This window comes from Azospirillum thiophilum (assembly GCF_001305595.1).
Classification (GTDB): Bacteria; Pseudomonadota; Alphaproteobacteria; order Azospirillales; family Azospirillaceae; genus Azospirillum; species Azospirillum thiophilum.
The window spans coordinates 2,330,575-2,445,037 of sequence record NZ_CP012401.1 but is presented as its reverse complement, the minus strand read 5'-3'; the positions used below and the strand labels follow the sequence as shown (position 1 = coordinate 2,445,037).

Sequence of the window (114,463 nt, the reverse complement as noted above, 5' to 3'; positions counted from 1 at the left end):
GCAGGAACAGCAGGTCGATGTCGGAGAAGGGCGCCAGCTCGCCGCGGCCGTAGCCGCCGGTCGCCGCCACGTCGAACACCTCGCCCGAGGTCGGGTTGGCGGTGGGGAAGATGAAGCGCACGGTGAAGTCGGCCAGCGTGCCGACCAGCCGGTCGGCCAGATAGCAGTTCTCGCGCACGCACTGCTCGCCCGACCCGCCGGCATCGAAGCGGCGCCGCACCTCGACCCGTCCGTCGGCCAGCGTCCGGCGCAGGCAGGCGATCAGCGCCGGGCGCAGCTTGTCGCCGGTGCCGTGCTCGGCGACCAGATCCTCAAGCTCCCCCGCCAGCTTGCGGCGGGAGATGATGGCTCGCTTGTTGGGGATGGCGGTCGGCTGGGCATCCGCCCCGGAATCCGACGGAGAGGCGGGCGGCGTCGGCGTCTTGGAGCGGGCGGACAGCATCGGGCGGCAGGAACCTCGACATTCGGGCGGTCAGGACTGGCCGCAGCATTCGCACTATAGCGGTAAAGCCTTCAGGTAGCACGCCCGCTCTGGAAAACCAGCCCTGCCGAAAGCCGGCGCCGCGGCGTCCGTTGCGCGGGAGTGACGGCCGTCACAGCCAAGGCGGCGCCGCGGCGCCAGAGTGGGGCCTGCACAGCGGTTTGCAGGAGGGACGGGCCATGACCGGCCGGAAGAATACGGAACGCGCGACGGGCGAGGCCTCCTTGAAGGCGCGGCGGGAACTGGCGGCGCTGAACGACGCGCTGACGCTGGCCGAGCGCGGCCTCGGGCGGCAGAGCCCGGCGGCGCTGATGGCCCGGCTGCTGCGGGTGGCGGCCATGCACCCGAAATCGGTCGACGACACGCTGATGTGGCAGGTCACCGACCTCGTCGCCGGAGGCGAGGTCGGCGAGGGCGTGAAGCTGACGCTGATCCGCATGGGCTGGGCGTCGATCGTCCAGGCGCAGTACAAACAGCAGGGGCTGCGGCTGGTGGTCGAACGGACGGCGGAGCGGGTGGCGGCCTGAAAGGATGACGGCTCGGGAGAGATGATCTGAGCGGTCTCCACCCGGCAAGATCGATCCGGCAAGGATTGCCCGCCGGCAGTGCCATCCGGCCTGCGGCCCGGCCATCCATCGGGACTCGTTGAGGTTGTTGCCTAGCATGGACTTTGCATCGCCGACCGGTGCGGCTGCCGGCGACGGGCCGCGCCACCGTGCAACCGGTCGGACGACCCAACGATGCAGATCAGCGGCTATCTCGCCAGCGTTCTTGGCCAATCGCAGCAATTCCGGTCCCGTGGAACGCGGAACGGTGACTCCTCCGACAGCGGGGGCATCGCCGGCGTGGCCGGGACCGCCGATGCGGGTGCCGCAGGTACGGCCGGCAGCGCCTCGTCCGGGACGCTCTCCTCCAAGGCGGCAAGCGCCGTCGACGACTTCCTTGCCGAAGCGAAGAAGACGCCGGCCCAGCGGATTCGCGACGATTGGCTCGCCCGCCACAAGATGACCGAGGAAGACCTCGCTTCGATGCCGGCCGAAAAGCGCGAGGCCATCGAAAAGGAGATCGCCGAGGAGATGAAGCGGAAGCTGACCGGCGACGACGCAAAGCGCGGCGCCGTGGTGAACCTGACCGCGTGACCTCCCCCTCTCCCCCCCTGGGGAGAGGGGACCCTGGCTGTGGATGAGGGGATGTTGGAGTGGGCGGCCGTCCCTTCTCTCAGGGCTCGCGCACCGTCACATGGACGTTGCCGCCGCCTTCGCGGTCCAGCAGGGTGGAAGCGCGTGCCTCCTGCTCCGCCGTGCCGACCCGCACCCACAGGATCACGCCGCCGGCCTCCAGCGCCCGGGTGAACTCGTCGGGCTTGGGGTGGCTGGTCAGCTCGTCCAGGTAATCCTTGATCGCGGCACCGCCGACGCCAGCCGCGACCACGGCCGCCAGCGCTGCCTCGATGGGGCCGCCGACGATGGCGATCAGGCCGGCGGTGGTCAGGGGAAAGGCGTATTTCAGCTCGCCGACCAGCCCGGTCAGCGCCTCGTCCCGCGGCTTGCTCCTGGTGTCGGCCGCCTCCAGCGAGGTGTGGCTGGCCAGCACCGACAGGTCGGCGCGGTCGAATCCCTCCGCCAGCAGCGCCTCGACCGCGCGGTCGAAACCGGCGCGGGTGGTGAAGAGGGCAACGACCTCCCGCAGTTCGGCGGGGGTGGTGTCTTCGGTGGTCTGGGTCATGGTGGCCGTCTCCCACAAGTCCGGCCCGGGTTTCCTCCCCGGGGTTTCATCCATTGTAGCGACCGGCTTCGAGCGTCCGTCAACCGCCATGGGGACGCAGCCGCATCCCAAGCGCCGCATCCGGCCTATCCCGCCGCGGCATCTCCCGTGCTAGGGTGCGCACCCGACAGTCACCCGCAACCGCCGCACGGTTTCCCTTGTCCATTTCCTCGTCAAACGCAGCCGACATCGTCATCCCCGCCGACGCCACCCCGATGATGGCGCAGTATCTGGAGATCAAGCGGGCGCATCCCGACTGCCTGCTGTTCTACCGGATGGGCGATTTCTACGAGATGTTCTTCGAGGACGCGGTGAATGCCGCCGCGGCGCTCGACATCGCGCTGACCAAGCGCGGCCAGCATCTGGGCGAAGACATCCCGATGTGCGGCGTCCCGGTGCACAGCCACGAGAATTACCTGCAGCGCCTGATCCGCCAGGGCTTCCGCGTCGCCATCTGCGAACAGATGGAAGACCCGGCCGAGGCGAAGAAGCGCGGCGCCAAGTCGGTGGTGAAGCGCGGCGTCATCCGCATCGTCACCCCCGGCACCCTGACCGAGGACAGCCTGCTCGACGCCCGCTCCTCCAACTGGCTGGCGGCGGTGGCGGAAACCGCGGGCGGGCTGGGGCTGGCGTGGCTGGAGATGTCGACCGGCGAGCTGGTGATCCAGCCGGTGGAGCGGGCCGGTCTCGGTGCCGCGCTCGGGCGGCTCGACCCGCAGGAGGTGCTGGTCTCCGAGAAGCTGGCGCAGACGCCGGAGCTGTTCGAGCTGTGGGGGGAGTGGAAGGCGCGGCTGACGGTGCAGCCCAACCCGCGATTCGACAGCGAGAACGGCCGGCAGCGGCTGCTGGCGCTCTATGGTGTCGGCACGCTCGACGCCTTCGGCAGCTTCACCCGCGCCGAGGTCGCGGCGGCCGGCGCGCTGGTCGGCTATGTCGAGCTGACGCAGAAGGGCCGGGTGCCGCGGCTGTCGCCGCCGCGCCGCGTCGGGCCGGGCGCGGTGATGGAGATCGACGCCTCGACCGGGCGCAACCTGGAACTGATCCGTACCCTGACCGGCGAGCGGCGCGGCAGCCTGCTCGCCACCATCGACCGCACGGTGACGGGGGCCGGCGCCCGGCTGCTGTGCGCCCATCTCGCCGCGCCGCTGACCGATCCCGCCGCCATCGGCCGCCGGCTCGACATGGTCGCGTTCGCGCTGACCGAGGAGCGGCTGCGCGGCGAGCTGCGCCACGCCCTGCGCAGCTGTCCCGACCTGGAACGGGCGCTATCGCGGCTGACGCTGGGGCGCGGCGGTCCGCGCGATGTGGCGGCGGTCCGCGACGGGCTGAGACAGGCGGCGGCGATCCGGCAGCTGCTCGGCACCGTCGGGCCGCTGCCGGAGGGGCTGGCGGCGCTCGACAAGCGGCTGGGCGAGCATGCGGAGCTGGTCGACCAGCTGACCCAGGCGCTGGCGCCCGAGCTGCCACTGCTGGCCCGCGACGGCGGCTTCATCGCCCGCGACTACAGCTATGCGCTGGACGAGCTGGTGACGCTGCGCGACGAGAGCCGGCGGCTGATCGCCGGGCTGCAGGGCAAATACGCCGAGATCGCCGGGGTGGCGTCGCTGAAGATCAAGCACAACAACGTGCTGGGCTATCACATCGAGGTCACCGCCGCCCATGCCGACAAGCTGATGTCGGACCGGGGCCGAGCGGTGTTCATGCACCGCCAGACCATGGCGAACGCGGTGCGCTTCGGCACGGTCGAGCTGTCGGACCTGGAGCGCCGCATCTCAGAAGCGGCCGACCGGGCGCTGGCGGTGGAACTGGAGCTGTTCGCCGGGCTGGTCGAGGCGGTGTCGGCCCGCGCCGACGCCATCGCCCAGGCCGCCCACGCGCTGGCGGCGCTGGACGTCGCCACATCGCTGGCCGAACTGGCGGAGGAACGGCGCTACAGCCGGCCGCTGGTGGACGACAGCCTCGCCTTCACCATCAAGGGCGGGCGGCATCCGGTGGTCGAGGCGGTGCTGGATTCCGCCCATGGCGGCCCCTTCGTCGCCAACGACTGCGATCTGGCGTCGGACAACCGGCTGTGGCTGCTGACCGGCCCGAACATGGCCGGCAAATCGACCTTCCTGCGCCAGAACGCGCTGATCGCCGTGCTGGCGCAGATGGGCAGCTTCGTCCCGGCCGAGCAGGCGCACATCGGCGTGGTCGACCGGCTGTATAGCCGCGTCGGCGCCGCCGACGACCTCGCCCGCGGGCGCTCCACCTTCATGGTGGAGATGGTGGAGACGGCGGCCATCCTGAACCAGTCGGGCGCGCGGGCGTTGGTGATCCTGGACGAGATCGGCCGCGGAACGGCGACCTTCGACGGGCTGTCGATCGCCTGGGCCTGCGTCGAGCATCTGCATGACGTCAACCGCTGCCGCGCGCTGTTCGCCACGCACTATCACGAGCTGACGATGCTGGCGTCGAAGCTGCCGGCGCTGTCCTGCCACACCATGCGGATCAAGGAATGGCAGGGCGACGTGGTGTTCCTGCACGAGGTGACGGCGGGGTCGGCGGATCGCAGCTATGGCATCCATGTCGCCAAGCTGGCCGGGCTGCCGGCGGCGGTGGTCGGGCGGGCCGACGAGGTGCTGAAGCTGTTGGAATCGGGCGACCAGAACGCCACCATCCACCGGCTGGCCGAGGATCTGCCGCTGTTCAGTGCGGCGCTGAAGCGGCCGGCACCGAAGGCGGAGGCTGCGGCGGTTGCGGTCGCCGGGCCGTCGGCGGTGGAGGAGGCGCTGGCGGGGATCGATCCGGACAGCCTGACGCCCCGGCAGGCGCTGGAGGAGCTGTACCGGCTGCGCGGGCTGATGCGGGGGCGGTAAGCCCCCTCCGACCATCGGGGTACCTCCGAAGATCCCACGTGTCACCATGCGGCGATGATTTTGTTCCAATCGGGCCGGTAATGACGTAACCTATTAAGGATAATTTTATTTCTGGTGAATTCGCACACCCATCGGTTTTGTAGGATGTCCGGTCCCGGCCACCCGTGGGCAGGGTTCGGAACTCCCGCCCGGATCGAATGAGGCGGAGATCCGCACATCATGGTACAGCGAGAGAGCATCCAAGAGGCACTGACCCGCCGGGCGGAAATGCTGCTGCAGAGAATGCAGCGGATCGTCGAATCCTCCAGGCCCGAGCATTTCGACATCGAAGCGGGACTGTTGAGCGACCTCATCAAGAACCCCGATTTTCCGCGCCCGCACAAATCGGCCTTCCAGGAGGCGGCCAAACAGTTGCAGCGGCAAGGTCACGAACAAACGACCGACCGGCTGCTGAGCGAAGCGGAAAACGGGGCGAGGTCGGGCGACCGGGCCGCCCGCGACCGCCTCGTCGCCAAGGCCAGGGAGGCGTTGTCGAAGGCGGTGAAGAGCGGTTCGGGCAAAGAGTTCCGAAAGGAGATGGAGAAGCGCCTTTCGTCGGTGGCGGCCATGGAGATCGCCCCGGCTCCTGTCCGGCAAAAACTGCGGAAACGCCAGGCCCAGGCACAGCCCCCCAACGGCGTCGAAAAGCGCAACACCATCCGCTACACCGAACCGGTCCTCACCGTCGCCATCAACCATGTGGAGTATCGGACGATCGACTGGTCGACCCGCGGGCTGCTTCTCGACGTCGGCCCCGCCGCGGTTCCGCTCATCGTCGGCGATCAGGTGCGCGTGGAGATCTCCTGCCCCAATGTCGAGATGCGTCATCGCCAACAGGCACGGGTGGCCCGCCGCGATGACGGCACGAACAGCCTGGCACTGGCGTTCCTGGACATCGACCCGGTGATCCTGGCCTTCCTCAAGGCCATCGAATGATCAGACGCTGATCAGACGGTGGGGCGATGCCAGCGGCCATCGCCCCTCACTGTGCCTGAACCAGCTCCCCATGCAGGGTGCAGGCGGCCTCGGCAAGCTCGACGAAGCGTTCGGTCACGTCGTCGGGCTGGGCGATCTTCGTGGGATCCTCGCCGGGGAAGGCCTGGGTGCGCAGCTTGGTCGCCACCACGCCGGGGTCGATCAGGTTGACCCGCACGGTAGAGCTCGACACCTCCAGCGCATAGGTCTTGACGATCATCTCCAGCGCCGCCTTGCTGGCGCCGTAGGGCATCCAATAGTGATGCGGCGCCCGGGCGGCGGCGGAAGTGACGAAGATGGCGCGGCCGGTGCCCGACGCCCGCAGCAGCGGGTCCATCGAACGGATCAGCCGGTAGTTCGCCGTCACGTTCAGATCCATCACCCGCGACCACAGCTTGGGATCATACTGGGCGACCGGACCCAGCGCCTCCAGCGCGCCGGCATTGCCGACGACGACGTCGAGCTTGCCGAAGCGCTGGTACAGCGCATGGCCGAGCTGGTCGATCCGGTCATAGTCGCGCAGATCCATCGGCACCAGCGTCGCCGACTGGCCCGACAGCTTCTGGATGGCGTCGTCGGTCTCCTCCAGCCCGCCGACGGTGCGGGCGACCAGGACCAGATGGGCGCCTTCGGCGGCGAAACGCTTGGCGACGGCGGCGCCGATGCCGCGCGAGGCGCCGGTGACGAGGGCGATGCGGCCGGACAGACGGGACATGGCGGAGACTCTGGCGTTGGACGTGGACACGCCCTCTCCCGCCCCGGGAGAGGGAGGGGACCCGCGCCGTCAGGCGTGGGGAGGGTGAGGGGTGATCCAAGGATTCATATGCGCTTCCTGCTCCTTGGATCGCCCCTCACCCCTCCCAAGCTTCGCTTGGGCCCCTCCCCTCTCCCGGGACGGGAGAGGGTGTTAAATCAGGCGCGGACGGCGACGTTCGCCTCGACCGGTGGGTTTTCCAGCGCGTCGGTCAGCGGGATCGGGTAGTCGCCGGTGAAGCAGGCGTCGCAATAGCCGAGATTGGCCGGGTCACGCTTCTCCTCGCCCATCGCGCGGTAGAGCCCGTCGAGCGAGATGAAGGCAAGGCTGTCGGCCTGGATGAACTCGCGCATCTGCTCCACCGTCATCCGGTGGGCCAGCAGCTTGCCCTGCTCCGGCGTGTCGATGCCGTAGAAGCAGGGGTGCGAGGTCGGCGGGCTGGAGATGCGCATGTGCACCTCCTTGGCCCCGGCGGCGCGCACCATCTCGACGATCTTCTTCGAGGTGGTGCCGCGCACGATCGAATCGTCGACCAGCACGACGCGCTTGCCCTCGATCATCGCGCGGTTGGCGTTGTGCTTCAGCTTGACGCCGAGATGGCGGATCTGGTCGGTCGGCTCGATGAAGGTGCGGCCGACATAATGGTTGCGGATGATGCCGAGGTCGAAGGGCACGCCGGCTTCCTGGGCGTAGCCGAGCGCCGCCGGGACACCGCTGTCGGGGACGGGCACGATGACGTCGGCGGGAACCCCGGCCTCGCGCGCCAGCTCGCGGCCGATGCGCTGGCGGGCCTCATAGACCGAGGTGCCCTCCATCACGCTGTCGGGACGGGCGAAATAGATGTATTCGAAGATGCACAGGCGGCGCTGCTGCGGCTGGAACGGGCGCATGCTGTGCACGCCGTCGCCGTCGATGACGATCATCTCGCCCGGCTCGACGTCGCGGACATATTCGGCGCCGACGATGTCGAAGGCGCAGGTCTCGCTCGCCAGCAGATAGGTGTCGCCGAGCCGGCCCAGCACCAGCGGCCGCACGCCGAGCGCGTCGCGCACGCCGATGACCTCCTTGGAGGTCAGGGCCACCAGCGAGAAGGCGCCCTCGACCTGCCGCACCGCCTCGATCAGGCGGTCGACCGGCGAGCCGCCGCGGGCGGTCGCCATCAGGTGGACGATGACCTCGGTGTCGGTGGAGGACTGGAACAGGCAGCCGCGGCGGACCAGCTGGCGGCGCAGCGTCTGCGCGTTGGTCAGGTTGCCGTTGTGGGCCAGCGCGAAGCCGCCGAACTCGAAATCGGCGTAGAGCGGCTGGACGTTGCGGATCGAGGTGTCGCCGGTGGTGGCGTAGCGCACATGGCCGATCGAGCTGGCGCCCTTCAGCTTGGCGATGATCGCCTCGGAGCTGAAATGGTCGCCGACCAGACCCAGCGTGTGCTGGAGATGGAACCGGCTGCCGTCGAAGCTGACGATGCCCGCCGCCTCCTGCCCGCGGTGCTGCAGGGCATGCAGGCCCAGCGCCGTGATCGCGCCCGCCTGCGGGTTGCCGTAGATGCCGAACACGCCGCACTCCTCGCGCAGCTTGTCGTCGTCGAACGGATGCGTCGTCAGCATCACCAGAAGTCCTTCGTCCAAGGAGGCGCCGGGGGGCGCGTCAGCACATGCAACGGGAAAATGCGATCCACAAACGTCGATCGCGCCGATCACTCAGCGGGCTTTGTTCTCCATCAGCCTTTCGAGGTCGGCGCGGTCGCGGTCCTTATAGCCGGTATCCGAAGGCTGCGCACCCCCGGTCTTCGCGGGGCTGGGCACCGGCGTCGACAGCCGGTCGAGCGCCTGCTTGGCCTCCATCGCCTGACGTGCGCGGTCGCGCGCGACGTCCATCTGGCCGAGACCTTCGCGGCGCAAATTATCGGGAACGACACCATAGAGCATCTCCGCACCGGCGGCCAGGAAGGGCCGGGTCTTGGCCTGCTGCAGCCACACCGGCTGTTCGGCCGGGTTCGGCACCAGCCACAGGAAGAACAGGTAGGCGATCGACACCAGCACCCCGCCCTTCACCAGGCCGAAGACGAACCCGAGCGTGCGGTCCAGCGCCGACAGCGACGAGGACTGCACCCCGCGCGACAGGCTGCGCCCGAGCAGCGACAGCACGATCAGCGCGACGATGAACAGGCCGACCGACGCGGCGGCATAGGCCAGCATCTCGAACCGGATATAGATCTGCACGTAGGGAAGGACATGGGGCAGCGCATAGAGCGTCACCACCGCGGCGCCGGCCCAGGCGGCGACCGACAGCACCTCGGCCACCATGCCGCGGCTGAAGGCGAGCAGCGCCGCCAGCAGCAGCACGGCGATGACGACGATGTCGACCGGATTGACGGGAAGAGTGTCCATGAACCTTGCGCCGTTCGAGTGTGCGTCAGATGTATTCGTCATCGCGCCAGCGGCGCGAGTCTTCGTCGCGCCGGCGGCGCGGGTCGGCGTCGTCCTGGGATCGGCGGCCTGTCGGCGGCCTGCCGCCGCCGCTTGCGCCCTGGAACAGCGGCATCAGCTCAGCGAGCTGCTGGAGCTCCACCGTCTTGAGGCCGGCGTCGCCGCGGCCGCCCTTGCGGCCGGTCCGCCCGGCCGGGAAGATCGCCGAGGAGAAGCCCAGCTTGGCCGCCTCCTTCAGGCGGGTGTCGCTCTGGCCGACGGCGCGGACCTCGCCCGACAGGCCGATCTCGCCGAAAACCACCGCGTCGGCCGGCACCGGCTCCCCGGTCAGCGACGAGACGAGAGCGGCGGCGACCGCGAGGTCGGCCGCCGGCTCGGTGATGCGCAGGCCGCCGGCCACGTTGAGATAGACGTCGTTGGCGCCGATCTGCACGCCGCAGCGCGCCTCCAGCACCGCCAGCACCATGGCCAGCCGGCCTGTATCCCAGCCGACCACGGCGCGGCGCGGCGTGCCGAGCGGCGACGGCGCCACCAGCGCCTGCACCTCGACCAGGACGGGACGCGTGCCCTCCATCCCGGCGAAGACGGCGGCGCCCGAGACGTCGCCGCGCCGCTCGGCCAGGAACAGGGCGGACGGGTTGGCGACCTCGCCCAACCCGGCGTCGCCCATCTCGAACACGCCGATCTCGTCGGTCGGGCCGAAGCGGTTCTTCACCGCGCGCAGGATGCGGAACTGGTGGCCGCGCTCGCCCTCGAAATAGAGCACCGTGTCGACCATGTGCTCCAGCACGCGGGGACCGGCGATCATGCCCTCCTTGGTGACATGACCGACCAGCAGCAGCACGACGCCGCGCCGCTTGGCGATGCGGATCAGCTCCTGCGCGCTGGCGCGGACCTGGGCGACGGTGCCGGGGGCGCTGTCCAGATTGTCCATGTACATGGTCTGGATCGAATCGATGACGATGATCTCCGGACCCTTGGCGTCGTCGAGCGAGGCGACGATGTCGCGCACGCTGGTCGCCGAGGCCAGATCGACCGGAGCGGTGGCGCAGCCGAGCCGCTGGGCGCGCAGCCGCACCTGGTCCACCGCCTCCTCGCCCGAGACGTAGGCGCAGCGGTGGTCCTGCGCCAGCCGGGCCACCGCCTGGAGCAGCAGGGTGGATTTGCCGATGCCGGGATCGCCGCCGATCAGGATGGCCGAGCCGGGGACCAGCCCGCCGCCGCACACCCGGTCGAACTCGGCGATGCCGGTCATCCGCCGCGGCGGCGCCTCGCTGGAGCCGTGCAGGCCGACGAACTCGATGCGCCGGCCGCGGGCCGATCCCAGCCCCTTGGGCGCGGCATCGGGCGCCGCCTCCTCGACCAGGCTGTTCCATTCGCCGCAGGCGTCGCACTTTCCCGCCCATTTGGGGAAGGAGGCGCCGCAGGCCTGGCAGACATATCGGGTGGTGGGCTTCGCCAAAGGTCTGGTAGTCCGATGGGGATAAGGCGGACCACATATAGCAAGCCGGCCCGGCGAATCCTATGCTTGCAGGTTGGCCATGCAGGGGCTTTTTTCAGACCCGCGGCGTGATAGCTTGCTGGGCCGGCCGCAGATCGGACGGACGTTGAGAGGAAGAGTCCCCTCTCCCCCCCGGGGAGAGGGTTAGGGTGAGGGGGAAGCGTGGCGGCCCTTCACCGAGAATTCACGCCATGCCTCCCCCTCACCCCGTCCCTCTCCCCGGGGGGGAGAGGGGGGAAAGAGATTGGAAAGCGGATTTCGTGACGGATGAGGGTTTGATGGAAAAGGACGGCAGGCGGATCGTGTTGCACGGTCCGGAAGGGTTCGAGGCGCTGCGCAAGGCCTGCCGGCTGGCGGCCGAGACGCTGGATTACATCACGCCCTTCGTGGTGCCGGGCGTCAGCACCGGCCGGCTCGACACGCTGATCGAAACGTTCCAGCGCGACCGCGGCGGCATTCCGGCGACGCTCGGCTACCAGGGCTATCCGGCCTGCAGCTGCATCTCGCCCAACCATGTCGTCAACCACGGCATCCCGAGCGATGACAAGAAGCTGGTGGACGGCGACATCGTCAACATCGACGTCACCGTCATCCTCGACGGCTGGTACGGCGACAGCAGCCGGATGTATTTCGTCGGCGAGAAGGTCGGGGTCAAGGCGCGCAAGCTGGTCGACCTGACATATCGCTGCATGATGGCCGGCATCGCGCAGGCCAAGCCCGGCAACCATCTGGGCGACATCGGCCACGCCATCCAGACCATGGCGGAGGCGGCGCGCTGCTCCGTCGTGCGCGATTTCGGCGGGCACGGCATCGGGCAGGTGTTCCACGACGCGCCGCATGTCGACCATTTCGGCAAGCCCGGCACGGGGGTCGAGCTGCGCCCCGGCATGGTCTTCACGGTGGAGCCGATGATCAACGCCGGCCGGGCCGAGGTGAAGATCCTGTCCGACGGCTGGACCACGGTGACGCGCGACCGCTCGCTGTCGGCCCAGTTCGAACACCAGATCGGCATCACCGAGGAGGGCTGCGAGATCTTCACCCTCTCTCCGGCCGGCCACACGCAACCGCCCTACGGAGCCGCCACATGAGCGACGAGCTGAAGCCCTGGGCGGTGCTGGACAGCCGCGAGCTGCTGGACGCCAGCCCCTACCTGAAGGTGCGGGCGGAGACGGTGCAGCTGCCGGACGGCCGCACCGTCGACAGCTTCTATCAGCTCGACCAGCCCGACTATGCCCTGATGTTCGTCGAGACGGCGGACGGCCAGGTGGTGATGCTGCGCAGCTACAAGCACGGCCCGCGCCGGGTCAGCCTGACCTTCCCGGCCGGCGCCATCGAGCCCGGCGAGGAGCCGCTGGCCGCCGCCAAGCGCGAGCTGCTGGAGGAGACCGGCTATGCCGCCGACGACTGGACGGCGCTGGGCGGCTTCGTGGTCGGCGCCAATTTCCGCGGCAGCACCTGCCACATGTTCCACGCGCGCGGTGCCCGCAAGGTGGCGGAGCCCGACAGCGGCGATCTGGAGGAGATGCGGATCGAGCTGCACAGCACCCGCGCGCTGATCGACGCCGCCGCCAACGGCGACTTCGCCCTGCTGCCGGTGATCGCGATGCTGGGCGCCATGCTGGTGCCGGAGCTGCGCGAGGGGCTGGGCATGGCGGCGCGGGCCGTCCGATGACGGGCGCCGCGCCTTCCCTGCCCTTGCCCGCCGAGCGGCTGATCGGGCTGCTGGGATTGCAGCCGCACCCCGAGGGCGGCAGCTATGCCGAGACCTACCGGGCACCGGCGGAGGGCGGCCGGGGCGCGGTGACGGCGATCTATTTCCTGCTGCGGGCGGGCGAGCGGTCGCACTGGCACCGGGTGGATGCCGTCGAGATCTGGCTGTGGCACGGCGGGGCGCCGCTGGAGCTGTCGGTGCATGAGGATTGCGGCGCGGTGGAGCGGCACCGGCTCGGGCTGGACATCGAGGGCGGCGAGAGGCCGCAGGCGGTGGTGCCGGTCGGGGCGTGGCAGGCGGCGCGCAGCTTGGCGGAGGAGCCGGACGGCTGGTCGCTGGTGAGCTGCACCGTGGCGCCGGCCTTCGAGTTCGCCGGCTTCACCATGGCGCCGGAGGGCTGGGAGCCGGGGAACGCCCTGCCCCCTCCCTAACCCTCCCCCGCTGGGCGGGGGAGGGAACAAGTGGTTGGGCGGGAGGGGAATGCCTTCCCCTGCGAAGCGGGGGAAGGAGGGGACCCATGCGAAGCATGGGGAGGATGGGGGCATCGTCAGCGACGCCCCCCTGCCCGCTCACTCGTCGGCGTAGGGGTTCTTGCCCTTGCGCAGCAGCAGGCGCACCGGCACGCCGGGCATCTCGAAGCTGTCGCGCAGATGCGTGGTCAGATAGCGCTGGTAGCTCTCCGGCAGGTCCAGCGGCTTGTTCACGAACAGCGCGAAGGTCGGCGGGCGCGATTTCACCTGGGTCACATAGCGGATCTTCACCCGGCGGCCCTCGACCAGGGGCGGCGGATGATGCTCCAGCACCCCCTCCATCCAGCGGTTCAGCTGGGAGGTCGGAATCCGGCGGTTCCAGATGGTGTAGGTCTCCAGCACCCCGTCCAGCAGCGTGTCGAGCTTGTGCCCCTTCAGCGCCGAGATGGTGACGACCTTCACGCCCTTGATGTAGCCGAGCGTCGATTCGAGCTTGTCCTCGACCTGGCGCAGCGCCATCGCCCGGTCGTCCACCGTGTCCCACTTGTTGATGGCGATCACCAGCGCGCGGCCTTCGGAGATCACCAGCCGGGCGATGGTCAGATCCTGCTTGTCGAGGATCGCGCCGGCATCGACCACCAGAATCACGACATTGGCCATGCGGATGACCCGCAGGCTGTCGGCGACCGCCAGCTTCTCGACCTTCTCGTCGACGCGGGCGCGGCGGCGCATGCCGGCGGTGTCGACCAGCTTGAAGCGGCGGTCGCGCCACTCCCAATCGACGGCGATGGCGTCACGGGTCATGCCGGCCTCGGGGCCGGTCAGCACACGCTCCTCGCCGAGCAGGCCGTTCAGCAGCGTCGACTTGCCGACGTTCGGACGGCCGACGATGGCGATCTGGATCGGCTTGCTGCGGTCCTCCTCCGGCTCCGGCTGGTCGCCGATCGGGATGCTGGGATCGAAGCCGTCGTCGGCCCGCTCCTCCACCGCATCGTCGTCGGGCGGGGCGTAGGGCAGCAGCGCCTCGACCAGATCGGCCATGCCCTCGCCATGCTCGGCCGACAGCGGGATCGGGTCGCCCAGGCCCAGCTCGTAGGCCTCGAACATGCCGGGCTGGCCGGCCTTGCCCTCGGTCTTGTTGGCGACCAGCAGGACCGGGGTCTTGCCCCGGCGCAGCAGGTTGGCGAAATGGCGGTCGAGCGGCGTGATGCCGGCGCGCGCGTCGATGATGAACAGAGCGACGTCGGCGCGGGCCAGCGCCTGCTCGGTCTGGCGGCGCATCCGCGCCTCCAGGCTGTCGTCGGTCACGTCCTCCAGCCCGGCGGTGTCGACGACGGTGAAGGACAGGCCGCCGACATGGGCCGGGGCCGAGCGCCAGTCACGGGTGACGCCCGGCGTATCGTCCACCAGGGCCAGCTTCTTGCCGGCCAGACGGTTGAAGAGGGTCGATTTGCCGACATTCGGCCGACCGACGAGGACCACGGTGAACGACATGGGGCCAAAGGCCTTTCACAACAGACGGAGGAAATCCGCGATCAACGGAACGCAGCGAGCGTTCCGTTGTCGCAAAGCACATAAAGAGTGTTGTTGGCGACGACCGGCGACAAGTAGGAGCCGGCGGGAAGCGAGCGCGTCACCTCCACCCGGCCATCCGACGGCGACAGGCCGAGCAGCTGGCCGTTGGAGCCCGCCACCCACAGCCGGTTGCCGGCCAGAACCGGGCCGGACCAGACGATGGCGCCGGTCCTGTCCTCGGGATCCTTGTAGCGGGCGAGTGGCGCCACCCAGCGGATCCGGCCGGTCTGGCGGGCGACCGCGACGACCTCCTGGTCGTTGGTGACGGTGAACAGGAAGTCGCCGGCCAGCCAGGGCGTGTTGACGCCGCCGATCTCGGTCTCCCAGATGCGGTTGCCGATGCGCTCGTCGATGGCGACCATGCGGCCGGAATGGCCGATGGCATAGACGGCGCCGCGGTCGATCACCGGCAGCCCGCGGATGTCGGCAAGGGCGCTGAGCGCGCCGGTGCGGCGAATTGCCGCAAGGCTGTCCTGCCAGGCGACGCGACCGTTCTCCGGACGGAGGCCGAACAGCTCGCCCGACGAATAGGGGGCGACGACCAGCGTGCCGGTCGCCGCCGGGCTGGCGGCGCCGAGCAGGCCGGCACTCTCCAGGATGCCCTGGTGCGACCATTGGACGGCACCGTCGTCGGTCGACAGCGCCAGCAGCTGGTTGTCCAGCGTGACGACCAGCACCCGCCCGCCCGCGACGGTCGGGGCGCCGCGCACCGGGCCGGCGATCCGCTTGCGCCACAGCACCTTGCCGGTGGCGGGTTCCATCGCCAGCACCTCGGCGAAGCCGGTGGCGGCATAGAGCCGGCCGTCCGCATAGGCGACGCCGCCGCCGGTGGCGCCGCCGCGTTCGTTCTCCGGCCGGGTGTCGACCCGCCACAACGACTGCCCGCTGCGCTCGTTCAGGGCCGAGACGTGCGAGTCGGCGTCCATCGCGAAGATGCGCCCGTCGGCGATCACCGGGGTGCCGAGCAGCGCCCGCGAGCTGCTGGAGCCCGAGCCGATGTCGGCACGCCAGGCGTCGGACGGGGTGGCAGACAAAGCGAGGTTGCCCAGCGCATGGTCGGTGGTGCCGCCCGGCTGCGACCAGGCGGCATTGACGGTCTGCGCCGGCACGGTGACGGCGACGCCCGCCAGCTGGGCGTCCGGCTCGACCTTGCGCTCACGCTGGAGGATGGCGAGGCGCTTGCCCGGCAGCGGCGGTTCCGCCGTCTTGCCGAACCAGCTGTCCACGGTGTCGCAGCCGCCGAGCAGGACGGCGAGCAGCGAGGCCGACAGCAACGCGGTGCGGCGGAGGGTGCGGGGCCGATTGCGGGTCTTGCCGCCCGCCGGCATGGTGGCTTTCGCCTTATCGGTCGTCATGGCGTTGGGTCAGCCCTTGCCGTAGAGGGAGGCGAGATCGGCGGCGCGGCTGCGCACGCCGGACGGCGCCTGCTGGTCGTCCGCAAGCTGCCTGTAGAGCGTGCGGGCCTTTTCAGTGTCGCCGGCACGCGCGGCCAGCATCGCAGTCAGCTCGCGCGCGCTGAAGCGCCAGGGGCTGGCGTCGGCGGTCAGCGGCTGCAGCCGGGCGGTCAGCTGCGCGGCGTCGCCGTCCTCGGCCCGCTGCATCACCGCCATCAGGGTGGCGAGGTCGCGGTACTGGGCGGAGACGGACGCGTTGCCGGCGATGCCGTCATAGACGGCGGCGGCGTCGGCCGGCTTGCCTTGCCGGATCATCAGCGCGGCGGCGTTGAACTGGGCGATGGCGGCGAGGCTGGGGTCGGCCGATCCGGCGAAGGCGGCCAGCGCCTCGACACCCTTCTCCGGCCCTTGGGCGCTCGCAGCGATGGCGGTAACCAGCGCCGCAGTCTGTTCCTCCTTCTTCTGCGCCTGGAAATGGCGCCAGAAGCTGTAGCCGCCGGTTCCGGCCACGACAAGGACGGCGGCGGCGATCATGGCGCCGCCATATTTCTTGAACAGATGCTCCGCGCGGTCCCGGCGCAGATCCTCGTCGACTTCGCGGAAAATATCGCTCATGGCGCTGCGGTGGCATCCCTGCGGTGGCGGCGTCGCGCACGGCCCGGATGGCGGCGCGGGTCAGGCGGAACCGCGCCGGCCGGCGGACCGGACGGACGATTCCACGAGATCAAGAGGGGCGGATAGCATCGGCCTACCCGCCGGGTCAAGAGCGAGGGCACGGCCGGCGCCCCCGTTGCCCGACTTTCCGGCATGCGCACACGAAAACGGGCCGCGGGGAGGACATCCCCGCGGCCCGTTCGCTTGCCCATGCCGGATCTCAGGACGGCCCCGTAACGCCGACCCGGTCAGGCAGATCCAGTAAGGCAGATCCGCTTAGGCCGACCCGCTCAGGCCGCCCCGCTCAGGCCGACATGGCGGCGGCGGCGATGACCGCCTGGGTCCGGTTCTTGACGCCCAGCGACTTGAAGATCGCGGTGACGTGGATCTTCACCGTGCCTTCCGACAGGCCCAGCTCATAGGCGATCTGCTTGTTCGACTTGCCCAGCCGCAGGCATTCCAGCACCTCGCGCTGACGCTGGGTCAGGCCGTAGCCGGCATTGCGGTCGGTGATCTCGATCGAACGGCGACGCGGCGCGGCGTCCATGCTGGCGGTCAGCGCGCCCGGCGGCAGATAGATGCCACCCGAGAACACGAGGTTCAGGGCGCCCATCATCACCTTCACGCTGCTGGATTTCGGAATGTAGCCGGTCGCGCCATGGTCGAGCGCGCCGCGGATGTCGCCCAGCGCCTCGGACGCGGAAACGACCACGACCGGAACGCCCGGCTGCAGCGCCTGGATCTCGCGCAGGCCGTCGAAGCCCGGCCAGTTCGGCATATGGAGGTCCATCAGGATGATGTCGAAGGTCATGCCGGCGCGGCACTGGTTCAGCACCTCGTCGAAGGTGCCGGCCTCGACGAAGCTGGCCTCGCCCTGCAACTGCTCGAGCAACCGCCGCAGGCCTTCCCGGAACAGCAGATGGTCGTCCCCGATCAGAATCTTCATTGTCCCCGTCATCCTCGCTCGCCGGCCCTTTGCAGGGCTCCTGTCGATGTCGCCCGAAGCGCCCCCACGGCACCCGGATCGCCCCACACACCGCATTCTTCGGCTCGATGGTCGCTTTGCTTGATGGTCGCTTTGCTGTCCGGCCTACCACCGGCTCTGCCCGAAGGCCGTCTGCCGTTGTTGACCGGTATTCGCTGTGTTGGGTACCTGATACCACGATCGGAAGAGACCCTGTATCCGGACAAGGGCCATAGGTCATTCGAGGACGATACATCCGCGCGCGGCCCCATAGGTCATGGGACGCGCAAGCATTGCCCCTGCCGAAAGTCATAGTGTGTGTTGCATGCGCGAATGGAGTTATCGGTTCCGCCCATCCGGATCATTCGGAAAGGGCGCCCTCATCTCCAATAGCGACAGGGAAGTTCTTGGAACCTTGCCATCTTTGCGCCGTTCGTGTGGCAGCAACCCCGATAATCCCGAATCGACCGCGCAAGCGAGGAGGAAAAACCGGCGGCCAAACCGAACGGATAGCCCTGAAGGATGCCTGTACCAACGCGCATTCCCCTGTGACCCGGCCAGCACACATCATTCCATAGGTGTTACCGTTTCGAAACCTGGGGCGACCAACAAGGAGACGACAAGCGATCTTGGCTGATCATCCTTCGCCTGATTTACGCGGAGCACCATTCATTTCTAAATCACGCGGTGCGACCAGGACTTCCGCTCCGAAACCCAGCCCGGCGGGATTTCCACCGCGAACCGTGAATTCGACCGGAAATACTTCGATGCCCCTATCGGTTCCTCTACGACGTGCCTGGGCCGACCGGCCGGTTTCCTTCTCAACCCCTTGACGCAGGCGGCGACGCCCCCACTTGGGCCGGCCGTGGATGCCTCCTCCAGACAGAGCTGACCCATGCACACACACCATGAGTACGCCCATGAGAAAGCATCTCACCAGACCCGCAACGCGGTGACCCCCATGCATGTCTGCCTGATCCTCGACAACAACGCGCTCACCGAGACCGTGGTGCAGCAGCTCGACCGCGGAGGCCGCCACCGCGTGACGGTCCTCCACGACATCGGGGAGCTGACCCAGAGCGCGCTGACGCCCGATGCGATCCTGATCGGCCTGCAGCAGTTCACCGCGCTCCGTGAGAACGAGCCGATGGTCTATCTTCGGTTGTCGCGCCGGTCGCGCATCGTCGTGGTGCTGTCGTCGCGCGAGCTGCTGGACGCGGCCCACATCCTGGCCTTCGCCGACGCCTGGGTCTTCGAGGACCTGAACGTCGACCGCATCAACGAGCTGCTGGACCTCGGGCTGGAGGGGCATTGCCTGATGCCCAAGCAGTTCCTGTCCCGCCTTGGCGTGGACGAGATCCGGCTGACCCTGCTGCCGCGCCTGTCCGATCCGGAATTCGAGACCCTGCGCCTGCTGGGCGAGGGCATGAACAACCGGACGATCGCCAACGCGCTGGACCTGTCGGAAGCGGTCATCAAGTCGATGGTGCGCAGCGTGCTGTCCAAGTTGCATTTCCGCAACCGCACGGAAGCCGGCGTCTTCGCCGCCCGCCAGCAGGGCGCGCTGGAACAGGCCCACGGCGGGGTGACGCCGCCGCACATCCACGCCGCCGCCACGCGCCGCGCCGGGGTCTGACGCCCCCCGGCCGCGCCGCTCCCTTCAAGCCGCGATCCGGCGTCCCGCCATCGCTTCCTCGAAGCGGTCGAAGCGGGCGTCGAAGGCCGGACGGTCGATCTCGGCCAGACGAAAGCGGACGCGCACTACCCCCTCCTCCCGGGTGAACGCCTCGAACGGCAGGGCCACGCCCAGGCCGTCGAACAGCAGCGTTCCACGCGCCCCGACGGCGTCGGCCTCGGCCAGGGCCGCGCCGTGGCGGGAAATGTCGAGCAGGCGGACCGACAGCCGGCCCCCCCTGCCGCCGTCCGGCGCCTCGATCATGCAGGGGGCCTCGACGCGATAGCGCGGCAGGTGGCGGCGGTCGACATCCTCGGTCGCCGTGCGCACCGCGCGCACCAGCACATGCATCAGCTCGTCGATGCTGTGGGTGACGTCGGACGCGCCGCTGCGCAGCTGGTCGGCGCGCTGCCCGGTGACGGCGGCCTCGCGCGACACCTCGTCGATGCGGGTCGACACGTCGGTCGCGGCACCGGCGGTCTGGCCGACGTTGCGCGAGATCTCCTGGGTCGCCGCCGCCTGCTGTTCCACCGCCGCCGCCACCGTGCCGGAGATGGCGTCGATCTCGCCGATGGTCCGGCTGATCTCGCGCACCTCCGCCACGCTGCGGGCGGTGACCGCCTGGATCTCGGCGATCAGGCGCGAGATCTCGCCGGTCGAGCTCGAGGTCTGGTTGGCGAGGGTCTTCACCTCGTTGGCGACGACGGCGAAGCCCTTCCCCGCCTCCCCCGCCCGCGCCGCCTCGATGGTGGCGTTGAGCGCCAGCAGGTTGGTCTGCGCGGCGATGCCCTGGATCAGTTCGGCGACGTCGCCGATGCGGCCGACCGCCGACGACAGCGATTCGATGGTGGATTCGGTCCGGTTGCTGGCGGCGACGGCGGACCGGGTGACGCCGGCGGCATGGCCGACCTGGAAGCCGATCTCCTCGATCGAGGCCGACAGCTGCTCGGCGGCCGACGCGACCGCCTGGGCGTTGCTAAGCGCCTGGGCCGCGGCGGCGGCGACATTCTGGGCATTGGCCCCGACCAGCGCCGCCGATTGCGCCATGGCGCCGGCATTGTGGTCCATCTCCTGGGTGCGGGCGGCGACCCGCTCCACCGCGCCGCGGCTCTCCTGCTCCACCGTGTCGGCCATCGACTGCAGCGCCCGGCGCTTCATCGCCTCGCCCTGGATGCGCTGGTGCTCCTGCTCGGCGCGCAGCCGCTCCGCCTCGGCCATGCCGTCGCGGAAGACCAGGACGGAGCGCGACATCGCGCCGATCTCGTCCAGCCGCGCGGTCCCGGCCACCGCGGCGGACAGGTCGCCGGAGGACAGGGCGGTCATCACCCCGCTGAGCTGCCCCAGCGGCCGCAGCAGCCGCCTCGATGCGACATAGCCGGGCACCGCCAGCACCAGCGCGCAGAGCACCACCAGCATGGTGGCGAAGCGCATGCTGTCGTCGAAGGTCTTGAACACCTCCGCCTTGCGGATGCCGACATAGAGGATGCCGACCGTAGCACCCCCGGCATCCTTGATCGGATCATAGGCGGCGTAATAGGGCTCGCCCAGGATGTCGACCATGCCGCGGAAGGGGATGCCGCGGCGCAGCACCGACTCATAGGCCGGCCCCTCGGCCAGCGTGGTGCCGACGGCGCGGCTGCCGTCGGCGTTCATGACGTTGGTGGCGATGCGGCGGTCGCCGAGGAACAGGGTGGCGGTGCCGCCGGTGATGCGCTTGATCCGGTCGACCATGGCGGTGTCGCCGTTCATCGCGACGCCGTCCAGCGTCAGCTTGCCGTCGGCGACGGCGAAGCGGCCGCCTCGCTCCTGCAGCGACGACCACGCGATGTCGATGCTGAGGCGCTGCATCTCGATCGCCTGCCGTTCCAGGTCACGGACGATGACCTGCCCGATCGCGAACAGGATCGCCGTGCTGAGGACGAGCATACCGACAAGATTCAACACAGTGACTTTCGTTGAAATCGAAAGCCGACCGACAAAGCCGCGCAGAGCGTCCATCGAAACCATCCACCGGGAGAGCATGTTGCAGAGCCGAAATCCTATTCGCGCCGCACTATGCCATCCCCGTTAGAGGGGATTAATTTAAAATACACGCAAACCATGCGACCGCTTGTCGCGATGCGTGGGCGCAATTACTTCAATCCGTGAGAGTATTTTTATTGCCCGGTCAGAACAGCCGCGCGCCGTCCGGCACGGGTTGGTCGGGACCGGCCAGCACCACCGCGCCCTCGGCATCGGGCAGGCCGAGGCACAACACCTCGCTGGTGAAGGGACCGATCCGCTTGGGCGGGAAATTCACCACGGCCAGAACCTGCCGACCGACCAGCGCCTCGGCGGCGTAATGGGTGGTGATCTGGGCCGAGCTGCGCCGGGTGCCGATCTCGCCGCCGAAATCGATGGTCAGCTTGTAGGCCGGCTTGCGCGCCTGCGGGAAGGCCTCCACGGCGCGGATGGTGCCGACGCGGATATCGACCTTGGCGAAATCGTCGTAGCTGATGGTGTCTTGGCTGTTGGTCATGACCGGCCCGGCAAGGGTGAAAGGTCGGGCCAGGGTAGCGCGGGCGGCGCACACGGAAAAGGGGCCGCCGACGGCGACCCCCCTTCGCAAAGTCATGCCTCGGACGTCCCGGACCGGGACATCCGGAAGACGGATCAGGCCTTCGCCTTGGTGATGGCGGCCTTGACCTCGTCCAGGCTCTCCGACACGCGCTTGGTCAGGATCTCGGCGGCCTCGGTGTTCGACTTGGCAACCATCTCGCTCAGCTCGCGGATGTTGGCCAGCGACCGCTCGAAGGCGCTCTTGACCAGATCGGCCTGCTTGGTGGCCTTCTCTTCCGGGGTGCCGGCAGCGGTCAGCTCGCCGACGGCGCGGTTGACGTCCTCGGTGACGGCGCGCAGCACCTCGGCCTGACGGCGGACGATGGCCTGGAAGCCCTCGAACGCCAGCTGGTTGGCAGCGGTCACCGCCTCGATGTTCTTGCGCTGGCTGGCGACGATGGACTCGACGTCCACGCCCGGCAGCTTCAGGTCGCCCATCAGCTTCGACGGATCGAATTCGAGGAAGGGGTTACCGCTGATCTTGGTCATAGTTTCTCATCCCAGCATCGGTGTTTGAGGCCCGCATCTTTGGGATCCGGGCATGTTGCGACGCAACATTTCAGAACCCGACTATGCAGAGTGATGAAAAGTTAGTCAACGGCGATTTTGCGCCGCAGCATAACCTTGACGGGAAAAAATCGGGGAGCCATGCGACCGTTGGTCCGCTAAGTGGCTGATCCGGCAGGCTCCCGGCCGGACTCGCGCCCCATCGGGCCGCGACGCCCGGTCCAGCGGCAGAAGGTCGCGCCCCAGCGCTCGGCCCGGCGCAACCCGATGTCGAGCGCCGCCATGGTGCGCGACAGGTCGGCGCTGTCGTCGTCGAGGAAGACCCGCATCGCCCGCGCCTGCACGGCGCCGAGCCCGGCGACCAGCGCCGTCCCGCCCCGGCGGTCGGGATCGATGCCGGCGGCGCGCAGCATCCAGGCCATGGAGCGGCCGAAGGAGCAGCTGTAAGCCAGCGCGGTCGCCGGCTCGGCCGGCAGGTCGTGCATCACCGCGCGCAGCCCCTCGCGGAAGGGACGCAGGGCGTCGAAGCGGCGCATCATCACGTCGAACAGCCGGTCACGCGCCGTCTCGGTCGGATCGGCCGGAGCGTCGGCCGCCAGCACGGTGGCATCGGCGACGCGCGACACCGCGCCCAGCAAATCGACCCGGCTGCGGTAGCGGTGGTGGAAGCGGGACAGCGGCACGCCGGCCGCCTGCGCCACCTCCAGCAGGCCGACATGGCGCCAGCCCTTTTCGGCCGCCAGCCGCATCGCCGCCGCGGCAACGCTGCGGTCGAGCGACTCAGGATCGGTCGGGTCGGACCGGAAGCTGCTGTCCCCGCCATTGCCGGGCGGCGTGTGGGGAAAAGGCGTATCGGAAGGCGTATCGGACATCGCATCACCTTCGGGCGACAGGGGTTCGCCTTATAAGATGGTGCGCGCGTGGCCGGACGTCACCTGCCGATACCCCTCTTCCGCAGACGGGTCAGCCCCCTCGGGTCAGCCCTCGAGTCAGCCCTTGCGCACCGTCTCCACCCGGCCGCCGGTCATGCTGACCAGATCGGCGGGGGTCAGGCGGAACACCGCGTTGGGGGTGCCGGCGGCGGCCCAGATCACCTCATGCTGCAACAGGTCGTCGTCGATCAGCACCAGCGGCGGCACGGCATGGCCGACCGGCGGCACGCCGCCGATGGCGAAGCCGGTCGACTGGCGGACGAACTCCGGGTCGGCACGCTCGATCTTCTCGCCGACCAGCCGGCCGACCGCCTTCTCGTCGACGCGGTTGGCGCCGCTGGCGACGACCAGGACCGGGCGGCCGGTCTCCTTGGTGCGGAAGATCAGCGACTTGCCGATCTGCGCCACCGCGCAGCCGACGGCGTTGGCGGCGTCTTCCGAGGTGCGGGTGCTGCCTTCATGCTCGACCACCCGATGGCCGAGGCCGAGGCCGTCTAGCAATGCCTGGACCCGGCCGGCGGAGGGGCTGAGAGCGGTCACCGCTTCCACCCCTTGCCGGCATCACCGGGACCACCAACGGGACCATCACCCGATTCGGTACAACCCACCACCGACGCCAAGATATTCGACGACCCCCTGAGGATCCCCATTTGCCGCTCCGTAAAAGTTGGCAATGGTTACTGCTCCGCTCAGGATACCGTCGGCTTGATAATCGTTCGAGGAATAAATGATGAGGTCGTTCGTGTAGGCACCGGAGCCATGTGAAAATCTGACGTCGGAAATATTTATTCCATTAAGGTAAAGAGTATCGTCGGATCCGGAAAAATCGAAAATCGTATCGAACCCATCGTTCTGGTTAAAATCATACACATAGCTGTCACTGTAATTTCCGCCGATCAGGGTGTCGTCACCTTGATTGCCGATCAGCCAATCGATGCCGGACTCGCTGGGCTGATCGCCAATGAGCAGATCATTGCCGGTCCCGCCATACAGTGAATCATTATTATTTCCCCCAATCAGGATGTCGTTACCATCGTGACCAATGAGAAGATCATCTTGGTCCTCACCGAAAAGAAGGTCACTGCCTGCTCCACCCGTGAGAGTGTCGTTCCCTTGCCCTCCTTTCATGCTGTCATTGCCGTCCTCGCCATTGAGGGCATCATTGTACGGCGATCCAAAGACGATATCGTCTCCGCCCCCGGCATTGACCGTTATGGCATTGTTAAATGGGCCGATGGTTTCAGAGTTCTGATTTCCGTTATAGGTGGTCATTCCACACTCCAAAATTTGATTCAAGCAAGAAATTTGACTGGGAAACCGATAATCTTCAGCTTACCTAAAGCCAGTGCCGGGACATACATCAACATCCGCAAATAAATCTACTTATCTTGAAGTGATTTTAGCTTTGTATAGAGATCAGCTGCCTTCTGGACATCAGCCTCACTGTCGTCCCGTGTAAACATTACTGCCGCAATAACCGCATCTGGTCCCGATTTTCCATTGGTGATGGCATAGCGATGCATCCCCGACTTGGCGGACTGGTCGGATGATGACAGAGCGGACCCCAGCGCCCCCGAAAGGATGGAGGCAAACAAGCCACTGGCGGCAGCGTCACCGGAATCGAGATCGACGATGCTCATTTGCCCATCCGGAATGTCGACAGTGCGGTCGAAACTCACGATCGACAGGGCATCGGGGGCAGTCCGACCATCGCCCTGGCGACTTATGGAGATCTCGCCAATGCTGCTGGCGGCCAATGCCGACGGGTCGTAGGGGTCTTCGGCGCCGCCCTCCTTCAAAATCGCCGACATCTCCGGGCGCACCACACCTCCGGCCGCCAACGAGGCACGTACGATGTCATTGGCCGCACCACCCAGTACGGCAACCTGGTCGCTTCCGACATCGAAGGTCTTCTTGGTGAAATCCGAAACCTTTCCCCAATAGTCCGATAACTTGCTGGACCAGTCGGAAAAAGCATTCATGAAATTGGAAACACCGACATTCCTTATTCTGTCGTTATGGGGTGCCGAAATATCCGATGGCACATACCCTTCGCCGATGGAGTAGGACATCCCCGGCTTCAGATTCTGAATGGCGGACCTCAGGTCGACAACAACCCCGGAGGAGCCGCCCGCAGGTCCTGCGCCCGCCTGCGCGGCAGATAATCCTTGAGAAACGGCCTGACCGGTCGTCGATGGCCGGAAATTTCCCGCCATCGTCGGATCTGAAGTCACCTTCATGACACGCTCCTTTGCAGGGTGAGCGGTCAGGCCCGGCTGCACAACCTGCCGCCTGCATTATCCGCCCAGGAATGCCCTCGTCACGTGTCCAGAATACAGGCCACCACCATTCCGATCAAACAAAATTTCCCGCAAAGGATGCGGATCCCTGCGTCCGCTCCTTCTTTCCGTTCAGCCGGCCAGTTCGCGCGACCGCCGGGCGGCGGCGGCGATGGCGGCGGTCAGCACCGGCTGCAGGCCGTCCGGCGCCATCAGCACCTCCAGCGCCGCCTGGGTGGTGCCGTTCGGGCTGGTCACCGCCTTGCGCAGATCCGCAGGCTCCTGCTGCGGCGAGGCGTCGAGCAGGGCGCCGGACCCCGACACGGTGGCGCGGGCCAGCCGCAGCGCCAGATCGGCCGGCAGCCCGGCGGCCTCGCCGGCCCTGGCCATCGCCTCGACCAGGAAGAAGACATAGGCCGGGCCACTGCCCGACAGCGCGGTGACGGGATCGAGCAGCCCCTCGTCCTCGACCCAGGCGACGTCGCCGACCGCGCGCAACAGCCGGTCCGACAGCGCGCGCTGGGCTTCGCTGACGCGGGAATTGGCGACGGCGACGGTCATGCCGCGGCCGATGGCGGCCGGGGTGTTGGGCATGGAGCGGACGACGACCGCCCCCTCGCCCAGGAGCCGCTCGAAATAGGCGATGGTCTTGCCGGCGGCGATCGACAGGAAGACGGTGCCGGGGCGGACCAGCGCACGGTAGGCCGGCAGCGCCTCCTCCATCACCTGCGGCTTGACTGCCAGCACGACGACGTCGGGGACGAAGCCGTCCGGCAGGCCGTCCGCACCGGCGGCGAGCGCGACCCGCGCATCGCCGGACACCGAGGCCGGCAGGCCGGCCCGGTCGACCACCACGACGCGCGACGCGGTCCCGGCGGTCAGCCAGCCGTCCAGCATCGCCCCGCCCATCTTCCCGCAACCGACCAGCAGCAGCGCCGCACCCGTCTCGCCCGTCATCACCCGATCTTCCCCTTACGCTTCGCCCATGGTGTCGAGGATGGCGGCCGACACCGCCTCCGACGCCGACTTGCCGCCCCAGATCACGAACTGGAAGGCGGGATAGAAGCGCTCGCACTCCGACAGCGCGATCTCGACCAGATCCTCCAGCTGCTCCACCGCCGCGCCGCGCGAGCCGCGCAGCAGCATGGTCTGGCGGAACATCGGCGTGTTCTCCTCCGAGCACACGTCGAAATGGCCGAGCCACATGCGGCCGTTGACCTCGGCCAGCAGCTCGGCGACGGCGGTCCGACGGGCGGCCTGGACCTTCATGTCGAACTGGCAGGAGAACTGCATCGCGCTGACGTCCGGCTGCCAGACGAAATAGAGCCGGTAATCGCACCAGCGCCCGCCGATCTCGACGACCAGTTCGTCGTCGCTGGCGCGGTCGAACGCCCATTCGTTGGCGGTGACGATCTCCTCAACCACGTCGAGCGGGTTGTGGGAGGATGAGGTGGTTTCGACGGCTACTGCCGACATGTCAGCGTCCTCCTGTGAAGGCGCAATGGGCGGTACCGTTCACCCGGACCTTGGGAACGCGCCTCAGGCAACGCGCGGTCCGGGCCAATACCCCGAAAATGACGAAAGGCCAAGCGTGACGATGCGGCACCCCGCCTCCCCTGGGGCCTCCCCCCGGAGCGGCGAAGCGCCAGCACGGCCGCAAGCGGCAGAATGCACCGGCACGATGACGGAGAGATGACGGCGGGAAAGCCGGCAGCGGCGCCGGTCAGGACGCGGCACCGCCCGTAACGCCGCCTGCCGGGCTGTCCGCCGGGCCGGACCCCGTCTCCGGCTCGTCCATGACGGCGGGCAGGCCGGGGGCGGCGACCGGGACCGGCGCATGGGCGGCGGTCAGCGACGCGACGGCAGCCTCCAGCGCGGCGAGCCGTTCGGCCATCGCCTCCTGCTCCGTGCGGGCCTTGGCGGCCATGGCGCGGACCGCCTCGTACTCCTCGCGGCTGACCACGTCCATCCGCGACAGCACGCGTTCGAGCTGGGCGCGCAGCTGGCCTTCGGCCTCTTCACGCAAGGACGAAAAGGCGCCGAGCGCGCCACCCGCCACGCGGGCGAGATCGTCCAGTATCTTGTTGTCGACCTGCATCGGCTCTGACTTCCGGTTACCGTTCCTTGATTATGGACGCCGGGCGCCGCGACTTCAACGCCCTTGGCCCGTCCGGCCGGCGCTATGGCGCGCAGCCGTGGCATGCGGCGGCCCTCACGGCCGGGGCTGGACCGGCGCCGAGCCCGCAGCCTCACCCGGCATCTGAGCCGGCCCCGGCCCCGCAGCCGCGGCGCCGAAGCGGTCGCGCAACGCCGTCAGGTCCAGGGTCTGGGTCGGGGCGTCCCAGGGGCCGGCGATGCGCAGCGCCAGCGGCGGCAGGTCGCCGTCCGCCTTCACCTTCAGCGCCAACCCCAGATCGAGCCGCTCGTCCGGCAGCGAAACGGTGCCGGTCAGGGTGCCGTCGGCCGGAGCGGTGGTCAGGCGGACGTCGTCGGCGCGAATCACCCCGCGCTCGATCGAGAAACGGGCGTCGAGCCGGTCGAGCCTGGTCTCGCCACCCTGGAGCGCGCCGGCCACCGCCCCCAGCATTTCCTGCGTGCGCTCGACCCCGGCCAGACGGCTGCGCAGGGCGGCGAGGTCGACGCCGCGCAGCGTGCCGCCGCTCGCCATCGCCCGGCCGCGCCCGGTCAGGCTGCGCAGCAGCGCCTCGCCATGGCCGCTGCCGGAGAGCGTCATGTCGAGGTCGACGGCGCCGCCGGACAGGCCGAGGCCGGCGACGCCCGACAGCGCCGTCCCCAGTTCCGCCTTGATGACGGTGATGTCGGCGTCCAGCTTGGCCGGCTGGCCCGGCACCGCGGCGAGCCGGCCGCTGAGGCCGATCTGCCCGCCCTGCCATTCGCCGTCGAGTTGCTCCAGCGTCGCGGTGCCGCCGGACAGGGTCGCCCGCAGCGCCGGCTGGGCGATGCGCTGCCCGCCCAGCGTCAGCGCGGTGGAGGTCAGCGCCAGCCGCCCGTCGAGCGCCTGCATCCATCCCAGCTCCGCCAGCGGGTCGGCGGCGGAGCCCGCACCGGCCGGCCGGGCGGCGCCACCGCCGACGCCGCCGACGCCGTCACCCACCAGCGGCGCGTTGCGCAGCCGGTCGAGGTCGAGGTCGCCGGTCTGGAGATCGGCCTGGAGGGCCGGGCGCGCCGGCTTGCGGTCCAGCGCCAGCTTGCCGCGGACGGGAATGCCGGCGACCAGCCCCTGGATGTTGCCCAGCGTCGGCCCCGTGACCGTGCCGCCCAGCTCGCCGTAGAGATCGAGCGGACCGTAGGCGCGGGCCAGCCCACTGTCGGCGAACAGGGCGGCGATCCGCCCAATTTCCGGATGGGTCAGGCGCAGCTTCAGGTCGGCGCTCGGCGTGCGGTCGATGCCGAGCACGGCGCCGCCGGCCTCCAGCGTGCCGCCCAGCAGCCCGGCCGACGCCTCCACCGCCAGACGCTCGCCGTCGCCGGCCAGCCGCGCCTTGGCGGTGAGCGCGCCCAGCCGCTCCGGCGCCGGCAGGCCGGATGGCCAGGCGACGGCGCTCGGCAGCCCGCCCAGCGACCCTGCCTCGGCGGTCAGCGACAGGTTGACCCCGCGCAGCGGCGCGAGGCCGGCGACCTGCCCGTCGATCCGGGCGGTCAGCCCGGCGACGTTGCCGACCTTCGCCTCGCGCACCGTCAGGGCGCCGGCCGCGACGGTGGCGTCCAGATGCAGCCCGGTGATGGGAAGCCCGCCCAGCGTCAGCTGGCCGACCCGCAGGTCGAGGTTGGCGTCGGCAAGGCCGAGCATACGCTGCGGCGTCTGGCCGGCGCCTGCATCCCCAGCGGCCCGCGGCCCGGCGGTGCTCCGCGAGGGGGCGGGCGTGGCGGTGGAGCCGGCGGCAGGGGAAGCGGCAGATCCGGCGGCAGCGGATGCCGGATCGGCGGCGGGCAGATAGCCGTCCAGGTTCAGCCGGTCGAGGTCCAGCCGGGCGCCGAAGGCCGGGCGGCCACGGTCGACATAGGCGACCGCCCCACCCAGCCGGCTGCTGTCGAAGCGGAAATCGATCCCGGACAGCTCGAACCGGTCGGCATTGCCCTGGAGCCGGGCGGCGAGCGAGGCGCGGCGCAGCCGGTCGGCCGGCACCGCATGCACGTCGAGCCTCGACCAGTCCAGCAGGGCCCGCAGATTGTCGGTGTTCGCCTCCATCCGCATGTCGAGCGTCGGCACGCCGCCCGGCGTGGTCAGTTCGCCCGCCGCCACGATGTCGGACCCGCCGGGCAGCAGGGCGCTGACCCGGTCGATGTTCAGCCGGCCGGCGGACAGGCTGGCTTCGATGCGGCCCTGGCGGACCACGGCGCCATTGTAGGTCATGCCGTCGATGGCGACGTCGAGCTTGGCCTCGACCCCGGCCGGCAGGGCGAAGGGCCGCACCGCGGATTTGCCGGCGACGGTTGCGGAGGGGGATGCCGGAACGCTGCGGCCGCTGCCGGCCGCCCCGCCGGTGCGGGGCGCCGCGGCGCCGCCGTGCGGCAGCCAGGAATCCAGGTCCAGCCGGTTCACCGCCAGCGTCAGTTCGGTGCGCGGCGCCTCACGCCGGGCCGGATCGCCGGTGCGCAGGGTGGCGCTGCCGGTGGCGCGGGTGTCGCCGAGCTGGGCCTCCAGGCTGGAGAAGGTGGCGAGGCTGGTTCCCGCCTCCACCGTCGCGCGCAGGCTGTAGGGCTGCGCCAGCGCCGCCGGTGCGCGGCTGTCCAGCAGCCGGGCGAAGTCGCTGCCCTCGGCCCGCAGGTCGCCCTGAACCTTCGACATGCCGCCGCCGGTCAGGATGCCGGCGAAGCGCAGGGTCGCATCGGTCTTCGGCATCGACAGGGTGGCGCGCACCGGCACCGCCGCCCCTTCGGTGAAGCGGCCGGCGGTGGCCTCGCCATGCAGCGACAGGCCGCGCAGGTGGAAATCGCCCTGGAGCTGGAAGGGGCCGTTCAGGCTGCCGGCGGCGATGCGGGCGTTCAGCCTCTCCACCGTCTCCGACCGGCCGTTGCGGTCGTCGCGATAGATGACCGATCCGTTGTCGATCAGCACCTGGTCGAAGCTGACAGCCGACACCAGCCCTTCGGCGGCGCCCAGCCCGTCGCCGGCCGCCGTGCCGGCGGTGGCGAGATCCCAGTTGATGCGGCCGTCCTTCAGCACCTCCACCACGAAGACCGGCTCGACCAGCGTGATGCTCTCGACCTGGATGCGGCCGCCAAGCAGCGGGCCGAGCGCGACGCGGGCGTCCAGCTTCTTCAGCCGCACCATGTCGGGTTCGGCGGCGCCGGGGGCGTTGGCCAGCCGGGCGTCGCGCACGGTCAGGGCCGGCGACGGCAGCAGCGTGAAGCCGACGTCGCCGCGCAATTCCACCTTGCGGCCGGTGACGAGCGACATCCGATCGGCGATGGCGCCCTTGTAGGCGTTCCAGTCGATGAGGCTCGGCGCTGCCAACAGGAGGGCGGCCAGAACCGCCAGTCCGGCCAGAGCAGCGATCAGGATCTTCTTCACCGGGTGTCCGCCTTCCCTGCGACCGGCCTTGTGCTCGGCCGTGCCCCTTGTCCCACGTCTTTTCCGGCAACCCTGCCGCACCCGTTCCCGATGGGTAGGGTGCCGCCCGGTTCAGCCTTCGGTTCCAACCGTCTTCCGGCCGGCCCCGTCCTTCGGTAAGCTAGCGCCCGCAGAAGAAACAAGCAATTTGGGCAATCCCGCGGCCAAGTTACGGATGCCGTAAATTTTTCCTGCCGGACATTCCCGCCCGCCGCCCGCATTTTCCAGGCGCGCGGTGGGCAAATCCCCAGCAAACCGCCACCGGAGACCGAACCATGGGCGACGTGGTCAACCTCAATCGTTTCCGCAAGACCCGCGACAAGGCCGAGCGCAGCAAGGAAGCCGAGGCGAATCGGGCCCGATTCGGCCGCACCAAGGCCGAGAAGGAGCGCGACCGGCTGGACTCCCAGCGCCGCACTCAGACTTTGGACGGGCATAGGCTCGACGATGAGACCTAGCCGGTTGGGCATAGCCGCAGGCTTAAGTCATGGCAAAGACCAAGCTTTCAGGTGGGAATAACCTTTGCTGATTTGTTACTATTGGATAGGCCAACAGTTCCCTGTTGCGACTATTTGACGGACTGTGTGACAGTGCCTCCTGCGGGCGCCGGCTGGCGCCCTGCCCGACAGTTGGGAGGGACCGTCACCATGGTCGACATGACGTCGTTTCGAGGTTCGGTGCACAAGCCTCAAGCGCCGACCCCCGGCTGGCTGCCGCCGATCCAAGCGGTCGGCACGGAACGCCCCTGGGTCTGGCTCGCGGCGGCCTGGCAGGACATGATGGCGGCACCGGCGATCAGCTTCGCCTATGGCGCGCTGGCGGTGATCTCCAGCGTCGTCCTGGTCGTCGGGCTGGCGATGCTGGACATGGAGTATCTGCTGCTGCCGCTGGGGGCGGGCTTCATGCTGCTCGGCCCGCTGTTCGCCGTCGGCCTCTACGAGACCAGCCGGCTGCTGGAGCTGGGCGAGCAGCCGACCTTCGGCAAGGTCGCGGCCGCCTATCGCCGCAACGGGGTGCAGATCGCCGGGATCGGGCTGGTGCTGATGCTGGCGATGCTGGCCTGGATCCGCGTCGCCTTCCTGCTCTTCGCCCTGTTCTTCTCGGGCGAGCCGCCGGCGCTCGACCAGCTGGTCGACCGCATCTTCTTCTCGGCGGAGACCATCCCCTTCCTGCTGACCGGGACGGTGTTCGGCGGGATCATCGCCTCGGCCGTCTTCTCGATCGCCGTGGTGTCGGTGCCGATGCTGCTCGACCGCGATACCGACGTCTTCACCGCGATGGCGACCAGCATCGCCGTGGTGCGCCGGAACATCCGGCCGATGATCGGCTGGGGCTTCCTGATCGCCCTGTTCATGAGCGCCGGCATGGTGACCGCCTTCCTCGGGCTGGCGCTGGCCCTGCCGGTGATCGGGCATGCCTCCTGGCACTGCTACCGCGACCTCGTCGGCCGGGGACGCTGAGGCGGGCGGCATCCGGACAAAGCGACGGCAACGAGGAAAAGGCCCCTTCCCACTGGGAAGGGGCCTTTTTCCTTGCGGGGTCAGCCCTTCTTGAAAAACGCCTCGGCCGCCGACTTCTGCGCCTGCTTGGCGGCGATCGCGGCGCGGGCGCGTCCGATCTCCGCCTCCAGCGTGGCGATGTAGGCCTCGAGCTCGGCCACGCCCAGCACGGTCAGGTCCTTGGGCGCCGGCTTGGCCTTGCGCGGCTCGCTATCCTCGAAACGGTCGTCGATGCTCATGGTTTGGCCCCTCCCCCGCGGCCGGGTGGCGGCCGCGTCGCTCGTGTTCGCCTTGTCAGGCCGGTGCGGCAAATCTACCTTTCGGGCGGGACGATTCCAACGAGCCGAGTTGCCAAGCGACCGGCCGAAACCGTCGAAGAAGGAAAACCGCCGATGGGCCTCGCCTTGCCCGACAGCATGCGCTGCGTCGAGATCACCCAGCCGGGGGGGCCGGAGGTGCTGCGCCCTGCCCGCCGCCCCGCCCCGGTGCCGGGCCCCGGCGAGATCCTGGTGGAGGTGGCCGCCGCCGGCGTCAACCGTCCCGACACGCTGCAGCGCCAGGGCCGCTACGATCCGCCGCCGGGCGCCTCCGACCTGCCGGGACTGGAGCTGTCGGGCACCGTCATCGCCATCGGCGAGGGGGTGGAGGACTGGGCCAGCGGCGACCGGGTGTGCGCCCTGGTGGCCGGCGGCGGCTATGCCGACTATTGCGCGGTGCCGGCGGTGCAGGCCCTGCCGGTGCCCGGCCCGCTGTCGATGGTCGAGGCCGCCGCGGTGCCGGAGACCTTCTTCACCGTCTGGACCAACGTGTTCGAGCGCGGCGCCCTGAAGCGCGGCGAGACGCTGCTGATCCATGGCGGGTCGAGCGGCATCGGCACCACGGCGATCCAGCTGGCCAAGGCGTTCGGCGCCACGGTGTTCACCACGGCGGGCAGCGACGACAAGTGCCGTGCCTGCGAGGAGTTGGGCGCCGACCGCGCCATCAACTACCGGACCGAGGATTTCGTCACCGTGATCCGCGAGGCGACCGGCGGGCGCGGCGTCGACGTGGTGCTGGACATGGTCGGCGGCGACTACATCGCCCGCGACGTCGAGATCATGGCGGTCGACGGGCGCCATGTATCCATCGCCTTCCTCCAGGGGTCGAAGGTGTCGCTGAACATGGCGCCGGTGATGACCAAGCGGCTGACGCTGACCGGATCGACCCTGCGCGCCCGCCCGGTGGCGGAGAAGGGCCGCATCGCCGCCGCGCTGCGCGAGCATGTCTGGCCGCTGCTGGAGTCCGGGGCGATCAAGCCGCAGATCCACCGCGTCTTCCCGCTGGAGGAGGCGGAAGACGCCCATCGCTTGATGGAAAGCAGCACCCACATCGGCAAGATCGTGCTGGCCGTCGGGCCGGAGGCCGGTTGAGCGCAAGGCCCGGCCACAGGGCCGGACAGCCATCCACCAAGGCCGGGCGGCCATCCGGGGACTGGCGGTTCGGAGGGTATAAGAACCGTATTTTGCGCTTTTCTTTACTGATCCCATGCCGTCGGGCTTGCCATGCGCGCCCAAGACGGGTTAGCAGAGGCAAGCAGGCGGCCGGGATTTCCCGGTGCGCCTGCGCGAGCTTGGCTACGCGGACCGGTTTTCGCCCTATATCTTGGTGACGAGGACGAGGCGACGGCCGGAAATGGCCGGCGACGGCCATGGGGCCGCGTCTCCACCCAGCACCGCAAGACTGTCCGCGCCGCATAAATCGAACGGCCGGCCGCACCACCCGCCAGCGGGTGCGGCCGGTGATAGAGTTGTCAGGAGGGATGATGGCACTGCCCTTGATGCCGAAAGCGACAGCCGTCTGGCTGGTCGAGAACACGTCCTTGTCCTTCGAGCAGATCGCCGCCTTCTGCGGCATGCATTCGCTGGAAGTCCAGGCCATCGCCGACGGCGAGGTCGCGGTCGGCATGGTGGGGCTGGACCCCATCGCCAACGGCCAGCTGACCAAGCAGGAAATCGAGCGCTGCGAGAAGAACCAGGATCTGCGCCTGAGGCTGCTGGTCGCCGACCTGCCGCAGGTGGCCTCCCGGTCCAAGGGTCCGCGCTACACCCCGATCACCAAGCGCGGCGACAAGCCCGACGCCATCGCCTGGCTGCTGAAGCACCATCCGGAGCTGTCGGACGCCCAGGTCTGCCGGCTGATCGGCACCACCAAGCCGACCATCGCCGCGGTGCGCGACCGCACCCACTGGAACGTCGCCAACATCAAGCCGCGCGGCCCGGTGATGCTCGGCCTCTGCTCGCAGCGCGAGCTGGAGGAGGCGCTGGCGCTCGCCATCCGCCGCGGCGGCGTGCCCCGTCCGCCGGAGGAATCCGAGGATCGCTACGGCGAGAACCAGGACGACGACCGCTATTCCGAACAGGAAGACGCGCACTGATACCGGCGGCACTGGTCATCGACCAGTGCCGCCGGAGGGCCGCGACTGCGGCCCCGCGGGCCCATGCCCGCGATAGCCAAGCGGGCGCACGCCCGCGCCGGCGATTGAGGAAACGGATTTTGATGGGCCACCATCAAAAGCCGTTGGTATAAAATTCCCCGCCGCCGTCCCCGGCAGGACCGAGGGTCCGTCCAGCGGGGAACGCCGGCGGGCATGAAGGCCCCCCCGCCATGACCGACAGCAACCCATCCGTTCCGCCCCGGCTCGTCGTCGGCATAAGCGGCGCGTCGGGCGTGGTCTACGGCATCCGCATGCTGACGGTGCTGCGGCGGATCGGCGTCGAATCGCATCTGGTCGTCAGCCGCTCCGCCGAGGTGACGCTGGCGCACGAGACTGCCATGAAGGTGGCGGATCTCAGGGCGCTCGCCGACGTCAGCTATGCCGCCGCCGACATCGGCGCGGCGATCTCCAGCGGCAGTTTCCGCACGCTGGGCATGGTGGTCGCCCCCTGCTCGGTCCGCACGATGAGCGAGATCGCCAGCGGCGTCACCTCCACCCTCCTGACCCGCGCCGCCGACGTGGCACTGAAGGAACGCCGCCGGCTGGTGCTGATGGTGCGCGAAACGCCGCTGCATCTGGGCCACCTGCGCACGATGACGGCGCTGGCCGAGATGGGGGCGGTGATCGCGCCGCCGGTCCCCGCCTTCTACGCCCGGCCCGGGAGCATCGACGATCTGGTCGACCATTCGGTCGGCCGGGTGCTGGATATGTTCGGGCTGGATGCCGGCAATCTGCGCCGCTGGGGCGAAGCCCGGGAGGGTGGCCGGGGCGAAAGCTGAACAGGAGTCCGGGCCGCGCTGCACCGCCGAAACTGGCCGCTTGGAGCGCGGGCGCATTGCGGCTATACCGCTGGTGATACCATGATGCGGGGCCGGCCTTGCCGCCGGCCGGCAGGAACAAGGGACAGGCCGAGATGCCCTTCAGCAGCAAACCCACCGAACCCATCCGACAGCTCCTGGCCGGCATCCGGGCGTTCCGCGCCCGCTATTACGATCGCCGTCCCGAGAACATGCGACAACTGGTAACGGAGGGGCAGCATCCCGAGGTGCTGCTGATCGGTTGCTCCGACAGCCGCGTCGACCCCGCCCTGCTGACGATGGCCGAGCCCGGCGAACTGTTCGTCGTGCGCAACGTCGCCAACCTCGTCCCGCCCTACCAGCCCGACGGCAGCTATCACGGCACCTCGGCCGCCATCGAATATGCGGTGAAGTCGCTGAAGGTGTCGGAGATCATCGTGCTGGGCCATGCCCAGTGCGGCGGCATCCAGGGCCTGATCCGGCTGCGCACCGGACAGAAGGCCGAGGATGATTTCGTCTCCCCCTGGGTGTCGATCGCCGCCTCGGCCCTCGATCCCTATGTCGGGCCGGAAGGGTCGGAGCAGGAGAAGTTCGACGCCGAGCGGCTGCAGCACACCCCGGCGATCATCGAACGGGCCGCCGTCCGCGCCTCGGTCGAGAATCTGATGACCTTCCCCTTCGTGCGCGAGGGGGTCGAGGCCGGGACGCTGCACATCCATGGCTGGTGGTTCGACCTGGAGAACGGTGAGATGTGGGCGATCCATCCCGAAACCCGCATGTTCCAGCCCGTCGAATAAAACGGGTCGCCGTACGCGGTCACGGGAATTTCCGGCCGCCCTGCCCTGTTGAGAGCGAAGGAAAGACATGTCTTCGCTCTCGACACGGAAGGGAACCCACCCCATGAAGACCGCAATTCGCCTTGTGATCCTGGCCGCCGCGCCGCTGGCGCTGGCCGCCTGCAACCAGACCGGCGGCAACGGCGGCGGAATGTTCGGCAACAGCGGCGGCGGGCTGTTCGGATCGGGCAGCTCCGACTCGTCCTATGCCCGCAACGGCCGCTGCGACGATCCGCGCTACAACACCTCCAACGGCGGCCGGGCCGAGGCCGGGACCGACGATTACGACTGCTCGCGCTTCGGCGACGGCCTGAAACGGTAAGCGGTCAGCGCTGAACGATCAGCGCCGAGCCGCCTCCGCCAGTTCGGCGGCCATCCGCCCGGCGACCGCTCCCCAGTCGCCGGGCGCCGGCTGCCGGAACAGGCGGGCGGTCGGATACCAGGGGCTGTCGGCACGGCCGGTCAGCCAGCGCCAGTCCGGCGAGAAGGGCAGCGCCAGCCACAGCGGCCGGCCGAGCGCCCCCGCCAGATGCGCCGGACCGGTGCAGGACGACACCACGAGGTCGAGACCGGCCATGATCGCCGCGGTGTCGGCAAAGTCGGCGATCTCCGGCCCGAGATCGGTGAAGCTGGCGGGCAGCGCCGCCCCATCGAGGTCGGCCCGCCCCTCCCCCATCTGCAAGCCGTAGAAACGGCAGCCGGGCACCTCCAGCAGGGCGCGCAGGCCGGCCAGCCGCGGCGAGCGCTGGTCGTCGCCGGGAAAGCGCGGGTTGCCGGCCCAGACCAGACCGACGCGAAGCTCCTGCCCGGCCGCCGGTCCCGGACCGAGGCGGCGACGCCAGCGCTCCGCCCGGTCCGGGTCGGGCCGCAGATAGGGGGTCGTGGCCGGGACGTCCGCCAGCACCGTGCCGAAGGCGCGCGGCAGGCTCATCAGCGGGCATTCCAGATCGAAGGGCGGCAGCGGGTCGCCGCGGGCGATGACCTGCGCCACCTCCTCCAGCCCCGCCGCCAGCCCCGCCGCCAGCGCCAGCAGCGGGCGTTGCACCTCCAGCACCACCCGGCCGCCCAGCGCCGCCACCAGCGGGACGTAGCGCAGGAATTGCAGCGTGTCGCCCAGCCCCTGTTCGGCATGGAGCAGGATGGTCCGGCCCGCCAGCGGCTCACCGCGCCAGGTCGGCCGGGAGAAGTGGCGCCAGGGCGGCTCGGCGCGATCGTCATGCCGGCGCCAGTGGAACTCCGGCCAGCCGGCGGCATAGTCGCCGGCCATCAGCCTCGCGAAACCGAGATTCCAGTGCAGCCCGGCATCCTGCGGCCGTTCGGCCAGGGCGCGGGCGAAATCCTCCGCCGCCTCGGCCGGCCGGGCCATGGCGACCAGCGCGGTGCCGCGCGCCGCCCACAGCGAGGGACCGGGGCGCAGCCGCTCCGCCGCGGCGAAGGCGTCGAGCGCCTCGGCGAAGCGGCCGAGCTTGGCCAGCGCCGCCCCCAGCACCTCCCAGGCGTCGCCAGTGTCATGGCCTGCGGCGAGCGCGTCGCGCGCCGCCGCCTCGGCCGCCACCCAGCAGCGCCGGGCGGCGAGCGCCGCCGCCAGCGTCGCATGGGCGGTCGCGCGGGTATTGGCCTGGGCATGTGCCGCCCCGCCGGTCAGCCGCAGGGCGCGGCGGGCGCAGCGCTCGGCCATGGGCGGGTCGCCGCAGGACAGCAGGACGGCGGCCCGGTTCGCCAGCGCGGCGGCATGGTCCGGCGCCAGCGCCAGCGCCCGGCCGGATGCCGCAAGCGCCTCCCCGTTCCTCTCCAGCCGGCGCAGGGCGGCGCAGCGCCCGGCATGGGCGTCGGCCAGTTCGGGCATCAGGCGCAGCGCCCGGCCATAGAGCCGTGCGGCCGGTCCGGCATCGCCCGCCGACTGCGCCACCCCGGCGAGGTTCGACAGGCCGGCGACGCCATCGGGCCGCAATGCCACCGCAAGACGCAGCCGCCGCCCGGCCTCCTCCAGCCGCCCGGTCTGTGCCGCCAGGACGCCCAGCAGTTGCATCGCGTCGGCATATTCCGGGTCGGCGCCGAGGATGCGGCGATAGATGTCCTCCGCCTCCGCCACGCGCCCCGCCTGATGGTGGTCGAGGGCGATCATCAGGGCCTGGGATAAAGTAACCATCTGAATCCATGCAGGATTGGCAAGGTTTGGGCAGTGTTTCCGGATCATACCCCGGCACGGCCCCGCCGGTCCGGCAAGGCGATGTCAGGAACCGTTGCAAACGGTCACAGGATTAGGATTTTCCCTGTATTGTCATGAGACTGACGCATCGCTATTGTCCGCGCCGATCATCGAGGAGCGGATTATGACATCCCGCCCAGCCAGGGCATTCTGCAGAACCATCGCCCTCCGGTCGGTCCACCTTCCGGTTGCCGCGCTCATCCTGCTCGGCGCCGCCTTTCCGGCGCAGGCCAATGAAGGCGCCAAGCCGAACGGCTGCCCGTGGGCGCAGGACGTCACGCTGGAGATCAACGGCAAGACCCTGACCCTGAAGCAGGAGGTCTTCACGGTCACCACCCCCGAGCCGGTCGAGATCGAACAGTTCAAGCTCTATCCGCTCGTCGATCAGCTGAAGCTGCGGATCGTCGGCCCCAAGGGCCGCGAATGGGAAGCGGCGCTGACCCGGCTGGTCAGCGGCAAGCGCTGCAGCGCCTTCTATGTCGGCAAGCCGGTGCTGACCTCCAGCGTGGCCCGCGATCCGAACGAACTGATCCTGAACCGCTGACGGGGATGGCGAGGATAGGGCGCGGCCGGCGCTCATTCCCCGGCCGGCCTTTCCGCCAGCTGTCCGGCCAGTTCCTCCAGCGCCGGGTCGCCGCCCGGCACCACCAGCGCCATGTTGGCGACGGCGAGCGCGATACCGCCGCCCGGCCGCGGCGCCAGACCGGCGATGGCGGCGGCGGCGGCGGCGAACAGCCGGTCCTGCTGGACGCGCTCGGCCTCCAGCTCGGCCGCCTTCATGCGACGATAGAACGCATCGTCTTCGACCTTGGCGCGTCGGCGCAGGGCGCGCAGCGGCAGCACCACCTCGTCGCGCCAGCCGGAAACCGCCGAATCGATGCTGGAAAGCGCGTCCCCCGACAGGCGGACGGCGCAGTCCAGCCCGGCCCAGGCGGCGAACAGCAGCAGGTTCACGTCGACCCCGCGCCGGTCCTGGAGCGCCAGGCAGGCGGCGGGCACCCCCGGCCGCCCGTAGACGGCCAGGGAGAAGTCCCAGAGGGGGTTGGCGCCCACCGTCCCCGTCCCCTCAGTCGCCGAAGCTGATGTTCAGGCCGCGGGCGGTCTTGACCAGCGCCCCGTCCAGCTCGACGCAGGAATAATGCTCGATCGCCTCGGTGATCGGCACGTCGATGACCCCGCGGTTGGACCAGGCGACCATGCGGTCATACTTGCCGTCCGCGATCAGGTCGACGGCATGGACGCCGAAGGCTGACGCGATCAGCCGGTCGCGCGGGCTCGGCATGCTGCCGCGCTGGACATGGCCGAGCACGGTGACGCGGGTCTCCGCCCCGGTGGCGTCGGCGATCTTCTCGCCGATATAGTCGCCGATGCCGCCATAGCGCTTCTCGCCGCCCTGCAGCACCTTCTTGACCCCGGTGCCCTCCAGCGTCTTCACCGCCTCCGACACGACGACCAGGGCGAAGTTGCGGCCGGTGTTGCGCACGTCCTGGATCTTGGCGGCAACGCTCTCGATCGAATAGGGGATCTCGGGGATCAGGATGACGTCGGCGCCGCCGGCGATGCCGGCCGCCAGCGCGATATGGCCGGCGTCGCGGCCCATCACCTCCAGCACCATGACCCGGTGATGGCTGGCCGCGGTGGGCTGGAGCCGGTCGAGCGCTTCCACCGCCACGGCGACGGCGGTGTCGTAGCCGACCGACACCTCGGTCTTGCCCAGGTCGTTGTCGATGGTCTTGGGCACCCCCACCATCGGGAAGCCGCCCTTCTGCGCCAGCTTGTGCAGGATGGCGAAGCTGCCGTCGCCGCCGATGCCGATCAGCGCGTCGAGCCCGAGCTCGCGGTAGCCGCCGATGATCTCGTCGGACCGGTCCTTCACCGTGCCGTCCGGCATCGGATAGGCGAAGGGGTCGCCGCGGTTGGTGGTGCCGAGGATGGTGCCGCCCTGGCGCATCATGTGGCCGTCGACGGAGCCGAGATCGAGCGTCTGGTATTGCACCGGCCGCTGGAGCAGGCCCTGGGTGCCTTCCTTGATGCCCAGCACCTGCCAGCCGTAGCCGGTGGCGCGGTGGACCACCGCGCGGATGACCGCGTTCAATCCGGCGCAATCGCCGCCGCTGGTCAGGATGCCGATGCGCTTTCCGGCTTTCGTTGGGGCAGTCATTGAGGGGTTCCCGTCCCGTTCGCCTGTTCGTTGAAATGGACCACCATGTTACCGGAACAGACGGTTCCCGCAATCGTTGCCCGCACCGCCACCCCATCGGGCCATCCTTCGGGCCACCCACCGGAGGAGCATGAGGACCGGCGCAGGGGTTTGCCGGTGCCGCGTTTGCCGGTGCCGCGCCGCGGGAAATCTGGTATAGTCCGGCTCGCCCAACCAACGGGCCACCCGCAAGAGCACCCCCGGACTTCCGGGGCAACGGCCATTTCCAACGGGCGCGATGAACGAGCAAGAGATTTTGAAGGAAAAGCTGGCGAGCTTGCGCAGCGAGCACCGCGACCTGGACGACGTCATCGCCCGGCTGGCCGAGCGTGCGCCCTACGACCAGCTGCAGATGCAGCGGTTGAAGAAGCGCAAGCTGATGCTGAAGGACCAGATCATGGTCCTGGAAAGCCGGCTGCTGCCGAACATCATCGCGTAACCACGCCCTCCCCCATGCCCGGTTCGGGACGGGGAGAGGGATGGATGGAACCCCTCACCCCTTCTTGGGCACGGTGAAGAACTGGATGCCCATCTGGAAGCTGCGGGCGATGTTCTCCGCCTTGCCGATCAGGAAGGCGGCGCCGTCGGCCGGGAACAGCTCATGGGCAGTCTCGCGGAACAGGCCGAGCCAGCGCTCGAAATGCTGCGGCTCCAGCCCGAGCGAGATGTGGACCGGCATGGGCCGGCCGTCGTAACGCCGGGTCAGCAGGGCGATGGACGACCAGAAATCCATCATCTTGCGCAGATGCGGCTCCCAATCTGTGATGGCGCGGCCGAAGATCGGCCCCAGCACCTCGTCCTTCATGATCTTGCCGTAGAAGGTCCGGACCAGCGTCTCGATCGACGCCTCGTCGATGCCGACGCCGGCCATCCGCTCCTCCGCCATGGCGGTGCGGATGTCGCGGTGCTCGCCGCGCTGCTCTTCGGTGGGGACGCTCTCGGTCATGCGATGGGGTCCGGGGCTGGGGGCTGGAGATGCGGCTGGGGATGGGAAGGTCAATCGTTCACATATAAGCCGGCACCATAGGCGGACCCATGTTCCATCGGAAGGGCCGCAATGTCGCAGTCCGGGGGTGGGATTAGCGGCGCGGCGTGGGAATTCCGCGCCGCCACTGGACAGCCGGCCGACTCTTCCTATAATGCGCCGCTTTCCGGACCATGAGGGAAGCCCGCTGCCGTGTCCGCCGATCACTCCACGACCACCGCCATTCCGGCCAACGACGCCTCGGCCACCGGCGACCGCCCGCTGGTCGGCATCATCATGGGCAGCCAGTCCGACTGGACGACCATGAAGCATGCCGCCGATACCCTGACCGCGCTCGGCATCGCCCACGAGGTCCGCATCGTCTCCGCCCACCGCACGCCGCACCGGCTGGTCGAGTATGCGACCACCGCAAGGGCGCGCGGGCTGAAGGTGGTGATCGCCGGGGCCGGCGGCGCCGCCCACCTGCCCGGCATGGCGGCGTCGATGACCCCGCTGCCGGTGTTCGGCGTACCGGTCGAAAGCCATGCGCTGAAGGGCATGGACAGCCTGCTGTCGATCGTGCAGATGCCGGGCGGCGTCCCGGTCGGCACGCTGGCCATCGGCAAGGCCGGCGCCATCAACGCCGCGCTGCTCGCCGGCTCGGTCATCGCGCTGATGGACCCGGCGGTGGCCGACGCGCTGGACGGCTGGCGCGCGCGCCAGACCGCCGCCGTGGCCGAGGCGCCCGTCGACGATCCGACCTGACCAGAAAGAAAGTCCGTCCCCCATGACCGGCACCGCAACCGGCACTCCGGCCGTCCCCACCCTGCCCCGCCTCGCCCCCGGCTCGACCATCGGCATGCTGGGGGCCGGACAGCTCGGCCGCATGACGGCGCTGGCCGCCGCCCGGCTGGGATACCGGACGCATGTCTACGCCCCCGACGCGGCCGGCAGCCCGGCGGCCCAGGTCTGCGCCGCCACGACCGTCGCCGGCTGGGACGATCTCGACGCGCTGGAGCGCTTCGCCCGCTCGGTCGACGCGGTGACGCTGGAGTGGGAGAATGTGCCGGTCGCGACGGTCGAGCATCTGCGCCGCTTCACCACCGTCAATCCCGGCCCGGACATCCTGTCGGTCGCCCAGGACCGCATCGCCGAGAAGAGCTTCGTCAACCGGCTCGGCATCGCCACCGCGCCGTGGCGGGCGGCGGACAGCGCCGACGACGTCGCCCGCGCGGTGACGGAGATCGGGCCGCGCTGCGTCCTGAAATCGACCCGGCTCGGCTATGACGGCAAGGGGCAGGCGCGGCTCGACGCCGGCAGGGACGGCGGCGCCGCGGCAGCGGCGGCGGCGGCGGCCTGGGCGGCCATCGGCGGCGGCAAGCCCGGCGTGGCCGGCATCGTCGAGGGCTTCGTCACCTTCGCCTGCGAGGTGTCGGTGATCGTCGCCCGCGGCGCCGACGGCCAGACCGTCGCCTATCCGGCGGTGGAGAACCGCCACAAGGACGGCATCCTCGACGTCACCATCGCCCCGGCCGGGGTGTCGGCGGAAACCGCGGCGGAGGCCGACCGCATCGCCCGGACCATCGCCGAGGCGCTCGACCTGGTCGGCGTGCTGGCGGTGGAGATGTTCGTCACCGCCGGGGGTGCCGTGCTGGTCAACGAAATGGCGCCGCGCCCGCACAATTCCGGCCATTGGACCATGGATGCCTGCGCCTCCTGCCAGTTCGAGCAGCTGGTGCGCGCGGTGTGCGGCCTGCCGCTCGGCTCGGTCGAGCGGGTGGCCGATGCCGAGATGACCAACCTGATCGGCGACGACGTGCTGCGCTGGCCCGAACTGCTGGCCGAACCCGGCGCCCGGCTGCATCTGTACGGCAAGGCGGAGGCGCGGCCCGGCCGCAAGATGGGCCACGTCAACCGGCTGTTCCCCCGCCGGTAACGGCTCCGCCGGCATCGGATCGACCCAAAGGCCCCGCGACCATCGAGTCGACGGGGCCTTTTTCATTTCGCACACGCAATGACTGGACGAATTTGCCCGGAGGATAATTGCCGGAGGGCGGCAGGCACCCCCTGCATCCCTGCATATGATCGGAGCGAAGCCGCATTACCAAAAAGGCGACATAAACTGTCGTCTTCATCCGGGATTTATGATCCGCAGCCACCAGCACGCTTTTAAACTATTATAATTTTCGTTATTCTACAGCGCATTCATCTTCAAACCCTCTAAACTTTGATGTAATTTGCAGAGACATGACGATCCCCCTCGCGCAGGATAAAGCTGTCCCTGCCGGCCCGGTGACCGCGGCCGCTGGACAGCGGCGCCCGCAGTCCAGCCGCGACCGCGACCGGTTCGTCGGCTTCGCCTTCGCCGCGGCCGATCTGCTGATCGAGACGGATGCGGTGGGCACCATCCTGTTTTCGGCCGGGGCGCGCTGCCGCCTGACCAAGGGCGAGGTCGGCGGGCTGGTCGGCAGCAATCTGATGGACGTCGTGGCCCCGGGCGACCGCAAATACGTCCATGTCCTGTTCGAGCGCATCCGGGAAAAGGCGCGGATCAAGCCGTCGCGCGTGCTGTTCCAGGCCATCGACGGCCAGTCGTTCCCGGCGCTGCTGGGCGGCTGCCGGCTCGATTCCTGCCCGGGCTCGCTGTTCCTCACCGTGCTGCTGACCGTCCCGCAGCGGACCGGCGCCGCCGGCACCCAGGAGGCGGGCGGCCAGGGCGAGCTGCCGGACCAGGCAGGCTTCGCCAGCATCCTGGAGGAACGGCTCCACGCGGCGCGTGAGAGGGGTCTGGACCGGGGGCTGACCCTGCTGCTGGTCGAGGGCCTGCAATCGATGGTCGACGCGATGCCGGAAGGCGCCGCGGCCGAGGTGCGCGAAGGCATCGACGCCTATCTGCGCGGCATCTCCGCCGACGGCGACAGCGCCGGGCAGCTGACCGGCGACCGTTACGGCATCGTCCATGCCGCAGACATCGACGGGCGGGAGGTGCAGGGGCATGTCGCCCAGATCATCGAGGCTGCCGGCGGCGCCCTGCCCGGCGGCATCCGGTCCTGGACGCTGGACATGGCCGACGACACGCTGGACGCCGCCGACGCCGCCCGCGCCCTGGTCTACACGGTACAGGCCTTCGCCTCGGCCCAGGGCGGCGAGTTCACCATCTCCAGCCTGGAGGACGGCGCCAACCGGTTGATGGCCGGCGCGGTGGAGCGGATCGGCCATCTGCGCGCCACCATCGACAACCGGGACTTCGTCGTCGTCTACCAGCCGATCGTCGACATCGGCACCGGCGCCGTCCACCATCTGGAGGCGCTGACCCGGGTCGACGGGATGAGTTCGCCCGCCGACTTCATCACCTTCGCCGAGGATGTCGGGCTGATCTACGATTTCGACCTCCTGCTGACCCGGACAGTGCTCGACACGCTGAAGGAGTTCCGCAAGGAGCCGAAGCTGCCCGACGTGGCAATCAACCTGTCGGCCAAGACACTGATGAGCCCGATCTTCCTCAAGCAGTTCCAGTCGGTGGTCGCCCCCTATGGCGAGCTGGCGAACAAGTTGCTGATCGAGGTGACGGAGACCGTGGTCGTCAACGACATCGCCAAGCTGAACGAGGTGCTGCAGAAGCTGCGGCAGACCGGGTTCCGCATCTGCCTGGACGATGTCGGCGCCGGGTCGACCAGCTTCCAGTCGCTCTACGGCATCCAGGCCGACTATGCCAAGATCGACGGCAAATTCGTCCGCGGCGCGGTCAAGAGCCCGCGCGACATGGCGATGCTGCGCTCGATGGTCGATGTCTGCCGGCAGCTCGACCTGACGCTGATCGGCGAACAGGTGGAGGAGCCTGTCCATTCGGCATTGCTGACCGACCTGGGCGTGTCGCTGGCCCAGGGCTTCCTGTTCAGCCGTCCGTCGCGCGACTTCGCCTATTTCGCCAAGGACTGGTCGAAGGTGCGCGGCGGCGGCAAGGTGCTGCTGAAGGGCTGAGGGCCGGCGCCGTCAGGCAACTGCGGTCAGGCCACTGCGGCCAATTCCAGCGGCTCCATTTCATCGATGCTGTGGACCAGTTCCAACCGATGGCGCGCGGCGTTCAGCAGTTCCCGGTTGCGCGCCAGCGTACCCTGGCTGGCCCAGCCGTCGCCAAGGCACATGCGGCGCAACAGCGCCTCGGCCTCATCCAGCGATTCCATGATGCTCAGCGCGGTATCGGCGTCCATGGTCGTCCTCTCATCGTCTCTGCGCGGCGCCGGTCCGGTGGCTTTCCGGTCGCGCCGCGCTGCATGGCACAACGATGACACTGAACCATCGTGGTACGCCGTCAGATAGAGGATATTTGGTCGCACTCTCCAAAAGATTGCTGGCTTTTTACTTATTCTTTTCCTTTGATTGAGGCGTTTTCTTCCAGCCATTCGACCTGGACGCGGATGACCTTCTCGGTGGCGGAGAATGCCTGCCGGCGGGTGAGGATCAGGATGACGCCGGTGGTGGCGAGGATGAAGGGGATCGGACCGATGGTCCAGGCCAGCGCCGCCAGCGCGAAGTAATAGGCGCGCATGCCGCCGTTCAAGGCGGTGATCGCCAAGGTCAGAGCCTCGCCGATGCTGTGGGAGATGATCCCGCGGTCTTCGACGGACACCGGCGGCATCGGGGCGGAGCCGATCAGGGCGCAGCAGTAATTGTACTGGCGCAGCGCCCAGGTGAACTTGAAGAAGCCGAAGGTGAAGACCACCACCATCAGCAGCAGCTTGATCTCGAAGAGCTGGCGCGAGGTGTGGACGGTGAAGGACAGGTTCGACACCACCTCGTGCGCATGCTCCATGGCGCCGAAGGATCCGACCAGACCGGCCAGCACCAGCATGTTGGTAGAGGCGAAGAAGGTGCAGCTGTGCATGGTGTGGCCGACCAGCTGCGAATCCATGATGCGGTTCTCGCGCTCCAGCATCCGGTCGATCCAGTGGCGGCGCACGGTCTTCAGATGCTGGTTCACCGCGTTGCGGCCCGACAGCAGATGGTCCTGGATGATGGTGAAGCTCACCCAGGAACCGACGAACCAGCAGAAGGCGACGATGTCGAGGGTGGAGGCGTCGGGCGGCATGGCGGCGGCATCACGTCAGGGGGCAGGCTTGCACCCGTGTACGCCGCCATGCCGCGGGTGTCCACTGCCGGCCCATCCGGCTGCCCCCTGCCGCGTCACCCCTCGCCGGGCTGGCGATGCTGCACCGCCTTCAGCACATGGACGCGGATGGCGCTGGACAGATTGCCGGTGCGGGTCTGGTCGATCTCCTCGATCAGGGCGTTCACCGACAGGCCGCGCAGCTGCGCCACCGTCTTCAGGGCATCCCAGAACTCCTCTTCCAGCGAGACGCTGGTGGGGTGGCCGGCAATCAGGACCGAACGCTTCTTCATGGTCACGCACACATCGGCTGGCAGTTGGCAGGATGGGGGGTGGTCAGAGGAAGGCCGGACCGGCCGGAGACGACGCCCCCACCCTAACCCCAAGCTTAGCCTGGACCAACCATCCGTTCGGGACGAACCCATTGATCGAATTGCTCATCCGTCAGGAGTCCAAGCGCCCGCCCGGCCTCCTTTAGACTGGTCCCTTCCTTGTGGGCCTTCTTGGCGATCTTCGCCGCATTGTCGTAGCCGATATGGGGGTTGAGCGCGGTGACCAGCATCAGGCTGTCGGCGACCAGCCGGGCGATGCGCTCGCGGTTGGCCTCGATCCCGACGACGCAATTGTCGGTGAAGCTGACCACAGCGTCGGTGAGCAGCCGGATCGACTGCAGGACGTTGAAGGCGATCACCGGCTTGAACACGTTCAGTTCGAAATGGCCGGTGGCGCCGGCCACGGTGACGGTGGTGTGGTTGCCCATCACCTGGGCGCAGACCATGGTCATCGCCTCCGACTGGGTCGGGTTGACCTTGCCGGGCATGATGGAGGATCCGGGCTCGTTCTCCGGCAAGGACAGCTCGCCGATGCCCGACCGCGGGCCGGAGCCCAGCAGGCGGACGTCGTTGGCGATCTTCATCAGCGATACCGCCAGCGTGTTCAGGTGGCCATGGACGTCGACCAGCGAATCATGGGTCGCCAGCGCCTCGAACTTGTTCTCCGCCGTGACGAAGGGCAGGCCGGTGAAGGCGGCGACCTCCTCGGCGAAGGCCTCGGCGAAGCCCGGCAGGGCATTCAGCCCGGTGCCGACCGCCGTGCCGCCCTGGGCCAACCGGTAGAGCTGCGGCAGCGACCCGCGCAGCCGGCCGATGCCGTAGGACACCTGCATGGCATAGCCGGAGAATTCCTGCCCCAGCGTCAGCGGCGTGGCGTCCTGGAGATGGGTGCGGCCGATCTTGACGATCTCCTGGAAGGCGTCGGACTTGGCGTCCAGCGCGGTGCGCAGATGCTCCAGCGCCGGGATCAGCTGGCGGACGATCTCGTCGGCCGCCGCGATGTGCATCGCGGTCGGGAAGCTGTCGTTGGACGACTGCCCCATGTTGACATGGTCGTTGGGATGGATCGGCGTCTTCGAGCCCATGGCGCCACCCAGCGCCTCGATGGCGCGGTTGGCGATCACCTCGTTGGCGTTCATGTTGGTCTGGGTGCCGGATCCGGTCTGCCACACCACCAGCGGGAAATGATCGGCCAGCCGCCCGTCGATCACCTCGTCGGCCGCGGCCATGATGGCGGCGCCGAGCGTGGGATCGAGCGCGCCGAGCCGGATGTTCGCCGCCGCCGAGGCCCGCTTCTGGATGCCCAGAGCGCGCAGCAGGGGAACCGGCATGCGCTCCCCGCCGATGCGGAAATTCTGGAGGGAGCGCTGGGTCTGCGCCCCCCAGTAACGGTCTGCCGGGACTTCGATGGGGCCGAAACTGTCGGTTTCGATGCGCACGCCACTCATTGCTGGACCTTTCCTGATCGCCGATGCCGGCCAAGATGTCACCGGGCAGCGTTGCAATCGCCGCCGCCCCGCCTGATCTTTGCAGTACGGGCCCGCAAGGCAAGGGCCGGCGGAGCGGAAGCGTGAGCGGAGGGGTGGACGCGGGTCGGGCGGAAGCTTGGCCGACTCGCGGGGAATCCTGGAGAATCCTCGTCGCCACCCGAATTTGTTCTTGTTGCGTTCGTTCTTCTTCCGTACGCTTTTGACGAGTGATCCAAAGAAGGCGGCCGTCGCGACGGTGGCCGCCGCCAGCGATTGGGGGACAGGATGGACGATCTCGCACCGGACCATGTCCGCGCGTTCATTTCCCGGGCGCGCGTCGGGGAGATGAAGAGCCGCGGCTGGCGCACTCTCGGCCCGGGGGAGGAAGGCTCGCTGCTGATGGAAGGCCCGATGGTGGCCGGTCCATCCATGGCGGGTCAACTGGCGGCCCACCGCGGCACGGCGCCGGATGCCGCCCTCGGCGACCTGTTCGCCGATCTGGTCGCCCGCGCCCTCGAACGCGCCGACGCCGCCGACCGGATTGCCGCCCGGCGCGCCGCCTGAGTTGCCGGCGGCTCTTGTGAGTCAGCATTTTCAGAGAGTTGCAGCCACCCGATGGGTGGAACGGACTGCACCCTTCGGTAGTTCCTCCCCCCAATTCCCTCGGGTGTCCTGAGCAACCCGGGATGGTGATGCGTGTTATGATAGGACATATCGTGCATCATCACATCCAGCGGGAGCCGAGCGACACCGGTCGAAATCATTGTTTGCAGGCGGTGGGTTTGCAGGCGATGGGAGTACCTCTTTGGAATGGTGATAGAAACTACACCCAAAGATAGGAAGTACCCCTCAAGATACGACCTGTCGCATAGCCCTGTTAGGGAGTCCTTAACCGGAGCGGTGGCCTTATGAGGACATCGGGAACGCTCTGGACAACGCTCAGGCCAAGGGAGATTTACATGATCGGTGCCGTCAACTCGAAGAAGATCACTGCTTCCTCTGCGGCCCACATGGCGCTTCTCGATCAGTTCATACTGCTGACCCAGGACAGCATCGTGGAGCAGGACGACAGCTTCGTCCGTGACAGCCTCGTCGATCTTCTGTCCAACCTGCGGGCCGAGCGCGCCGATTATGCCGAGATCATCGGCGCATCCGCTCTCAACCGGGCCGTCTGAGCGCGCAGCCCGAGCCGCTTGCGGCTCAGTCATCAAACCCGAGCCGCTTGCGGCTCGATCCTCGAACCAGAGCCGCTTGCGGCTCAGTCCTCCGCGGCGAGCGCGGCAAGCGCGTCGCCGGTCAGACGGTAGGGCAGCCATTCCTCCATCCGGCGGAAACCAACCCGATCGTAGAATCCACGCGCCGGGTTCCAGTCCAGAACATTCAGATCGACGCGGCGGTATCCCCGTTCGACCGCGCTCTGCGCCACCGCGGCCAGCAGCTTGCGGCCGACGCCGTAACGGCGCGCGTCCGGCGTGACATAGAGATCCTCGACATACAGGCCCGGCCGCCCCTCCCAGGTGGAGAAGTTGCGGAAGGTCAGCGCGAAGCCGACCGGCGTGCCGTCCAGCTCGGCGATCAGCGCCTCGAACACCGGCCGCTCGCCCCAGCCGTCGCGGCGGAAATCCTCCTCGGTCGCCTTGACCGCATCGGACTCGCGCTCGAACTCAGCCAGATCGCGGACGAATTGCAGGATCGTGGCGCAATCGGTCTCGACGGCGGGACGGATGGTGACGGTCGGCATCGCTGACGGACTCCCGGATGGCGGCAAAGCAAAAGGGAGCAGACCATAGCCCGCTCCCCGCCGATCCGCATCCCCCAGCACTCCGGCAAAGGGGGAAATCCGAGCCCGGTCAGTCGTCGCCGCCGCCCTTCAGGTCGAGGATGCCGCGCAGCTCCTGCACCCGGCATTCGGCGCTGTGCTCGGCCAGCACCCGCTTGCGCGCCCGCCGGCCCAGGTCGGTCAGGTGATTGCGCGGCAGCATCATCGCGGTGGTGACGTCGTCGGTCTGCGCCGCCACCAGGATCTCGCGCCCCGGCTCGAAGAAGGTCTCCAGCCCCTCCCACTGGTCGGCGACGATGGCGGAACCGCAGGCGGCGGCGATGAACAGCCGCTCCGACGGGCACCAGCCGATCCTGCGCTCGTCGTCGCGCGCCAGCGTCAGCGCCAGATTGGCCGAGGCCAGCACGTCGAGATGCTGCGCCGGGTCGAGGTCGGGGAAGGTCAGGATGTTGGACGCCTTCGGCACCCCGTCGGGCAGGTCGGCCCCGGCCAGCACGAAGCGCCGGCGGGTCAGCCGCTGGGCGGGGTCGATGAAGAAGCGGTCCAGCCCCTCGCGGATGCCGTCCGGCCCGGCGACGATGCAGCAGAGGTCGCCCAGATACTCCCGCCGGAAATCGCCGGCCTTGTGCGCCTCCGGCACGATCCAGGGATAGAGCGGCATCACCGCCTCCGCCCCGGCCTTGGCACGGTAGCGCTCCAGCGCCGGCCCGCCGCAGGAGGCCAGCACCATGTCGAAGCCGCCCAGGTCGAACCCGCCCTGCCCGTCCGTCGGCAGATGCGCCACCGCCTCCCCCGCCTCCAGCGCGGCGAGGCTGACCGGAGCCTCCGGGTCGTAGAGGGCGCGGCGCACCGCCCTGGAATTGCGGACGAGGTCGGCCGCGGCGCGGGCGTCCGGCCCATGGGCGACCACCAGCGCGACGCCGGCATCGTCGGCCTGCGCCGCCGCCTGGACCGCCACGGCGTCCCAGTCGCGGTAGGACAGCACCTCGCCGCCGGGGATCGACCAGGGCGTGGGATCGTCCGGACCGGCGCGCTCCACCGCGACCATGCGGTGGCCGCGGATCGCCAGCGCCTGGATCAGCGCCCGCCAGCGCACCCTGTGCCCACCGTCGCGGCGATACCCGTTGGTCAAGCCGAAGATCACGATTTTCATAGCGTCGGTACCCTTGGCGTTCCGTGGCAGGAAGCGGCCCCTTCCGGGAAGCGGCAGCAGGTCAAGGCGGCAAGTCGGGTCAGCAAGTCGGGGCGGCTGGCGAAGGCGGGTTCCGGCTTTGGTTCCGGGTGCCGCCCACCCGCGCAAGGACCGGCCCAAAAGGACCAGGACCAGTCGGGCGAAAGCCGCGAAACTGTCGGTATGACTCTGATATGGACCGGGTCGCGGACTGTGCAAGCGCAGTCGCGCCGCGACCCCGCCCAATCGCCGGTGTCGTCAATTTGGCGGTTGAGCGGAGCGGCCGGGCGTCCTAGGGTCACGCCCCGGTTTCCCTTTCGATCACGGCCGAGCGCATGCGACTTCCGTTCCGTCATCCCGCCCGCCTCCTTCTCGCCACCCTGCTGATGGCCGGTTGCCAGAGCACCGGCGCAACCGCCCCGGCCAACTCCGGCGGCGCCTCGCCGGCAGCAGCCGCGCCGCTGGCCCAGCCGGCCGCGGCGCAGCCCGCCTCCTTCCCGGAATGGCTGGCGGCCTTGCGTGCCGAGGCGCTGGCCCAGGGCATCCGCGCCCAGACCTTCGACCGGGCCTTCCAGAAGGTGAAGCTGTCCGACCGTGTCGTCGAGCTGGATTCGTCCCAGCCCGAGTTCACCCGGCAAGTGTGGCAGTATTTGGACAGCGCCGTGAATGAAAAGCGCGTCCAGGACGGCCGGCAGAAGTTGCAGGACCAGGCGGCGTTGCTTTCCCGCATCACCCGCCGGACGGGGGTGCCGGGCGAAATCCTCGTCGCCTTCTGGGGCGTCGAATCCGATTTCGGCAAGTCGACCGGCAATTTCGCGGTGATCGACGCGCTGACGACGCTGGCCTTCGAGGGACGCCGGGCCGCCTATTTCCGCTCCGAACTGCTGGCCGCGCTGCGCATCCTCGAGTCCGGCGACATCGCGCCGGAGCGCATGAGCGGCTCCTGGGCCGGCGCCATGGGCCAGACCCAGTTCATGCCGAGCGTCTTCCTGCGCAATGCGGTGGACGAGGACGGCGACGGCCACCGCGACATCTGGGGCAGCATGCCCGACGTGCTGGCCTCCACCGCCAAGTTCGTGCTCGCCAACGGCTGGAAGTCGGCGGAGCCCTGGGGGCAGGAGGTGCGCCTGCCCGACGGCTTCCCCTACGACCAGGCGGAGCTGAGCGTCGTCAAGCCGCTGTCGGACTGGCGCCGGCTGGGGGTGGTCCCGATGGACGGGACGGAGCTGGGGGGTATGGGGGCGGGCGGCGACGCCCCGGCCGCCATCCTGGTGTTGGCCGGCCATCGCGGCCCGGCCTTCCTGGTGCGCGACAATTTCCGGGCGATCATGCGCTACAACCCCTCGACCAGCTATGCGCTGGCCGTCGCCCTGCTGGCCGACCGCATGGTCGGAAAGCCGGGGGTGCGCGGCGGCTGGCCGCGCGAGGAACAGCCGCTGAGCCGGGACGAACGCATCGACCTGCAACAGCGGCTGGCCGCGCTGGGGATGGAACCGGGTGCGGCGGACGGCATCGTCGGCGCCAACACCCGCAACGCGGTGCGCCGCTTCCAGGCCTCCATCGGCGAGATCCCCGACGGCTTCGCGACCAAGGCCCTGCTGGAGCGGCTGCGGCAGCGGTCCTAGGGAAATGCGGTAGGGAGGGAGTCTTGGGGCGGAGCTACAGGGGCTTGACCCCCGCGCTTCCGCCCGGCAGACCGCCGCGCAGCAGCGTCCAGGCCTCCGCCAGCAGCAGCGCGGCGATGGCGGCGCCGACCAGCGCGTCGGGGGCGCCATCCTCCAGCAGCCAGCTTCCGGCCAGACCGGCGAGGCCGGAGGCCAGCGGCAGCACGTCCCGGCGGCAGCACAGCCAGATCGCCCGCAGGGTCAGGCCGCCGCGCCGGCCGGCGAACAGCAGGGTTGCCGCCGCCGTCATCACCCCGATGGCCAGCAGCAGCGCGAGGCTGGCCAGGGGGGCGTCGGGCATCGCCATGCCGGCGATGCCGCGCCCGGCCGTCACCACCAGCGCGACCGCCGCGGCGGCCAGCGCCAGACCCTGAACGAGGGAAAGGCGCGCACGCCGGTCCGGCCTTCCGCCCGGCCCCGCACCCGCCAAGCCGGCCCCTGCCAAGCCGACAAGCGTCACCCCATGGGTCGCGGCATGGTTCAGCACCAGCAGCGCCGCCGCCCACAGGGCGACCGCCTGGGTCGCATCGGCGGCGGCGAGCAGCAGCGCGCCGAGCAGCCCGTTCACCGTCATCGCCATCCGCATGGTGTGTTTCAGGTCGCCCGACCCGCCGCCTGGGCCGCCGCCCGGACGCTTCGAGCCGCCGCCGCCACAGGATCCGCCGCCGCAGGAACCCCCGCCGCATCCGCCGTCCATCGCTTCGTCCCCTTCCAAAGACACCGGCGTCTCCACCCGGCAGGCCGCCCCGTCAGCACGGTTGCAGAACGCCGATATACTCCATGGCCGAGCGGTTGGCGTTGACGACCGTCAACAGATTGCGCAGGTGCCGCTTTTGCAGAGCCGGGTTGGCGAAGGTCCGCAGGTAGCCTTTCAGCACATGCCCGCCCATGACGAGCGAAAGATCGGCGTCCAGGTGATGGCCCTTGCGCGACGAGGCATGGACCGTCATCACCGGGCTTCCGTCCAGCACCAGCAGCCTGTCGTTGGAGGGATCGGGCATTTCAACCCCGGCCAGCGCGGAATCGTAGACTTGCCAGCGCCGGGCGTCGAGGCGCAGGACGGACGACGGGTCGCGCATCGCCAGCGCATTCAGCACATTCTGCTCCAGCAGGGCCTGCGGCGGACAGTCGAGACAGGCCCTGCCCCAATCGGCCAGCAGTTCCCGCGACCTCCACAGCATCAGGCCTGTGCTGATATAAGGCAGGCCGGTATCGACGCCGCCGTCACGCAAGAGGGCCAGGGTGGGCGCGACATGGTGCCCGGCCGACCGCAGTCCTTCCATCATCCTTGCGATGCTTGCCCGTTCGATGGTGCCCGTCGCCGCCAGGGCCGCCCCGCTCCGGCACAGGTCGGCCTCCAGCGCCTCGAGCGCTGCAGGGTCGAGCGCGCCCAGCAGCATGTCGCTGTCCAGCCACAGCAGCGCGCTCCATTCCTCGGCGCCGCAATAGCCGGCGAGGTTTCCCTTGCACAGATAGGGGTGGGCATCGGCCGGAAGGCCGGCCGGACGCTCCAGAAGCAAGCCGGCGTCGCGCAGAAACGCCTGCTGCCGGTCGGTCATGCCGAAATCGCAGACGCGGATGCGCGACCGCGGGGAAAGCTCCTCCAGCTCGCGAAGGAAGGCCAGGGTGGTCAGGAAATAGCGGGCGTCGCAGCCGGTCACGCAGAGGATCGTCATCGCCATTCGTTCCAAGGCCGTCCCGGCGATCCATCCGCGCCTTGCGGAAGAGCGGATCCGGGCATCGCCAGGATCATAGGAGCGCCGGGGGGGAAGCGTCCATTTCGATCGGGACCGTCCCTGTCGCGCGCCGCATCGCATCGAAAGGGGTGGTGGAGATACTCACCCACACCCAACGGCGCGAAATCCGGCCCATTGGTCGGTTACCCATCCCCTTCCATGAAAAGCGGCGGGACGAGGCGGATATCGGGACAGACATCGCACCATCATCGGAACCGCTCCATGACGAAGCGTCCTGCATCCCCGATCAAGATCCTGATCGTCGACGACAACCCGCTGCTCCAGCGGGCGTTGAAAGACATGCTGGGGCTGTGGGGCGTCGGCCAGATCACCGCGCTGTCCAACGGGCAGGATGCAAAGGACGTGCTGCGGCGCGAGGTCTTCGACCTGATGGTGACGGACTGGGTGATGGAGCCGGTGGGCGGTGCCCAGCTGATCCAATGGGTGCGCCAGTCTCCGGGCAGCCTGCGCCCCGATATGCCGGTCATCGTGCTGACCGCCAACGCCGACCTCGGAACGGTGCGGTGCGCCTGGGATGCCGGGGCCGATTCCGTGCTGGCCAAGCCGGTGCCGGCCGCCACGCTGGCGCGGCGCATCGACGCGGTGCTGAACCGCCGCGACGACTCCCCGCGCACTGCGGCCTCCCACAGCGGCGGCGGAACCGCGGCCCGCCCCGACGACCCCAACGACAGGAGGGCCGGCAACAGGTCCGGCGACCAGCCCGAGATCGCACGCGCGCCCATCCCCTTGCCGTCCGCCTCCCGTCCGGCGGCGGGCGGAGCGGCACAGCTGCCGCCGCCGGACTCCGGCGCCCCGACGGTCCGCAGCGACGATCCCAGGCGGGTGCGGCTGCAGCTGGCGCTCGACAAGCTGGAGGCGGCGGTCGACCGGCCCGACCCGATCGGCAGCCGGCTGCGCCACGCCCTGTCCGACCTGCAGCTGGCGGCCGGCGGCGATTCCGCCGCGACCTCCGTCGTCGCGTCGCTGTCCACCTGCATCACCTGGGTCGACCCGGACGTCGAGGGCTATGTCGACGCCCTGCAGGCACATGCCGCGGCCTTGCGCTGGCTTGCCGGCTCGGACGGCGGCACCCAGTCGATGGCGGTGGCGCTGTGCCTGATCCGCGCATTGCGCGCCAGCGTGCGTGCGCTGGCCGCCCGCGGCCACGCCGATTTCGGCGGCTGGCCCGAAGGCGGCAGCCAGGACGGACGGCCGGGCGATAGGCCGCCTCCCGGAAAATCACCCCTGACCGATCGCTGAGTCCACCCCCATATCCCAGTCATGGCCTGGGCAAGGCGAAGGGACGGAGTGCTGGCGTTCGCAGGAAATTGCAGCAGGGCGGGGCCTTCCATACGCTCCGTTACGGAAGAGCGCGGGTTGCCGCGCCGTTCCTTGCTTTTTGCGGAACCGGAGGCCGCAGGCGTTGCGGAATAAGACAGCCTTCATTACCTTTTTGCCCAGCGAACAAATCGGCGCCCCAGCACTCCGTACCGGAACTAGCCAGGCTGCCGACCGATGGGAGGAATGAAGGATGGCGCTTGCAACGGTGTCCCTGGCGAACGTGTCTCTCGAAGACAAGTACGCGCTCGAACACGGGCGCGTGTACCTCACCGGCACCCAGGCGCTGGTGCGGTTGCCGATGATGCAGCGCCAGCGCGACCTCGCCGCCGGGCTGAACACCGGCTGCTTCATTTCGGGTTATCGCGGCTCGCCGCTGGGCGGGTTCGACCAGAATCTGTGGAACGCCCGCAAGTTCCTGGAGAAGAACCACATCCAGTTCCAGCCCGGCGTCAACGAGGAGCTGGGCGCCACCGCCGTCTGGGGCAGCCAGCAGGTCGGCATGTTCAAGGGCGCCAGATATGACGGCGTCTTCGCCATGTGGTACGGCAAGGGGCCGGGCGTCGACCGCTCCGGCGACGTGTTCAAGCATGCCAACGCCGCCGGCACCTCCAAACATGGCGGCGTGCTGGTGCTGACCGGCGACGACCACAATTGCAAGTCCTCCACCTTTCCGCACCAGTCCGAACATGCCTACATGCATGCGATGATCCCGGTGCTGAACCCGTCTGGGGTGCAGGAGATCCTGGATTACGGCCTGATCGGCTGGCAGATGAGCCGGTGGTCGGGCTGCTGGATCGCGATGAAGACCATCGCCGAGACGGTCGACACCTCGGCCTCGGTCCATATCGACCCGCTCCGCGTCAACCCGGTCATCCCCGCCGATTTCGACATGCCGCCGGGCGGCCTGAACATCCGCTGGCCCGACCCGCCGCTGGAGCAGGAACACCGGCTGATGAAGCACAAGCTGTACGCCGCCCTGGCGTTCGCGCGTGCCAACAAGCTGGACCGGGTGGTGCTGGACAGCCCGCGCCCGCGCTTCGGCATCGTCACCACCGGCAAGAGCTATCTCGACGTCCGGCAGGCGCTCGACGAGCTCGGCATCACCGAGGAGATGGCCGCCGACTGGGGCATCACCGTCTACAAGGTCGGCATGCCCTGGCCGCTGGAGCGCGACGGCGTCCGCAACTTCGCCGAGGGTCTGGAAGAGATCGTCGTGGTCGAGGAGAAGCGCGCCGTCATCGAGAACCAGCTGAAGGAACAGCTCTACAACTGGAATCCCGACGTCCGCCCGAAGGTGGTCGGCAAGTTCGACGAACAGGGCGAGTGGATCCTGCCCAGCGCCGGCGAGCTGACCCCGGCGCAGATCGCCGTGGTCATCGGCCGCCGCATCCAGCGCTTCGTCGACAACGAAAACCTCGTCCGCCGCATCGCCTTCCTCGATGCACAGGAAAAGCAGAAGGCCCATGTCGCCCGCGTCGTGCGCAAGCCAACCTTCTGCTCCGGCTGCCCGCACAACACCTCGACCGTCGTGCCGGAGGGCAGCCGGGCGCTGGGCGGCATCGGCTGCCACTATATGGCGACGTGGCTCGACCGCTCGACCGACACCTTCACCCAGATGGGCGGCGAGGGCGTGCCCTGGGTCGGCCAAGCCCCCTTCACCGACGAACAGCACATCTTCGCCAATCTGGGCGACGGCACATATTTCCATTCCGGCATCCTGGCGATCCGGCAGGCCATCGCCGCCAAGGTGAACATCACCTACAAGATCCTGTTCAACGACGCGGTGGCGATGACCGGGGGCCAGCCCTTCGACGGCACCCAGACCGTCCAGTCCATCGCCCAGACCCTGCGCGCCGAGGGTGTCACCCGGATCACGGTCGTCACCGACGAGCCGGAGAAATACGGCATCGGCAACGGCCTGCCGCAATTCACCACGGTCGAGCACCGCGACGACCTCGACCGCGTGCAGAAGGAGATGCGCGAGGTCACCGGCACCAGCATCCTGATCTACGACCAGACCTGCGCCACCGAGAAGCGCCGCCGCCGCAAGCGCGGCAAGATGGTCGACCCGGCCAAGCGGGTGGTCATCAACGAGCTGGTCTGCGAGGGCTGCGGCGACTGCTCGGCCAAATCCTCCTGCGTCTCCGTCATCCCGCAGGAGACCGAGTTCGGCCGCAAGCGCCAGATCGACCAGTCGAGCTGCAACAAGGATTATTCCTGCACCAAGGGCTTCTGCCCCAGCTTCGTGACGGTCGAGGGCGGCCAGCTCCGCAAGCCGAAGCCGGCCGCGCCGAAGTCGGCGGAGGGCACCACCTCGGCCCCTGCCCTGCCCGACCCCGCTGTGCCCAGCTTCGACCGGACCTGGAGCCTCTACGTCACCGGGGTCGGCGGCACCGGCGTCGTCACCATCGGCGCCCTGCTGGGCATGGCCGCCCATATCGAGGGCAAGGGCGTCGGCGTGCTCGACATGACCGGCCTCGCCCAGAAGGGCGGCGCGGTGACCAGCCACATCCGCATCGCCAATACCCCGGAGGACATCCATTCCGTCCGCATCGCCGCCGGCGGGGCCGACGCGGTGCTGGGCTGCGACCTGATCGTCGCGGCGGCGGGCGACGGCCTGTCGAAGATGACCGCCGGCCGCACCCGCGCCGTCATCAATACCCATGACAGCATCACCGCCGACTTCATCAAGAAGCCGGACATGGTGATCCCGGTTCGCGATCTGGTCGCCGACATCACCCGCGCCTGCGGCGGCGCGGCGAATGTCGACGCCTTCGACGCGACGAAGCTCGCCACCGCGCTGCTGGGCGACAGCCTCTACGCCAACCCGTTCCTGATGGGCTATGCATGGCAGAAGGGGCTGATCCCGCTGTCCGAAGCCTCGATCCTGAAGGCCATCGAGCTGAACGGGGTCGCGGTCAAGCTGAACCTCGACGCCTTCCAGTGGGGCCGCCGCGCCGCCGTCGACCTCGCCGCAGTGCAGGCCACCGCGGAGGCCGCCGCCAGGCCGGCACGGGATGGGATCGAGGGTGGGCCGTCCCTGCTGCTCGACCAGCGCCGCCAGTCGACCAGCCTGGAGGAGGTGATCCAGCGCCGCCAGCGCTTCCTGACCGATTACCAGGACGCCGCCTATGCCGCCCGCTTCCATGCGCTGGTCGACTGGACCCGCCGGACGGAACAGCAGAAGATCCCCGGCTCCACCGCGCTGACCGAGGCGGTCGCCCGCGCCCACTTCAAGCTGATGGCCTACAAGGACGAGTATGAGGTCGCCCGCCTCTACACCGACAGCGGCTTCGTCGAAAATGTGGCGCGCATGTTCGAAGGCGACTGGAAGCTGACCTTCCACATGGCGCCGCCGGCGATGGGCGCGGACGGCGAGGAGGGCGGGGAGCCCAAGAAGAAGAGCTTCGGCCCGTGGATGCTGACGGTCCTGCGCCTGCTGGCCAAAGGCAAGCGGCTGCGCGGCAGCTGGATGGACCCGTTCGGCCGCACCGCCGAGCGGCGCCAGGAACGCCAGCTGATCGCCGATTACGAGGCGGTGGTGGGAGAGCTGCTGCACGGGCTGACCCGCGACAGGCTGGCCCTGGCGGTCGAGATCGCCACGCTGCCGATGGAGATGCGCGGCTACGGCCCGGTGAAGGCGCGCAACGTCGCCGCCGCCAAGGCCAAGGAGGCCAGATTGCTGACCGGATTCCGCGCCCCCGCCGCCACGCCGCAGCCGCTGGCCGCGGAGTGAGGTGAAACGGAAAGCCGCCCTTCCCGCCTTGCGGTGGGAGGGCGGCTTTTCCTTGCGCCGAGCGGTCGCTCAGTGCCGCTTGGCCCCTGCCGTCATCATCCAGATCGCAACGAAGAATATGGCGGTGCCGAGCAGCGCGGCGTACAGCACGACCGGCGGATGGAAGAGGAAGCCGATCGGCAGGATCAACAGCAGCAGCGCCGCCCCCAGCAGGGCGAGCAGGAAGATGCCGAGGTTGAAATGTTCATAGACCGGGGCGTTCGGTCCGCCGTTGGTCAGGGTCGCCATGGCAAGTGCTCCGTTCCGATGCCGCGGGTGCGGCGGTGGGTGAAGGAATATGAGCACAAGCTAATTAATTGGACGGCGGCTGGCATTGCGAATTCGCAAGGGATATGCGCATTTCGGCAAGGGTGAGGGCGCGCACGGCCCTGCGCATACCGGATCACACCACGACAAGACGCCGTTACAGCATTGTCATCGTCTTGCAGGCCTGACGGCGAATTGCGTCGGGACTTTTAATTGAGCTTAAAGACTTCCGACAGGATTCGATGCCGATGCCATAATAACGACAGATGTCGGTACAATTTGTCGCGGATGGTCATAGACATACTGGCGTATGATGTCGGGAGAGCCCTTCCCGACAGAGACGAGACCACCCATGCGCACCCTGTTGAGCCGCGTCAGCATCAGCCGCAAAATCTCCGCCGTCCTGGTCCTGATGGCACTGGTCGCGTCGGTGGTCGGCGTCATCGGGTTCGTCGCGATCGACACCTATGACGACCGGGTCGACGACATCCAGAACCGCTCGCAGCGGGCACTGCTGGCCGAGCAGGTCAGCGGGCTGATCTACAAGACGGTGATGGACAGCCGCGGGATCTATATGGCCAAGAACAAGGACGAGGTGCAGCTGTTCGGCAAGGGGATCCGGGAGTCGACCGCGTCGATCGGAAAGCGCATGGCGGAATGGGAGAGCCTGCTGCCGCCCGGCCTGAAGGCCGATTTCCGGAAGTTGAACGACAGCGCCAACGATTTCATCGCCATCCGCAACGAGCTCGTCCGCCTCGGCATCGAAGTCGCTCCGGAAGCAGCGGAAAAGCACGGCAACACACCGGAAGGCCGCGCCAACCGGGTTGCGCTCGGCAAGCAGCTGGAAGCGACCGCACAGCGGAACATCGACAGCATCAAGCAGGCGAACGACGAGCTCGACGCTTTCAAGTCCCGCATGATCGCGCTGATGCTGACGGTCGGCATCGGCGGCGTCGGTGCGGCGGTCGCCGTCAGCGTCGTGGTCGCCCGCGCCGGCATCGTGCGGCCGATCGCCCGCATCACCGACACCATGTCCCATCTCGCCGAGGGCACCCTGTCGGTCGAGGTGGCGGGGACGGAGCGCGGCGACGAGATCGGCGGCATGGCCCGGGCGGTCGAGGTCTTCCGCCAGAATGCGCTGGACCGCGCCCGCATGGCGGCGGCCGAGGAGGCCGAGCGCAAGTCCAAGGAACAGCGCACCGCCGCGGTGGAGCGGCTGGTCGCCGGCTTCGACAGCAGCATGTCCGGCATCCTGCGCACGGTCAGCACCGCCGCCGCCGAACTGGACGCCACGGCACAGGGCATGTCGCAAACGGCCGAACAGACCAACGACCAGGCCGCCAGCACGGCGGCGGCGGCCGAGCAGGCCTCGGTCAACGTACAGACGGTGGCGTCGGCGACCGACGAGCTGTCCGCCTCGATCTCGGAGATCAGCGCGCAGGTGGCGCGCTCCACCACCATCGCCGCCCAGGCGGTGGGCGAGGCGCAAGCCACCAACCAGCGGGTCCAGGGGCTGGTCGACGCCGCCCAGCGCATCGGCGACGTGGTGAAGCTGATCACCGACATCGCCAGCCAGACCAACCTGCTGGCGCTGAACGCCACCATCGAGGCCGCAAGGGCGGGAGAGGCCGGCAAGGGCTTCGCCGTCGTCGCCAGCGAGGTGAAGAATCTCGCCACCCAGACCGCCAAGGCGACGGAGGAGATCGCCGGCCAGATCGCGTCGATGCAGCAGGCGACCGGCGAGGCCGCGAACGCCATCACCGGCATCGGCGGCACAATCGCCATCATCAACGAGATCGCCACCTCCATCGCCTCGGCCATCGAGGAACAGGGCGCGGCGACCGGCGAGATCGCCCGCAACGTCCAGGAGGCGGCACGGGGCACCGAGGTGGTGACGGCGAACATCACCGAAGTCAGCCGCGGCGCCACCCAGACCGGCAGCGCCGCGTCCCAGGTGCTGGGCGCCGCCGGCGAACTGTCGCGCCAGTCGGAGCAGATGAAGATCGAGGTCGAACGCTTCCTGTCCGGCATCCGCGCGGCGTGAGGGCACGGGCCGCCGGGGGGCCGGCGGCTGCATTCCGGACAGCAGGGACAGGGCGGGTCGACGGCGCGGCGGCAACGGACGGCCGCCGCGCCTTTCGGCGTCCCTACGCCAAAGGACCGATGCTGATCGCTAAGGCTGCCCTCCGCCATGGGACACGCTACATCTGGATGAACGCCCCCTCCGGTCGTGTCCGATGTCCGCGGAATTGCCTTTGCCCAACGATCTCCTGCCTCATCCCGGTGCCGTGCCGCGCGACCGCATCCTGCCCGACCGCCGGCTGACGGCGACCCGGGCCGGGATCCTGGACCGCATTCCGGCGGACACGCTGCCCGATACCCTCAGAACGGATCTCCCGACCCGCCATGGCCGCACCCACTGACCTGCCGCGCAAGGCGCGAACCGGCGTCGCCGGGCTCGATGACATCCTCGCGGGCGGTCTGTCCCGCGACCGTGTGTTCCTGCTCGAAGGCAGCCCCGGCACGGGGAAGACCACGCTGGCCTTGCAGTTCCTGCTGGAGGGCACCGCCGCCGGCGAAACCGGGCTCTACGTCACCTTGTCGGAAACCGAGGAGGAACTGCGCGAGGCCGCGGCCTCGCATGGCTGGACGCTTGGCGAGGGGATCACGGTGTTCGAGCTGGTCCCGCCGGAAAGCCTGCTCGATGCGGAACACCAGCAGAGCCTGCTCTACTCCTCCGACCTGGAGCTCGGCGAGACCACCAGGCACCTGTTCGAGGCGATCGAGCGCATCAAGCCGGTCCGGATCGTTCTGGACAGCCTGTCGGAGATCCGCCTGCTGGCGCAGGATTCGCTGCGATACCGCCGCCAGATCCTCACGCTCAAGCATTATTTCGCCCGGCATGGCGCCACCGTGCTGCTGCTCGACGACCTCACCACCGACACGATGGACAAGACGGTCCATAGCATCGCCCATGGCGTAATCCGGCTGGAGATGATCACGCCGGCCTATGGGGCGGAGCGGCGGCGGCTGCGCGTGGTCAAGTATCGCGGCCAAGCGTACCGCGGCGGCTATCACGACTTCTCCATCGGCACCGGCGGCATCCGTGTGTTCCCCCGGCTCATCGCCGCGGAGCATCGCACCGGATTCGCCGGAGAGCGTCTGGCCAGCGGCATCGCCGAACTCGACACCCTGCTCGGCGGCGGAATGGAGCGCGGGTCGAGCTCCCTCATCATCGGCCCGGCAGGCACCGGAAAGTCGCTGTTCGCCATCCAGTTCGCCGTCGCCGCCATCGCGCGGGGCGAGCGTGCCGCGCTGTTCGTCTTCGACGAGGAACTCGGCCTGCTGTTCGCCCGGACGAGGGCTTTGGGCCTGGACCTCGAGGCCCTCCGCGACCGCGGCAGCCTGCTGATCGAACAGGTGGACGCGGCCGAACTGGCGCCCGGCGAATTCACCCACCGCGTGCGCGGCTTCATCGACCACCACCATATCCGAACCGTGGTGATCGACAGCCTCAACGGCTACCAGGCGGCGATGCCGGAAGAGAAACTGCTGGTCCTGCACCTGCACGAGTTGCTGCTGTACCTGAACCGGCAGGGCGTGACGACCTTCCTCACCATCGCGCAGCACGGCCTGATCGGCGACATGCAATCGCCGGTCGACGTCACCTACCTTGCCGATACCGTCGTACTGCTGCGCTATTTCGAGGCGCTGGGCCGGGTCCGGCGGGCGATCTCGGTGATCAAGAAGCGCGCCGGGCCGCATGAGGACACCATCCGCGAATACCGGGTCACCGATCGCGGCATCAGCCTAGGACCGCCGCTGGACGAGTTCCAGGGCGTGCTGCGCGGCGTGCCGGTCTACAGCGGACAAGGCGGCCCGCTGCTGCGGGACGAGCCGGCGTGACCGAGTCCGCGACCATGGAGCGCGCGCTGATCCTGGCGCCGCGCGGACGGGATGCCGCCGTCGCGGCCGCCCTGCTGGGCGAGGTCGGGATCGCCGCGCTGGCCTGTCCCGACCTGACGGCCTTGTGCCAGGCGCTGGACGACGGGGTCGGGCTGCTGATCCTGGTCGAGGAGGCCGTGCGCACCGCCGACCTCCAGGGGCTCGTCGCCTGGATCGGCGCGCAGCCACCCTGGTCCGACCTTCCGGTCGTGCTGCTGACGATGCGCGGCGACGGCGCCGAGCGCACGCCGGAAGCCGCCCGCCTGACCGAGCTGCTCGGCAACGTCACCTTCATCGAGCGCCCCTTCCACCCGACCACGCTGATCAGCGTGGCGCGCACCTGCCTGCGCGGGCGCCGCCGCCAGTACGACGCGCGGGCCCATCTGGTCGAGCGCGACCGCCTGCTGGCCGATCTGGCCGGCGAGCGCGCCCATTTCGCGGCGCTGATCAAGCATCTGCCGGTCGGTGTCTCGCTGATGGACCGGGACGGCAGGGTCATGCTGTGCAACCCGGCCTTCGAAGGGTTCCTGCCGGGCGCGGTGATCCCATCCCGGCAGCCCGACGGCAGCCATAGCTGGATCGGGCATGACGACCAGGGACGCCATCTGCCCCCGGAGCAGTTTCCCGGTGCGCGCGCCCTGCGCGGCGAGCTGGTTCATGGGGTCGAGTTCACCTGCCGGCGGCCCGACGGCTCGTCGACCTGGACCCGGGTCAGCGGCGTGCCGGTGCGTGACGGCACCGGCCAGCTTGTCGGCGCGCTGGCGGTCATCGTCGACATCGGTGTCCAGAAGGCGGCGCAGGAAGCCCTGCAGCGTCTCACCACGACGCTGGAGGCCACGGTGCGGGAGCGCACCCGCGAGCTGGAGGAAACGCTGGACCGCCTGCGCGCGGAGATGCGCGACCGCGAGCGTGCCGAGGAGCAGCTGCGTCAGACGCAGAAGCTGGAGACGCTCGGCCAGCTCACCGGAGGCGTCGCGCACGACTTCAACAACCTGCTGATGGCGGTGCTCGGCAATCTGGAGCTGCTGCGCAAGCGGATTCCCGACGATCCGACGACGAAGCGCCTGTTCGACGGCGCCATGCAGGGCGCGCAGCGCGGGGCGACGCTGACCCAGCGGCTTCTGGCCTTCGCCCGCCGGCAGGATCTGCAGCCCCAGGCGGTCGACCTCGCCGGCCTGCTGGAAGGCATGCGGACCTTGCTGGAGCGCTCGGTGGGGCCGCGCATCCTGGTGCGGATCGAGGCGCATGCGGGCCTGCCGCCGGCCCTGATCGATCCCAACCAGCTGGAGCTGGCGATCCTGAACCTCGCCATCAACGCCCGCGACGCCATGCCGGAGGGCGGCACGCTCACGGTGTCGCTGGACGAGGCGCCGGCCGCCGCATCGTCCGGTCTCGCCCCCGGCCGCACCCCGCGGCTGAGCGTGCAGGACACCGGCGCCGGAATGGACGCCCCGACGCTTGCCCGCGCGGTCGAGCCGTTCTTCTCGACCAAGGGAATCGGCAAGGGCACCGGGCTCGGCCTGTCGATGGTCCATGGCCTGGCGGTCCAGTCCGGCGGCGCGTTCCGGCTGTCCAGCGTGCCGGGCCGGGGGACGCTGGTGGAGCTGTGGCTGCCCCGGGCGACGGCACCTGTGCGGGCGGCCGAGCCGCCCCCGGCACCGGCGGCCGATGTCCCTCCCGCCGTGGTCCTCGTGGTCGACGACGACGCGCTGATCGCCATGAGCACGGTCGACATGCTGACCGACCTCGGACACACGGTGGTCGAGGCGAATTCCGGCATCGAGGCACTGGAGCTTCTGCGCAGCGGACAGGCGGTCGACCTGCTGCTGACGGACTACGCGATGCCCGGCATGACCGGGGTCGAACTCGCCCGCGCGGCCCAGGGCATGGTTCCGGACCTGCCGGTGCTGCTGGCGACGGGATATGCCGACCTGCCGGAGGGCGTCGTCGCCGACATGCCGCGCCTTGCCAAGCCATACACCCAAAATCAGCTCGCCACGGCCACCGGCAGGCTGCTGGCCAAGGCGACGAGATCGCATCGTGTGAAATCGGACTCGATTTGAAGCGTGAAAGACGTGAGCCGCACCGGACGATCCCGCCGCGCTGTTCCCCCTACCCCACCGGAAAGCGCAGCAGGAACCGCGCGCCCTTCTCGCCGCCATCCTCCCTGCCGCTTTCCAGCACGATGCTGCCGCGCATGGTTCCGGCCATGATGTTGGCGCAGATGCTGAGGCCCAGGCCGCTGGCGCCGAGGCCGCGCCTGGTGGTGAAGAAGGGCTCGAACACGCGGGGGCGGATGTCGGGCGGTATGCCCTTGCCGTCGTCGGCGTAGCGCATCTCGATCCAGCCCGGCGGCTCCTCGCGGGCGGACAGGCGGATGCGGCCGGTCCCGCCCTCGTCGAAGGCGTGGACCAGGGCGTTGATGACCAGATTGGACAGCACCTGCGCGAAGGCGCCGGGATAGCCGTCGACGACCAGGCCGGGCGGGATGTCGAGCTCCACCGAAACCGCGGTGCCGCGCAGGCGGGGACGCAGGCTCAGCAGCACCTCGTCGACATAGGCGGCGAGGTCGAAGGGGCGGCGCTCGCCGCTGGCCTGGTCGGCGGCGACCTGCTTGAAGCTCTGGATCAGGCCGGTCGCGCGCTCGACGTTGGTCAGGATCATCCGCGTCGTCTCCCAGGACAGGTCCAGGAACTCGTGGAAGTCGCTGCGGCGGATGCGGTTCTCGTCGTAGAGGGCGCGGATGCGGGCGACCTGCTCGCCCAGATGGGAAATCGCCGTCAGGGTCACGCCGATGGGCGTGTTCACCTCATGGGCGACGCCGGCCACCAGCTGGGCCAGCGACGACAGCTTCTCCGCCTGGATCAGGCTGGCCTGGGCGTCGCGCAGCTCCGCTTCCGCCCGCTTGCGCGCGGTGATGTCCAGCGACACGGTGACGATGTGGGTGACCTCGCCGTCGTCGCCGGTCAGCGGCATCTTGGTGGTCAGCCAGTCGCGCAGGGTGCCGCTGCCGTCGGGCGCCCGGTCCTCGTGGAAGGGCAGTCCCTGGCCGCAATCCGCCACGAGCCGGTCGAACGCCGCGGCGCGCTGGGCCGCCGGGCCGGCGGGCGGACCGGCCGGGCCGTAGGTCTCGCGGTAATAGCGGTTGGTCAGCCGGACAGAGCCGTCGCGGTCCTTCACGTCGATCAGCGCCGGGATGGCGTCGATGACGCCGGTCAGGATCTCGCGGCTCTGGCGCACCGCCTCGTCGGCGACGACGCGGTCGGTGATGTCGATGAAGCTGCGGACCTGCCCGCCGTCCGGCAGCGGCACCACCCGCACCTCGATAAAACGGCCGTCGCCCTGGGGACGGGCATAGACGAACTCGCCCGCCGGCCGGCCGAGCCTGCTCATCAGGTAGGCGGTCTTGGCGTCGAGGTCGTCGCCGAAATCCGGGGCGCCGGCCGGCATCGCCACCAGCCCGCTGGACAGCTGGTGCCGCACCACCTCCGGCAGGGTCGGGCCGGCGCGCATCGTCTCCTCCGACAGGCCGAGGATGTCCAGCGCGCCGGCATTCCAGGCGATGTAGCGCAGGTCGCGGTCGAGCAGGACGATCCCCTGCCCGGCATTCTCCAGCGTCAGCCGCAGCAGGTGGCGCTGGGCGGCAAGCCCCTCCTCCGCCCGCTTGCGCTCGGTGACGTCGGTGTAGGTGCGGACGAAACCGCCGTCGGGGAGGAGCCGGGTCCGCACCTCCAGTACGCGGCCGTCGGGGCGGCGGTGCTCGAAAAGCGGCGGCTCGGCGCGGCAGGCGCTTGCGATCTGCCGGTCGGCGAGCTCCTCCGGGTTGCCGGGGCCGTATTCGCCGGCCCAGGCGAGATGGCGCACCAGCTGCGGGTAGGTCGCGCCCGGCATGAAACCGCGCGGCCGGCCGAACAGCTCGTACAGCGGCCCGCTGACGATCCGCACCGTCAGGGCGGCGTCGACCAGGATCACGCCCTGGTCGATCTGCTCCAGCGCGAGCGCCGCAAGGCCGCCATCGGATTGGGTTCCGTCGGATTGGGTTCCGTCGGATTGGGTTCCGTCGGATTGGGCTCCGTCGGATTGGGCTGGCCGATCCGGCGGGTTCGTCGGGAGGTCGGGGTTCTGGGCTGGCAAGGTCGGCGAGCCATCCGTCATTACGCAGTTCCACAATCGAACGGGGCACTGTATCAGCCAGCAGCGGTCCTGCCGAGCCTTCGTCTGTGCCGAGACGTCACAATCACGCGACATTTAGCGGACATTTTAAGCTTTACGGAACCTTTGCCATATTACCCTGTTCCGAATCGCACTGCGTTTGTGCATGATCGACAGGGTTGCACGACCGCCCTTCCCGCCAGCTTGAGGTAACCGCCCCTTGTCCGGACTGGCCGCCCTCCCCGCACCGACCGGCACGCAGCCCCCCGCAGGGCTGGCGAAGCTGCGTCAGATGCTGGCGAGCGACGCCGCGGCGGTTCAGCCGATCCGCCGTATCCCCGGTGAGGACGAGCGCAAGCGCGGCAAGGACCAGACCGGCGAGACCGGCGATGCGCTGAAGGGCAGCGGCCGGGCCGATGCCGAGCAGACGGCGGCGCGCAGCCGCACGGCCGGCGGGTCGGCCGGCGGATTCGCCATCGGCGGCGCCGCGGACGGGTCCGGCCCGGTCAGCGGCGGAACCGTGCCGCTGACGGCAGTGCCCAACGCCGGCTATGTCGCCCAGAGCATCCACCAGGAAGCCATGGGCAGCGGCCTCACCATCGAGCCGTGGTCCGAGGCCATCGACGCCTACCGGCGCGCCGATGCCGGGGTGAACACGCCACTGCTGACCCAAATCGCGGTATAGGGATCGCGGTTTAGGTGCGGCTCAGTCGTCTCCGGCGGCCGGCATCGGGCCGTGCGGCAGGTCGGCCTTGCGGCCGCGATGGAACAGGCCGCCGACGAAGCGGCCGAAATCCTCCATGTAGAGATAGAGCGACGGCGTGATGTAGAGCGTCAGCACCTGCGACACGCACAGGCCGCCGACCACCGCGAGGCCGAGCGGCTGGCGCAGTTCCGCCGCCGCGCCATGGGCGACGGCGATCGGCAGGGTACCCATGATCGCAGCCATCGTCGTCATCATGATCGGTCGGAAGCGCAGCAGGCAGGCCTGCTCGATGGCGTCATGCGCCGACATGCCGTTGCGCCGCGCCTCCACCGCGAAATCGATCATCATGATCGCGTTCTTCTTCACGATGCCGATCAGCATCAGGATGCCGATGATCGCGATCATGCTGAGCTCGGTGTCGAACAGCATCAGGGTGCCGAGCGCGCCGATCACCGCCGACGGCAGGCCGGACAGGATGGTCAGCGGGTGGACGAAGCTCTCGTACAGCACGCCGAGCACGATGTAGATCACCAGCACCGCGGCCGACAGCAGCAGCGCCTGCCCGGCCTGGGCATCCTGGAACACCTGGGCGGTGCCGGCGAAGCCGGTGGTGATGGTGGGCGGCAGCTCGATCTCGCGCTCCGCCGCGCGGATCAGGTCGACCGCCTGCCCCAGCGAGGCGCCGGGCGCGACGTTGAAGGACAGGGTGACCGCCGGCAACTGCCCCTGGTGCGCCACCGCCAGCGGGCCGGCGGTGCGCTCCACCCGCGCGAAGGCGTCGAGCGGCACCAGCTTGGCCGTCGTGGCCGAGCGGACATAGATGCGGGACAGCGAGCTGTCGTCGCTCTGGTATTTCGGCTCCAGCTCGATCAGCACCTGATAATCGTTGCTGGGGGTATAGATGGTCGAGACCTGCCGCTGGCCGAAGGCGCTGTAGAGGGTCGAGCGCACCTGATCGACGCCGATCCCCAGCGTCGCCGCCTTCTCGCGGTCGATGTGGACATAGGCCTGCGGGTTGTTGAGCTGAAGGTCGCTGGTGACGTCCTGGAGGACGGGGATGCCGTGCAGCGTCTGTTCCAGCCGGGCCGACCACTGGTACAGCTCGTCGAGGTCGAGGCCCTGGATGGTGTATTGGTAGAGGCTCTTCGACGAACGGCCGCCGATGCGCAGGTTCTGCACCGGCTGCATGTAGACCGCCATGCCGGGGATGCCGTTGACCTGCCGGCGCAGCTGCTGGATCACCTCGGTCGCCGACGGGCGCTCGTCGCGCGGCTTCAGCGTGACGAACATGCGGCCCTGGTTGCCGGTGCTGCCGCCGGTCCCGACCGAGGAGATGACGTCGACCACCGCCGGGTGGGCCTTCATGATCGCCGCGACCTGCTGCTGGCGCTCGGCCATCGCGGCGAAGGCGATGTCGGGCCGCGCCTCGGTCGTGACCTGGATCTGGCCGATGTCCTCGGTCGGGAAGAAGCCCTTGGGGATCGCCTGGTACATCAGGGCGGTGCCGGCCACCGTAGCGATCATCACCAGCCCCATCAGCGGCCGGTGGCGCAGCGTCCAGCGCAGGGTCCGGGCATAGCCGTTCAGCACGGCGGAGAATCCGCCCTCCAGCATTCGGCCGAACCAGCCCTCCTTCTCCTCGCCGGGGGCGTGGTGGGTGAGGAAGCGCGAGCACATCATCGGCGTCAGCGTCAGCGACACGAAGGCCGACGCGGCGATCGCCATGGTGACGACCAGGGCGAATTCGTGGAACAGCCGGCCGACGACTCCGCCCATCAGCAGGATCGGGATGAAGACCGCAACCAGCGACAGGGTGATGGACAGGATGGTGAAGCCGATCTCGCGCGAGCCCTTGATCGCCGCCTCGAACGGCTTCATGCCCTCCTCGACGTAGCGGACGATGTTCTCCATCATCACGATGGCGTCGTCGACCACGAGGCCGACCGCCAGCGTCAGCGCCATCAGCGAGATGTTGTCGACGGAAAAGCCGAGCAGATGCATGCCGCCCGCCGTCGCGATCAGCGAGATCGGCACCGCCAGCGCCGGGATCAGCGTCGCCGACAGGCGGCGCAGGAACAGGAAGATCACCAGCACCACCAGCACGATGGTCAGCGCCAGGGTGAACTGCACGTCCTCCACCGCCTGCCGGATCGACTGGGAGCGGTCGTTGACGATGTCGATGGCGGCGGATGCCGGAAGCTGCGCCTTGAAGGACGGCAGCAGGGCGCGCACGCGGTCCACCACCTCCACCGTGTTGGCGTCGGGCTGGCGCTGGACCGCCAGCATGATGCTGCGGGTGCCGTTCAGCCAGCTGGCCGTCCGGTTGTTCTCGACGCTGTCCTGCACCAGCGCCACGTCGCCCAGCCGGACGGGGGCGCTGTTGCGGTAGGCGACGATCAGCTCGCGGAAGGCGGCGGCGTCGGGAAGCTGCGGGTTGGCGGCGATCACCAGTTGCTGCTGCTGGCCGGTCAGGGTGCCGACCGGCGTGTTGGCGTTGGCCGCGGCCAGCGACTTCTGCAGCTCGTCGATGCCGATGCCGCGCAGCGCCAGCGCGTTGGGGTTGACCTGCACCCGCACCGCGTATTTCTGCGAGCCGTAGATCTGGACCTGGGCGACGCCGGGCAGGGTCGCGACCTTGGGCTGGATCAGCGTCTCGGCGATGTCGTTCAGCTTGGAAAGCGGCAGCGTCGGCGAGTTGAGCGACACGAACAGGATCGGCTGGTCGGCCGGGTTGACCTTGCGGTAGCTGGGCGGGGTCGTCATCTCCGCCGGCAGCCGGCGCTGGGTGCGGGCGATGGCCGCCTGCACGTCGGCCGCCGCCGCGTCGATGTCGCGCTCCAGCACGAACTGGATGGTGATGCTGGTGTTGCCGAGCGTGCTGTTCGAGGTCAGCGTGTCGATGCCGGCGATGGTGGAGAATTCCCGCTCCAGCGGGCTGGCGACCGAGGCCGCCATGGTTTCCGGCGAGGCGCCGGGCAGGGATGCGGTGACGCTGACGACCGGGAAATCCACCCGCGGCAGCGCCGCGGTGGGCAGCTGGCGGTAGGCCGCCAGACCGCCGAGGACCATCGCCGCCGTCAGCAGGATGGTCATCACCGGACGGCGGATGCAGAGTTCGGAGAGGTTCACGTCGCGCCCCCGCCGGTCTGTGCCTGAGCGGATTCATGGGCCGCCGAACCCTGCTGCCGCGCGCTCGCCGCGCTCTCCCCGCCGGGCGGCGGCGCCGGCTTGCCGCCGGCGCGTTCCGACACCCTGGCACCGGGGAACAGCCGCGACTGGCCGTCGACCACCACCCGCTCGCCGGCCTTGAGGCCGGTGGCGATGACGCTCTGGCCGCCATGGGTGCGCTCCACCGTGACCGGGCGCACCTCCACCGTCTCGTCCGCCTTCACGACATAGACGAAGCGGCCCTTCTGGCCGGTCTGCACCGCCAGATCGGCGACGGTCAGGGCGTCGGGCTCGACCCGCAGGGTCAGCACGGTGTCGACGAACTGGCCGGGCCACAGCCGGGTGTCGGCATTGGGAAACTCGCCCTTCACCAGGATGGTGCCGGTCTGCTGGTCGACCTGGCTGTCGACGAAGGACAGCCTACCCTCCGCCGTCTCGCCGCGGCTGCCGGCGATGCTGGCGGTGACCGGCAGCGAGCCCCTGGCCATCGCGGCGCGGATCGTCGGCAGATGCTTTTCCGGGACGTTGAAGCTGACATTGATCGGGCGCAGCTGGGTCAGCGTCACCAGCGGGTTGGCATCGGCGGCGCGGACCATGGTGCCGACCTTGGCGGCGACGGTGCCGGTGCGTCCGTCCATCGGCGCGGTGATGCGGGTGAAGCTGAGCGACACCCTGGCCGCCTCGATCGCCGCCAGATCGGCCTTCACCGTGCCCTCCAACGCGTCGGCGGTGGCGACCGCGGCGTCGTAGGTGGTGCGCGAGATGGCGCTGGTGCGCACCAGCTCGGCATAGCGCTTCACGTCGCCCTTGGCCTTTTCCAGGTTGGCGCGGTCGCGCTCCAGGTTGGCCTGCGCCTGGCGGAGCTGGGCGTCGAGCGCGCGGGCGTCGAGGGTGAACAGGGTGTCGCCGGTCCTGACCTCCTGCCCTTCGGTGAAGGCGACGCTCTCGACCACGCTGTCTATGCGCGCCTTGATCGCGATGGCGGCGATGGGCTGGACGCTGCCGATGGTGACGATCTGTTCGGGCAGCGCCTGGGCCGCCACGATCTGCGTCACCACCGGCACCGCCCGCGCAGCGGCCGGCTCCGTCCTGGCCGTCTGGGCCATCCTTCCTGCGGATTGATTAGCATACCAATAGTAACCGCCGCCGCCGACCAGCACGGCGACCAGCAGGACCAGGAAAAGCCGTCTCATCCGTTGGGACTCCAGACGCCGGATCGCGGCGCTTCGCTTATATGAAGGGGGGCAGCGTGGTGATGCCTGACATCAGAAGGTCGATGACGGAACGTTCCAGCGCGTCGCGCGGGCGGTCGCCCAACTGCATGATCCCGCCGCGCACCATGCCGATGATCAGCAGCGGGACGATCTCCAGATCGACCTTGCGGAATTCGCCCGACGCCATGCCGTCGGCCAGCACCTGCTGCAGGGCGGTCGCAGTGCCCTGGCTGCGGCGGCGCAGGATGCGCCGGGTGCGGTCGGCCAGATCGGACTGGTCGCCGCCCAGCAGCTTCAGCGTCTGCAGCTGTTCGCTCAGCGTGTCGACCAGGGCGGAAACCATCGAGGACAGGCGGACGGTCGCCGGCTGATGCTGCGGCGCCAGCTCCGCGTTCAGCTTCTGCTCGAGCCCGCCCAGCGCGCGCTCCAGCGATTCCAGATACAACTCCTCCTTGGAGGGGAAGTAGCGGTACAGGGTCGCCTTGCCGACGCCGGCCCGTTTCGCCACCTCCTCGACCTGGACGGAGGCATAGTCGCGGCCGGCGAACAGCTCGGCCGCGGCGGTGAGGATGACCTCGCGCCGCCGAGCGCGCCAGTCAGGTATCTCTTCCGCATCGAGAGGCATGAATGGAACTCACGGGTTTCAAAAAGCGACGATAGTCGAGTTGATTAGAGTGTCAAGAAACCTGTTTCCAGGGAAAATGAATTCGCCGTCATGCAGAAAAACCCGCCCGGCCCTGGGGCCGGACGGGGTCGGTCGGAATCCCTCCTGCGTTACGCCCGCGATGGCCGGCAGCAGCGGCCGGCCGCGGCTCAGCTGCGGCCGGTGGAGGACCGGCTGGTCTCGGACGTGCCGGCCGTGCTCGCGCTCGTGCCCGCGTTCGAACCGGTGCCGGCCGAAGCGCCGGCAGGGCCGCCGCTGGTTCCGGCACCAGTGCTGAAGCCGATGCCGGAGCCCTGGAGCCCGGCGGCCGCGCCAGACGGCGAGCCGGCCGGGGAGGACGCGGCGCCGGTGGCGGTCCCGCTGCCCGCACCGGCCATGGCGGAGGCGCCGGCACCGGTCGAGCTGCCCCAGGAATTGCCCCGGTCCGAGCCGCCCTGCATCTCCGTCCGGCTGCGGACGCGCAGGTTGTTCTGCACATGGCTGACACCGGAGACGGATTCGGCGACGTCTTCCGCCCGGCGCTTGGTCTGGCGGTCGGGGACCATGCCGGTCAGCGTCGCCTCGCCGCCGCTGACCGCCACCTCGATGTCGGAGGCGTCGATATAGGCGTCGTCGGTCAGCCGGTCGTTGATGTCCTCGCGCACCCGCTCGTCGGAGCGGCTGTAGCCGCGTGGGCCGCGGCCCCGGTTCAGGGCGGCGCGGCGCTCGTCCTCGTGACGGCGGCGCTCGGCATCGTCGTCGCCGAACCAGGAGGCCACCTCGTCGCCGGCCTGCTCCAAGAAGCCGCGTTCGCGCGACCGGCCGCCACTGCCCTCGCTCCGGCGGTCGGTCCTCTCGCCGCCGCCGTAGCCGCCGCCGTAACCGCCGTAACCGCGGTCGCGGGCCTGCCCGCCGGGAGCCTCGCCCCGGTACCAGCCGCCCTGCTCACGCCCGGAGTCATGGTCGCGGCCATAGTCCCGGCTTTGGGAGCGGTAATCCCGTTCGCCATACTCCCGCCCGCCCTGGCCGAGCGAGCCGCGGCCGCGCACCCCCTGGCCGCCTTCGCCATAGAAGCGGGCACCGTAATCGAGATCGCGATACTCGCCGCTTCCGACGTCGCGGCTGGTGTAGTTGCCCTCCGTGCCGGCATTGCCGGCCCCGGCATAGCCGCTCGATCCCTGGCGGCCGCCATAACCGCCGCCATAGCCGCCGCGGTTCATGTCGCGGCCGGCGCCGAAGCTGCGGTCATAGACGCGTTCCATCTCGCCGGCATTGTCGCGCCGGCCTTCGTAACGGGGCTCATGGCCATAGTCGCCCGACTCGTTGCCGACGCGCCCGCCATAGCCGGCGTCGCGGTAACTGCGCCCCTGCTCATCCTGGTGACGGTGGGCCTGCCCGCGATACATGCTGTCGCGGTCGGCGAAGGGCTGGCCCTCGCCGGGATCGTAGACGCCGTAGCGCTGGCCCTCGCCGCGCCGGCGGTTTTCCCGATCCCGGTCATCCTCGGTCCAGTCCCGGCCTTCGCCACGCCACCGATTCTCGTATTGCGCCATCGTGGTCGGCTCCCTCTTGCAGGATTCTTGGTCTTGCGGGCAGCGATCCGCCGATGGCCGTCCAATGACCGGCCCCGACGCGCCCACATGCCCCGGACAACAGGAGCGGGCAAACGGCGTTCCGCGATTTTTCCGGGCAGGGAGGGTGCGAAAGGGAAATCGGCGCACCGGAAATTTCTGGCACAAGCCTTGCGTGGCGATATTCGGTTGGTTCCACGCAAGACTAGCGGCTTCGGCGCTTCATGCCCCGAAGCCGTTTTTTTTGCCGCCTATTCTGCCCTTTATTCGAGCAGAGACTTCAAACTGCTTAAATTCAGAGCGGCCGGTCGAGCAGACGGTCGACCGCCGCGCCCAACTCTTCGTTGAGGAAGGGCTTGTAGATGATCTCATCCGCATTGAACATGCGCGTCATCTTCAGCAGATAGCCGGCGGGCATGTTGGGAGCGCCGCCGGACATCGCCAGGATCTTCACCTCGGGCTGGAGAGTGCGGGCGGCCTTGATCAGCTCGATCCCGTCGACCTCCGGCATCAGCACGTCGGTGACGATCAGGTCAAAATTGCAGCGGCCGAGCGCGCGGATGCCCACGCGCCCGTTCTCCGCCTCGGTCACATTGCAGCCACGGCCTTCGAGATAGCCGGCCACCGACAGCCGCACGGCCGGAGAATCTTCAACCACCAGGACATTGGGCCGATCGCCGCGTGCCATTCCTTGCCCGGTCCCTTTTCGGAGACCGCCTTATCGAAAGGCCGGCCGCAGCCGGCGGAAACCGGTCCCCTGCCCTCACCCGCCGAGCGCCGTGACGGCGGACGCCGCATCGGGATGGATTTCGAACAGCGACGAGAAGCCGCTGACGTCGAAGACCTCGCGGATATGCGCCGCCATCGCCGACAGGGCAATGGCCCCACGCTTGGTGCGTGCCGCCTTCGCGGCGACCAGCAGGCAACGCAAGCCGGCGGAACTGATGTAGGAAAGCTGCGCCATGTCGACAACAAGCCGCGTGCCCTCCGCCGACATCGCGGCGACCAGCACCGTTTCGAACTCGCCGGCATTGCCGCTGTCGATACGGCCGACGGCGCGCAGAACGGTGACGCCGTTGACCGATTCTTCGGTGATATTCATACCCTGCCTACCTCATCTCGCTTGGTTCGTGCTTATATCACGCCACAGCCCGCAGGACGACGCCTTACGCGTGCACCTTGCACAAGCCGGAGTCCGCGAACCGGACCGTGTGACCCAAATCAGGCGACCGCATCCGGGACCTGCGCCATGGTTCCGGCCGGAGCATCCACCGCGCCGCGCCAGCGCAGGACGAGGCAGGTGATGTCGTCGGACTGCGGTGCCCCGGCGGTGAAGCGGGCGACGTCGGCCAGCACCCCGTCAAGCCCGTCGCGCGCCGTGGCACTGGCCTGCCGCCCGACGGCATCGACCAGCCGCGGGTCGCCATACATCACGTCCTCGCCGTTGAAGGCCTCGGTCACGCCGTCGGTGAACAGCACCACCATGTCGCCGGTCTCCAGTGTCACGCTCTTCTCGCCGAAGGGCATGTCGGGCATGGCGGCAAGCGCGATGCCGGGGGTGCGCGCCAGTTCCTTCACCGTGCCGGCCGCGGTCATGCGCAGCGGCGGGTTGTGGCCGCCGTTGGAGAAGGCCAGCACGCCGGTGCGCAGGTCCAGCTCGCCGTAGAAGGCGGTGACGAACATCATCTGCTCGTTCTCCGCCGCCAGCAGGTTGTTGACCCGGCGCATGGTCTCGGCCGGACCGACTCCGGACTCGGCGATGGCGCGCAGCATCGTCCGGGTGATCAGCATGAAGAAGGCGGCCGGAATGCCCTTGCCCGACACGTCGGCGATGACCACCGCGACCTTGTGTTCGGAAATCGGGAAGAAGTCGTAGAAATCGCCGCCGACCTCCTTGGCCGGGATCATCCGCGCGGCGATATCAAGCTCGGCCAGGTCGGGGAAGACCTGCGGCAGGATGGTCAGCTGCATGGTGCGGGCGATCTCCAGCTCCTGCTGGAGGCTGATCAGCCGGCGCTTGTCGGCCAGCGCCTCGCGCAGGTCGCGCACCATCTGGGTCAGCTGGACCTGCTGGGTGCTGACGCGGGTCGCCAGACGGGAAAAGCCCAGCGCCAGCAGCCCCAGCTCGTCGCCGACGCCCTTGGACTGGGCCGACTGGGCGTCGTGGGTCTCCGCCTCGATCTGGCGCAGCTCCTCGAGCAGGTTCAGCCGGGCATCCTCCTCCAGCGTGACGGCCAGCGCCTCCATCTGACGGCGGATGAAGCGCTGCTGGCGGCGCAGGCGGCGCTCGCGCTGACCGGCACTGCGCTCGATCTCGCGCATCACGCCGCGGAAGACCTCGACCGCCCCGGCGATGCGGCCGATCTCGTCATTGCCGGCCGGCAGCTCGACATAGCCCATCGACCGGCCTCGCGAGAGATCCTGCAACGCCTTCACCGCCCCGTCGAGCGTCGAGAAGTTGCGCCGCAGGAAGCCATACAGCAGCCCCAGCGCGCCGAGCAGCACGAGGCCGACCGCCGCGACATAGGCGACCGACCACAGCGTCTGTTCCTCCACCGCCTGGGTGACGTCGGTGGCGATCAGCACGGTGGCGACCCGGCCGCCGGCCAGATCGGCGACCGGCAGGCTGGCCAGGGCGTAGCGCCGCCCGCCGCTGGCGAGCGTGGCGATGCTGCGCTCGGCCGGGCGGACCAGCGGCTCGACCGCCGGCCACAGCGGATCGGTCACACCGTCCAGCGCCGCGCCGTTGCGGGTGACGGCGAAGACGCGCCCGCCGGTGGTCCGGCGCAACACGTCGAGCGCGGCGGAGAAGTCGAGCCCGGCGACCGCGGCCCCGGTGACGCCGGCACCGCTGCCGGCGCCGCCGCCGGCCCCGGTTCCGGCATAGATCGGCGCTCCGGCCACGACGATGAGACGCTCGCCATCGACCAGACGGACGCCGCGCGCCAGCTTCTGCCCGGACAGGATGGCGTCGAGCGCGCCGCGGTTCAGCAGCGGCGCCGGATCGAGCGACGGGTCGGTGCTGTAGAGCAGGTCGCCCGACTTCGACAGCAGGTTGATGTCGGTGATGCCGCCGGCCGCCGGGGCGGCGACGATGCCGAGCGCGGCGGCGCGGCGGTAGAGCGCGCCGCGGTCCTCTGCCTCGACCGCGCGGGCGATCTCGGAATCGCCGGCCAGCCGTCCCAGCCCCTGGTCGATCCGGCCGGCGGCGCCCGACACCGCGAGCTGCCAGGAGGTTTCCAGCCGCGCCAGCTCAAGCTCGCGGGCGCGCTGGGCGGCGGCATCCTCGCGAAGGGCGGCGAAACCGAGCAGGAGGCCCGCGACCACGGTGACGGTGGCGAGCACGAACAGGATGATGCGGGTCTGAAGCAACATGGGGTCTCAGCTCCGCGGAACGACGATGGGACGGGCCATCGGCAGGGCCAGCCCGGCAAGCAGCAGCGACGAGGCGGCGAGCGTCCCGCCGTCCCAGCCGATGGCGACCGCCCACAGCAGCGCGGCGAGGATGCCGGAGACGAGCGCGCGGACGACCGGGAGCGTGCCGGCGCCCGAGCCGCCATCGACCGTCTGGCGGCGGACATAGGACAGCGCCAGTCCGGCGGCCAGACCGGCGGCCAGACCGCCGCACAGGCTGCCCGGCAGCGTCCAGCCGTCCGTTGCCGGCCCGGCCGACAGCCCGGCCGACAGCCCGGCGACCAGCAGCGCAGCCGCCGCGATCGCCAGCGCGACCAGCAGCGCGGCGAGACGGCGCCACCGCGCCGGAACGGCATAACCGGCTGCGGCACCGGCCAGCGCCGCAGCCGCGGCCGGCAGCAGGCCGGTTGCCGAGGGGGTTCCGCCATCCAGCACCAGCATCGCCGACGCCGCGACGGCCAGTACCGCGAAGCCATGGACATCGTCGGCGCGCACATCGACCTCGCGGCGCGGCGCCGCCTCCAGGCCGGGGCCGAGGGCGTCGAGCGCCGACAGGCGGGTGCGCTCAACCGCCGCGGCGACCTCCGGGTCGAAGACGGCGGCCCGCACCTCGTCGGCATGGGCTGCGAAGCGCTGGCGGCGGTCGTGCAGACCGAAGACCACGGCGTTGAAGGCGAAGAGCAGCCGGCCGACCTGATCGCGCGGCCGGCGGCCCAGCAGCGTCGCGAAACGGCCGTCGGCCGCCTCCTGCATGGCGCGGGACAGGCGGCACAGCGGTGCGCGGAAGCTGGCGCGGGCCAGCACGCCGGCCAGTTCGGCCAGCAGCAGCAGAACCGCCAGCCCGCCCAGCGCAACCGTCACCAGCTCCCCGGCGATCTGGCCGCGCACCTGCCCGGGCTGCACGCCGACCAGCACATGGCCGGCCGGCGGGCTGGCGGCACCGCCGCCGCCTTCCGCCGACAGGCGGCCGACGCGCACCGGCAGGCGCAGGATCAGCAGGCCATCGCGTTCGATCGGCTGGAGCGACGCGGCGCGGGTCTCGGGCGTCGGCAGGCCGCGCAGCGTGGCGGCCAGAGCCTCCAGCCCCCGGGCGTCGAGGTGGCCGGCACCGGCCGCAGCGGTGGCGGCGGTCGCCGTCCCCTGGAGCAGCGCGCCGTCGCCGCCGGTCAGCGCCAGGAATCCAAGATCCGGGTTGCGGCCGGCGATGCCCTGGAGATAGGAGTCGACGCCCTCGATCCGTTGCAGCGGGATGCCGTAGGCGATGGCGCGTTCGAGGTCGTGCTGCACCGCCTCCGCCACCGCGGCGGCCTTGGCCGCGCGCGCCTCACCGAGCTGGTCCTGCGCCAGCCAGGTGCCGAGCAGCCCGACGCCGGCCATCGCCAGCAGCGCGGCCAGCAGGATGACCGCCGGAACGCCGAGCATGAACAGCCGGGCCGCCAGGGGCCGGGGCCCCAGAGGCCGGGTCGAAGAGTGCGGGCGGGAGTGCGGGAGGGTGCGCTGCGTCATGCGAGTTCGTCCAGACGGGCGACTTCGCGCTCCGCCTCGTCGAGAATGGTCAGGCGCCGGCGCACAGCCTTGGTGAAGGCGTCGGCGGGAAGGCCCAGCGCTCCGGCGGGATCGGCGGCAGCATCGGCAGCCGGGGGAGGCAGGGCCGTGCCGCGGGATGCCGCGCCCTCTCCCAACCCTTCCAGCGTCGCGGCGAGGTCGGTCAGCGACCGGCGCGGCGCACCGGCCAGCCACAGCCCGGCCAGCCAGCCCAGAAGCGCAACCGGCAGCGCGATCAACACCCCGCCGATGGCGAGCATCAGGGCGTAATGGCGCACCGGCTCAGCCATCACGCCGGCCGGCATGCGCACCAGCACGGCACCGGCCACCGTGTCGAAGCTGGTGGCGAGGCCGACGCCGTAGATCCGCTCGGCCCCGCGCTCCTCGGACCAGAAACCGCTGACATCACCGCCCGGCGGGTTGCCCGCGGTGCCGTCCGGCCCGGCCGTCCCGGCCGGCTGGCGGACCGGCAGCGCCTCCCCCACCTCCACCGCGTTGGTGGAGAAGAGGACGGTGCCGCCCTCGTCCAGCACGGTGACCGATTGGATGCCCGGTAGGGCGAGGCTGGCACGGGCCAGCAGCGCGTCGACCTGCGGCAGGTCGCCCAGCGCCAGCCCGAGGTTGAGCTGGGTCTCGAGCGACGCCTTGGCCTCGCTCAGCACGAATCCGACCTGGGAGGCAACGGCCTCGTCCAGGCGGCGCGTCTGCTCGCGCGTCCACAGCACGACGGCCGACAGCACGGCGACGAACACCGCCACCGCCACGAACGCCGCCAGCCGCGCTCCGAAACTCCCCGATCCCATCCCGCCCATCCCCTCCGGCCAGCCGTCCGCGCTCAGCGCGCCCGCCCGGCCCGTTCACGCCCGCACAGCGCATACCAGCGCGCCGCAGCCCCTTCGCCGGCCGCGACGCGGCCCCAGACATGGCCGCGCTCGAACACGTCCCAGCGGCCGGCCAGATCCTCCACCGCCACCAGCTCGGCGCTGGCGGGGTCGAAGACCGGATCGACGCCGAAGTCGCGATGGACCAGCAGCCGCACCAGATCGCTGCCGACGCGGATCATCCGCCGCGGATAGATGCCATGCCCGGCCAGATGGCCCCAGCTGCGGTGATTCCGCGTGCTGACCGTGGTGATCAGGTGCCGGCGGCCCAGCGCCTCCGCCACCCCGATCCGCCAGTCGATCAGCCGGTGATGCAGGCCGCGCCCGCGTTCCGACGGATCGACCATGGCCGACGACATGTGCGCGACCCAGGGCAGTTCGTCCTCAGGCAGGTCGAGGTCGCGGCCGCGGTTGGCATCGCCGGCGCCCGGCAGGCCGAGCGCGCCATAGGCGACCAGCCGTTCCCCGCCGGTGCCGTCGATGCGGAAGATTCCGGCGGTCAGCCCGCGGTCGCCCAGATGGTCGGCGACGAAGTTCCCGACCTCGCCGGCCATCCGGTAATGGTCGGGATCCTCCAGCGTCGCCACCACGCGGACACGGAAATCGGCGAGCAGGCGGGAATCGCCCAAATCCATCATGCGGACGGACAGCCCGTCCGGCAGTCCGGCGGCCAGCGCCGACAGGCGGGAACCGGCCACCGCGCGGGCGGCATCGCCGCACAGCGGCGACGTTGCATCGCCGCACAGCGGTGCCGCGGCGCGCGTAAGGGTGGCGGGGGCGGTCGCGCTCATAGCGCGCCGCCCGTGAGATGCCGGGTTGAGTCGCCACTCACGATTCGATGATCTCCGCGAAGTTCAGCAGGCCGATGGGCGGGTAGTATTCCAGCGCCCGCACGGTGGCCATGTTGATGATGACGGAAAAGCGCTTCAGCGTTTCCACCGGGATTTCGGCCGGACTGACGCCGTCGACCAGGATCTGGGCGGCCTTGAAGGCGGTGAAGCGGCCGATGCCGTAGGCGCTGCTGGCCAGCGCCAGCATCGCCTTGTCGGTGCGCACGATCAGCTCGGTCACCGAGAAGGTCGGCAGTTGCAGGCGCAACGCCTCCGACGCGACGACGGATCGGTTGTGGAAGGCGATGAAGGTGTCGGGGCCGATATAGAGCACCTCCGCCCCGCGCTTCGCCACCCGGGCCAGCGCGTCCGGCACCGCGGCCGAGATCGGCTCGCCGCGGTCGTTGAGCGGAACCGGCTCCTCGATCAGCTCCAGCCCCCGCAGCGCAGCCTCCGCCCGCAACCCTTCGATGGTGAGGACGGAGTTGCGTTCCTGCGGGTTGTAGACCACGCCCAGCCGCTTGACCGGACGATAGGCCTGGATGGTGTTGAGCTGCACCGCGATCGGTGCGATGTGGATGGTGCCGGTGACGTTGCGCCCCGAACGGGTGAGGTCGGGAACGATCTTCGCATCGACCGGAGCGGCGACGAAGGTGAAGACGACCGGGATGTCGGTGATGTATTTGCGCGGATTCGCATCGTCGAAGGGACCGACCAGCGCCCGGGTCTGCGGCGTGCCCCAGCTGTAGACCAGGTCGGGCCGGGTGTCCTTGATCTCCTCGATGATGCCCGGCAGCCTGGCCGTGTCGCCGCCGGTGTTGCGGATGGTGAATTCCGCCTTCAGCCCGCGGCGGGCGAGATAGTCCTTGAAGCCGAACTCGTTGTCGCTCTCGCCGCGGCCCAGCACCATGGTGATGCGGAAGGTCTTGTCGGGGACGGCGGCGGCCAGCGCCGATCCGGCGAGCGAGGCCCCCGGCAGGGCGAGGCCGCCGGCGGCGGCGAGGCGCAGCAGCGCCCGGCGCCGGATCTGAAGGTCGCGGGGATCGAAACTCATCTCGGTCAAGCCTCCTGCGGCCGGGCGGCGGGGGTGGCCGGCCGGCCGGTGCGGAACAGGATCCAGAACAATATCGCGCTCACCCCGCACAGCAGGCCGATGCCCACCATCGCCTCGCGGTAGGAGGTGGCGACGGCGACCGCCATCGCGGCGACGGGCCCGAGCGCGCCGCCGAGCCGCTCGATCAGCCGGTACCAGCCGATGGCGGCGGTTTCCGGCAGGCCACCCTCGCGGGCGATCTGCGAAACCAGCGTCAGCTGCGGGGCGCCGACCAGCGCCTGCGACAGGCCGAACAGGGCGATGGCCAGCGGCGGCCCCCACAGCGCATGGGTGGCGACGATGGGCAGGCAGCTGGCCAGCGTGCCGATGCCGCCGAGCGCGATGAAGCCGCGCCGCGCCTGCCAGCGGTCGGACAGGCTGGCCGCCAGCGGCGACACCAGGATGAAGGCGACGAAATACATCATCTGCACCCGCCCGACCTCGGACTTGGTGGCGCCGTCGGCGGTCAGCAGCAGCGGCACCAGGCAGAACAGGAAGGCGGTCGACGCGATCTTGGTCGGGATGGCGCTGAGCAGCATCAGGGCGGAGAAGCGGAGGTCGCGGAACAGCGGCAGCGCGCTGCCCATCGCCGGCCGGGCGGCTGCCCCGGCGGGACGGGCGGTGCTCCGGCCGCGCAGCAGCAGCAGGCTGACCGACAGGCCGGAACCCAGCGCCAGCGCGGCGCCCAACAGGAAGGTGGCGCGGAACCCAACCTGATCGGCGATGATGCCGCCGCCGACCGGGCCGCAGACGCCGGCCGCCAGCAGCGCGCCGATGAACATCGCCATGCCGGCGGCGCGGTTGCGCGGCGTGCTGTGGTCGATGACGATCCCCTGCGCGGTGATCAGCACCAGCCCGTAGCCGAGGGCGGTCAGGCAGCGCCACAGCATCAGCTCGTACAGCGAACCGGCATAGGCGGTCAGCGCGAGGCTGACGGATCCCAGCACCGCGCCGATGGTGAAGGAGCGCGCCCGGCCCCAGCGTTCCGAGAAGCGGGCGCCGCCCGGCTGGGACAGCGCCCAGATCAGCATGAACATGGTGATCGGCAGGCTGACCACCATGTCGGGCGTCAGCCACGGCACCTCGCCGGCGAAGGATTTGGCATAGGCCGGCAGGAAGGGGCGCGACAGCTCCTCCGACAGGCAGAACAGGAAGACCGGCAGGCGCAGGAAGACGAGGTTCAGCGGTGTCGGCGCGGCGGCGGTGGACTCCGGATCGCGGAAGCGGAAGCGGCCGGCCAGGGCGGCAAGCCCGGACTCCGCCCGCCCGACCCGCGGGTCGTCGGAGCCCAGCCGGCCGCGCAGCTCCGCCACCCGCGCGGCAAGGCCGGCATAGCGGGCGTTCACCGTGTCGAGCGCGGCGCGCACCCCGCCTTCCAGCGCCCGGTCCTCGGACGCAGGACCGGAGGCGGAACTGGAGGGAGCGGCGATCTCCGGCAGGGTGGCGCGGAAATCGCCCTCCTCCGCCCGATCGGCCAGCAGCCGCAGGGTCAGCACCCGCCGCATGGCGAGGTTCACCACCAGTTGCAGCACCTCGAAGATCAGCAGCACCGACACGATGACCACCGACAGCACGTCGAGCGCCAGATCGGTCGAGGCCTTGGCCAGGAAGGCGCTGTCGACACCGACATGCAGCGCGCCGGCCGGGTTGGCGGCCTCGCCGAGCGGACGGTCGATGTCGATGAAGCCGCTCGCCAGCCGCCCGTCGGCGGGACCGGCCAGCCGGTCGGCCGCCAGCGCTGTCAGCCCAGCCAGCGGCGCTCCCGCCGAAGCGACGATGCGTCCGGCCGGGTCGGTCACGGCGATATAGGCGATGTCGTCGTGACGCGCCACCTCCTCCGCCAGCAGGGCGTCGAGGCCGGTCATCCGGTTCAGTGGGATGCGCACGCCGAGGCCGCGGTCGACCTGCGCCGCCATCAGCCCGCCGACCGTCTGCGCCTTGCGCGCCAATTCCGGCTGGAACAGCGGGTCGAAGCTGCGCAGCGACAGCCAGGACGCGGCCCCGGCGGCCACCAGCAGCACCGCGACGGTGACGATGGTCAGCCGCAGCACCAGGGCGCTGATCGGGTCGCGACCACCCTTCGGCTTGGCCGCGGGGGGGGCGGAACCGGCAGCGGTCGAGCCGGCGTTGCGGGTGGCGTCGCTCATGTGGCGGCTCCGAAGCTGGCGGTGCCCGGAGTCCCGCCCGGGTTCCCGGCAATGCCCGGCGGCACCATCCTGCCGGTTTCCTGCGGCACCATGGCGTCGAGTTCGCGTTCCAGCTCCTCCATGGCGCGGTCGGCGTCGGCGATGCCATGGTTCAGGCGGTCGCGCACTGCGCCCAGTGGGGCGGCACCGGCGGCGAGGCCGCGGCGCCCGCCGCCCTGGCGCACCACCATGAAGACGGCGGCCAGCGTCGCCAGCCCGGCGATCCCGACCAGGACCAGCGTGCCGGCCCGCAACTCCGCCTCGACGGCGGCGACACGCGCCCGCAGCCCGGCCAGCGACGAGCGCAGGATCACCTCGCCCACGGTCTGGCCGAAGCTGTTGCGCACGCTGCTGCCGATGATCAGGGCATCGCCGGAAATCTGCTGGCGCAGCGTCGTCCCGGCGGTGGCGGCGTCGTTCCAGCGCACCGGCGAGGGCTGGCCGATGGCGGCGCGGTCGGCGGCGAACAATACGATGCCGCGGTCGTCGACCACCTCGACCCCGAGGATCTCCTCGCCGGAGCCGGCCCGTTCGGCCTGGGCCTGGAGATCGACCAGTTCGGACAGGTCGAGCCCCAGCGTCAGGCCATATTCGACCCGGCGCCGCATCTCATCCGCCACCACGGTCAGCCGGGAGCCGTTGACCTCGCGCAGCTTCTGCTCGAACTTCAGTCCGGCCAGCGCGACCGACAACAGGACGGCAGTCGCCACCGTCGCCGCGATGACGGCCCCGGTGCGAAGCGCCAGCACCCCGCCGAGCTTCATCGCGTCCCCGCCATGTCTGCGGTCAGGTCCGGATATGGTGCTGAATCAGCCACGGATCGCCCAAAGCTCCATCGCCACCTGGGGGAAATCACCTGCCAGATGAACAGCGATTCCGCCCGAAGTTGCAAGCTGTTTCCAAATAGGGCTACCGCGTTCGAGTTCGAAATACACGGCGCCGGCATGATAGGGCAGCTGGCGCGGTGCGACTGGCAATGGCCTTACTCGGATTCCGGGCAACTGCACATTGACGAGTTCGCGGATTTGCTCGACCGGACCGATCTTCACCAATGCCGGGAAATTGCGGCGCAACGCCTCTCCCGGCATGTCGGCCCGCACCGCAAGCACGAAGGTGGCGGTGGTGATCAGCGTGCGGTCGGCGATGGTGCCGACGCGGATGCCGTACTTGCGTTCCTGCAGGTCGATGGGGATGGCGGTCTGCTCCAGCACCGCGCTCAGCGACCGGCGGATCTCCGCCATCACCGGCTCGAGCGTGCTCTGCAGATCCTCGTGCCGGTAGGGCGGGAAGGAGGGCGGACGCTTGTTCATGGCAGTGAAGGTCGCCAGTTCCCCGGCCAGCCCCAGCATCATGCCGTGCAGCCGCTCCGGGTGGATGTCGGGCATGCGGGCGAGATTGGCGAACAGCGGTTCGGAGCGGTTGGCGACCTGGAGCATCAGGAAGTCGGCCATCTCGCCGGCGCCGCGCCCGTTGGAGCCGGCGACGCGGGCGGCCAGCGCCTCCGTCCGGCTGTTCAGCAGCCCCTGGATCTCGGTGACGAAGCCGGCCAGCGGGGCCAGCGCCTGGACATTGAGGGTCGGCGGGATGTAGCGCTCGTCCAGCGTGGCGTGGCGGTCGGACCGCACCTCCTGGATGCGGGCGAGACCGAGGCAGTGGTAGCCGGCACGCTCCTGCCGCTCCAGCCGGTAGCGCAGGCGCAGCCGTCCGGTGCGGATGCGCGAAACGCTGGCCGAACCGGCGATGGCGTCGACCGTCTCGGTCTCCTCGCCGACATAGCGGGTGGCGGCATCGGCGCTCTCGCCCACCTCGAATTCGACGCCGCCGCGCTGGCGCACCGGCAATGCCAGATAGACGATGCTGTTGGCCAGCGTCTCCGGCAGATCGAGCGGCGGCGGCGGATCGTCGTCGTCGGGGATGTTGATCGGCGTCCCGTCCTCCAGGATGCCCTTGCAGCGGAGCACGGCGAACTTGCCGACCGCCAGAAGCTCGCGGTTGATCGTCAGCTCGCTGATGCCCCAGGCGAAGGGACGGATGCCGCCGACACGACCGCGCACCAGCCGCTCGACATAGCGGTCCTGCTGCTGGAAATGCTGCGCCCGCAGGAACATGCCTTCGGACCAGATGACCTTGTCGTCCCAACTCATGGGCGCTTTTCCTCTTGCAGGCTGGTGGTCGTTGCCATGGGTTCCGCCCTCCGTCCGGTCCGGCTCAGCCGCCGAGCGCGTGGCGGTGGATCGGCAGCAGCCGGCGATAGAGCGCGGCCAGCCGGGCGTCGCCGTCGGCGACCTCGCCGGTCAGTTCCCGCACCGCCGCCAGCAGGGCCGACTGGTGGGCCTCGCCGTCGGTCGCGGCGGCGCGCAGCAGCGCCTCCGCCTCGGCCGGCGGCAGGGCGCGCAGGCCGGCCAGCGCCTCACCGGCATCGGCGGCACGCCGCAGGATCGAGCCACCCTGCGCCAGCGTCTCCTCCGGATCGAGGCCGAACCGGGCCTCCAGCGCCGCCTGCCGCCGCATCAGCGACAGCACCACCTCGACCAGCAGGCCGGTCAGGGCGTCGGAGCCCGCAGGCGACTGGAAGGGCGTCGGCTCGAACGGGGGCGGCTGGAGCGGTGACTGCTGGGTGGCGGATGCCGGCGCGCGGGCGCCGAAGGCCGGCGGGGCCAGCGGTTCGTCGGCCCAGTCGTCGCCCCAATCGGCGGGCGGAACAGCCGGTGCGGGGGATGGCTGCGGAACGGCGTCCGCGGGCTGGGCAAAGTCGGGGGCGCCGAAGGGCGCGGCCGGAGACGCGGCGGGCGGCGACAACTCGACCGGGTCGTCCAGCCAATCGTCGGGAATGGCGGACGCGGAGGACGGCGGTTGCGAGGGTGGCGGCTGGAAGGCCGCTCCGGGCTCCCGCTCGGTCGCCACGCGCATGGTGCCGAAGCTGTCGGGAGCGAAATCGGGCTGGGCGGAACCGGGCCAGTCGGGATCCTCGCCGCCGCCGGAGCCGGCCGCGGTCCGCTGCCAGCCGCCGAAGCCGCGCGGGGCGTCGCCGGACGGCCTGCCCCAGGACTCGCCGCCTTCCGGCTGCCCGCCGAACAGGTCGTCATCCTCCGGGATCGCCATCACCGACATCGGGCCGCGCCCGAAGGCCGGCAGGGCGAAGGGGTCGTCCGCCGCCCCGGCGGCGGGGGCCGGGCCGGCCGGCGCGTCGGACCCGCGCAGAACCGCCAGGAACGGGTCGTTGGCGGCCGGAGCCTCATCCGCGGCAAAGCCGGCGCGCATGACGAAGCCGCCCATCCGCAGCCGGTCGCCCTCGCCGACCACCGCCGAGTTGCCGCGCCCGATCGGGGCCGGCGCGTCGTTCAGGAAGACGCCGTTGGTGGAACTGTCGATGACGATGTAGACGCCGCCCTTGAACTCCACCATGCAGTGGATCTTGGACAGCATCCGTTCAGTGTCGTTCAGCACCCAGTCGCAATCGGGACCGCGGCCGATCACCAGGCGGCCGGTTCCCAGGTCGCGGGAAATGTCGCCGCCCTGGGCAGGCGGGCATTGGATCAGGGTCAGGCGCAGCTTCATCGGATCACGCCCCCATCTTGCCGCTGCCGCCATTGGCGATGTCCAGCGCCTGGACCAGCGCGGCGCGCTGGCGGGCGACGGCCTCCTTCGGCACCGCGGCGGCGGCGATCAGGACGGCGGCGGCGCAGGCGGTGCCGGTCAGCCCGTCGCCCGGCGGCACCACCACCGCCGCCTCGGGCGGGGCGAGGCTGCCGCCCGACCAGAAGGCGGCCATGGCGGCATAGGCGCAGGCGGTCTCGAAATTCATCGCCTCGGCCGGGGCGAAGGTGGCGCGGCGGTTCTCCTCGGTCGGGCGGTAGACCCAGGCCTCCGCAGCGGCCAGCGCCGCGGCGTCGGCCGGGGCCGGCTCCGGCGGCAGCGCACCGCGGGCGGCGAGACAGCCCCACCACACCGCCTCGCGCCGCGGCAGGGCCATGCCCAGCAGCCGGATCGCGTCCACATACAGCTCGGCGTCGATCAACGCCTTCAGGAAAGCCGCCGTCGGGGCGTTCGGCGCGAACAGCGCCTTGGCCTCCGGCGACAGGTCCAGCCCCGCGACCGCTTCGGCCGCGCGGGCGAACCGCAACTTCGGCAACAGCCCGATCTCCACCGTCCCAACCCCGCTCGCAAGACCGCCCCAGTGTGGACGGCGGTTCGTCAATTGATGGTTACCACGCCGCCCTTGACCTGGACCATGGCATCGCCGTTCACCTGGGTCATCGCGCCCTTGATCTGGACCTGCGCATCGCCGGTCACCTTGACCATGGTGCCCTTGATGGTGACGCCGGTCTGGTCGATCTTCAGGCTGTTGGCCCCGACCTTCAGTTCGATGGAGGTGGTCGCCTGCAGGGTGATCTTGCCGGTGCTGGCCGTCACCGAGACGTCGCCCATGCCGAGCTTGAGCGTATAATCGCCCTGGCTGACGTCGATGGACATGTCGCCCTGGCCGACCTTGAGGCTGTCGTTGCCCTGCCCGACATCGACCGACCGGTTTCCCTTGCTGACCGTGTGGGTGTCGTTGCCCTTGGAGACGGTGACGGTCCGGTTGCCCTCCCCCACCGTCAGGGTCTGGTTGCCCTTGCTCACCGCGTGGGTGTCGTTGCCCTCCGACACGGTGACGCTGCGGTTGCCCTTGGAGATGGTGACGGACTCATTGCCTTCCGACACCGTCTCGGTGCGGTCGTTCTTGACGGTGATGGTCTGGTCGTGATCGACGGTCAGCGTGTCGTCGTTCTCCACCATCCGGGTGAAGTCCTTCTGGGCGTGGAAGTAGATCTCCTCCGCGTCCTTCTTGTCCTCGAAGCGCAGCTCGTTGAAGGTCGCCGCGTCGCCGCCCTTGCTGGAGCGGGTCTTGATGCCGCTCTGGGTCTTGTTGTCGGGCAGCGTGTAGGGCGGCATGTTCTCGGCGTTGTAGACGCAGCCGACGATCAGCGGCCGGTCGGGGTCGCCGCCGATATAGTCGACCAGCACCTCCATGCCGACGCGCGGCGTGAAGATCGTGCCCCAGCTCTTGCCGGCCATGGTCTGGGCGACGCGCAGCCAGACGAAGCTCTTCTCGTCGTTGGCGCCCTTGCGGTCCCAATGGAACTGCACCCGCACCCGGCCGTACTTGTCGCAATAGATCTCCTCGCCACTGGGACCCACCACGACCGCGGTGTCCGGCCCGTGGGTGCGCGGGCGCGGCACCGGCGGCGGGCGGAACACGGTGGCCTCGGGGATCGCGGCGAAGCGGCAGGAGAAGTGGGGCGGCGCGCCGCTGTTGCCGAGATGGCTCTCGTCCTGCGCGCTCAGCGTCAGCTCGGTCAGGACATAGCCCTTGCCGACCTCGGCGCTCACCGCATGGTCGGTCATCGAGATCTTGCCGCCGGAGAACAGGCCGCGATAGGTCGCGCCGGCCTCCACCCGCTCGTAGCCGGTCTCGGTCTCCTCCATCCGCAGTCGGGACAGGGTGGTGCCGTCGGCCTTGACCATGTGGCTGCCGGGATATTCGAACCGTTCGTGCGACTTGAAGGCGGACACGCCGAGCACGGTGGTCGTGCTGGCCGACAGGTCGGTGCTGGGCGTCTCGAAATTATAGTCCTTCAGCGTCCATTTGCCGGACACGTAGGATTGGGAATGCGACCAGCTGTCGATGGCCAGCATGTTCCCCTGAGAGGCGGCGGCATGGACGACGTCCTTGTCCAGGCAGTCGGTGTAGCCCGACGCGCTGTCGCTCAGCACCAGCGTGTGCTTGCCGGCCTCGTGCTGGAAATAGAAATAGATGCCCTCGTCCTGCAGCAGGCGGGCGATGAAGTCGTAATGCGTCTCGCGGTACTGGACGCAGACCGGCCGGGCATTGTGGGTGCCGGACAGCCCCTGCTTCTTCACCTCGGTCACGCCGCAGTCGGACAGCATGGCATCGACGATCTGGACGACGGTCTTCTCCTGGAACACCTGGCAATCGGAGCGCAGGGTGGCCAGCCACAGCGCCGGCACGATCTCCGCCGTGTAGCGGCGATAGCCGCGCAGGGCGAGCGGCCCGGCGGAGAAGCTCTTGACGATGCCGTTGATCACGCGGGGACTGCCGCCCTTGCGGGCGATGGACAGCGTCAGCGACTTGCCCAGGATGTCGGCCGGGGCGATGGTCAGGCGCGGCGAGATCATCGAGACGGTGTAGCGGAACAGGCGCGACAGCCCCTCCTCCCCCTCGACGGACACCGGGATCAGCACGTCCGCGCCAAGCGGCGAGGTCAGCGACAGAAGCCGGCCGGTCTGCGAGATGGTGGGCGCATCCGACATGCGGGCTTGGTCCTATTTGCGTTGGGAAGCGATGGTCGAGGAAGGTCTTGCCCCCTCCCCGACCCTCCCCCGCTTCGCAGGGGAGGGGGACATTCCCTCCCCCGCCCAGCGGGGGAGGGTTAGGGTGGGGGCAAGCGGAGCCGAACTTAGGCGCTCTTGGTCGTCGACAGGTCGTAGGAGACCGAGATCGGCGTGCCGGCCTTGTTCTTGTCGTCGTAGGGGATGAACTTGTACTCCATCTTGGTGAAGCTGATGGAGATCGACTCCGACGGACGGTCGCCGCCCGACGACATCGAGTAGGCCGAGACCAGCGCGTTGGTCAGGGTGTACTCGGCATAGGTGTTGCCCGGGCTGCCTGTGGTGACGAGGTGGATCTGCACCTTCTTGCCGATGGCACCGGTGCAGGACTCGACGAAGAACTTCGGCGAGGAGCTGTCCATCAGCTTGGTGATGGTCACTTCCGACACCGACGGCTCCGACGCCTCGCGGTTGGTGGTCGCACCCGACGGGGTGCTGATGGCGCGGCCGACGCCCCACTGCAGCGACCCGACGTCGAGCCACTTCTTGTGGGTCTCGTGGGTGGCCTCGCCGTCGATGCCGTCGTACTTGATGTAGATCGCCATGGTTGTCTCCTCGCTCTCTTAAGGGTCGGTCTTAACAGGTAAGCGTGATCTGTGCAGTATGGTTACCAAAGAATTGAGGCGGTCGCTGTGACGGGCGTCACCGCCCGCCACTTTTTTGCGGCCCCGCCCCGGGGCGTCAGGCGATGTCGTAGACGAAACGGTCTTCGCCATCGACCGAGACATGGACGCGGGTGATCGGCTCGCCGTCGCCCATGCGGGCGAGGATGCGGGAGGAGATCTCCGGCAGCAACGTGCGGCTCAGGATGGTCTCGATGTTGCGAGCGCCGCTCGACACCTCCTGGCAGCGGCCGACGATGCTCTGGACCAGATCGTCGGAATAGGAGAAGGCGGCCTTGTAGTTCTGCACCACCCGCTTGGCGATGCGGTTCAGTTGCAGGACGACGATCTTCGACAGATTCTCGTCCGACAGCTGGAAATAGGGGATGACCGTGCAGCGGCCGAGGAAGGCCGGCTTGAAGCTCTTCTGCAGTTCCGGATGCAGCGCCTCCAGCAGGCCTTCGGCCTCGGGTGCGGTCTCCGGGTCGGCGCTCAGCTTGTGGATCAGGTCGGTGCCGGCGTTCGACGTCATGATGATGACGGTGTTCTTGAAGTCGATGTCGCGGCCTTCGCCGTCCTTGATCGTGCCCTTGTCGAACACCTGGAAGAAGATGTCCTGCACGCCGGGATGGGCCTTCTCCAGCTCGTCCAGCAGGACGACGCTGTAGGGCCGGCGGCGAACCGCCTCGGTCAGCACGCCGCCCTCGCCGAAGCCGACATAGCCCGGAGGGGATCCCAGCAGGAGCGAGACCTTATGCTCCTCCTTGTACTCGGTCATGTTGATGGTGGTGACGTTCTGCTCGCCGCCATAGATCAGGTCGGCCAGCGTCAGCGCCGTCTCGGTCTTGCCGACGCCGGACGTGCCGACCATCAGGAAGACGCCGATCGGCTTGCGCGGGTCGGTCAGCTTGGCCCGGCTGGTCCACATCGCCTGGGCGATGGCGTCCAGCGCGTGGTCCTGGCCGATGATGCGCTCCTTCATCCGGTCGGCCAGCGACAGGATGGTCTTGATCTCGTTGGAGACCATGCGGCCGACCGGCACGCCGGTCCAGTTGGCGACCACCTCGGCCACCGCCTGCCCGTCCACCGCGACCTTGACCAGCGGATCCTCGCCCTGCAGCGCGGCCAGCTCGCCGGTCAGCGCGCTCAGCCTGGCGTTCAGCGCGTCGGCGTCGAGCGGCTCGGCCGCAACGGCCCCCTCGGCGGCGGGCGCCTTGGACTGCTCGTGCGCGGCGACCAGCTGGTCGCGCGTCTCGTTGATGGCGCGGACCAGCTCCAGCTCCTTGGCCCAGCGCGCCTCCAGCGCCTCCAGGTCGGCCTGGGTGGCGGCGATCTTGTCCTTCAGCGCGGCGAGCAGCTCGGCATGGTCGATGCCGATGGCCTCCTCGCGCTCCAGGATCGCGACCTCGGTCTCGGTCAGCTGGATGGTGCGGCGGCGATCCTCGATGGCCGGCGGGGTCGCGGTCTGGCTCATCGCCACGCGGGCGCAGGCGGTGTCGAGCAGGCTGACCGCCTTGTCGGGCAGCTGGCGCGCCGGGATGTAGCGGCTGGACAGCCGGACCGCTTCGATCAGCCCCTCGGTCACGATGCGGACCTTGTGGTGCTTCTCCAGGGTGGCGGTCAGGCCGCGCATCATGTCGACGGCGGCCGGCTCCGCCGGCTCCTCCACCTTCACCACCTGGAAGCGCCGGGTCAGCGCCGGATCCTTCTCGAAATACTTCTTGTACTCGGCCCAGGTGGTGGCGGCGACGGTGCGCATCTCGCCGCGCGCCAGCGCCGGCTTCAGCAGGTTGGCGGCGTCGTTCTGCCCCGCCTGCCCGCCGGCGCCGATCAGGGTGTGCGCCTCGTCGATGAACATGACGATCGGCTGGCTGGAGCCCTTGACCTCGTCGATCACGCCCTTCAGCCGGTTCTCGAACTCGCCCTTCATGCCGGCGCCGGCCTGGAGCAGGCCGAGGTCGAGCGACAGCAGGCGGACGTTGCGGAGATCGGGCGGCACGTCGCCGGTGGCGATGCGCAGCGCGAAGCCCTCGACCACCGCCGTCTTGCCGACGCCGGCCTCGCCGGTCAGGATCGGGTTGTTCTGGCGGCGGCGGGTCAGCACGTCGATGATCTGGCGGATCTCGGCGTCGCGGCCGAGCACCGGATCGATCTTGCCGTTCTTGGCGCGGTCGGTCAGGTCGATGGTGTACTGGTCGAGGTTGGGGGTCGCCCCGCCCGCCTTGGGCGCACCGCCGGCAGCACCGCCCGCACCGGCCCCGGCACCGGGAGCGCCGACCGGGGCGGAGGTCCGCGCCTCGGCGGTGTCGGCGACGATCTTGGGCAGGTCGCGGCGCAGCGTGTCCGGCGTGATGCGGGCGAACTGGCCCGACATGTCGCGCGCCTGGGCCGCCAGCGACTCGTCGGACAGCAGCGCCGCCAGCAGATGGCCCGAGCGCACCGCCCCCTCGCCATATTGCAGCGACGCCAGCACCCAGGCCTCGCGCATCAGTTGCACCAGGTTGGGCGACAGCGCCGGAGCCCGGCTGTTGCCGGTCTTCAGCTTGTCCAGCACCCGCGTCAGGTCGGCCGACAGGCGGCCGGCGTCGATCTCATAGACGCGCAGGATGGCGGAGATGTCGCCGTCGGCTGCGCCGATCAGCTGAAGAAGCCAATGCTCGATCTCGCAATTATAGTGCGTGCGCGACAGCGTCTGGCCGGCCGCAGCCTCCAGCGCCCGCCGGCACAGAGGATTCAGCCGGGAAATCATGCTCTGCAGATCGACCGCAACCATAGCTCCACCCCCTTCGTATGACCTCTGTTACTTCAACCGTTGCGGGCAGAGCACCCGGAACGCCTGCTCGCCCCGATCCGGTTCGCCTGACCGGCCGGTCCGTTCGTCCCGCGGCTGCAAGTCGAACTGTGGCCAAGCCATTTGGAAAAATCCACTGCGATGCTTCGCAGAAATGGCGGTCCGATGCTCATTCCTTCCCGCTTAATGCGCGCATCATGACCAGATGCGTCCTGTACTGCATGAGGGCGCGGTCATGCATGCGAACCGTCCAGGGCATGTCCAGCGGTTCGCCATGAACGTGCAGCCGCCCGACCGATTGCGGGTGCGCCCCCGCCGTCAGCAGGCGGGCCAGCATCGCCTCGCAGCGGCCGGCATCGTCGCCGCGCTGGGAATGGCCGCCCAGCCAGGCCTCCACCGGCGTCGCCTGGGTCGACCAGTCGAAGGGCGTCGCCAGCAGCGCACCGCCCCCCTCGGCCACCGCCAGGTCGATCGCCTGCAGCAGCGCCGGCGGCGAGGCCACGCAATCCAGCACGTTCATCGCCGCGACCAGGGCGAAGCCCTGCGGGGCAAAGGGCGGGAACAGCGCGTCGCCGATCCAGAAATCGACCTGCCCGGCGGCGGCGAAGCGCGCCTCGACCCGCCGCCGGTCATAGGCGATGCCGGAGCGGCGCAGCGGGAAGACCGCCTCGCCGCGCTCCATCACCCGGCGCGCCAGCGTCAGCAGCGGCCAGTGCAGATCCAGCCCGAGCACCAGCCCGTCGCCGCGCGCCGCCAGCTCGAAGCTGGTGCGCCCGGCGCCGCAGCCGAGATCGAGCGCCGGTCCTTGCGGCAGCGGCCCCAGCCGGTCGAGCCCCGCGGCGAGGCAGCGCACCACCGACCCGGCCTCCCCCGCCGGGCCGGCGGAAGCCGTGTCCGGATCGAGGTCGCCGTAATGGTCCCAGCCATAGCTGGACAGATGCTGGCGGGTGGCGTTGAAGGCGCTGTCAGGGCCGAAGCCGTCGCCCAGCACCCCTTCCATCGCCGCCGGAATGTCGTCGCGCATGGTCAGCAGATGGGCGTTGGCCGCCATCCAGCCGCGCAGGTCGGGCACCAGGATCGGCGCGCCGTCGATGATCGGATACTCCATCGCGCAAGCCGGGTCGCCGCATACCAGCGTGCCCCAGCGGACGGAGTCCCCGGTCGCCTCCTCCACGATGCCGGGCGCCAGCGGCACCGCAGCGCCGCGATTGGCGAGGCAGCGCGGGCACACCGGGCGCAGGGCTTCGAAATGACCGAGCTTCATCCGGTCAGCCGCCGATGATGACGGTCGGACAGCCGGGCGGCATCACCTTGCCGACCGGCCCCGGGATCGGCGCGACGCAGCTGGTGTGGGCGGTCATGTCGTTGATGCGCGCGGCGGGAAGATTGTTGATCAGCACCGTTCCCGACCCCTGCGAGATCATGCCCGGCCCGGCCGGGATGCAGCCCGGCAGCATGCAGGGCGCCGAGATGTCGGTCAGCCGCGCCGCCGGCATCTTGCCGATCAGCACCGTCGGGCTGCCCAGCATGATCGCCAGCGGCAGGCCGGGATGCGGCGTCGGCGTCGGCACCAGGGCCGGCGGATGGATCGGCGCGTGGCAGTGCGGGGTGTCCTGCTTGATGAAGTCGCCGAGGCGGGCGGCTGGGGGCATCGTCCGTGTCTCCGGCCGGTCAGAACGGCGAATCGCCGGGCGCCGACGGCGCAACCGGCAGAAAGGGCGAGGCGATGACCGGCGGCGGGGGCGGCACGACCGGAAGGCCGGCACGGAACAGCATCCGGGACACCACCGTCTCGCCATCCTCGGCATAGAAGAGGCAAAGCCCCTCAAGCCTGCCGGCGGCGATGCCGACCCGGGCGACCAGGCGGCCGGCGGCGTCGCGCTTTTCAACCGGAACGGGAATGGAATCGGGCGCGGCGGCCGGACTCCCGGTTGCCGCATCGGCTTCGGCGACGGAGCCGAAGAACGCAGGACTGGATGCGTCGCGAGTCATCGCTTGAGGGAAATCCCGGATGGGTTCGTTCCGACGTCAGACCGGCAGCATCCATTCGCAATTTCGATTCGTCAAGCTTGTCGGGCTACCACTACCGCTGAATTGTTACGCATATGCAATATTTCTACCGGATGGGCCGGACACGACGAATAGCCTTGTCGAACCAACATAAGTAACGCTATCAATTTGCCGGTGCGAACGCTTACCCCAAAATCGGGGTTGCGCCGCCGGCCGGCTCCGACTCCCGTCATATGAATGCGGAAAGGGTGCTTTCCTTCATGCCGACACCGCAGCTTTTCGATATCGAGGAATTGTTACAGCCGATCGAGGGAGAGACCGAAACCGGTATCGACCTCCGCGAGAATGCTTCGGCGGATTACTACACGGTCAAGGATGCCCGCAGCGCCGCGCGTGCGGCCGAACGGTCGATGGATGTGGATGACGATGCCGGCGGGCTTCTGCCGGAGTGGCGGACCATCCTCGACGTCAGCCCGAGGATCCTGCGCACCCAGGCCAAGGATCTCGAGGTCACCGCCTGGTTCATCGAGGCCCTGCTGCGGGCCCAGGGATATGCCGGCCTGCGCGACGGCTTCGCCCTGGCGCGCGGCCTGGTCGAGCGTTTCTGGGACACCCTCTATCCCGCCCCCGACGAGGACGGCATCTCCACCCGCGTCGGCCCGCTGACCGGCCTGAACGGGGAATCGGCCGACGGCACGCTGATCCAGCCGATCCGCAAGGTGCCGCTGACGCTGGGCGACAGCGCCTATTCGCTCTGGCAGTACGAGCAGGCGGTCGAGCTGGCGAAGATCACCGACGAAACGCGCCGCCAGGCGCGCATCGACAACGGTGCCGTCACCTGGGAGCAGTTCGAGCAGAGCGTGCGCGAAACCCCGGCGTCGGAATTCAAGACGCTGGTCGAGGACATCCAGGGCGCCATCGACGCGTTCGAGGCGCTGGGCAAGATCCTCTACGACAAGGCCGGCTACGACGCGCCGCCGGCCGGCAACATCCGCAACGTGCTGACCGCCGCGCTGGATGCCGTGAACTACGCCGCGCGCGACCGGCTGGCGACGCTCTCCGGCGACGAGCCGGCCGAAGCGGCGCCGGCTGCCGGCCCGGCCGACCCGGTCGCCTCCGGCGGCGGCATGGCGGCAGCGGCGGCGAAGGCCCAGGCCAGCGGCGCGGTCGCCACCCGCGAGGAGGGCTTCAAAGTCCTCTTGCAGGTCGCCGATTTCTTCCGCAAGACGGAGCCGCACTCCCCCATCTCCTACACATTGGAGGAGGTGGTGCGCCGCGGCCGCATGCCGTTGCAGGAACTCCTGCAGGAACTCATCACCGACGAGGAAACCCGTCGGCAATTCTTCATCGCGTCCGGCGCCAAGGCGCCGCCGCCGGCCGAACAATCCGGGTATTGACGATCACCGCCTATCCTACGGCGTGAGCAGGGAGGTCCGATCACATGGCGAGTATCCACCAGAAGCTGGATCGCGTGCGCAAGCCCCGCGTCCACATCACCTACGACGTCGAGACCGAAGGTGCGACCGTCGTCAAGGAGCTGCCCTTCGTCGTGGGCGTGCTCGGCGACTTCTCGGGCGATCCGACCGAGGCGCTGAAGCCGCTGAAGGACCGCAAGTTCATCCAGGTCGACCGCGACAACTTCAACGACGTCATGGCCCGCATGACGCCCGGCCTGAAGATGAAGGTCGACAACACGCTGGCCGAAGACGGCACCCAGCTGTCGGTCGACCTCGCCTTCAAGTCGATGGAGGATTTCGAGCCGGGCCGCGTCGTCCAGCAGGTCGAGCCGCTGCGCAAGCTTCTGGAGACCCGCAACCAGCTGCGCGACCTGCTGAGCAAGGCCGACCGCTCGGAAGAGCTGGAAGGGCTGCTGGAGCGCGTGCTGCAGAACACCGACGAGCTGGCTGCCCTGAGCGGCGAGCTGGGCACCGAGAAGAAGGAGGGTTGATCCGATGAGCGACGCTCAAGCCCAGGGCGCAGGCGCCACCGGCGCCGTTGCCGAAGGTACCGGCCTCTCGATCCTCGACCAGGCCATCGCCGCCACCAAGCAGACCGAGCCGGACCGTGCGCAGGAGCTGCTGCGCACCCTGACCCAGGAAGCGCTGGCCGGCACGGTCACCTTCAACAAGAACCTGGGCCAGACGATCAACAAGGCGATCGCCGCGATCGACGCCAAGATCAGCAAGCAGCTCAACGCGATCATGCACCACGAGAAGTTCCAGAAGCTGGAAGGATCGTGGCGCGGCCTGAACTATCTGGTCATGAACTCGGAGACGGGGGCGAACCTCAAGATCCGCGTCATGAACTGCCCGAAGAAGGACCTGTACAAGGACATCTCCAAGGCGGTCGAGTTCGACCAGAGCCACCTGTTCAAGAAGATCTACGAGAACGAGTTCGGCATCGCCGGCGGCGAGCCGTACGGCGCGCTGATCGGCGACTACGAGTTCACCAACCATCCCGACGACATGGAGCTGCTGACCGGCGTCTCCAACGTCGCGGCCGCCGCCTTCGCGCCCTTCATCTCGGCCGCCAGCCCGAAGCTGTTCGGCTTCGAGGACATGACCGAGCTGTCGAAGCCGCGCGACCTGGAGAAGATCTTCGACAGCGTCGAGTACACCAAGTGGCGCAGCTTCCGTGAGAGCGACGACAGCCGCTTCGTCACGCTGACCATGCCGCGCGTGCTGGCCCGCATGCCCTACGGCGCCAACACCAAGCCGATCGAGGAGTTCGAGTACGAGGAGGCCCCGTACGAGGGCGGCGTCGCCCGGCCGATGCACCACAACGACTATTGCTGGATGAACTCGTCCTACGCGATGGGCCAGCGCCTGACCAACGCCTTCTCGCAATATGGCTGGTGCACCGCCATCCGTGGCGCCGAGGGCGGCGGCAAGGTCGAGAACCTGCCCTTCCACACCTTCACCTCGGACGACGGCGACAGCGACGCCAAGTGCCCGACCGAGATCGGCATCACCGACCGCCGCGAGGCCGAGCTGTCGAAGCTGGGCTTCCTGCCGCTCTGCCACTACAAGAACCAGGACTACGCCGTCTTCTTCGGTGCCCAGACCGCGCAGAAGGCCAAGAAGTACGACCGGCCGGAGGCGACCGCGAACGCCGCGATCTCCGCCCGCCTGCCCTACATCATGGCGACCTCGCGCTTCGCCCACTACCTGAAGATCATGGGCCGCGACAAGATCGGCTCCTTCATGGAGGCGAGCGACTGCGAGGCGTGGCTGAACCGCTGGATCCTGAACTACGTCAACGGCAACGAGGCCGCCGGCCAGGAGATGAAGGCGAAGTACCCGCTGGCCGAGGCGTCGGTGCAGGTGAAGGAGATCCCGGGCAAGCCCGGCTCCTACAACGCCGTCGCCTGGATGCGCCCGTGGCTGCAGATGGAGGAGCTGACCACCTCCATGCGCATGGTCGCCCGCATCCCGCAGGCCGGCTGATAAGGGCGGGGACGCGCGCGCATGGGTGGAGCAGCGGCCGATCTGCATGACGACGCCGACGCGACGGTCCTTGAACGGCCGTTGCGCCTGCGGGCGGTCGACATGGCGCTCGGCCGCGACGATTCCGGCCTCCTCGACGCCTTCCTGGCGGCGAAGGGGCCGGGCGACGCGCTCCGCCTGTGGTTCGGCATCACGCTTCCCGTGTATGACAGCCTGGACCGGCTGCGCGCCGCGCTCGACCGTGACATCGCGGCGATCGACGCGCTGCTGTCGGACCAGGTCAACGCCATCCTGCACCACAAGCGCTTCCAGTCGCTGGAAGGCTCGTGGCGCGGGGTGCGAACGCTGGTGAAGCAGGCGCAGTCCGCCGAGACGGTGGAGCTGCGGCTGCTGAACCTGACCTGGCCGGAGCTGTGCCGCGACCAGGAACGTGCCATCGAATTCGACCAGAGCCAGCTGTTCAACAAGGTCTACAGCGACGAGTTCGGCATGCCCGGCGGCCGCCCCTACGGCGTGCTGCTGTGCGACTATGCCGTCCAGCACCGTTCGACCAAGGAACGGCCGACCGACGACGTGTCCGGCCTGAAGGGGCTGGCGCAGGTCGCCGCCGCCGCCTTCGCCCCCGCCATCGTCGGCGCGGCGCCGGAGCTGTTCGGGCTGGAGACCTTCCACGAGCTGGGCCTGCCGCTGGACATGAAGACGGTGCTGCGGCAGGCCGAATACCAGCGCTGGCAACGTTTCCAGGAAACCGAGGATTCGCGCTTCGTCGGCGTGGCATTGCCGCGCGTGCTGATGCGCGAGCCCTATGGCGACGACCCGCAGGCCCGCCACGGCTTCCGCTTCCGCGAGGAATCGCTGGAGCTGTGGGACAGCGAGCGCGACCGGCTGGTCGCCGGGCGCGGCGGGCTGCGGCTGGAGGACCATTGCTGGGGCAACGCGGTCTATGCCTTCGGCACCGTGCTGATCCGCTCCTTCCTCCAGCATGGCTGGTTCGCCGATATCCGCGGCGCCCAGCGCGACGTGGTGAGCGGCGGGCTGGTGACCGAGCTGGTGGTGCCGGACTTCGCCACCGACGAGGCGAAGGTTGCGCAGAAATTCTCGGTCGAGGTCTCGATCTCCGACCAGTTGGAACGCGACCTCGACGAGCTGGGATTCATCCCGGTCAGCCGCTGCAAGGACACCCCCTATCTGGTGTTCTACGGCAACCAGTCGGTGCAGCGGGTCGGCCAGTTCACCAACACGACGGCGACCGCCAACGCCCGGCTGTCGGCCATGCTGCGCTACATGTTCTGCGTGGCGCGCTTCGCCCATTTCCTGAAGGTGATGGTGCGCGACCGCATCGGCGCCTTCGTCACGCCGGAGCAATGCGAGCGCGACCTGCAGAGCTGGCTGCACGGCTATTGCCTGGGCAACGACGACGCCAGCCAGGACCAGAAGGCGCGCTATCCGCTGCGCGAGGGCAGCATCCAGGTCCGCGCCATCCCGGGAAAGCCCGGCAACTACCAGTGCATCATCCATCTACGGCCGCATTTCCAGCTCGACCAGGTCTTCTCGACCTTCAAGCTGGTGACCGAACTGGCACAAACCGGCGGGGCCGCCTGACCCGTTCAGCCGCTCCATCCAGGGAGAGACACCGATCATGAGCGAAACCGCAGCGCAACTGTTCCAGGCGGGCCGCCTCGACGAGGCGATCACCACGCTGAACGGCGAGATCAAGAAGAACCCGACCGATCTCGACCGCCGCGTCTTCCTGGCCGAGCTGCTGAGCTTCGCCGGCAACCTGGAGCGCGCCGACCTCCAGCTCGACACCATCGGCCTGCAGGAGCCGAAGGTCGCCATCACCATGGCGCTGTTCCGCCAGCTGGTGCGGGCCGAGCAGGCCCGGCGCCAGCTGTTCGCCGACGGCCGCCTGCCGGAATTCATCGACCAGCCGGCCGACCATCTGCGCCTGCATCTGGAAGCGCTGGTCGCGCTGCGCGCCGGCGAGGTTGCCGACGCGGTGGCCAAGCTGGCCCAGGCCGAGGAGCTGCGGCCGCCGATGTCCGGCAGCCATGACGGCCTCGCCTTCGAGGATTTCCGCGACCTGGACGACCTGACCGGCGGCTTCTTCGAGGTCTACACCAGCACCGGCAAGTATTTCTGGATCGCCACCGAGACGGTGGAGCTGGTCGAGTTCCGCGCGCCCGAACGGCCGCGCGACCTGCTGTGGCGCCCGGCCCACATGGTGGTGCGCGGCGGTCCCGACGGCGAGGTCTATCTGCCGACGCTCTACGGCGGCGCCCCGGCCGACGCCGAAACGGCGGTGAAGCTGGGCCGGGTGACGGAATGGTCGGACGACCCCGACGCCCCCGTCCGCGGCACCGGCCAGCGCTGCTTCCTGGTCGGCGATGAGAGCGTGCCGATGCTGCAGCTGGGGACGCTGGAGTTCTCGGGCACGGTGTGAGGTCCCTGCCACCGGCCCCCTCCCCATCCCTCCCCCGCCTTTGGCGGTGGAGGGGGCAGGAGCTTTGCGGGAGTTCGGCGGCAGTCCCCTCTCCCGCCTCGGCCGACCGAAGGTCGGTCCGATCGCGGGGGAGGGTCAGGGAGGGGGCCGCGAGGCCACCCATAGGAAAGCCACCCCATGGATAGCAACCAGTCCATCACCCTGTCGGTCCTCGACCGCCTGCTCGACGACACGCCGGAGCATGTGGCGCCGCGGCCGCACACGGTCGCGCATCTGCGGGCCGCGATCCGGCGGGATCTGGAGAACCTGCTGAACACCCGGCGGCGGGTGCTGGGCTGGCCGGACGACCTGACGGAGCTGGCGGACTCGATCCTCGGCTATGGCTGCCACGACCTGCTGGTGGAGAATGTCGCCACCGAATCGCGGCGGCGCGAGGTGGTGGCGAAGATCGAGGCGGCGATCCGGCGCTGGGAACCGCGCTTCGCCCATCTGGCCGTGACCATGGTCGACAACAGCGATCCGGCCGACCGCACCCTGCGCTTCCGGATCGAGGCGCTGATCCATGCCGACCCGGCACCCGAACCGATGGTCTTCGATTCGGTGGTCGATCCCACCTCCAACATGGTCACCGTGACGAGCAAGAGCCGTGGCTGACGAACTCCTCCCATACTACAACCGCGAGCTGACCTATCTGCGCCGCATGGCGGCGGAGTTCTCGGAGGCGCATCCGAAGATCGCCGGCCGGCTGCGGCTCAGCGCCGACGCGGTGGAGGATCCGCATGTCGCCCGGCTGCTGGAGGGCGTCGCCTTCCTGAACGCCCGCATCAGCCGCAAGCTGGACGACGAGTATCCGGAGCTGGTCGACACGCTGCTCGACGTGCTCTACCCGCATTATCTGGCGCCGATCCCGTCGATGGCGGTGGTGCAGATGAAGAGCAGTCCGGACCTGACCGGCTCGCACATCGTGGCGAAGGGGACCGAGCTGGAGACCGAGGCGCTGCGCGGGGAAACCTGCCGCTTCCGCACCGTCTATCCGGCGACGCTGTGGCCGATCGAGCTGGACCAGGCGGTGCTGGCCGGCCGGCCGCTGGTGGCGCCGCCCAACCCGCGGGCGGCCGACGCGGTGGCGGCCCTGCGGCTGACCCTGCGCTGCCGCGTGCCGGACATGTCCTTCACCGAGCTGGGGCCGCACACCCTGCGCTTCTTCCTGCGCGGCCAGCCGCAGCAGGTCTATGCCCTGCACGAGCTGATCTTCAACAACGCCGTCTCGGTGGCGCTGGCCGACGATCCGCGCGACGAGAAGGCGGTCATCCTGGGCAGCGGCGCCATCCGCCCGGTCGGCTTCGGCGACGAGGAGGGCATGCTGCCCTACCCCGCCCGCTCGCATGGTGGCTACCGGCTGCTGACCGAATATTTCGCCTTCCCCGAGAAGTTCCTGTTCTTCGACCTCGACATCTCGCCGAAGGTGCTGCGCCGCGCCGGCAACACGCTGGAGGTGTTCATCTACCTCAACAGCACCGACGGCGACCTGGAGCGCGCGGTGTCGAAGGACAATTTCGCGCTGGGCTGCACCCCGGTGGTCAACCTGTTCCGCCAGCGGGCCGAACCGGTGGCGCTGACCCAGACCCAGCACGAGCACCGCGTCGTCCCCGACGCGCGGCGTCCCGGCGCGCTGGAGGTCCATTCGGTCGACGGCGTGCTGGCGACCGACCCGGACGGCACGCAGCGGCGCTTCCTGCCCTTCTACGGCCTGCGCCACGGCGGGGCGGAGGCGGTCACCCGCACCTACTACACCGCCAGCCGCCGCCCGGCCGGCGGGCGCGACCCCGGCACCGAGGTGCATCTGGCGCTGGTCGACCTCGATTTCGACCCGTCCAGCCCGGCGGAGTCGGTGCTGTCGGTCGAGACCACCTGCCTGAACCGCGACCTGCCCGGACAGCTGCCCTATGGCGGCGGCCATCCGCACCTGAAGCTGACGGAAGGCATGGCGGCGGTGGCCGGCGTCGCCTGCCTGACGCCGCCGACCCCGACGCTGCGCATCGCCGAGCGCAAGGGCCATCGCTGGCGCCTCGTCTCCCACCTGCTGCTGAACCATCTGTCGATCAGCGGCGGACAGGAGGGGACGGAGGCGCTGCGCGAGATCCTGCGCCTCTACGATTTCCGCAATTCCGCCGAGACGCGCGGCATCGCCGACGGCATCGTCAAGGTGGCGACCAAGCGGGGCACCGCGCGGGCGCCCTCGCGTCCCGACGACGTCGCCTGGGGCGACGCCATCTGCCGCGGCATCGACGTCGGCATCGAATTCGACCCGCAGCGCTTCAGCGGCAGCGGCATGTTCCTGCTGGCGATGATCCTCGACCATTTCCTGGGGCTGTACTGCTCGATCAATTCCTTCACGCGGCTGACCGCTACGGTCAAGGGCCGCACCGGAGTGCTCCGCACATGGCCCGCCCGCGCCGGCAACCGCCCGCTTCTGTGATCGACCGGCTGTTCCGCACCCCCCACCGCTTCGATTTCTTCCAGGCGGTGCGGGTGCTGGAATGGCAGGCCCGGCGCGACGCGCGCGATCCGCGGACCGCGCGCCGCCATGCCGTGGGCCACGACCATGACCCGCGCGAGGAGGTCGTGCGCCTGCGCGCCGAAACCTCGCTGACCTTCCCGGGCAACCAGGTGGCGGCGGCGGAGGCGGCAGCCGACGGCCGGCCACCGACGCTGGTCGGCGCCTTCCTCGGGCTGGTCGGCCCGCTGGGCGTGCTGCCGCAGCATTACACCGAGCAGATGATCCGCAGCTTGCGCGAGCGGAACCGGGCGCTGCGCGACTTCTTCGACATCTTCCACCACCGCAGCTTCTCGCTGTTCTACCGCGCCTGGGCGAAGTACCGGCTGCCGGTGTCGTTCGAGCGCGGACAGGGCGGGCGCGAGCCCGACCCGGTCAGCACCGCGATCGGCAGCTTCGTCGGTATCGGCCAGCCGTCGCTCGCCAAACGGCTGGCGGTCGAGGACTCGACGCTGCTCCATTATTCCGGCCTGCTGTCGCGCGGTCCCCGCTCGGCCGCCGACCTGCAGGAGATGCTGTCGGACTTCCTCGGCCGGCCGGTGACGGTGGAGAGCTTCGTCGGCGGCTGGCTGCCGATCGCGCCGGACGGGCAGACCCGCCTGCCCAGCCTGTCCGAACCGGACGGGCTGCATTGCCGGCTGGGCATCGATGCGCTGGCCGGCGACCGCGCCTGGGACGTCCAGGGCAAGTTCCGCCTGCGCATCGGCCCGCTCGACCGCGCCCAGTTCCGCGACTTCATGCCGGAAGGCCGCGAGTTCCGGAAGCTGCAGGATCTGGTCCGCATCTATGTCGGGCCGGAGCTGGATTTCGAGCTCCAGGTGACGCTGGTTGCGGCCGAGGTGCCGGCGGCGCGTCTGGCCGAGGGCGAGGACGACCGCGGCGGCGCGCGGCTCGGCTGGAACGGCTGGGTGCTGCACGCGCCGAGCCCGGTCGAGCGGTCGGACGCGGTGTTTCCGATGCAGGATTTGTGAGGCGTGCGGGCGCGGTGCCCCCTCCCCAACCCTCCCCCGCTGGGCGGGAGAGGGGGCAAGTCTTCCCTCTCCCGCGTCGGACGGACCTTCGGTCCACCGAGAGCGGGGGGAGGGAGGGACCCGCTCGCAAGAGCGGGAGGGAGGGGGCACCGCGCACCCCGCACTCCGTAGAAGGACGAGGACCCAATGAGCGACTGGAGTGCCGGCTATGTGTCGGACATCGAATATCTGCCGGGCTTCTACCGTGAACAGGGTCCGGCGCATCTGACGCTGAGCTGCCTGATCAACGGCATCGCCCCGCCCTCGACGGCGGGCGGGTTCGATTATTGCGAGCTCGGCTGCGGCCACGGGACCACGGTCGCGCTGTTCGCCGCGGCCAACCCGCAGGGGCGTTTCCACGCGGTGGACTTCCACCCCGCCCACATCGCCCGCGCCCGCGACGCCGCCGAGGCCGCCGGGCTGACCAACATCGCATTCCACGAGGCGAGCTTCGCCGAGCTGGCCGACGGCGAGGGGCCGGAACTGCCGCAGTTCGACTTCGTCACGCTGCACGGCGTCTACAGCTGGGTCAGCCCGATGAACCGCGGCGCCATCGCGCGCTTCCTGGCGAAGAAGCTGAAGCCGGGCGGGCTGGTCTATGTCAGCTACAACGCCATGCCGGGCTGGGCGCCGATGATGCCGCTCCAGCGGCTGCTGTACGAATATTCCGGCCTGATCCACGACCGCAGCGACCGGCAGGTCAAGGCCGGCCTCGACTTCGCCGAACAGCTCTTCAAGGCCGGCGCCAAGATCCTCGGCGACGAGGCGATGTTCGGCAAGCTGCGCGGCGAGACCAAGTCCAAGAACGACGCCGAGCAGTCGGTCTATCTGGCGCACGAGTACCTGAACGGCAGCTGGCAGCCGCTCTACCATGTGGACGTCGCCCGCGAACTGGGCGAGGCGAAGCTGACCTATGCCGGCTCCGCCACCCTGTTCGAGAACTATCCCGACCTGTCGCTGACGCCGGACCAGCGCAAGGCGCTGGACGCCATCGGCGTGCCCAGCCTGCGCGAGACCTTCAAGGACTATTGCGTCGGCCGCCCCTTCCGCCGCGACGTCTTCGTCCGCGGCGCGCGGCGCATCAGCGTTGCCCAGCGCGATGCCCTGCTGATGGACATGGCGATGGCGTTGATCGTCCCGCGCGGCGACGCCCGCACCACCATCCAGGTGCCGCTGGGCGAGGCGACGCTGGAGGCCAAGCATTACGAGCCGATCTTCGACGCGCTGGCCGAGGGGCCGCGCCGCATCGGCGAGCTGATGGAGCTGCCGGAGGTCCGGCAGGCCGGCGGCAACCTGTCGGCGGTCGAGATCGCCGGCATGCTGACCGGCTCCGCCCAAGCGCTGCCGGTGCCGAACCCGCCGGAGACGGTGATGCCACTGCCGGGCGTGCTGGCCCACAACCGGACCGTCGCCAACGAACTCGCCACCAGCGAGGGGCGCAAGAGCAGCGCCTTCGCCGCCTCGGTCGGCGGGGCCGGCCTGCATGTCAGCACGGTGGAGGCGCTGCTGTATGACGGGCTCGCCCAGGGCGTGCCGGAAGAGCTGGAGGCGCTGGTCGCCCACGCGATGCGGCGGCTGGCCGCCCCGGAGAATGCCGAGGGCGCCGGCCGGCAGGCCATCGCCGACAGCATGGACTGGTGCATGCGCAACAGCCTGCCGGTCTGGCGCAGGCTGGGCGTGATCGGATGAGCCGCCGTCAGCCCGGTGGCAGCCAATCGGCGTGGGCGCGTTCCATGGAACGCCGCTCCGCCTGATGCCGCCAGTCGAACGCCTCCTCCTCGTCCTCCGCCGCGGCATGGTCGCCTTGGTCAAGGCCGTCCTGGTCAAGACTGTCCTGGTCGGGGCTGGCCCGGTTGAGCGCGGCCAGCGCGGCCATCGCCTCGCGGTCGCCGCGCAGCGCGGCAGCCTGGAGCCAGCGGGCGGCTTCGTCGGTGTCGCGGTCGGTGCCGACGCCCTCGCGCAGGCACAGGCCGAGCCTGACCTGCGCCGCCGGGTGGCCCTGTGCCGCCGCCTGGCGCAGCCAATGCACGGCCTCCACCTCGTCGCGGTCGACCCCGCGGCCGTCGAGCAGCAGCAGGGCGAGGTTGACCTGGGCGGCGGCCGAATGCTGCAGGGCGGCCAGCCGGTACCACAGCGCCGCCTTGGCCGGGTCGCAGGGCACCCCCGCGCCCTGTTCGTGCATGTAGCCCAGGTTGTTCTGCGCGCCGACATCGCCGTGAGCGGCGGCGCGGCGGTACCAGGAGACGGCGCGGCGCGGGTCGGGCGGCACGCCGATGCCGTTGGCGAGCAGGAAGGCCAGCATGGTCTGGGCGGCGACATGGCCCTGGCGCGCCGCGCGCCGGTACCAGGGCACCGCCGCCGCGACATCGACCGGCCGCAGCGATTCGGCCAGACGGAACTGCGCGTCGCTGTCGCCCAGTTCGGCTTTCATCCGGGTCCAAAGCGTGGGCATGGCGGGGGCACCTTCGTCAATTGTCCAACGGGCGTCGAGTATCGACCTGAAACCGGAACGGCGGAAACCGGACCGGCGGGGACCGGAAGGGCGAACAGCGCGCGAACCCGCTTTATTCCATTCGCCACGGCGTTGCGGACCATCCCCGGAACCCGAGTCTGTCCCGCCGCCGCCCGGCGTTCAACCTCTCCAGCCGGCGGTCGAGGAATTGTCACCGCGGCGCCTTTGGTTAAGGATGACCATCCGTTCGTGCCCTGCTATACCCGATCGTATAAGGGGAAAGGTGTGGTGATGTTCAGGAATGCCGGCTGCACGCGGATCCGGACGGGGTCGCCCCGGGTCCGGTCGACGACGTGGGCCGCCGGCTCCCTCGCCGCAGCGCTGGCGCTGGCCGCCTGCTCCTCGGCGCCGCCGCCCCCACCGCCGCCGACCACCATCCAGCTGACCGTCGTCGGCGCCAAGGCGCTGAACCCCGACCCCAACGGCCGGCCGTCGCCGGTGATGCTGCGGCTCTACCAGCTCGGCCCGAGCGACGCCTTCACCAATGCCGACTTCTTCCAGATCATCGACCAGGACAAGGCGACGCTCGGCCCCACCCTGCTCGACCGGCAGGAGCTGGCGGTGCCGCCGGACAGCCGCCAGACCGTGACCGTCCAGCCCAAGCCGGAGGTGAAGACCCTGGCCGTCGCCGCGGCCTTCCGCGCCTATGAGGAAGCGGGCTGGCGTGCCTTGGGGACCATCGAGCCGAACAAGGCGAACCGCTTCCTGCTGACCGCCACCGCCAGCACCGTCACCCTCACCCCGCGCGGCGAGGGCGAGTCCGACGATGCGGAAGCCGGGGCGGCGGAAGAGGAGGCGAAGACGGATCCGAAGGCCGACGCCGCTGCCCCGAAGGCCGCCGCCCCGAAGGCCGAAACCCCCAAATCGGAGAGCGCGCCGAACGCGGCCGGCCAGCCGCCCGCGGCCACGCACAACCTGATCGTGAAGGGGGCGTCATGAGCGTCCGGCCGCCGCCCGACAAGAACCCGTTCGAGGAGCCGGACGACATCGACGCCACGGTGATGCAGCCGATGGCGTTCCAGCGCCCGGCCGCCCCTGCCCCTGGAGCCGCGCCGGCTGCGCCGCCCTTCTCCACCGGCTCGGCCGGGCTGGTGCCGCCGGCCTTCGGGCAGAGCGGCGTGTCCGCCGCGCCCGCCGCCTTCGGGCAGCAGGCCTTCGCGCCCGCCGCCTTCGGGCAGCAGGCCCAGCCGAGGCCGGCGGTGCAGCCAGCCCCGGCGCCGGCGCCCTTCGCTCCCCTCGCCCCCGGCTACCGGCCGCTCGACGACGGCACGCTGGCGGCGTTGTCCGCGGTCAGCGACAACCCGCTGGTCACCGCCGCCGCGCCGATCCTGGCGATGGTGGTGCGGGTGCGCGAACTGGGCCAGCATCGCGACGTCGAGTCCCTGCGCGAGCGGGTGATCGCCGAGATGCAGCGGTTCGAGGCGGCGACCGTGCGCGCCGGCCTGGCCGCCACCCAAATCCGCAACGCCGGCTACGCGCTGTGCGCGACCGTCGACGACGTGGTGCTGGCGACCTCCTGGGGCAGCCAGAGCCTGTGGGCGCACAAGAGCCTGGTGTCGACCATCCAGAAGGAAACCTGGGGCGGCGAGCGCTTCTTCGACCTGCTCGACCAGATGGCCGAGGCGCCCGACCGCCACCTGCAGGAACTGGAACTGTTCTATCTGTGCCTCTCGCTCGGGTTCGAGGGCAAGTACCGGGTCACCCAGCGCGGCTACAGCGAGCTGGCGAAGCTGCGCGACCGGCTCTACCGGGTCATCCGCAAGCAGCGCGGCGAGGCGGAGCGCGACCTGTCGCCCCATTGGCGCGGCCAAGCCGACGGTTTCCGCCCGCTGGCGGCCACGGTGCCGCTGTGGCTGCCGGCCCTGCTGATCGCGGTGCTGCTGGCCGCGCTCTATTCCTGGTTCGTCTTCGCGCTGGCCGACCAGTCCGACGGCGCCCATCGCCGGCTGGCCGGGCTGATCCCCGACCGGCCGGTGCAGATCGCCCGGATCGAGCCGCCGGCCACCCTGCCAACCCCGCCGCCGAAACAGACCCTGGCCGAGCGCATCGCCGGGGCGCTGGCCGCCGACATCCGGGCCGGGCTGGTCGAGGTCAGCGGCGGCAGCGACGGACGGGCCACCGTGCGCACCCGGCTCAACGTCTTCGCGTCCGGCAGCGACCGGATCGAGCCGCGCTATGTCGAGGTTTTCAAACATGTCGCCGAGGCGATGCGCAGGGAGCCGGGCCGCATCAGCGTCATCGGCAACACCGACAGCGTCGCCATCCGCTCGCTGCGCTACCCTTCCAACCAGGAGCTGTCGGAGGCGCGGGCCGCCACGGTCCAGCGGCTGATGAGCGAGGTGCTGGGCGCCGATGCCGGAAAGGACGGCGGCAAGGACGGCGGCAGCCGGCTCAGCGCCGAAGGGCGCGGCGACACCGACCCGATCGCCCCCAACACGACGGCGGAGGGCCGCCAGGCCAACCGGCGCGTCGACATCGTGCTGGCGCCCTGACCGATGCTGAAGACGATCCTGACCGCCCTGATCTCCCGCTGGTTCCTGACGCTGGTCGCCGCGCTCTGCCTCGGCGGGCTGGTCTGGTTCCTGGGGCCGCTGGTCGCCGTATCCGGCGCCTTTCCGCTGGCCGACCCGACGGTCCGGCTGGCGGTGGCCTTCGCCATCCTGCTGGTCTGGGCGCTGGCGATGCAGTGGTCGCTCTACCGCCACCGCAGCGCCAACGACCGCATGGTGCAGGCGCTCGCCAAGGCGACGCCCGCCGCCAAGGGCGATGCGGACGCCGACGCGGTCGGCCAGGAGACCGACCTGCTGCGCAGCCGCCTGCGCGAGGCGCTGGAGCAGCTGCGCCAGGCGCGCTTCGGCGGCAAATGGGGCCAGCGCTACCTCTATCAGCTGCCCTGGTACCTGCTGATCGGCGCGCCGGGGGCCGGCAAGACGACGGCGCTGGCCAATTCCGGCCTGCGCTTCCCGCTGGCGGCGGAGATGGGGCGGGCGGCGCTGCGCGACGTCGGCGGCACCCGCAACTGCGACTGGTGGTTCACCGACGAGGCGGTGCTGATCGACACCGCCGGCCGCTACATCACCCAGGACAGCCAGCCGGCCATCGATGGCAAGGTGTGGAAGAACTTCATCGGCCTGCTGAAGCGCCACCGCCCGCGCCAGCCGGTCAACGGCATCCTGCTGGCGGTCAGCCTCGCCGACCTCGCGGGCTGGAGCGAGCATGAGCGCAGGGGCCACGCCGAGCAGCTGAAGCTGCGGCTGAAGGAGCTGCGCGGACAGGTCGGGTCGCGGGTGCCGGTCTATGTGCTGCTGACCAAGGCCGACCTGATCGCCGGCTTCGCCGAGTTCTTCGAGGATCTGAGCCGGGAGGAGCGCGAACAGGTCTGGGGCGTCACCTTCCCGCTCGATGACGGCCGGAAGGGCGACGACGCCCCGGTCTACCGCTTCGCCGCCGAGTTCGACGCGCTGACCGCGCGCATCGCCCGGCGGGTGCTGGACCGCGTGCATGGCGAATCCGACATCCAGCGCCGCTCGCTCGACGCCCTGTTCCCGGCCCAGATCGCCGGGCTGAAACCCGCCATCGCCGACCTGCTGACCGTCATCTTCGAGCCCAACCGCTACGAGGAACGGCCGCTGCTGCGCGGCGTCTACCTGACCAGCGGCACACAGGACGGCGCCCCGGTGGACCGCCTGTCGGAGATGGTCGCCGGTTCCTTCGGGCTGGAGCGGCCGGTGCTGGCGGCCGGCAGCGGCGGGCGCAGCTTCTTCCTGAACCGCACGCTGCGCGAGGTGGTGTTCGCCGAGGCCGGGCTGGTCGGCACCGACAGCGGGCTGGAACGGCGGCGGCGGATGCTGCGCGGCGCCGCCATGCTGGCCATGCTGCTGGCCGGGCTGGGGGTCGCGGCCTTCTGGGCCAACAGCTTCACCGGCAACGCGGCGCTGGTCGCCGGGGTCGACGCCGCCGCAGCCAGGGCGCAGGCCGAGCTGGAGCCGCTGGCGACCGCGCCGCGCTCGCTGACCAGGATCGACGACACCGACTTCATCACCATCGTCCCGCCGCTGAACACGCTGCGCGCCATCCCCGCCGGCACGGCCGAAGAGCCGCCGCTGGAGATGACCGGCGGGCTCTACCAGGGCGGCCGGCTGGGCCGGCAAGGCGAGACGGTCTATGGCCGGGCGCTGCGCACCATCCTGCTGCCGCGCGTCTTCCTGCGGATGGAGGAGCAGCTGCGCCGCGAGCGCGGCCGGCCCGAATATCTGTTCCAGGCGCTCAAGGTCTATCTGATGCTGGCCGGCAAGGGGCCGCTCGACAAGGCGCTGGTGTCGGAGTGGATGGCGCTGGACTGGATGGCCTCGCTGCCCGGCCCGGCCTATGACGGTGTGCGGCGCGACCTGCGCACCCATCTGGACGCGATGCTCGCCACCCCGCTCTCCTCCCTGCCGTTGGACGAGGGGCTGGTCGAGGAGGCGCGGCAGAGCCTGACCCGCTACCCGCTGGCCGAACGCGGCTTCGCCATCCTGCGCGACCGGCCGGAGATCCAGGGCCTGGCCGACTGGCGGCTGGTCGACCATGCCGGGCCGCTGGCCGGCCGCGTGCTGA

The 114,463-nt window shown here is 69.6% G+C and carries 101 protein-coding genes (2 of these 101 running past the window's edge); 42 read left to right on the top strand and 59 right to left on the bottom strand.

Going from position 1 to position 114,463, the window contains the following annotated elements:
- Positions 1-442: the 5' portion of a [protein-PII] uridylyltransferase gene (locus AL072_RS11280; RefSeq protein WP_045580253.1), read on the bottom strand. It extends 2,429 nt beyond the left edge of the window; 442 of the gene's 2,871 nt are visible here — the first part of the coding sequence; the start codon lies at positions 440-442; the stop codon falls past the left edge of the window.
- A 218-nt stretch (positions 443-660) separates the two neighbouring features.
- Here AL072_RS11280 and AL072_RS11275 point away from each other — a divergent pair, with 218 nt between their 5' ends.
- On the top strand, positions 661-1,008 hold the full coding sequence (locus tag AL072_RS11275) for a hypothetical protein (RefSeq protein WP_045580254.1): 348 nt from the start codon (positions 661-663) through the stop codon (positions 1,006-1,008).
- A 213-nt stretch (positions 1,009-1,221) separates the two neighbouring features.
- Positions 1,222-1,620, top strand: coding sequence for a hypothetical protein (locus AL072_RS11270; protein WP_052709859.1), 399 nt, complete (start codon positions 1,222-1,224; stop codon positions 1,618-1,620).
- A 79-nt stretch (positions 1,621-1,699) separates the two neighbouring features.
- On the opposite strand, the gene AL072_RS11265 is transcribed toward AL072_RS11270, so the two are convergent.
- Positions 1,700-2,206, bottom strand: a complete 507-nt coding sequence (locus AL072_RS11265; protein ID WP_045582281.1) for a hypothetical protein — start codon at positions 2,204-2,206, stop codon at positions 1,700-1,702.
- 254 nt (positions 2,207-2,460) lie between these two features.
- On the opposite strand from AL072_RS11265, the gene mutS reads away from it, so the two are divergent.
- Both mutS and AL072_RS11255 read left to right on the top strand, forming a co-directional pair.
- On the top strand, positions 2,461-5,103 hold the full coding sequence (gene mutS, locus AL072_RS11260) for a DNA mismatch repair protein MutS (RefSeq protein ID WP_045580255.1): 2,643 nt from the start codon (positions 2,461-2,463) through the stop codon (positions 5,101-5,103).
- A 219-nt stretch (positions 5,104-5,322) separates the two neighbouring features.
- Positions 5,323-6,078: a hypothetical protein gene (locus AL072_RS11255; RefSeq protein ID WP_144428198.1), complete on the top strand. Its 756-nt coding sequence runs from the start codon at positions 5,323-5,325 to the stop codon at positions 6,076-6,078.
- A gap of 46 nt (positions 6,079-6,124) precedes the next feature.
- Here AL072_RS11255 and AL072_RS11250 read toward each other — a convergent pair whose 3' ends face one another.
- From AL072_RS11250 to radA, 4 genes are all read right to left on the bottom strand, one after another.
- Positions 6,125-6,832 (bottom strand): SDR family NAD(P)-dependent oxidoreductase, encoded by a 708-nt coding sequence (locus tag AL072_RS11250; RefSeq protein WP_045580257.1) that lies wholly within the window; start codon positions 6,830-6,832, stop codon positions 6,125-6,127.
- Between the two features lie 197 nt (positions 6,833-7,029).
- The gene (purF, locus tag AL072_RS11245; RefSeq protein ID WP_045580258.1) at positions 7,030-8,478 is read right to left on the bottom strand and encodes an amidophosphoribosyltransferase; all 1,449 of its coding nucleotides are present in this window, start codon (positions 8,476-8,478) and stop codon (positions 7,030-7,032) included.
- 93 nt (positions 8,479-8,571) lie between these two features.
- Entirely contained in the window at positions 8,572-9,261 is a 690-nt protein-coding gene (locus AL072_RS11240; protein ID WP_045580259.1) for a CvpA family protein, read from the bottom strand.
- Positions 9,262-9,286: 25 nt separating this feature from the next.
- Positions 9,287-10,762, bottom strand: a complete 1,476-nt coding sequence (radA, locus tag AL072_RS11235; protein WP_045580260.1) for a DNA repair protein RadA — start codon at positions 10,760-10,762, stop codon at positions 9,287-9,289.
- Between the two features lie 317 nt (positions 10,763-11,079).
- On the opposite strand from radA, the gene map reads away from it, so the two are divergent.
- Genes map through AL072_RS11220 form a run of 3 tightly spaced genes read left to right on the top strand, consistent with a single transcriptional unit; the run spans position 11,080 to position 12,943 of the window.
- Entirely contained in the window at positions 11,080-11,889 is an 810-nt protein-coding gene (gene map / locus AL072_RS11230; RefSeq protein ID WP_045580261.1) for a type I methionyl aminopeptidase, read from the top strand.
- Entirely contained in the window at positions 11,886-12,473 is a 588-nt protein-coding gene (locus AL072_RS11225; RefSeq protein ID WP_045580262.1) for an NUDIX hydrolase, read from the top strand. Before map ends, AL072_RS11225 begins: the two co-directional genes overlap by 4 nt.
- On the top strand, positions 12,470-12,943 hold the full coding sequence (locus AL072_RS11220; protein ID WP_045580263.1) for a cupin domain-containing protein: 474 nt from the start codon (positions 12,470-12,472) through the stop codon (positions 12,941-12,943). The genes AL072_RS11225 and AL072_RS11220 overlap by 4 nt, the downstream gene beginning before the upstream one ends.
- A 138-nt stretch (positions 12,944-13,081) precedes the next feature.
- Here AL072_RS11220 and der read toward each other — a convergent pair whose 3' ends face one another.
- From der to AL072_RS11200, 4 genes are all read right to left on the bottom strand, one after another.
- The gene (der, locus tag AL072_RS11215; protein WP_045580264.1) at positions 13,082-14,476 is read right to left on the bottom strand and encodes a ribosome biogenesis GTPase Der; all 1,395 of its coding nucleotides are present in this window, start codon (positions 14,474-14,476) and stop codon (positions 13,082-13,084) included.
- A 41-nt stretch (positions 14,477-14,517) separates the two neighbouring features.
- Positions 14,518-15,912 carry a PQQ-like beta-propeller repeat protein gene (locus AL072_RS11210; RefSeq protein ID WP_082108778.1) on the bottom strand — a complete coding sequence of 465 codons (1,395 nt, stop codon included), beginning with the start codon at positions 15,910-15,912 and terminating at the stop codon, positions 14,518-14,520.
- A 9-nt stretch (positions 15,913-15,921) separates the two neighbouring features.
- Entirely contained in the window at positions 15,922-16,566 is a 645-nt protein-coding gene (locus AL072_RS11205; RefSeq protein ID WP_045580265.1) for a tetratricopeptide repeat protein, read from the bottom strand.
- Positions 16,567-16,909: 343 nt separating this feature from the next.
- Positions 16,910-17,551 carry a response regulator transcription factor gene (locus AL072_RS11200; RefSeq protein ID WP_045580266.1) on the bottom strand — a complete coding sequence of 214 codons (642 nt, stop codon included), beginning with the start codon at positions 17,549-17,551 and terminating at the stop codon, positions 16,910-16,912.
- 913 nt (positions 17,552-18,464) lie between these two features.
- Between AL072_RS11200 and AL072_RS11195 the strand changes: the two genes are divergently transcribed.
- Positions 18,465-19,205, top strand: a complete 741-nt coding sequence (locus AL072_RS11195; protein WP_245636661.1) for a response regulator transcription factor — start codon at positions 18,465-18,467, stop codon at positions 19,203-19,205.
- 24 nt (positions 19,206-19,229) lie between these two features.
- On the opposite strand, the gene AL072_RS11190 is transcribed toward AL072_RS11195, so the two are convergent.
- The 11 genes from AL072_RS11190 to AL072_RS11145 all read right to left on the bottom strand — a co-directional run bounded on the left by AL072_RS11190 (position 19,230) and on the right by AL072_RS11145 (position 31,096).
- Positions 19,230-21,170, bottom strand: coding sequence for a methyl-accepting chemotaxis protein (locus AL072_RS11190; RefSeq protein WP_245636660.1), 1,941 nt, complete (start codon positions 21,168-21,170; stop codon positions 19,230-19,232).
- A gap of 241 nt (positions 21,171-21,411) precedes the next feature.
- Complete coding sequence (locus AL072_RS11185) at positions 21,412-21,762, bottom strand: tRNA-binding protein (protein WP_045580269.1); 351 nt, start codon at positions 21,760-21,762, stop codon at positions 21,412-21,414.
- 134 nt (positions 21,763-21,896) lie between these two features.
- The gene (locus tag AL072_RS11180) at positions 21,897-22,331 is read right to left on the bottom strand and encodes a phasin family protein (RefSeq protein ID WP_045580270.1); all 435 of its coding nucleotides are present in this window, start codon (positions 22,329-22,331) and stop codon (positions 21,897-21,899) included.
- A gap of 176 nt (positions 22,332-22,507) precedes the next feature.
- Positions 22,508-23,221, bottom strand: a complete 714-nt coding sequence (locus AL072_RS11175) for a TetR/AcrR family transcriptional regulator (protein WP_052709862.1) — start codon at positions 23,219-23,221, stop codon at positions 22,508-22,510.
- 117 nt (positions 23,222-23,338) lie between these two features.
- Entirely contained in the window at positions 23,339-23,821 is a 483-nt protein-coding gene (locus tag AL072_RS11170) for a YbaK/EbsC family protein (protein ID WP_045582284.1), read from the bottom strand.
- A gap of 45 nt (positions 23,822-23,866) precedes the next feature.
- A complete protein-coding gene (locus AL072_RS33395; protein WP_082108779.1) occupies positions 23,867-24,553 on the bottom strand; it encodes a calcium-binding protein in 687 nt (228 codons plus the stop codon).
- 107 nt (positions 24,554-24,660) lie between these two features.
- Positions 24,661-25,521: a hypothetical protein gene (locus AL072_RS11165; RefSeq protein ID WP_144428197.1), complete on the bottom strand. Its 861-nt coding sequence runs from the start codon at positions 25,519-25,521 to the stop codon at positions 24,661-24,663.
- Positions 25,522-25,692: 171 nt separating this feature from the next.
- Positions 25,693-26,517, bottom strand: a complete 825-nt coding sequence (gene proC, locus AL072_RS11160; RefSeq protein ID WP_045580272.1) for a pyrroline-5-carboxylate reductase — start codon at positions 26,515-26,517, stop codon at positions 25,693-25,695.
- Between the two features lie 15 nt (positions 26,518-26,532).
- Positions 26,533-27,036 carry a type III secretion system chaperone family protein gene (locus AL072_RS11155; protein ID WP_045580273.1) on the bottom strand — a complete coding sequence of 168 codons (504 nt, stop codon included), beginning with the start codon at positions 27,034-27,036 and terminating at the stop codon, positions 26,533-26,535.
- 247 nt (positions 27,037-27,283) lie between these two features.
- Entirely contained in the window at positions 27,284-27,658 is a 375-nt protein-coding gene (locus AL072_RS11150) for an accessory factor UbiK family protein (protein WP_045580274.1), read from the bottom strand.
- A 114-nt stretch (positions 27,659-27,772) separates the two neighbouring features.
- Positions 27,773-31,096, bottom strand: a complete 3,324-nt coding sequence (locus AL072_RS11145; protein WP_045580275.1) for an AsmA family protein — start codon at positions 31,094-31,096, stop codon at positions 27,773-27,775.
- Between the two features lie 314 nt (positions 31,097-31,410).
- On the opposite strand from AL072_RS11145, the gene AL072_RS11140 reads away from it, so the two are divergent.
- Together AL072_RS11140 and AL072_RS11135 are read left to right on the top strand one after the other, a co-directional pair.
- Entirely contained in the window at positions 31,411-31,593 is a 183-nt protein-coding gene (locus tag AL072_RS11140) for a DUF4169 family protein (RefSeq protein WP_045580276.1), read from the top strand.
- Between the two features lie 219 nt (positions 31,594-31,812).
- Complete coding sequence (locus tag AL072_RS11135) at positions 31,813-32,595, top strand: DUF2189 domain-containing protein (protein WP_245636659.1); 783 nt, start codon at positions 31,813-31,815, stop codon at positions 32,593-32,595.
- Positions 32,596-32,675: 80 nt separating this feature from the next.
- On the opposite strand, the gene AL072_RS11130 is transcribed toward AL072_RS11135, so the two are convergent.
- Complete coding sequence (locus tag AL072_RS11130; RefSeq protein ID WP_045580277.1) at positions 32,676-32,873, bottom strand: DUF1192 family protein; 198 nt, start codon at positions 32,871-32,873, stop codon at positions 32,676-32,678.
- 153 nt (positions 32,874-33,026) lie between these two features.
- Between AL072_RS11130 and AL072_RS11125 the strand changes: the two genes are divergently transcribed.
- The 5 genes from AL072_RS11125 to AL072_RS11105 all read left to right on the top strand — a co-directional run bounded on the left by AL072_RS11125 (position 33,027) and on the right by AL072_RS11105 (position 37,062).
- Positions 33,027-34,043: an NAD(P)H-quinone oxidoreductase gene (locus AL072_RS11125; RefSeq protein WP_045580278.1), complete on the top strand. Its 1,017-nt coding sequence runs from the start codon at positions 33,027-33,029 to the stop codon at positions 34,041-34,043.
- Between the two features lie 392 nt (positions 34,044-34,435).
- A complete protein-coding gene (locus AL072_RS11120; RefSeq protein ID WP_045582286.1) occupies positions 34,436-35,047 on the top strand; it encodes a DUF1013 domain-containing protein in 612 nt (203 codons plus the stop codon).
- Positions 35,048-35,277: 230 nt separating this feature from the next.
- Positions 35,278-35,886 carry a UbiX family flavin prenyltransferase gene (locus tag AL072_RS11115; protein WP_045580279.1) on the top strand — a complete coding sequence of 203 codons (609 nt, stop codon included), beginning with the start codon at positions 35,278-35,280 and terminating at the stop codon, positions 35,884-35,886.
- Positions 35,887-36,020: 134 nt separating this feature from the next.
- A complete protein-coding gene (locus AL072_RS11110) occupies positions 36,021-36,701 on the top strand; it encodes a carbonic anhydrase (protein WP_045580280.1) in 681 nt (226 codons plus the stop codon).
- Positions 36,702-36,804: 103 nt separating this feature from the next.
- Positions 36,805-37,062, top strand: coding sequence for a hypothetical protein (locus tag AL072_RS11105; protein WP_045580281.1), 258 nt, complete (start codon positions 36,805-36,807; stop codon positions 37,060-37,062).
- A gap of 18 nt (positions 37,063-37,080) precedes the next feature.
- On the opposite strand, the gene AL072_RS11100 is transcribed toward AL072_RS11105, so the two are convergent.
- Positions 37,081-38,889, bottom strand: a complete 1,809-nt coding sequence (locus AL072_RS11100) for a tetratricopeptide repeat protein (protein WP_045580282.1) — start codon at positions 38,887-38,889, stop codon at positions 37,081-37,083.
- A 184-nt stretch (positions 38,890-39,073) separates the two neighbouring features.
- Between AL072_RS11100 and AL072_RS11095 the strand changes: the two genes are divergently transcribed.
- Positions 39,074-39,493, top strand: coding sequence for a hypothetical protein (locus AL072_RS11095; protein ID WP_045580283.1), 420 nt, complete (start codon positions 39,074-39,076; stop codon positions 39,491-39,493).
- A 32-nt stretch (positions 39,494-39,525) separates the two neighbouring features.
- On the opposite strand, the gene AL072_RS11090 is transcribed toward AL072_RS11095, so the two are convergent.
- On the bottom strand, positions 39,526-40,002 hold the full coding sequence (locus tag AL072_RS11090) for a TIGR02444 family protein (protein WP_045580284.1): 477 nt from the start codon (positions 40,000-40,002) through the stop codon (positions 39,526-39,528).
- 13 nt (positions 40,003-40,015) lie between these two features.
- Positions 40,016-41,110, bottom strand: coding sequence for an ATP-dependent 6-phosphofructokinase (locus AL072_RS11085; RefSeq protein ID WP_045580285.1), 1,095 nt, complete (start codon positions 41,108-41,110; stop codon positions 40,016-40,018).
- A 277-nt stretch (positions 41,111-41,387) separates the two neighbouring features.
- Between AL072_RS11085 and AL072_RS11080 the strand changes: the two genes are divergently transcribed.
- Positions 41,388-41,588, top strand: a complete 201-nt coding sequence (locus AL072_RS11080; protein WP_045580286.1) for a YdcH family protein — start codon at positions 41,388-41,390, stop codon at positions 41,586-41,588.
- Between the two features lie 54 nt (positions 41,589-41,642).
- Here the strand turns inward: AL072_RS11080 and AL072_RS11075 are convergent, their stop codons facing one another.
- Positions 41,643-42,095, bottom strand: a complete 453-nt coding sequence (locus AL072_RS11075) for a group III truncated hemoglobin (RefSeq protein ID WP_245636658.1) — start codon at positions 42,093-42,095, stop codon at positions 41,643-41,645.
- Between the two features lie 315 nt (positions 42,096-42,410).
- Here AL072_RS11075 and purE point away from each other — a divergent pair, with 315 nt between their 5' ends.
- From purE to AL072_RS11060, 3 genes are all read left to right on the top strand, one after another.
- Entirely contained in the window at positions 42,411-42,878 is a 468-nt protein-coding gene (purE, locus tag AL072_RS11070) for a 5-(carboxyamino)imidazole ribonucleotide mutase (protein WP_045582288.1), read from the top strand.
- 22 nt (positions 42,879-42,900) lie between these two features.
- Entirely contained in the window at positions 42,901-44,049 is a 1,149-nt protein-coding gene (locus AL072_RS11065; RefSeq protein WP_045580287.1) for a 5-(carboxyamino)imidazole ribonucleotide synthase, read from the top strand.
- Between the two features lie 311 nt (positions 44,050-44,360).
- Entirely contained in the window at positions 44,361-46,094 is a 1,734-nt protein-coding gene (locus AL072_RS11060) for an EAL domain-containing protein (RefSeq protein ID WP_045580288.1), read from the top strand.
- Positions 46,095-46,120: 26 nt separating this feature from the next.
- On the opposite strand, the gene AL072_RS11055 is transcribed toward AL072_RS11060, so the two are convergent.
- The 4 genes from AL072_RS11055 to fumC form a co-directional block, all read right to left on the bottom strand.
- The gene (locus AL072_RS11055) at positions 46,121-46,324 is read right to left on the bottom strand and encodes a hypothetical protein (protein ID WP_045580289.1); all 204 of its coding nucleotides are present in this window, start codon (positions 46,322-46,324) and stop codon (positions 46,121-46,123) included.
- Positions 46,325-46,476: 152 nt separating this feature from the next.
- On the bottom strand, positions 46,477-47,202 hold the full coding sequence (locus tag AL072_RS11050; RefSeq protein ID WP_045580290.1) for a DUF599 domain-containing protein: 726 nt from the start codon (positions 47,200-47,202) through the stop codon (positions 46,477-46,479).
- A gap of 95 nt (positions 47,203-47,297) precedes the next feature.
- A complete protein-coding gene (locus AL072_RS11045) occupies positions 47,298-47,513 on the bottom strand; it encodes a ribbon-helix-helix domain-containing protein (RefSeq protein ID WP_045580291.1) in 216 nt (71 codons plus the stop codon).
- A 95-nt stretch (positions 47,514-47,608) separates the two neighbouring features.
- Positions 47,609-49,000 (bottom strand): class II fumarate hydratase, encoded by a 1,392-nt coding sequence (gene fumC, locus AL072_RS11040; protein WP_045580292.1) that lies wholly within the window; start codon positions 48,998-49,000, stop codon positions 47,609-47,611.
- Positions 49,001-49,306: 306 nt separating this feature from the next.
- On the opposite strand from fumC, the gene AL072_RS11035 reads away from it, so the two are divergent.
- Together AL072_RS11035 and AL072_RS11030 are read left to right on the top strand one after the other, a co-directional pair.
- A complete protein-coding gene (locus tag AL072_RS11035) occupies positions 49,307-49,585 on the top strand; it encodes a hypothetical protein (RefSeq protein WP_045580293.1) in 279 nt (92 codons plus the stop codon).
- Between the two features lie 395 nt (positions 49,586-49,980).
- Positions 49,981-50,196, top strand: a complete 216-nt coding sequence (locus tag AL072_RS11030) for a hypothetical protein (RefSeq protein ID WP_045580294.1) — start codon at positions 49,981-49,983, stop codon at positions 50,194-50,196.
- Between the two features lie 83 nt (positions 50,197-50,279).
- Here the strand turns inward: AL072_RS11030 and AL072_RS11025 are convergent, their stop codons facing one another.
- Together AL072_RS11025 and AL072_RS11020 are read right to left on the bottom strand one after the other, a co-directional pair.
- Positions 50,280-50,762 carry a GNAT family N-acetyltransferase gene (locus AL072_RS11025; protein ID WP_045580295.1) on the bottom strand — a complete coding sequence of 161 codons (483 nt, stop codon included), beginning with the start codon at positions 50,760-50,762 and terminating at the stop codon, positions 50,280-50,282.
- A gap of 109 nt (positions 50,763-50,871) precedes the next feature.
- Positions 50,872-51,954, bottom strand: a complete 1,083-nt coding sequence (locus tag AL072_RS11020; protein ID WP_045580296.1) for a glycosyltransferase family protein — start codon at positions 51,952-51,954, stop codon at positions 50,872-50,874.
- A gap of 353 nt (positions 51,955-52,307) precedes the next feature.
- Between AL072_RS11020 and AL072_RS11015 the strand changes: the two genes are divergently transcribed.
- Entirely contained in the window at positions 52,308-53,597 is a 1,290-nt protein-coding gene (locus tag AL072_RS11015) for a lytic murein transglycosylase (protein WP_045580297.1), read from the top strand.
- Positions 53,598-53,631: 34 nt separating this feature from the next.
- On the opposite strand, the gene AL072_RS11010 is transcribed toward AL072_RS11015, so the two are convergent.
- Both AL072_RS11010 and AL072_RS11005 read right to left on the bottom strand, forming a co-directional pair.
- Positions 53,632-54,357, bottom strand: coding sequence for a hypothetical protein (locus AL072_RS11010; protein ID WP_245636657.1), 726 nt, complete (start codon positions 54,355-54,357; stop codon positions 53,632-53,634).
- 28 nt (positions 54,358-54,385) lie between these two features.
- Positions 54,386-55,312, bottom strand: coding sequence for a hypothetical protein (locus AL072_RS11005; RefSeq protein WP_144428196.1), 927 nt, complete (start codon positions 55,310-55,312; stop codon positions 54,386-54,388).
- 282 nt (positions 55,313-55,594) lie between these two features.
- Between AL072_RS11005 and AL072_RS11000 the strand changes: the two genes are divergently transcribed.
- Both AL072_RS11000 and AL072_RS10995 read left to right on the top strand, forming a co-directional pair.
- A complete protein-coding gene (locus AL072_RS11000; RefSeq protein WP_045580300.1) occupies positions 55,595-56,632 on the top strand; it encodes a response regulator in 1,038 nt (345 codons plus the stop codon).
- Positions 56,633-56,903: 271 nt separating this feature from the next.
- Positions 56,904-60,449 (top strand): indolepyruvate ferredoxin oxidoreductase family protein, encoded by a 3,546-nt coding sequence (locus tag AL072_RS10995; RefSeq protein ID WP_045580301.1) that lies wholly within the window; start codon positions 56,904-56,906, stop codon positions 60,447-60,449.
- Between the two features lie 69 nt (positions 60,450-60,518).
- Here AL072_RS10995 and AL072_RS10990 read toward each other — a convergent pair whose 3' ends face one another.
- Positions 60,519-60,737 carry a hypothetical protein gene (locus tag AL072_RS10990; RefSeq protein ID WP_045580302.1) on the bottom strand — a complete coding sequence of 73 codons (219 nt, stop codon included), beginning with the start codon at positions 60,735-60,737 and terminating at the stop codon, positions 60,519-60,521.
- A 370-nt stretch (positions 60,738-61,107) separates the two neighbouring features.
- Between AL072_RS10990 and AL072_RS10985 the strand changes: the two genes are divergently transcribed.
- The 4 genes from AL072_RS10985 to AL072_RS10970 all read left to right on the top strand — a co-directional run bounded on the left by AL072_RS10985 (position 61,108) and on the right by AL072_RS10970 (position 66,763).
- Entirely contained in the window at positions 61,108-62,799 is a 1,692-nt protein-coding gene (locus AL072_RS10985) for a methyl-accepting chemotaxis protein (RefSeq protein WP_045580303.1), read from the top strand.
- A gap of 211 nt (positions 62,800-63,010) precedes the next feature.
- The gene (locus tag AL072_RS34915) at positions 63,011-63,178 is read left to right on the top strand and encodes a hypothetical protein (protein ID WP_158511060.1); all 168 of its coding nucleotides are present in this window, start codon (positions 63,011-63,013) and stop codon (positions 63,176-63,178) included.
- Entirely contained in the window at positions 63,162-64,661 is a 1,500-nt protein-coding gene (locus tag AL072_RS10975; protein ID WP_045580305.1) for an ATPase domain-containing protein, read from the top strand. Before AL072_RS34915 ends, AL072_RS10975 begins: the two co-directional genes overlap by 17 nt.
- On the top strand, positions 64,658-66,763 hold the full coding sequence (locus tag AL072_RS10970; RefSeq protein ID WP_082108781.1) for an ATP-binding protein: 2,106 nt from the start codon (positions 64,658-64,660) through the stop codon (positions 66,761-66,763). The genes AL072_RS10975 and AL072_RS10970 overlap by 4 nt, the downstream gene beginning before the upstream one ends.
- Before the next feature lie 49 nt (positions 66,764-66,812).
- On the opposite strand, the gene AL072_RS10965 is transcribed toward AL072_RS10970, so the two are convergent.
- Complete coding sequence (locus AL072_RS10965; protein WP_045582290.1) at positions 66,813-68,834, bottom strand: PAS-domain containing protein; 2,022 nt, start codon at positions 68,832-68,834, stop codon at positions 66,813-66,815.
- Positions 68,835-69,072: 238 nt separating this feature from the next.
- Here AL072_RS10965 and AL072_RS10960 point away from each other — a divergent pair, with 238 nt between their 5' ends.
- Positions 69,073-69,537, top strand: a complete 465-nt coding sequence (locus AL072_RS10960; protein ID WP_082108782.1) for a hypothetical protein — start codon at positions 69,073-69,075, stop codon at positions 69,535-69,537.
- 21 nt (positions 69,538-69,558) lie between these two features.
- Here the strand turns inward: AL072_RS10960 and AL072_RS10955 are convergent, their stop codons facing one another.
- The 22 genes from AL072_RS10955 to AL072_RS10850 all read right to left on the bottom strand — a co-directional run bounded on the left by AL072_RS10955 (position 69,559) and on the right by AL072_RS10850 (position 97,881).
- Positions 69,559-72,687: an efflux RND transporter permease subunit gene (locus AL072_RS10955; RefSeq protein WP_052709864.1), complete on the bottom strand. Its 3,129-nt coding sequence runs from the start codon at positions 72,685-72,687 to the stop codon at positions 69,559-69,561.
- Entirely contained in the window at positions 72,684-73,919 is a 1,236-nt protein-coding gene (locus AL072_RS10950) for an efflux RND transporter periplasmic adaptor subunit (protein WP_045580307.1), read from the bottom strand. Before AL072_RS10950 ends, AL072_RS10955 begins: the two co-directional genes overlap by 4 nt.
- Before the next feature lie 37 nt (positions 73,920-73,956).
- Positions 73,957-74,565, bottom strand: coding sequence for a TetR/AcrR family transcriptional regulator (locus tag AL072_RS10945; RefSeq protein ID WP_045580308.1), 609 nt, complete (start codon positions 74,563-74,565; stop codon positions 73,957-73,959).
- Between the two features lie 188 nt (positions 74,566-74,753).
- On the bottom strand, positions 74,754-76,136 hold the full coding sequence (locus tag AL072_RS10940) for a BON domain-containing protein (protein ID WP_045580309.1): 1,383 nt from the start codon (positions 76,134-76,136) through the stop codon (positions 74,754-74,756).
- Positions 76,137-76,449: 313 nt separating this feature from the next.
- Entirely contained in the window at positions 76,450-76,842 is a 393-nt protein-coding gene (locus AL072_RS10935) for a response regulator (RefSeq protein ID WP_045580310.1), read from the bottom strand.
- 75 nt (positions 76,843-76,917) lie between these two features.
- Positions 76,918-77,256, bottom strand: a complete 339-nt coding sequence (locus tag AL072_RS10930) for an STAS domain-containing protein (RefSeq protein ID WP_045580311.1) — start codon at positions 77,254-77,256, stop codon at positions 76,918-76,920.
- 119 nt (positions 77,257-77,375) lie between these two features.
- The gene (locus tag AL072_RS10925) at positions 77,376-79,529 is read right to left on the bottom strand and encodes a PP2C family protein-serine/threonine phosphatase (protein WP_045580312.1); all 2,154 of its coding nucleotides are present in this window, start codon (positions 79,527-79,529) and stop codon (positions 77,376-77,378) included.
- A gap of 6 nt (positions 79,530-79,535) precedes the next feature.
- Positions 79,536-81,074 carry a methyl-accepting chemotaxis protein gene (locus tag AL072_RS10920; protein ID WP_082108783.1) on the bottom strand — a complete coding sequence of 513 codons (1,539 nt, stop codon included), beginning with the start codon at positions 81,072-81,074 and terminating at the stop codon, positions 79,536-79,538.
- Positions 81,071-81,916, bottom strand: a complete 846-nt coding sequence (locus AL072_RS10915) for a hypothetical protein (protein WP_082108784.1) — start codon at positions 81,914-81,916, stop codon at positions 81,071-81,073. The genes AL072_RS10920 and AL072_RS10915 overlap by 4 nt, the downstream gene beginning before the upstream one ends.
- Positions 81,917-81,948: 32 nt before the next feature.
- The gene (locus tag AL072_RS10910; RefSeq protein WP_045580314.1) at positions 81,949-82,785 is read right to left on the bottom strand and encodes a hypothetical protein; all 837 of its coding nucleotides are present in this window, start codon (positions 82,783-82,785) and stop codon (positions 81,949-81,951) included.
- 37 nt (positions 82,786-82,822) lie between these two features.
- Entirely contained in the window at positions 82,823-83,878 is a 1,056-nt protein-coding gene (locus tag AL072_RS10905) for an ABC transporter substrate-binding protein (protein WP_144428194.1), read from the bottom strand.
- Between the two features lie 5 nt (positions 83,879-83,883).
- Positions 83,884-86,064, bottom strand: a complete 2,181-nt coding sequence (locus tag AL072_RS10900; RefSeq protein WP_060721703.1) for an MFS transporter — start codon at positions 86,062-86,064, stop codon at positions 83,884-83,886.
- Positions 86,061-86,867 (bottom strand): hypothetical protein, encoded by an 807-nt coding sequence (locus tag AL072_RS10895; RefSeq protein WP_045580316.1) that lies wholly within the window; start codon positions 86,865-86,867, stop codon positions 86,061-86,063. The genes AL072_RS10900 and AL072_RS10895 overlap by 4 nt, the downstream gene beginning before the upstream one ends.
- Before the next feature lie 45 nt (positions 86,868-86,912).
- Positions 86,913-88,247, bottom strand: a complete 1,335-nt coding sequence (tssK, locus tag AL072_RS10890; protein WP_045580317.1) for a type VI secretion system baseplate subunit TssK — start codon at positions 88,245-88,247, stop codon at positions 86,913-86,915.
- A 64-nt stretch (positions 88,248-88,311) separates the two neighbouring features.
- Positions 88,312-89,661, bottom strand: a complete 1,350-nt coding sequence (locus tag AL072_RS10885; protein ID WP_045580318.1) for an FHA domain-containing protein — start codon at positions 89,659-89,661, stop codon at positions 88,312-88,314.
- Positions 89,662-89,665: 4 nt separating this feature from the next.
- A complete protein-coding gene (locus AL072_RS10880; protein WP_245636656.1) occupies positions 89,666-90,235 on the bottom strand; it encodes a DUF6931 family protein in 570 nt (189 codons plus the stop codon).
- A gap of 62 nt (positions 90,236-90,297) precedes the next feature.
- Positions 90,298-92,418 carry a type VI secretion system Vgr family protein gene (locus tag AL072_RS10875; protein WP_045580319.1) on the bottom strand — a complete coding sequence of 707 codons (2,121 nt, stop codon included), beginning with the start codon at positions 92,416-92,418 and terminating at the stop codon, positions 90,298-90,300.
- Between the two features lie 146 nt (positions 92,419-92,564).
- Positions 92,565-93,041, bottom strand: coding sequence for an Hcp family type VI secretion system effector (locus tag AL072_RS10870; RefSeq protein WP_045580320.1), 477 nt, complete (start codon positions 93,039-93,041; stop codon positions 92,565-92,567).
- Positions 93,042-93,177: 136 nt separating this feature from the next.
- On the bottom strand, positions 93,178-95,871 hold the full coding sequence (gene tssH, locus AL072_RS10865; RefSeq protein ID WP_045580321.1) for a type VI secretion system ATPase TssH: 2,694 nt from the start codon (positions 95,869-95,871) through the stop codon (positions 93,178-93,180).
- A 187-nt stretch (positions 95,872-96,058) separates the two neighbouring features.
- Positions 96,059-97,153 (bottom strand): methyltransferase domain-containing protein, encoded by a 1,095-nt coding sequence (locus AL072_RS10860; protein ID WP_045580322.1) that lies wholly within the window; start codon positions 97,151-97,153, stop codon positions 96,059-96,061.
- A gap of 4 nt (positions 97,154-97,157) precedes the next feature.
- The gene (locus AL072_RS10855; protein WP_045580323.1) at positions 97,158-97,541 is read right to left on the bottom strand and encodes a PAAR domain-containing protein; all 384 of its coding nucleotides are present in this window, start codon (positions 97,539-97,541) and stop codon (positions 97,158-97,160) included.
- A gap of 19 nt (positions 97,542-97,560) precedes the next feature.
- Entirely contained in the window at positions 97,561-97,881 is a 321-nt protein-coding gene (locus AL072_RS10850; RefSeq protein WP_045580324.1) for a hypothetical protein, read from the bottom strand.
- 278 nt (positions 97,882-98,159) lie between these two features.
- Between AL072_RS10850 and tssA the strand changes: the two genes are divergently transcribed.
- From tssA to AL072_RS10805, 9 genes are all read left to right on the top strand, one after another.
- Positions 98,160-99,296: a type VI secretion system protein TssA gene (tssA, locus tag AL072_RS10845; protein ID WP_045580325.1), complete on the top strand. Its 1,137-nt coding sequence runs from the start codon at positions 98,160-98,162 to the stop codon at positions 99,294-99,296.
- 44 nt (positions 99,297-99,340) lie between these two features.
- Positions 99,341-99,847 (top strand): type VI secretion system contractile sheath small subunit, encoded by a 507-nt coding sequence (gene tssB / locus AL072_RS10840; RefSeq protein ID WP_045580326.1) that lies wholly within the window; start codon positions 99,341-99,343, stop codon positions 99,845-99,847.
- A 4-nt stretch (positions 99,848-99,851) separates the two neighbouring features.
- Positions 99,852-101,345 (top strand): type VI secretion system contractile sheath large subunit, encoded by a 1,494-nt coding sequence (tssC, locus tag AL072_RS10835; protein ID WP_045580327.1) that lies wholly within the window; start codon positions 99,852-99,854, stop codon positions 101,343-101,345.
- 21 nt (positions 101,346-101,366) lie between these two features.
- Positions 101,367-102,947 (top strand): type VI secretion system contractile sheath large subunit, encoded by a 1,581-nt coding sequence (gene tssC, locus AL072_RS10830; protein ID WP_052709866.1) that lies wholly within the window; start codon positions 101,367-101,369, stop codon positions 102,945-102,947.
- A 37-nt stretch (positions 102,948-102,984) separates the two neighbouring features.
- Positions 102,985-103,788, top strand: coding sequence for a type VI secretion system accessory protein TagJ (locus AL072_RS10825; RefSeq protein WP_045580328.1), 804 nt, complete (start codon positions 102,985-102,987; stop codon positions 103,786-103,788).
- A gap of 177 nt (positions 103,789-103,965) precedes the next feature.
- Positions 103,966-104,442, top strand: coding sequence for a type VI secretion system baseplate subunit TssE (gene tssE, locus AL072_RS10820; protein WP_045580329.1), 477 nt, complete (start codon positions 103,966-103,968; stop codon positions 104,440-104,442).
- Positions 104,435-106,267 (top strand): type VI secretion system baseplate subunit TssF, encoded by a 1,833-nt coding sequence (gene tssF / locus AL072_RS10815; protein ID WP_045580330.1) that lies wholly within the window; start codon positions 104,435-104,437, stop codon positions 106,265-106,267. The genes tssE and tssF overlap by 8 nt, the downstream gene beginning before the upstream one ends.
- Entirely contained in the window at positions 106,231-107,316 is a 1,086-nt protein-coding gene (gene tssG / locus AL072_RS10810; RefSeq protein WP_045580331.1) for a type VI secretion system baseplate subunit TssG, read from the top strand. The genes tssF and tssG overlap by 37 nt, the downstream gene beginning before the upstream one ends.
- Before the next feature lie 186 nt (positions 107,317-107,502).
- On the top strand, positions 107,503-109,044 hold the full coding sequence (locus tag AL072_RS10805; RefSeq protein ID WP_045580332.1) for a methyltransferase regulatory domain-containing protein: 1,542 nt from the start codon (positions 107,503-107,505) through the stop codon (positions 109,042-109,044).
- Positions 109,045-109,051: 7 nt separating this feature from the next.
- On the opposite strand, the gene AL072_RS10800 is transcribed toward AL072_RS10805, so the two are convergent.
- On the bottom strand, positions 109,052-109,807 hold the full coding sequence (locus tag AL072_RS10800) for a tetratricopeptide repeat protein (RefSeq protein ID WP_045580333.1): 756 nt from the start codon (positions 109,805-109,807) through the stop codon (positions 109,052-109,054).
- A gap of 291 nt (positions 109,808-110,098) precedes the next feature.
- Here AL072_RS10800 and tssJ point away from each other — a divergent pair, with 291 nt between their 5' ends.
- The 3 genes in view from tssJ to tssM are tightly spaced (at most 3 nt apart) and all read left to right on the top strand, a layout consistent with a single transcriptional unit that may run on beyond the window.
- Positions 110,099-110,806: a type VI secretion system lipoprotein TssJ gene (gene tssJ / locus AL072_RS10795; protein WP_045580334.1), complete on the top strand. Its 708-nt coding sequence runs from the start codon at positions 110,099-110,101 to the stop codon at positions 110,804-110,806.
- Positions 110,803-112,359, top strand: coding sequence for a type IVB secretion system protein IcmH/DotU (gene icmH, locus AL072_RS10790; protein WP_045580335.1), 1,557 nt, complete (start codon positions 110,803-110,805; stop codon positions 112,357-112,359). The genes tssJ and icmH overlap by 4 nt, the downstream gene beginning before the upstream one ends.
- Positions 112,360-112,362: 3 nt before the next feature.
- Positions 112,363-114,463, top strand: partial view of a type VI secretion system membrane subunit TssM gene (tssM, locus tag AL072_RS10785; protein ID WP_045580336.1) — the 5' portion only. 1,544 nt of this gene lie beyond the right edge of the window; only the first 2,101 of its 3,645 coding nucleotides appear in the window; the start codon lies at positions 112,363-112,365; its stop codon lies off the right edge, out of view.

Excerpts from the sequence above, each read along its gene's own strand:
- AL072_RS11060 (WP_045580288.1), top strand. The coding sequence starts at position 44,361 with ATGACGATCCCCCTCGCGCAGGATAAAGCTGTCCCTGCCGGCCCGGTG.
- AL072_RS11180 (WP_045580270.1), bottom strand. The coding sequence starts at position 22,331 with ATGACCAAGATCAGCGGTAACCCCTTCCTCGAATTCGATCCGTCGAAG.
- AL072_RS11190 (WP_245636660.1), bottom strand. The coding sequence starts at position 21,170 with ATGCTCGTCCTCAGCACGGCGATCCTGTTCGCGATCGGGCAGGTCATC.
- AL072_RS11205 (WP_045580265.1), bottom strand. The coding sequence starts at position 16,566 with ATGAGCGATATTTTCCGCGAAGTCGACGAGGATCTGCGCCGGGACCGC.
- tssC (WP_052709866.1), top strand. The coding sequence starts at position 101,367 with ATGGGTGGAGCAGCGGCCGATCTGCATGACGACGCCGACGCGACGGTC.
- tssG (WP_045580331.1), top strand. The coding sequence starts at position 106,231 with ATGGCCCGCCCGCGCCGGCAACCGCCCGCTTCTGTGATCGACCGGCTG.
- AL072_RS11000 (WP_045580300.1), top strand. The coding sequence starts at position 55,595 with ATGACGAAGCGTCCTGCATCCCCGATCAAGATCCTGATCGTCGACGAC.
- der (WP_045580264.1), bottom strand. The coding sequence starts at position 14,476 with ATGTCGTTCACCGTGGTCCTCGTCGGTCGGCCGAATGTCGGCAAATCG.
- AL072_RS11075 (WP_245636658.1), bottom strand. The coding sequence starts at position 42,095 with ATGACCGAGAGCGTCCCCACCGAAGAGCAGCGCGGCGAGCACCGCGAC.
- AL072_RS11080 (WP_045580286.1), top strand. The coding sequence starts at position 41,388 with ATGAACGAGCAAGAGATTTTGAAGGAAAAGCTGGCGAGCTTGCGCAGC.
- AL072_RS10805 (WP_045580332.1), top strand. The coding sequence starts at position 107,503 with ATGAGCGACTGGAGTGCCGGCTATGTGTCGGACATCGAATATCTGCCG.
- AL072_RS11275 (WP_045580254.1), top strand. The coding sequence starts at position 661 with ATGACCGGCCGGAAGAATACGGAACGCGCGACGGGCGAGGCCTCCTTG.
- AL072_RS10870 (WP_045580320.1), bottom strand. The coding sequence starts at position 93,041 with ATGGCGATCTACATCAAGTACGACGGCATCGACGGCGAGGCCACCCAC.
- fumC (WP_045580292.1), bottom strand. The coding sequence starts at position 49,000 with ATGAGTGGCGTGCGCATCGAAACCGACAGTTTCGGCCCCATCGAAGTC.
- AL072_RS11120 (WP_045582286.1), top strand. The coding sequence starts at position 34,436 with ATGGCACTGCCCTTGATGCCGAAAGCGACAGCCGTCTGGCTGGTCGAG.
- AL072_RS11055 (WP_045580289.1), bottom strand. The coding sequence starts at position 46,324 with ATGGACGCCGATACCGCGCTGAGCATCATGGAATCGCTGGATGAGGCC.
- AL072_RS10985 (WP_045580303.1), top strand. The coding sequence starts at position 61,108 with ATGCGCACCCTGTTGAGCCGCGTCAGCATCAGCCGCAAAATCTCCGCC.
- AL072_RS10800 (WP_045580333.1), bottom strand. The coding sequence starts at position 109,807 with ATGCCCACGCTTTGGACCCGGATGAAAGCCGAACTGGGCGACAGCGAC.
- AL072_RS11025 (WP_045580295.1), bottom strand. The coding sequence starts at position 50,762 with ATGCCGACCGTCACCATCCGTCCCGCCGTCGAGACCGATTGCGCCACG.
- AL072_RS11100 (WP_045580282.1), bottom strand. The coding sequence starts at position 38,889 with ATGGTTACTTTATCCCAGGCCCTGATGATCGCCCTCGACCACCATCAG.
- AL072_RS11105 (WP_045580281.1), top strand. The coding sequence starts at position 36,805 with ATGAAGACCGCAATTCGCCTTGTGATCCTGGCCGCCGCGCCGCTGGCG.
- AL072_RS11175 (WP_052709862.1), bottom strand. The coding sequence starts at position 23,221 with ATGTCCGATACGCCTTCCGATACGCCTTTTCCCCACACGCCGCCCGGC.
- AL072_RS11200 (WP_045580266.1), bottom strand. The coding sequence starts at position 17,551 with ATGAAGATTCTGATCGGGGACGACCATCTGCTGTTCCGGGAAGGCCTG.
- tssK (WP_045580317.1), bottom strand. The coding sequence starts at position 88,247 with ATGAGTTGGGACGACAAGGTCATCTGGTCCGAAGGCATGTTCCTGCGG.
- AL072_RS10945 (WP_045580308.1), bottom strand. The coding sequence starts at position 74,565 with ATGCCTCTCGATGCGGAAGAGATACCTGACTGGCGCGCTCGGCGGCGC.
- proC (WP_045580272.1), bottom strand. The coding sequence starts at position 26,517 with ATGACGGGCGAGACGGGTGCGGCGCTGCTGCTGGTCGGTTGCGGGAAG.
- AL072_RS11210 (WP_082108778.1), bottom strand. The coding sequence starts at position 15,912 with ATGACGACCGATAAGGCGAAAGCCACCATGCCGGCGGGCGGCAAGACC.
- AL072_RS11130 (WP_045580277.1), bottom strand. The coding sequence starts at position 32,873 with ATGAGCATCGACGACCGTTTCGAGGATAGCGAGCCGCGCAAGGCCAAG.
- mutS (WP_045580255.1), top strand. The coding sequence starts at position 2,461 with ATGATGGCGCAGTATCTGGAGATCAAGCGGGCGCATCCCGACTGCCTG.
- AL072_RS10900 (WP_060721703.1), bottom strand. The coding sequence starts at position 86,064 with ATGAGCGACGCCACCCGCAACGCCGGCTCGACCGCTGCCGGTTCCGCC.
- AL072_RS11110 (WP_045580280.1), top strand. The coding sequence starts at position 36,021 with ATGCCCTTCAGCAGCAAACCCACCGAACCCATCCGACAGCTCCTGGCC.
- AL072_RS11005 (WP_144428196.1), bottom strand. The coding sequence starts at position 55,312 with ATGACGATCCTCTGCGTGACCGGCTGCGACGCCCGCTATTTCCTGACC.
- AL072_RS10930 (WP_045580311.1), bottom strand. The coding sequence starts at position 77,256 with ATGAATATCACCGAAGAATCGGTCAACGGCGTCACCGTTCTGCGCGCC.
- AL072_RS10925 (WP_045580312.1), bottom strand. The coding sequence starts at position 79,529 with ATGTTGCTTCAGACCCGCATCATCCTGTTCGTGCTCGCCACCGTCACC.
- AL072_RS11045 (WP_045580291.1), bottom strand. The coding sequence starts at position 47,513 with ATGAAGAAGCGTTCGGTCCTGATTGCCGGCCACCCCACCAGCGTCTCG.
- AL072_RS10825 (WP_045580328.1), top strand. The coding sequence starts at position 102,985 with ATGAGCGAAACCGCAGCGCAACTGTTCCAGGCGGGCCGCCTCGACGAG.
- AL072_RS11185 (WP_045580269.1), bottom strand. The coding sequence starts at position 21,762 with ATGACCAACAGCCAAGACACCATCAGCTACGACGATTTCGCCAAGGTC.
- tssH (WP_045580321.1), bottom strand. The coding sequence starts at position 95,871 with ATGGTTGCGGTCGATCTGCAGAGCATGATTTCCCGGCTGAATCCTCTG.
- AL072_RS10995 (WP_045580301.1), top strand. The coding sequence starts at position 56,904 with ATGGCGCTTGCAACGGTGTCCCTGGCGAACGTGTCTCTCGAAGACAAG.
- purE (WP_045582288.1), top strand. The coding sequence starts at position 42,411 with ATGGGCAGCCAGTCCGACTGGACGACCATGAAGCATGCCGCCGATACC.
- AL072_RS11125 (WP_045580278.1), top strand. The coding sequence starts at position 33,027 with ATGGGCCTCGCCTTGCCCGACAGCATGCGCTGCGTCGAGATCACCCAG.
- AL072_RS10885 (WP_045580318.1), bottom strand. The coding sequence starts at position 89,661 with ATGAAGCTGCGCCTGACCCTGATCCAATGCCCGCCTGCCCAGGGCGGC.
- AL072_RS11225 (WP_045580262.1), top strand. The coding sequence starts at position 11,886 with ATGAGCGACGAGCTGAAGCCCTGGGCGGTGCTGGACAGCCGCGAGCTG.
- AL072_RS10915 (WP_082108784.1), bottom strand. The coding sequence starts at position 81,916 with ATGGGATCGGGGAGTTTCGGAGCGCGGCTGGCGGCGTTCGTGGCGGTG.
- AL072_RS11115 (WP_045580279.1), top strand. The coding sequence starts at position 35,278 with ATGACCGACAGCAACCCATCCGTTCCGCCCCGGCTCGTCGTCGGCATA.
- AL072_RS11095 (WP_045580283.1), top strand. The coding sequence starts at position 39,074 with ATGACATCCCGCCCAGCCAGGGCATTCTGCAGAACCATCGCCCTCCGG.
- AL072_RS11015 (WP_045580297.1), top strand. The coding sequence starts at position 52,308 with ATGCGACTTCCGTTCCGTCATCCCGCCCGCCTCCTTCTCGCCACCCTG.
- AL072_RS10905 (WP_144428194.1), bottom strand. The coding sequence starts at position 83,878 with ATGAGTTTCGATCCCCGCGACCTTCAGATCCGGCGCCGGGCGCTGCTG.
- tssC (WP_045580327.1), top strand. The coding sequence starts at position 99,852 with ATGAGCGACGCTCAAGCCCAGGGCGCAGGCGCCACCGGCGCCGTTGCC.
- AL072_RS11270 (WP_052709859.1), top strand. The coding sequence starts at position 1,222 with ATGCAGATCAGCGGCTATCTCGCCAGCGTTCTTGGCCAATCGCAGCAA.
- purF (WP_045580258.1), bottom strand. The coding sequence starts at position 8,478 with ATGCTGACGACGCATCCGTTCGACGACGACAAGCTGCGCGAGGAGTGC.
- tssE (WP_045580329.1), top strand. The coding sequence starts at position 103,966 with ATGGATAGCAACCAGTCCATCACCCTGTCGGTCCTCGACCGCCTGCTC.
- AL072_RS10875 (WP_045580319.1), bottom strand. The coding sequence starts at position 92,418 with ATGTCGGATGCGCCCACCATCTCGCAGACCGGCCGGCTTCTGTCGCTG.
- AL072_RS10855 (WP_045580323.1), bottom strand. The coding sequence starts at position 97,541 with ATGCCCCCAGCCGCCCGCCTCGGCGACTTCATCAAGCAGGACACCCCG.
- AL072_RS11250 (WP_045580257.1), bottom strand. The coding sequence starts at position 6,832 with ATGTCCCGTCTGTCCGGCCGCATCGCCCTCGTCACCGGCGCCTCGCGC.
- AL072_RS10990 (WP_045580302.1), bottom strand. The coding sequence starts at position 60,737 with ATGGCGACCCTGACCAACGGCGGACCGAACGCCCCGGTCTATGAACAT.
- AL072_RS10860 (WP_045580322.1), bottom strand. The coding sequence starts at position 97,153 with ATGAAGCTCGGTCATTTCGAAGCCCTGCGCCCGGTGTGCCCGCGCTGC.
- AL072_RS11035 (WP_045580293.1), top strand. The coding sequence starts at position 49,307 with ATGGACGATCTCGCACCGGACCATGTCCGCGCGTTCATTTCCCGGGCG.
- AL072_RS11050 (WP_045580290.1), bottom strand. The coding sequence starts at position 47,202 with ATGCCGCCCGACGCCTCCACCCTCGACATCGTCGCCTTCTGCTGGTTC.
- AL072_RS11150 (WP_045580274.1), bottom strand. The coding sequence starts at position 27,658 with ATGCAGGTCGACAACAAGATACTGGACGATCTCGCCCGCGTGGCGGGT.
- AL072_RS11140 (WP_045580276.1), top strand. The coding sequence starts at position 31,411 with ATGGGCGACGTGGTCAACCTCAATCGTTTCCGCAAGACCCGCGACAAG.
- AL072_RS10910 (WP_045580314.1), bottom strand. The coding sequence starts at position 82,785 with ATGAGCGCGACCGCCCCCGCCACCCTTACGCGCGCCGCGGCACCGCTG.
- AL072_RS10940 (WP_045580309.1), bottom strand. The coding sequence starts at position 76,136 with ATGGCGCAATACGAGAATCGGTGGCGTGGCGAAGGCCGGGACTGGACC.
- AL072_RS11155 (WP_045580273.1), bottom strand. The coding sequence starts at position 27,036 with ATGTCGGCAGTAGCCGTCGAAACCACCTCATCCTCCCACAACCCGCTC.
- AL072_RS11065 (WP_045580287.1), top strand. The coding sequence starts at position 42,901 with ATGACCGGCACCGCAACCGGCACTCCGGCCGTCCCCACCCTGCCCCGC.
- AL072_RS11265 (WP_045582281.1), bottom strand. The coding sequence starts at position 2,206 with ATGACCCAGACCACCGAAGACACCACCCCCGCCGAACTGCGGGAGGTC.
- AL072_RS11085 (WP_045580285.1), bottom strand. The coding sequence starts at position 41,110 with ATGACTGCCCCAACGAAAGCCGGAAAGCGCATCGGCATCCTGACCAGC.
- icmH (WP_045580335.1), top strand. The coding sequence starts at position 110,803 with ATGAGCGTCCGGCCGCCGCCCGACAAGAACCCGTTCGAGGAGCCGGAC.
- AL072_RS11020 (WP_045580296.1), bottom strand. The coding sequence starts at position 51,954 with ATGAAAATCGTGATCTTCGGCTTGACCAACGGGTATCGCCGCGACGGT.
- AL072_RS11030 (WP_045580294.1), top strand. The coding sequence starts at position 49,981 with ATGATCGGTGCCGTCAACTCGAAGAAGATCACTGCTTCCTCTGCGGCC.
- AL072_RS10975 (WP_045580305.1), top strand. The coding sequence starts at position 63,162 with ATGGCCGCACCCACTGACCTGCCGCGCAAGGCGCGAACCGGCGTCGCC.
- AL072_RS33395 (WP_082108779.1), bottom strand. The coding sequence starts at position 24,553 with ATGACCACCTATAACGGAAATCAGAACTCTGAAACCATCGGCCCATTT.
- AL072_RS10895 (WP_045580316.1), bottom strand. The coding sequence starts at position 86,867 with ATGAAGCTCGGCGGGGTGCTGGCGCTTCGCACCGGGGCCGTCATCGCG.
- tssB (WP_045580326.1), top strand. The coding sequence starts at position 99,341 with ATGGCGAGTATCCACCAGAAGCTGGATCGCGTGCGCAAGCCCCGCGTC.
- AL072_RS10850 (WP_045580324.1), bottom strand. The coding sequence starts at position 97,881 with ATGACTCGCGACGCATCCAGTCCTGCGTTCTTCGGCTCCGTCGCCGAA.
- tssJ (WP_045580334.1), top strand. The coding sequence starts at position 110,099 with ATGTTCAGGAATGCCGGCTGCACGCGGATCCGGACGGGGTCGCCCCGG.
- AL072_RS11240 (WP_045580259.1), bottom strand. The coding sequence starts at position 9,261 with ATGGACACTCTTCCCGTCAATCCGGTCGACATCGTCGTCATCGCCGTG.
- AL072_RS11195 (WP_245636661.1), top strand. The coding sequence starts at position 18,465 with ATGCACACACACCATGAGTACGCCCATGAGAAAGCATCTCACCAGACC.
- AL072_RS10935 (WP_045580310.1), bottom strand. The coding sequence starts at position 76,842 with ATGGCACGCGGCGATCGGCCCAATGTCCTGGTGGTTGAAGATTCTCCG.
- AL072_RS10920 (WP_082108783.1), bottom strand. The coding sequence starts at position 81,074 with ATGACGCAGCGCACCCTCCCGCACTCCCGCCCGCACTCTTCGACCCGG.
- tssA (WP_045580325.1), top strand. The coding sequence starts at position 98,160 with ATGCCGACACCGCAGCTTTTCGATATCGAGGAATTGTTACAGCCGATC.
- AL072_RS10950 (WP_045580307.1), bottom strand. The coding sequence starts at position 73,919 with ATGAGACGGCTTTTCCTGGTCCTGCTGGTCGCCGTGCTGGTCGGCGGC.
- AL072_RS11255 (WP_144428198.1), top strand. The coding sequence starts at position 5,323 with ATGGTACAGCGAGAGAGCATCCAAGAGGCACTGACCCGCCGGGCGGAA.
- AL072_RS11165 (WP_144428197.1), bottom strand. The coding sequence starts at position 25,521 with ATGAAGGTGACTTCAGATCCGACGATGGCGGGAAATTTCCGGCCATCG.
- AL072_RS11220 (WP_045580263.1), top strand. The coding sequence starts at position 12,470 with ATGACGGGCGCCGCGCCTTCCCTGCCCTTGCCCGCCGAGCGGCTGATC.
- map (WP_045580261.1), top strand. The coding sequence starts at position 11,080 with ATGGAAAAGGACGGCAGGCGGATCGTGTTGCACGGTCCGGAAGGGTTC.